Raw genomic sequence first — 110,098 nt, forward strand, 5'->3', positions numbered from 1 at the left:
GCGAACGTCACGCTCATCGCCATGGGCCTGGTGTTCGTCCTGCTGCTGGGCGAGATCGACCTGTCGGCCGGCTTCGCCAGCGGCGTCTGCGCGGCGGTGCTCGCCGTCACGCTGGCCACCTTCGGCCTGCCCTGGTACGTCTGCGTGCTGGCCGCCATCGCCACCGGCGTGCTCATCGGCATCGTCCTGGGCACGCTGGTGGCCAAGGTCGGCATACCGTCGTTCGTGGTCACGCTGGCCGCCTTCCTGGCCTTCCAGGGCCTGGTCCTGGTGCTGGTCAACGAGGGCACCAACATCTCTGTCCGGGACAGCGTGATCGTCGCCGTCGCCAACAAGAACCTGCCGCCGCTGCTCGGCTGGATCCTGTACGCGGTGTGCGTGGCGGGCTTCGCGGCCGTGCAGCTCCTGCGGGCCAGGAACCGGTCCGCGCGCGGCCTGGTCGCCGACCCGCTGTCGCTGATCGCGGCCCGCGTGGGCGCCCTGGCGCTGCTCGGCGGGCTCGCGGTCTACGTGCTCAACCTGGAGCGCAGCCGCAACCCCGCGCTGGTCTCGCTCACCGGCGTGCCGATCGTGGTGCCGGTGATCGTCGTGCTGCTGGTCGTGTGGACGCTGGTGCTGCGGCGCACCGCGTTCGGCCGGCACCTGTACGCGGTCGGCGGCAACACCGAGGCCGCGCGCCGGGCGGGCATCCCGGTCGACCGCATCAAGATCGCCGCGTTCGTGATCTGCTCCGCGATGGCGGCGGTCGGCGGGATCGTGGCCGCCTCCCGGGCCAGCTCGGTCGACCCGAACACGGGCGGCAGCTCGGTGCTGCTGTACGCGGTCGGCGCGGCCGTCATCGGCGGCACCAGCCTGTTCGGCGGCAAGGGGCGGGTGCTCGACGCGGTGCTCGGCGGCGCCGTGGTGGCCGTGATCGAGAACGGCATGGGCCTGATGGGCTACGGTGCCAGCGTGAAGTACCTGGTCACCGGGTGCGTGCTGCTGCTCGCCGCGGGCGTCGACGCCCTGGCGCGCAAGCGGGCGGCTGCTGCTGGTCTAAGGTGATCAGCGACCCGCAGCCCCTGAAGGAACCCCAGACGATGCGTGCCGGACCGTCCCAGGAGGACATCAGGCGCCACAATCTCGGCGCGCTGCTTCGCCATGTCCATCTGGGCGGGCCGATCTCGCGCGCCGAGCTGACCTCGAAGATGGGGCTCAACCGCAGCACCATCATGGCGCTGACGTCCGACCTCACCGCCGCCGGGCTGGTGCGGGAGGAGCTGCCGCGCGAGACCGGCCGGGCCGGCCGGCCCTCGCTGGTGGTGCGCCCGGAGTCGGCGCGCGTCTACGTGTTCGCGTTCGACGTGGGCCCCGACCGGCTCGTGGCGGCGCGGGTGGGGCTGGGCGGCGTCATCCTCGACCGCAGGGAGACCACCCGCGACCGGGGCAGGTTCGCCCTCGACGAGCTGGCCGGGGTGCTGTCGGGGTTCGCCAGGCAGATGCGGCGCAAGACGCGCGACGACACCGTGTGCGTCGGCGCCGCCGCCGCCGTGTCCGGCGGGGTGCGCAAGGGCGACGGCGTGGTGACGTTCGGGCCCAACCTGATGGCCCACGACGTGCCGTTCGGCGAGGAGCTGGGCCGCAGGCTGGGCCTCGGGCTGCCGGTCAGCGTGGGCAACGACGCCAACCTGGCGGCCCTGGCCGAGCACAGCCGGGGCCTCGGCGTGGGCGTGCGCGACCTCATCTGCCTGCACGGCGACGTGGGCATCGGCGGCGGCATCATCACCGGCGGCCACCTGCTCGGCGGCTTCGACGGCTACGGCGGCGAGGTCGGCCACATGGTCGTCAACCCCGGCGGGCGCGAGTGCTCCTGCGGCTCGCACGGCTGTCTGGAGGCCGAGGTGGGGGAGCGGGCGCTGCTGGAGCTGGCCGGCCGTTTCGGGCCCGGCCAGCACGGCCGCGACGCGGTCCGCGCCGTGGTCGACGCGGCCGACCGGGGCGACATCGTCGCGCAGGAGGCGCTGAGCCGGGTCGGCGACTGGCTCGGGCTCGGCGTGGCGAACCTGGTCAACATCTTCAACCCGGAGATGGTGATCTTCGGGGGCATGTTGCGGGAGGTCTACCTCGGCTCGGCGGCGCAGGTCCGCACCCGGCTGGCGCTGCACGCCATGGCCCCCCAGCGCGAGCACGTCCGGCTGCGCACGTCGGCGCTCGGCGACCACGTGACCCTGGTCGGGGCGGCCGAGCTGGCCTTCGCCCACGTGCTGGCCGACCCGCTGGAAGTGCTGGCCAGGGTCAGCTCCTAGCGCACCCGGGCCTTGGGGGCCGTCCAGGTGTCGCAGGCGGCGGCGGAGCCGTCGCGGTAGCCGCGGTTCTGCCAGTAGGCCAGGTTGCGCGGGCGTCCGTGGATCTTGCTGTAGTCCGCCCGGCGGACGGCGTCCAGCCATTCGCGCCAGGTGACGTCGGGTTTGATCGAGGTGAGCGCGGCGCTGTAGAAGACGCCGGCGAAGCACTCGGCCTGCATCTCCAGCCGGTGGCTGAGCAGGGTGCGGGCCCCCGTGGAGGCGGGCTGGTACAGGGCGTTCTGCGCGTCCAGCACGCCGGTGAGCTCCTGGACGTGGTGTCCCCACTCGTGCGCGACGGAGTGCGCGATGTTCATCCGGAACGGGTCGTCCAGGTCGTGCTTCATGACGCGGATGACGATCGTGCGCTGCACCGGGCAGTACTGCGCGCCGTTGGCGGTGATCCGGCCGCAGACCGAGTCGGCGCCGGTGGTGACGGTCACCTCGGGCGGGGTGTAGGTCAGGCCCGCGGCCGCGAACCGGCCGGCCCAGAACCGGTCGGCGCATCTGGCCATGGCCCGGTGGAAGGACTTGAGCGAGGCGGCGCTGCCCGCCCTGATGGCGGGGACGGCGCAGGCCAGGCGTTCCCGTGAGACGACCGGCGCGGCCGACAACCCCCCTCGCGCCGGGCGGCCCGCCGCGGCCGACGGAGCCGGCGACAGAAGAACCGCGATCATGCACATGGCGAGCGCCATGAGGGGAATGCGCACGATCGCGGATCTTAGAGGAGTTTGTACGAGTTTGGCTTAGCTGACCTTGCCCTTGGGGGCGGCCCAGGTGTTGCAGGAGCCCGCCGACTTGCCGGTGAAGCCGCGCTTGAGCCACCACGCGACGTTGGCGTCCGAGCCGTGGCTCAGGTCGGCCGAGGAGCGCGTCTTCACGCCGAGCGCGCTCAGGTCGGCCGGGTCGTGCGTGCCCTTGAGCAGGGAGTCGAACTCCTTCTGGCTACGGCCCAGCGAGTCCCAGACGCTGCCCATGAACACCCCGGCGTAGCACTCGGCCTGCAGCTCGGTACGGCGCACCGGCTCCAGGTTCCGCGGGTTGTCCAGGACGTACTCGCCGCGCTTGTTGTGCCGGAGCATGCCGGTGAGCTTCTGGACGTGGTGGCCGTACTCGTGGGCCACCACCAGCATCAGCACCGGGTCCGACGGCTCCTCCACGACGTTCGGGCTGAGCAGGAGGGTCATCGTCTTGTTGACCGGGCAGTACAGCGCCTGCGCGCCCCCCGGGAAGCCGCCGCAGCCCGTGGGGGCGCCCAGCTTGGTGATCACCTGGAACTTCGGCTTGCTGAAGGCGAAGCCCGCCTGCTTGAGCTTGGGGGCCCAGGCCTTGTCGAGGCATTCGAGCACCGCCTCGAAGTAGACCCGCGCCTCGTCCTCGGTCCCGGACCGGACCGGCGGCTCCTCGCACGTCCTGAGCGCGAGCCGGCCGGTCTTGTAGATCGGGTTCTTCGTCAGGACCGGCTTGCTCGCCGGGGCGGCCACGGCCGCGTGGGCCGTACCGGCGACGAAAACGCTCGCCAGTGCTCCGGCAATGATCGCCAATCGGGGGGTACGCATGGGAAGGCACACTACAAAAGAGAGAGATCAAGGTAAAGCGGAAATGCCAGACGTCACTGGACGTTTCGTGCAGCCGCCGCCCACGTGTTGCACGCGCCCGGCGCGCCCCGGTTGAAGCCCCTGGTCATCCAGGCCGCCTGCGTCGGGCCCTTGCCGTGGTCGTTCTGCGGCCAGCCCTTGGCGCCGTTCTTGTAGAACCACTGGACCGTGTAGTCCCAGTCGGACTGGTTCACCAGGGCGGTGCCCTTCATCGTGCTCATGAAGACGGCGGAGAAGCACTCGGCCTGGAGTTCGGACTTGCGCGAGAGCTGGAGGCGCGCCGCCTTGCCCGCGGTGTTCCTGGCCGTCCAGTAGTAGTTCCAGATGCCGGAGGCCTGCTGGACGTGGTGGCCGTACTCGTGGGCGATCAGGCGGCTGATGCCCAGCGGGAACGGGTTGCGGAGCTGGGCGCGGGTGATCAGCAGGTACATCGTGCGGTCGGTGGAGCAGTAGACGCCGTCGGCGCCGGTGTTCCAGGCGCCGCAGGGCGTCCTGACCTTCTTGGTGATGATCCGCAGCCGCGGCTTGCCGAACGGCATGCGGGCCTTGCGGAACTGCGTCGCCCACGCCTTGTTCAGGCAGTTCGTCACCCGCGTGAGGAAGCGGCGGTAGGCGATCATGCTGCCCGCGGGCAGCGCGCCGGGCGCGCAGTTCACATCGGCGAGCCTGCCGGTCCGGTAGAGGGCGTTGGCCGTGGCCTGCGCCAGGCCGCCGGGCGCGGCGGCGCCGGCGCGGGCCGCGGCGGGCGATGAAGCGAGTTTCTGGGCTTGGCTGACCGGCGCACGCTCGGCCGAGGTCGTGGCGACGTCGGAAAGCACGAGCACGAGGGAGGCGGCGGCCATGGCGAGTGCGAGAGCCGCGGCGACCACGGCCGCGATCTTGCCTTTAGGGAGGGAGTTCATATGTCCGGAAAGACTAGGTCAAGATCGGACATAAGTGGGTGGATTTGACTCGATGGAGTCAGCGAGACGTCGGCGAACTAGACTCTTCTGCGTCGTCGAAAAGGAACAGACGGCGAACGAGGCAGAGGGGAGTCGCATCCGTGAGCGGGTTGCTGGGCTCGATAGAGGGACCGCACGACGTCAAACGGCTCGCTGTTGAGGAGCTGCCGCGGCTCGCGGGGGAGATCCGTGACCTGCTCGTCGACGCCTGCGCCAGGTTCGGCGGCCACCTCGGGCCGAACCTGGGCGTGGTCGAGCTCACCATCGCCGTCCACCGCGTCTTCGACTCCCCGCGCGACCCGGTCATCTGGGACACCGGCCACCAGGCGTACGTGCACAAGCTGCTCACCGGCCGCGCGGCCGGCTTCGAGGCGCTCAAGCAGGAGGGCGGCCTGTCCGGCTACCCGAGCCAGACCGAGTCCGAGCACGACTTCGTCGAGAACTCCCACGCCTCCACCGCGCTGTCCTACGCCGACGGCCTGGCCAAGGCGTTCAAGCTGCGCGGCGAGCGCGAGCGCACGGTCGTCGCGGTGATCGGCGACGGCGCGCTCACCGGCGGCATGGCCTGGGAGGCGCTGAACAACATCGCCGCGATCAAAGACCTGCCCGTCGTGATCGTGGTCAACGACAACGGCCGCTCCTACTCCCCGACCATCGGCGGCCTGGCCTCCCACCTGTCCTCGCTGCGCGTCAACCGCCGCTACGAGGACATGCTCGAATACGTCAAGGACAAGCTCGGGAACGTTCCCGTCCTCTACGACGCCCTCCACGGCTTCAAGAAGGGCGTCAAGGACGTCCTGGCCCCGCAGGTCATGTTCGAGGACCTCGGCCTGAAGTACGTCGGCCCCATCGACGGCCACGACGAGCAGGCCATGGAGGCGGCGCTGCGCAAGGCCCGCGCCTTCCGCGGCCCGGTCATCGTCCACGCCCTCACCCAGAAGGGCCGCGGCTACACCCCCGCCGAGAACCACGACGAGGACCAGTTCCACTCGCCCGGCGCCTTCGACCGCGCCACCGGCGCCGAGAAGCCCAAGCCGCGCATCTGGACCAACGTCTTCAGCGAGGAGCTGGTCAGGCTCGGCAAGGAGCGCGAGGACCTGGTCGCCATCACCGCGGCCATGCTCCACCCCACCGGCCTCAACGCCTTCGCCGACGCCTTCCCCGACCGCATCTACGACGTCGGCATCGCCGAGCAGCACGCGCTGACCAGCGCCGCCGGCCTGGCGCTCGGCGGCCTGCACCCGGTCGTGGCCGTCTACGCCACCTTCCTCAACCGGGCCTTCGACCAGCTCCTGATGGACGTCGCCCTGCACCGGCTGCCGGTCACCGTCGTCCTCGACCGGGCCGGCGTCACCGGCGACGACGGCGCCAGCCACAACGGCATGTGGGACCTGTCGATCCTCCAGGTCGTGCCCGGCCTGCGGATCGCGGTGCCGCGCGACGGCGACCGCGTCACCGAGCTGCTGCGCGAGGCCGTGGAGGTCTCCGACGGGCCGACCGTGCTGCGCTTCCCCAAGGGCCCGGTGGCCGAGCCCCTGGAGTCCGTGGGCCGCCTGGGCGAGATGGACCTGCTGCGGGCCGCCGAGGGCGAGCCGGACGTGCTGCTGGTGGGCGTCGGCCCGATGGCGCACGTGTGCATGGAGGCGGCCGTCCTGCTCGACGCGCAGGGCATCTCGGCCACCGTGGTCGACCCGCGCTGGGTCAAGCCGCTCGACGAGGCGCTGACGCTGGCCGCCGGCGCCCACAAGCTGGTCGCCGTGGTCGAGGACAACGGCCGCGTGGGCGGCGTGGGCGACGCCGTGGCCCGCCTGCTCCGCGACGCCGACGTCGACGTCCCGGTGCGCACCTTCGGCATCCCGCAGGAGTTCCTCGACCACGCCAAGCGGGCCGCGATCCTCGGCCGCATCGGCCTGACCGGCCAGGACCTCGCGCGCCAGATCACCGAGGCCGTCGCGAAGCGGACCTCCCGCGTGGAGCAGCCGGTCCGCCGTTGAGCACCCGGCGGACCACGGCGGTGATCGCCAGCATGACGACCACCGCCGCGGCCGCCGCCGGCAGCAGCAGGCCCGCCTCCCGCCGCGCCATCTGCCCGGCCGCCGCCCCCAGCACGACGTACGTGCTCACCCACGCCGTGCTGCCCAGCAGGGCCCACGGCATGAACCGGCGGTAGGGCATGCCCACCGCGCCCGCCAGGGCCGGCGTCAGCGCGTGCACCACCGGCAGGAAGTAGGCCAGGGCCAGCGCCCAGCCGCTGCGCCGCAGGATCTGCTCCGCCCGGGTCCAGCGCTCCTCGCCGACGCGCCGGCCGAGCCTGCTGTCGCGCAGGCGGGGGCCGTACCGGCGGCCCAGGCGGTGGCCGCCCGTCGCGCCCAGGAGGCAGGCCAGCACGCCGGTGCCGATCAGGGCCAGCGTCTCCGGCACGCTGCCCGACGTGGCGCCCGCGACGATCAGCAGGCCGTCGCCCGGCGTGATCAGGCCGATCCCGACCGAGGCGTCCAGCGTCAGGAAGACCAGGACGAGCGCCAGCACCACCGCCACGTCCTGACCGGCCAGCGTGTCCAGCAGGTCGTCCACCATGATGCGGGTCCGCTACCCCCGACGAGGCGCTTCACCGGCGAGCCCGGCGTGAGCGCATGATCACGGAGGGTCTGGGAAGGATCGCTGATCGTGGACATCTTTCGCACGAAGAGCGTCGAACAGTCGATCCGCGACACCGAGACTCCCGAGCATCAGCTGCGTAAACGCCTGACCGCCATGGACCTGATGGTGTTCGGCATCGGCGTGATCGTCGGCACCGGGATCTTCGTGCTCACCGGCCAGGTGGCCAAGGAGGTGGCCGGGCCGGCGGTCGCGGTCTCGTTCGTCGTGGCGGCCGTCGTGTGCGGACTGGCGGCGCTGTGCTACGCCGAGTTCGCCTCGACGATCCCCGTGGCCGGGTCCGCCTACACCTTCTCCTTCGCCACCCTCGGCGAGTTCCCCGCCTGGGTGATCGGCTGGGACCTGATCCTGGAGCTGGCGCTGGCCGCGGCCGTGGTGTCGGTCGGCTGGTCGGGCTACTTCGCCTCGATGCTCGACTCCGTCGGCATCCACCTGCCGGCCTCCATCGCGGGCGACGATCCCGTGGTCAACGTGCCCGCGGTGGCCATCGTGCTGATCCTCACCGCGATCCTGGTGGCCGGCATCAAGATCTCCTCGCGGGTCAACCTGATCCTGGTGATCACCAAGATCACGGTGGTGCTGCTGGTCATCGTGGCCGGGCTGTTCTTCGTCAAGGCCGCCAACTACACGCCCTTCATCCCCGACCCGGTGGCCTCGCCGCGGGTCGAGGGGCTGAAGGCGCCGCTGATCCAGGTGCTGTTCGGGGTCACGCCCGTCGCGTTCGGCGTGATCGGCATCTTCTCGGCCGCGGCGATCGTGTTCTTCGCCTTCATCGGCTTCGACATCGTGGCCACCGCCGCCGAGGAGACCGTGCGCCCGCAGCGCGACGTGCCGCGCGGCATCATCGGCTCGCTGGCCGTCTGCACGATCCTCTACGTCGCCGTCTCGCTGGTCGTCGTCGGCATGCAGCCGTACAAGCAGCTGAGCACGAGCGCGCCGCTGTCGGACGCGTTCACCGCCGTCGGCCACCCCTGGCTGGCCGCCATCATCAGCGTGGGCGCCATCGCCGGTCTGACGACCGTGGTGCTGGTGCTGCTGCTCGGGCAGACCCGGGTGTTGTTCGCCATGTGCCGCGACGGCCTGCTGCCGCGCCGGCTGGCCGTCGTCCATCCGACCTTCGGCACGCCCGCCAGGCTCACCGTCCTCATCGGCCTGGTGACCATGGCGCTGGCCGGGTTCGTGTCGTTCGGGGAGCTGGCCGAGCTGGTGAACATCGGCACGCTGTTCGCGTTCATGGTGGTGTCCGTCGGCGTGATCGTGCTCCGGCGCACCCGGCCCGACCTGGAGCGGGCCTTCCGGGTGCCGATGGTGCCGCTGCTGCCGATCCTGTCGGTGCTGGCCTGCCTCTACCTGATGCTCAACCTGCCGTTGGAGACCTGGCTCAGGTTCGTCGTCTGGATGATCATCGGGGTGGTCGTCTACTTCGCCTACGGCTACCGGCACAGCAGGCGGGGCGCCGTGCCCGGCCGGTGACGCGCGAGAGGGGCGGGCCGGCCGCCCGCCCCCCTCACCCGCTCAGATCGCCAGGAGCGTTCCGAGGCCCGCCTTCATCGTGCAGGCGTTGGTGTAGACCTTGCCCCACTGGACGGTCTTGCCGTACCACTTGCCGAGGATCATGACGGCGCGCGGCTCCACCTCCTTGCCGCAAGCCGCGGCCGCCTTCGGCGAGACGTTGATCTTGGCCGGGTCGCCCTTCACCTTGCGCAGGAGCTCGCAGGCGGCGTGGGCGGAGGGGTGGGTGCCGCCGTCGGGGCTGCAGTTGAGCCAGGCGCCCTTGGTGGGGCCGTTCTTCACTGCCACGGTGACCTTGAGGACGACCTTGGGGGTGGGGGGCGCCGCCGCCAGGGAGGGCGACGACGCGCCCAGCACGAGGGCTCCGCACAGAGCGATCGTGCCGACTGCTCGCATCATGGTTACTCTCCGTTCGTAGGACGGCACAGTACGCTACGGCGAAGGCGGCCATGACGTACGGAGACCCGCCGGGCGGGCCTCCGTAAAATCACGCGGGCAGCGAGGCCACACCGGGCGGAAGGAACCGGGGCTGGGCGATCCCCGATCTGTCCAGATAAGGCGTGATGCCACCCAGATGGAACGGCCAGCCGGCGCCCAGGATCATGCACAGGTCGATGTCCTGCGGCCCGGCGACGACGCCCTCGTCCAGCATGATCCGGATCTCCCGGGACAGCGCCCCGAGCACGCGCTCGCGGACCTGCTCGGCCGTGGACGGCGACGTGCCGCCGGCGAACAGGGCCACCGCCTCCGGGTCGAGCGAGAAGTCCGGACGGTAGACGCCGGGCTTGCCCGAGGCGACCAGCTTGGCCATGTTCTCCGAGACGCCGAACCGCTCGGGGAAGGCCGCGTGCAGCGTCTCGGCGACGTGCAGGCCGACGGCCGGGCCGACGAGCTGCAGCAGCGCGAACGGCGTCATCGGCAGCCCCAGGCCGTCGAGCGCGTGCTCGGCGACCTCCAGCGGCGTGCCCTCGTCCACGGCGGCCACGACCTCGCCCATGAAGCAGGTCAGCAGCCGGTTGACCACGAACGCCGGCGCGTCCTTGACCAGCACGGACGACTTCCGCAGCGACTTGCCCACCGCGAACGCCGTGGCCAGCGTGGCGTCGTCGGTCGAGGCGCCCCTGATGATCTCCAGCAGCGGCATCACGGCGACCGGGTTGAAGAAGTGGAACCCGACCAGCCGCTCGGGGTGCGCCAGCCCGGCGCCCATCTCGGTGAGCGAGAGCGAGGAGGTGTTGGTGGCGAGCACGCACTCGGCCGACACCACGGCCTCGACCTCGGCGAACACCTGCTTCTTGACCGCCATGTCCTCGAAGACGGCCTCGATGACGAAGTCGGCGTCGGCGAAGGCGTCCTTGGTCAGGGAGCCGGTGACCAGGGACTTGAGCCGGTTGGCCTGGTCGGCCGAGACGCGGCCCCTGCCCAGCAGCTTGTCGACCTCGGCGTGCACGTACCCCACGCCCTTGTCCAGGCGGGACTGGTCGAGGTCGGTCAGCACGACCGGGACCTCCAGGCGGCGCGCGAACAGCAGCGCCATCTGCGAGGCCATCAGCCCGGCGCCCACGACGCCGACCTTGGTGACCTTGCGGGCCAGCGACCTGTCCGGCGCGCCGGCCGGACGCTTGGCCCGGCGCTGGACCAGGTCGAAGGAGTAGAGCCCGGCCCGCAGCTCGTCGCCCATCAGCAGGTCGGCCAGCGCCTGCGTCTCGGCGGCGAAGCCCTCGTCGCGCGAGGCGGTCGCGGCCAGCGCGATCAGGTCGAGCGCCCGGTAGGGGGCGGGGGAGGCGCCGCGCAGCTTCATGTCCACCAGGAAGCGCGCGTCGGCGACGGCCTTGTCCCAGCCGTCGTGCTCCTGCCGCTCGACGGTGACCTCGCCCTTGACCACGCGGGCGGCCCAGCGCAGCGACTCCTCCAGGAAGTCGGCCGGCTCGAACATGGCGTCCGCGACGCCCAGCTTGTACGCGTCCGCGCCCTTGATCATGCGGTTCTGCGACAGCGGGTTCTCGATGATCAGCTTGATCGCGTTCGCCGGGCCGATCAGGCGGGGGAGCAGCTGCGTGCCGCCCCAGCCGGGCACCAGGCCGAGGAAGCACTCGGGCAGCGCCACCGCGGGCACGCCGGAGGAGATCGTCCGGTACGCGCAGTGCAGCGCGATCTCCAGGCCGCCGCCCATGGCCGCGCCGTTCACGAACGCGAACGTCGGGATCGGCAGCTCGCCCAGCCTGCGGAAGACGTGGTGGCCCAGCGCGCCGATGGCCTCGGCCTCCTCGCGGGAGGCCACGGCGGCCGCGCCCTTGAGGTCGGCGCCGACGGCGAAGATGAACGGCTTGCCGGTGACGCCCACGGCGGCCAGGTCGGTGCGCTCCGCGATCCGCGACAGGGCCTCCTCCAGCGCGAACAGGCCGTGCGGGCCGAAGGTGTTGGGCTTGGTGTGGTCGAAGCCGTTGTCCAGGGTGATCAGGGCCATCGTGCCGGCGCCGCCGGGCAGCGGCACGTCGCGCACGAGGGCCTTGGTGACGACCTCGTCGGTGTTGCGCCCGCTCAGCAGCGCGCGCCAGGTCTCGATGTCGCTCATGCCAGGTTCTCCCAGATCACAGTGCCGCCCATGCCCATGCCGACGCACATGGTGGTGATGCCGTACCGCACGTCGGGCCGCTCGCCGAACTGGCGGGCGAGCTGCGTCATGAGCCGCACGCCCGAGGAGGCCAGCGGGTGGCCGAAGGCGATCGCGCCGCCGTAGGGGTTGACGCGCTGGTCGTCGTCGGCGATGCCGAAGTGCTCCAGGAAGGCCAGCACCTGGACGGCGAACGCCTCGTTGATCTCGAACAGGCCGATGTCGCCGATGGACAGCCCGGCCAGCCGCAGCGCCCGCTCGGTGGACGGGATCGGGCCCACGCCCATCACCTCGGGGTCCACGCCCGCGAAGGCGTAGGAGACCAGGCGCATCTTCGGCGTCAGGCCCAGCTCGCCGGCGACCTCGCGGGCGGCCACGATGCAGCCGGTGGCGCCGTCGTTGATGCCGGAGGAGTTGCCCGCGGTGACGTTGCCGTGCGGGCGGAAGGGCGTCTTGAGCGCGCCCAGCGCCTCCATCGTGGTGCCGGGGCGCGGCGCCTCGTCCTCGGCGGCCAGGCCCCAGCCCTTCTCGGCCGTCCGGACCGCGGTGGGCACGAGGTCGGGCTGGATCTTGCCGTCGGCGTACGCCTTGGCCGCCTTCTCCTGCGAGAGCACCGCGTAGGCGTCGGCGCGCTCCTTGGAGATCGACGGGTAGCGGTCGTGCAGGTTCTCGGCGGTCATGCCCATGACCAGCGCGCTCGGGTCGACCAGCTTCTCCGACAGGAACCGCGGGTTGGGGTCCACGCCCTCGCCCATGGGGTGGCGGCCCATGTGCTCGACGCCGCCGGCGATGGCCACGTCGTAGGCGCCGAAGGCGATGCCGCCCGCGACCGTGGTGACCGCGGTCATCGCGCCCGCGCACATGCGGTCGATCGCGTAGCCGGGCACGCTCTTGGGCAGACCGGCCAGCACCGCCGCCGAGCGGCCGATGGTCAGGCCCTGATCGCCGATCTGGGTCGTCGCGGCGATGGCCACCTCGTCCACGCGCTCGGGAGGCAGACCGGGGTTGCGCCGGATGAGCTCGCGGATGACGCGGACGACCATGTCGTCGGCGCGGGTCTCCGCGTACAGTCCCTTCGGCCCTGACCTGCCGAAGGGCGTGCGTACGCCGTCGACGAACACGACGTCACGAGAGGAAGGCACGGATTCGCTCCTCGTTCTTGGATGGGGTTCCGCGCCTATGCTACTCGTCGGTAACTACCCCGCAGACGAGGGCGGCGGTCAGCAGCGCGTAAACGATCGGCATGGGCGGTTCCCAGAGATGGGCGCGGGCTCCGAGCAGGGCGGCGACCGCCACGGCCGCGCCCGTCCAGAGCGCCGCGCCCCCTCGTGGACGCGCGCCCCGGCCGGGATCCCACGGATCGCCAGGTGATCCTCCCGGACGACCGGCGCGCGCCACTATCCCCAGGGCGTCCCGTGCCCACCAGATGAGGAACGACACCCCCGCGGCCAGGCCGATCACCATGGCGGCCTCGACGGCCCAGCTCAGGGCGTCGGCGAAGGCGTACAGGGCGGCCGCCCTGAACTGGCCGGGAGAGGTGGCGCCGAGCAGCAGCAGCACGGCCCAGCCGGACGCGACGCCGAGCCGGCTCAGCGGACGCCGCCGGGCCGAGGGCGGCACGGCGAACAGCTCGCGCTCGCGCCGGCGCACCAGGCGCGCCCGCGCGCCCCACACCAGCTGGGTGACCGCCAGGACGGGCAGCGCGGTCGCGAACACCGCCAGCGAGAGCACGGCGAGCGGTAACGTCTGCTCTCTGGTCGGCGCGCGGTCGGCCAGCACCTGTGACGTGGCCAGCAGCGCGATCGAGCCGGCGAGCGCGACGAAGACGGCCCGGCGGGCGGTCCGGGCGGCGGTGCGCAGCCCGGCCAGCGCCTCGGCGCCTGGAGGGGGCGCCATCTCGGTCAGAAGCATGGACGTCATGATGGCGTCACGGACCGTAGTGACGCCGTGGATTCGCGCGCATTGCATGGAGCCCTCGCCGGACGCGTCCGCCGGAGGCTGCTATGGGGTGAAATTTGCGACACGCCGTATATACGGCGGATTATCAGTATGCTGCGCGTCACACCAGAGGGGGCCGCGCTCTGCGAGGGGCGCGCGGGGGTGCGTCCTGTGCGGGCGCGCGTAGAGGGGGGCGCGTGAGCGAGGGCCGGAGAGCGCCGGAACGGCCGCAGCATCGCCCCGACCGCCGCCCGGACCGCCGCCCCGATCAGCGCCCCGATCAGCGCCCCGACCGTCGCCTGGACCGGCCCCCGGGGCCTGCGCGGCGGATCACGCCGCTGGCGTGGGTGAGCATGGTGCTGACGTTCGTGCTGGTCGTCGTCACGCTGGGCGGGTACGCGTACTACCGCAGCATCTTCGCCGACATCCCGATCCTGCCGCCGGTGGAGGCCGGGTCGCGGCCGCCCGAGACCGGCGCGCTCAACGTGCTGCTCGTCGGCTCGGACTCGCGCGAGGGCGACAACAAGAAGTACGGCGCGAAGTCGCAGGGCCTCGGTGAGCGCACCGACACGATCATGGTGCTGCACATCTCCCCGGACCGGGACAAGGCCACCATGATCAGCTTCCCCCGGGACACCATGGTCATGATCCCGCAGTGCCGGAGCCGCACCGGCACGATGCTGGCCGGCGGGCTGCGCCAGATCAACTCCGCCTTCAACGACGGCGGTATCAACTGCACGGTCCGCACGCTGGAGTCGCTCACCAACATCAAGATCAACCACATCGTGAAGGTGGACTTCACCGGCTTCAAGGGCATCGTCGACGCCCTCGGCGGCATCGAGATCTGCCTGCCCAAGGCGGTCAACGACCCCAAGGCCAAGCTCGTGCTCAGCGCGGGCAAGCACGTCGTCAAGGGCGAGCAGGCCCTCGGGTACGTGCGCACCCGCTACGCCCTCGGCGACGGCAGCGACCTCGGCCGCATCCAGCGCCAGCAGGTCTTCCTCACCAAGGTGCTGGACAAGATCACCGATGGCGGGCTGCTCACCGACCCCGCCAAGCTCAACGCGTTCCTGCGGGCCGGGGTCAAGGCCGTCTCCCTGGACAGCGAGCTCGCGCAGCCGGACCGGATGCTGGAGATCGCCAGAAGCGTCCAAGGGCTGACCGCCAAGGAGCTCAAGGGCATCACCGTGCCGGTGGAGGCGTACCCGGCCGACAAGAACCGGGTGCAGCTCAAGCAGCCGGACGCGCGCAACTTCTTCGAGGCCGTGCGCTCCGACGTCAACGTGACCCCGCCCTCGGCCGCCGCCAAGCCGAAGGTCGAGAACGGGCAGGTGCGCGTCCAGGTGCTCAACGGCACCACCGAGCTCGGCAAGGCCGGTCAGGTGGCCGACGAGCTGGCCGACCAGGGGTTCGCCGTCGTCCAGGTCGGCAACGCCGCGCCGGTGGCCACCACGTCGATCCGGTACGCGAAGAAGGACGCCGAGAACGGCGCCGTCTACGGGGACGCCGTGGCCGCCCGGCTGTCGAAGGACAAGCGCACGCCGGTGGCGGGCAAGGTCGCCCCGGTGAACCCGAAGCCGTACGCGAGCAAGGTCACCCCGCTGCCCGACGGGCCGATCGTGCAGCTCGTCATCGGGGCCGACTGGCCGGGCGTGCGGGTGGCGTCGGCGATCCCGGGCTCGCTCAAGGACAAGGTGGTCGACTCCACCACGAACCCCTGCCTGTGACCCGGCCGGCGGGTTAGAGGTCCTCGGCCAGCAGTAGATCGACCAGGCCGGGGAAGCGGGCGTCGAGGTCGTCGCGGCGCAGCCGGATGAACAGCTTGCGGCCCTCCGGGCGCTGGCAGATGACGCCGGCCTCGCGCAGCACCCGCCAGTGGGCGGTCAGCGTCGACTTCGGCACGTCGGCCACGACCTCGCCGCAGAACAGCTCGTCCCCCGAGGCCAGCGCGCGCACGATCTTGGCGCGTACGGGATGGCCGAGCGCGGCGAGCACCTCCACCAACTGGATCTGGTCACGCGACGGGTGCAGCATGCCGCCATTGTACGGATAACACGAACGGTGATTTGACGGACATTGTTCGTATGTACGAAGATTACGTACTCATCCGGGTTCGAGGAGGCTCCTGTGTTCGATGTCGCCGTGGTGGGTGGCGGGCCCGTGGGCATGTTGCTCGCCGCCGAGCTGGGCCTGCAGGGGGTGCGGCCGCTGGTGCTCGAACGGCTCGCCGTGCCGACCGGCCAGTCCAAGGCCGGGACGCTGCACGCGGGCACGGCTCGGAGTCTGGACCGGCGCGGGCTGCTGGAGGCGGTGGGGCGGTCCACGTACGGGAGCGTGAGCTTCCACTTCTCCGGCATGTTCGGGCTCGACCTCGGCGCGGTCTCGGACGGCGGCCCGAGCATCGTGGGCAGCCCGCAGGCGTGGGCCGAGCAGGTGTTCGCCCGCCGCGCGGCGGCCCTCGGCGCGGAGATCCGGCGTGGCCAGGAGGTCACCGGCCTGGAGCAGCGGGACGACCACGTCGCCCTGACCGTGAACGGCCGCGAGCTGACCGCCCGGTACGTCGTCGGCGCCGACGGCGCGCGCAGCGTCGTGCGCAAGGCCGCCGGCATCCCGTTCACCGGCGCCGGGGCCCGCGTCGCCGCGCTCATGGGCGACGTGCGGCTGCTCGACCCGTACACGGTGCCACCGGGCTACACGCGTACGCCGCGGGGCTGGGCCATCGTCTGGCTCGACCCCGCCGGGCACAGCCGCGTCACCACCTACGACTTCCGCGCCCCGCACGCCGACCGGGAGGCGCCCGTCGCGATCGAGGAGCTCCAGGAGGCGGCCGAGCACATCCTCGGCGTCCCGGTCCCGATGGCCGGCGCGCGCAACCTGTCCCGGTACGGCGACGCCGCCCTGCAGGCCGAGACCTACCGCGCGGGCCGCGTCCTGCTGGCCGGGGACGCCGCGCACGTGCACTTCCCGTGGGGCGGCCAGGGGCTCAACACCGGCCTGGGGGACGCCTTCAACCTGGGCTGGAAGCTGGCCGCCGAGGTGCGCGGCGAGGCCCCCGCGGGGCTGCTGGACAGCTACCACGCGGAGCGGCATCCGGTCGGCGCGCGGGTGTTGTGGAACGTCCGGGCCCAGAGCGCGCTGGCCCACCCCGACCCGGCCGTCGACCCGCTGCGCGAGCTGTTCGCCGAGCTGATGCGGTTCGACCAGGTCAACGAGTACCTGAGCGGGATGATCGCCGGGGTGGACACCGCCTACGACGTGGGCGTGCCCGGAGCCGGGCGGATGGCTCCCGACCTGGCGGTCAAGACGGCCGGCGGCGTGGTGCGCACCGCGGAGCTGCTGCGCGGCGGCCGGGCGCTGCTGCTGGACCTCGGCGGGCGCGACGACCTGGTGGCGGCGGCCGCGCCGTGGGCGGACCGGCTGGAGATCGTGCGGGGCGGCGCGGAGCACGACGCCGAGGCGCTGCTCGTGCGTCCCGACGGTTACACGGCCTGGACGTCGGAGGCGCGGGGGCATCCGCTGGAGGCCGCGCTCGCCCGCTGGCTGGGGCCAATGTGACGCAGAGTAACTTTAGCGAAACATGTGAAATATCCGGACAAGTCTGTTAAGAAAGGTCGCGGTCCGTATTCAGAGCTAGAGAGGTTCCATCGTGGCGCGCGACGAGAACGACAGGCCGTACGAGGATGGGCAGGGTAAACCGTTAAACCCGGAGCTGACCGGAGACGTGCTGTCCCCCCGGTGGAGCACCGAGGACACCGACGAGCAGCCCGCGATCCAGGTCTCCGGCAACGAGACCTACATCCTCCCGGCCGGCCAGGCCGCGCAGCCCGTCGAAGCCCCGGCGACCCCCGCGACCCCGGCCGACGCGCCGCACGACGTGCTCGACGGCCCGAGCGGCCCGCACGACGTCCTGGACGGGCCGAGCGGGTCCCACGAGGCCCTGAGCGGGCCGCACGAGACGCTGGCCGGGCCGTACGAGAGCCTGAGCGGGCCGCACGCCGTCGTCGAGGCGGACGGCCCCGGCGTTCCCGGCGGAGACCCGGCGGCCGACGACGACCTGCCCTACCTGCCGCTGGACCAGGGCTACAAGCCCGACGGCGACGACGCGGGTGAGACCAGGCGCGGCTTCCTCGGCTCCGGCTGGACCGACGACGCCGACGACCGCCGGGTCGGCGCCGGGCGCGATCGCGAGGTGCGCCGGCGTACCAGGGTGCTGGTGCTGGCGGCCGCCGCGGTGGTGCTGGTCGGCGCCGGGGCGGGCTGGCTGCTCACCGGCACCTCCTCCGACGACCCGTGCGGGGTCGGCGCCTGCGCCGGTGCGAGCCAGGTCACCGCCCCGCCGCAGACCGCGCTCCCGGAGGAGACCGAGTCCGCCCCCGAGCCCGAGGAAACGGACACCGCCGAGCCGACCGTGTCCGAGACCGTAACCCCCACCCCCGTGGCCCGCCGCCCCCGTCCCACCCGCGAGCCGTCGGCGCGGCCCACCGCCACCCGCGAGAGCCGTCCGACGGCCACGCCCGACGAGAAGGTCACCCACGGCCCGCAGGACGGGATGAACGACACCTCCGACGGCACCCCCGAGGACTCGGCCGAGGACTCGGCCAAGGCGCCCGCCACCAGGCAGCCGGAGCGGCAGGAGAGCGCGCCCCCCACTCAGGCGCCGCCCGCGCAGCAGGAGCAGCCCGCCCCCACGCCGAGCGAGAAGAAGGGCCTGTTCGACATCCTGTTCCCCTGGGCGTGAGGGTCCCGTCGCCGTCCTGGTGAGCGCGGTGCCGCGAGTTGTGCCGCCGCCGCGGGCGGGCGTGCGAGGATGCGGAGCCAGGTCGTCGTCTGGCAGACTTGGAAACCGCTTTCCGGGAGGTCTCGTGGTCACGCTTGAGGACGTCGCCAAACAGGCGGGCGTCTCCCTCGCCACCGCCTCGCGGGTGCTCAACGGCAGCACCCGCCAGGTGGGCGCGACCCTGCGGGCCCGCGTCGAACGGGCCGCCGACGAGCTCGGCTACCGCGCCAACATCGCCGCCCAGACGCTGGCCCGGGGGGCGAGCAACGTCATCGGCATCGTCGTCCACGACCTGACCGACCCCTACTTCGCCGCGCTGGCCGACGGCGCGATGCGGGCCGCCGCCACCGAGGGCATGCTCGTCATGGTGGGCACCACCCACCGCGACCCCGAGCAGGAGATCGCCTACGTCGCCACCATGAACGCCCAGCGGGTGCGCGCCGTGCTGCTGGTCGGCTCGCGGGTCGCCGACCCCGTCGTGACCGGGCGGCTGCGCGAGGAGCTGGCCCGCTACCAGGAGGGCGGCGGGCGGGCCGCGTGCGTCGGCCAGGACCTGCTCGGCGTGGACACCGTCGCGCCCGCCAACCGGGCCGGCGCCGCGGCCCTGGCCCGCGCGCTGGCCGGGCTCGGGCACACCCGCTTCGCCGTGCTGGCCGGGCCGCCCCACCTGGTGACCGCCGCCGACCGGTGCGAGGGGTTCACGCAGGGGCTGCGGGAGCTGGGCCTGCCCGAGCCCGTCGTGGTCCACGGGCCGTTCGACCGCGACGGCGGCTACCGGGCCGCGACCGAGATCGGCGCGGCGACCTGCGTGTTCGCGGTCAACGACGTGATGGCCGTGGGCGCGCTGGCCGCCTGCCGCGAACGCGGGATCCGGGTGCCCGAGGACGTCTCGGTGGCCGGGTTCGACGACATCGTCACGCTGCGTGATCACGTGCCCGCGCTGACGACCGTGCGGCTGCCGCTGACGGACATGGGGGCGCGGGCCCTGGAGCTCGCGCTCGGCCGCGAGGACGCCGCCGCCGCCCCCGTGGTCGAGCACGTCGCGGGCGAGGTCGTGCTGCGGGAGAGCGTCAGGAGGATGGCATGAGCGTGACGGGCGCGGAAGCCGGGGTGACGGCGTGAAGCTGGCGGTCAGCACGTTGGGGATGCCGGGGGAGGGGCTGGAGCGGGCGGCCGGGATCGCCGTCGCGCACGGCTGCCAGGGGCTTGAGCTGCGGCTGCATCCGGACACCGGCGTCCATACCGGGCTCACCGCGCGGGAGCGGCGCGCGGTGCGGGAACGGGTGGAGCGGGCGGGGCTGGAGATCGCCGCCCTGGCCGGCTATGTCGGCATCTGTGAGCCGGGACCGGACGAGCCTGTCGCCGACACGCTCCTCGCCGACCTGCGGCTGGCCGCCGATCTGGGCGCGCCGGGCGTGCGGGTGTTCCCGCGCGGCGACGATCCGGCGGTCGGCGCCCGCCGGCTGAGGTCTGTGGCCGGTACGGCCGCCGCCCTCGGCGTACGCGTCCTGGTCGAGACGCACGACCGGATGCCCACCGGCGCGGCCGTGGCCGGGCTGCTGGCCGAGGCGGGCCGCCCCGAGGTCACCGGCGCGCTGTGGGACCTGCTGCACCCCTGGCGGCACGGCGAGTCCCCGGCCGCCACGCTGGCCGCGCTCGGCCCCTCGCTCGCCTACGTCCAGGTCAAGGACGCCGTCTCGGCCGAGGACACCACCCCGGTCCCGATGGGGACGGGCTCGGTCCCGCTGGAGGAGGCCGGCGACCTGCTGCGCGCGGCCGGGTACGCCGGATGGGTCTCGCTGGAGTGGGAGCGCACCTGGTACCCGGACGTGGCGCCGGTCGAGGAGATCCTGCCGGGCGCGGTCGCCTGGGTGCGACGGTTCACCGCTTAGATAGGGGAATGCCCCTTAACAAGAACAAAGTCCTCGTGGTCGGCATGGATGGCCTGCGCTTCGACCGGCTCGTCGCCCTGGCCCCGCCGGTCCTGTCGTCGTTGATGGCCTCCGGCGCGTACGGCACCAGCAAGCTCCCGTACGGCGAGGCGGCGGCCCCCAGGACGGAGTCGCCCGGCGAGGTCGTGCCCAAGGCTGCGGAGCCGCCGGCGGCGGGCCGCGTGATCAGGTCGCGCACGGACTCGGGCCCCGGCTGGTCGTCGATCGCCACGGGCGCCTGGTCCGACAAACACGGCGTCGTGGACAACAGCTTCACCAGCCCCCAGTTCACGAAATTTCCGGACTTTTTGAGTCGTGCGAAGAATGCCCGCCCCGACCTGGTGACCGCCGCCTTCCTCTCCTGGGCCGCCCTCGGCGAGCACGGCGCGTTCGGCCCCGCCATCGACCACCGCATGGTCCTGGACGGCTACGCCCTCACCTGGACCGCCGCCGACCGGCAGATCGCCGACGCCGCCGAGCGCCACCTCGCCGAGACCGGCCCCGACCTCGCCTTCGTCTATCTCGGCGACACCGACGAGGTGGCCCACGCCCTCGGCCCCCACTGCCCCGAGTACGCCGCCGCCCTGCACGCCCAGGACGCCTACCTGGGCCGCCTGCTCGACGCCGTCCGCGCCCGTCCGGGGGAGAGCTGGACCGTGCTGGTCACCACCGACCACGGCCACGTGGACGAGGGCGGCCACGGCGGCACCTCGGCCGAGGAGCGCACGGTGTTCGTGATCGCGAACCGGCTGGACGCGGACCTCGGCGGCCGCCCGCTGGCCGAGCCCCGCCTGGTGGACGTCGGCCCCACCGCGCTGGCCCTGCTCGGCGTGCCGCTCGACCCGGCCTGGGAACTGGACGGGACACCGCTGTTCAACAGTTGGTGAATTTATGGCAGACTCGGGAGAGGGGGTGCCTTCCATGAGGACCACACACGACCTCTCCGAGATCGACACCACGATGCTCGCCGAAGTGGGCGGAAAGGCCGCCAACCTCGGCGAGCTGACCCGCGCCGGCCTGCCCGTCCCGCCCGGCTGGGTCCTGACCACCGACGCCTACCGGCAGGTCGCCGCGGGGCTCGACCTCACCCCGGGCGACGGGCTCGCCGCGCGGGCCAGGCGCCACCTGCTGCGGGCCGAGATGCCCGCCCCGGTGCGCGAGGCGATCCTGACGTCCTACGCGCGGCTCGGCGCGGACGTCCCGGTGGCCGTGCGCTCCTCGGCCACGGCGGAGGACCTGCCGTTCGCCAGCTTCGCCGGCCAGCAGGACACCTTCCTCAACGTGGTGGGCGCCGAGGCGGTGCTCGACGCCGTGCGCCGCTGCTGGGCCTCGCTGTGGAGCGACCGGGCCGTGGCCTACCGGGAGGCGAGCGGCGTCGGCCACGCCGGCGTCCGGCTCGCGGTGGTCGTCCAGGTGATGGTGGACGCGCGGGTGGCCGGGGTGATGTTCACCGCGAATCCGGTGACCGGCAGGCGGCGCGAGACCGTCCTCGACGCCGCCCCCGGACTCGGCGAGGCGGTCGTCTCCGGAGCCGTCGATCCCGACCGGTTCGTCGTCTCGGGCGGCGAGGTGCTGGAACGGCGGGCGGGCGGCCCGAAGCTGGCCGTCCGGCCGCTGCCCGGCGGCGGCGTCGAACACGTCGAGACCGCCGCCGGCGGGCTGTGCCTGACCGACGCGCAGGTGCTCGCCCTGGCCGAGCTCGGCGCGCGCGTCGAGGACCACTACGGCACGCCGCAGGACACCGAGTGGGCCATCGGCCAGGACGGCACGCTCTGGCTCACCCAGGCCAGGCCGATCACCACCCTCTATCCGCTGCCCCGGCCGGCCGGGCCCGGCCTGCGCGTCCACCTGTCGCTCAACGTCGCCCAGGGCGTGATGGGGCCGTTCACGCCGATGGGGGTGTCGGTGTTCAACCTGGTGGCCTCGGGGGCGGCGACCCTGTTCGGGCACGCGCCCGCCGACCGGCTCGACGGCCCGGCGTTCCTGTCCGAGGCGGGGCAGCGGTTGTGGATCGACCTGACCACGCCGCTGCGCAGCCGTACCGGCCGGGCGGTCCTGACCCGCATGATGCCCCTGGGGGAGGCGCGGGCCGCGGCCGTCGTGCGGGAGCTGGCGGGCGACCCGCGGCTGTCGGTCGTCCAGACCTCGCCGCGCCCGTTCCTGCGCGGGCTGCGCCGCTTCGCGCGCCGCGTGCACGCGCCGGCACGGGTCCGCGACGCGCTGCTGAGCCCGGCCAGGGCGCTCGCCCACGCCGCCCGCGTCGGCGAGGAGCTGGACCGCAGGCTCGAACCGCCGCCCGGCGCCACCCCCGCCCAGCGCCTCGACCACGCCGAACGCCTGCTCGCCGGGACGTTCCCGGCCATCGTCTCGATCATGCCGATCGTGATCACCGGCTACGCCCTGCTCGGCCTGGCCGCCCGGCTCTCCGGCACGCGGGTGGGCGACCTGCAGGACGTCCTGCGCGGCGTCCCGAACAACCCGACCACCGAGATGGACCTCGAACTGTGGGACCTGGCCGGCCACGTCGAGCCCGAGGTGTTCCGTGAGGAGCCCGCGGCCGAGCTGGCCCGCCGCTACCGGGCCGGCGAGCTGCCACCGCGGGCCCAGAAGGAGATCGCCGCCTTCCTCGGCCGGTACGGCCACCGCGGCGTGGCCGAGATCGACGTCGGCGTGCCCCGCTGGTCCGACGACCCCACGCACATCCTCGGCGTACTGGCCAACTACCTGCGCATGGACGCCGGCGCCGCCCTCGCCCCCGACGCGCTGTTCGCCAGGGGCGCGCGGGCGGCGCGGGAGGAGGTCGAGCGGGTCGCCGCGCTGGCCGCCCGCAGGGGCCGGTGGCGGGCGCCCGTGGTGCGCTTCGCGCTCGGCCGCACCCGGGCGTACGCGGGGCTGCGCGAACTGCCCAAGTACCACGCGGTCAGGGCCATCGCCGCCGTCCGGCACAGCCTGCGCGCGGTCGGGGAGCACCTGGCCGCCGCCGGCGTCCTGGACGACGCCGCCGACGTGTACTTCCTGCGCCTGGAGGAGGCCAGGTCCGCCCTGTCCGGCGGCGACCTGCGCGACCTGGTACGCGAGCGGCGCACGACGTACGAGCGGGAGTCGCGCCGCCGGCACGTGCCCCGGATCATGCTCTCCGACGGCACCGAGCCCGAGGCCCTGGCCGGACCCGTCCCCGACGGCGCGCTGACCGGCACGGCGGCCTCGGCCGGCACGGTCACCGGCCTCGCCAGGGTGGTGCTCGACCCGAACGGCGCCCACCTCGAACCGGGCGAGATCCTGGTCTGCCCCTCGACCGACCCTGGCTGGACCCCGCTGTTCCTCACGGCCGGCGGCCTGGTGATGGAGATGGGCGGCGCCATGTCGCACGGCGCCGTGGTGGCCCGCGAGTACGGCATCCCCGCCGTCGTCGGCGTCCGCGACGCCACCGGCCGCATCGCCACGGGCCAGGAGATCACCGTCGAGGGAGCGGCGGGCACGGTGACCCTTTAGAGCACTATGGTGATCAGGTGCCCGATCCGTACTGGAATCACAACGTGCACTACCAGCGGCTGGTGCTGAGCCTGATCCCGCCCGGCTCGTCCCGCGCCCTCGACGTCGGCTGCGGCGACGGCCTCCTGGCGGGCAAGCTCGCCGCCCGCGTCCCCGACGTGACCGGCGTCGACCGGTCCGCGCAGGCCGTCGCCCTGGCCAGGTCCCGCCACGGCGACCGGCCCGGCCTCACCTTCACCGAGGCCGACTACCTCGACCCGGCCGCGCTGCCGGAGTCCGGGTACGACTTCGTCAGCGCCGTGGCCGTCGTGCACCACGCCGAGTTCGGCGCGGCCGTCGGGGCGTTGCGGCGGCTGCTCGCGCCCGGCGGCCGGCTGGTGGTCGTCGGGCATGCCAGGAACCGTTCGCTGCTCGACTGGGTGATCAGCGGCACGGCGCAGGTCGTCACCCGCGTCCACCAGCTCCGCCACGGGCCCAAGAGCGGGCCGTCCGTCCCCGTCATGGACCCCGACATGGCGTGGGCCGAGGTGGGGCGGGCCGCCAGGCGGTTGTTGCCGGGCTGCCGGTTCCGCCGGTTGTTGCTGCGGCGCTACCTGATCGTCTGGGACGCGTCCCGTTAAGCCCGTGCCGCCCCGGGTAACCGGAGGAGGCATCACGTTTCCGGATGAGGCGGTTCCATGCTGGTCACAGAGCTGGTGCGCAGGGTCGGCGGGACCCTCGCGCAGTCTCAAGGACGCTTCCCCCTCTACGCCGACCCCGTGACGGGCGAATGGACCTGGTCCGAGGACGGAGACTGGTGCGGCGGCTTCTGGGGCGGCCTGCTGTCCCTGGCCGCGGTCGCCACCGGCGAGCCCCGCTACGCCCGCGCCGCCGGCCAGGTCGCCGAGCGGCTGGCCGCCCGCACCGACGCCCCCACCCTGCTGCGCGGCATGTTGTTCTGGTACGGCGCCGCGCTCCCGGCCGTCCTCGCCGGCGACGAGGATCCCGGCGCCACGACCGCCGTGGCCGCCGCCCGGTCGCTGAGCATCGGCTTCGACCCGCTGGCCGGCCTGCTGCCGCCCCAGGAGGAGGACGTCGTCAAATACGGCTGGCCGCGCCCCGGCGCCTGCGTGGACGGCCTGCCCGGCACCGTCCCGCTGCTGGCCTTCGCCTGCGAACGCACCGGAGCCCGCGAGCTGCTGGTGATGGCCGAGTCCCACGCCCGCACCGGCTACGCCATGTGCGTACGGGAGGACGGCTCGGTCGCCCAGACCTCGGCCGGCGCCGTCAACGGCTCCTCGCCTGCCAGCACCTGGGCCCGCGCGCAGGCGTGGGCCATGCTGGGCCTGGCCCAGGCCGCCCACCTGTCGGCCGAGTTCATCGGCCCGGCCACCGAGGTCGCCGACTGGTACCTGGCCCACGTCCCGTCCGACCTGGTCTGCTACTGGGACTTCGACGACCCCGGCATCCCCGCCGCGCCCCGCGACACCTCGGCCACCGCGATCGCCGCCGCCGCCCTGGCCAAGCTCGCGCCGCTGGCCAAGGACGGCTACCGGGAGCAGGCCGCCCGCACGCTGGACGCGCTGGCCCGCGACCACCTCAACGAGCACGGCGGCCTGGTGGACGGCTGCTACGACCGGCGCAAGGGCCTGGCCACCGCCCACGAGCTGGTCTGGGGCGACTACTTCCTGCTCGAAGCCGCCCTCACCCTCGACGGCACGATCGACCCCGGCCGCGTCTAGGCCGTGTCTCGACGGCTGAGCGGGCGCGGTAGTCGGTCGCGTCAGCTTCTTCGCCGACAGGGCGGCGGCACAGGCGTGGAGCCGGGCGCGCCCGCAGGTGGCTGGGCGGCTGCTCGCCCAGCGCCAAGCCTGGAGATGGGCGTGGGCATCTCCGGCCCGCTCATGCGCCCATAGCCGGAAATCGGACAGTGAATGGCCTGGGAACTGGTCAGGTGGAATGCCGACACTCGGCGGGCAGGTCCTGCGACCGTCCCACCGAGGAAGGCTGATCGATAGTGACAGAACGCGTACGCGTGGCGGTGCTGGCCGGCGGGCCGTCCGCCGAGCACGAGGTGTCGCTGCTGTCGGCACACGCCGTGCTCGACGCCCTGCCGAAGGAGCTGTACGAGCCCGTGCCCGTCATCATCGACCGCCGGGGCAGGTGGCCGATGGAGCTGCGACGCGATCAGGTGGACGTGGTCTTCCCGGTGCTGCACGGACCGTTCGGCGAGGACGGCGTCGTCCAGGGGCACCTGGAGACGCTGGGCATCCCGTACGTGGGTTGCGGCGTCCTGGCCTCCGCCGTGGCGATGGACAAGGTCGCGATGCGGCGCGCGTTCCTGGCGGAGGGCATCCCTGTCACCCCGGGTGTGTGGTTCACCGAGCACGAATGGCGCGCCACCATCGACTCCTGGGGGCTGGTGAAGTCGCTCGACTGGCCGATGTACGTGAAACCGTCCGGTCTGGGCTCCTCCATCGGCATCTCGCGTGTCACCACGATGGAGGAGCTGCGCGCGGGTGTGGAGCTGGCGCTGACCCACGACCGGTTGGTCATCGTCGAGCAGGAGGTAGCCGCGCGCGAGCTCATCTGCGGCGTGCTCGGCGGTCATGACTTCCCGGAGGCGTCGCTGCCCGGCGAGCTCCTCGTGCCGGGCGACTGGCTCGACTACGAGGCCAAGTACCTCAGCAAGGCCGAGATCGCCACGATCCCCGCCGTCCTGCCTGAACGCGTGGCCGAGGACGTGCGCGAGATGTCGCTGCGCGCCTTCCGGGCGATCGGCGGTTACGGCCTGGCCAGGGTCGACTTCCTCTACGAGGAGGAGTCGGGACGCCTGTACGTGCTGGAGATCAACACCATGCCCGGCTTCACGGCCCGTTCCGTCTACGCCAGGGCCTGGGCCGAGAGCGGTGTCCCGTACCCGGATCTGCTGCGCCGCCTCATCGACCTCGCGTTCGCCCGGAGCGGCAAGTGATCGCCAGAAGCAGGCACGTGACCGTCAGGAGGGGCAAGTGATCGCCACGACGCTGGAGAGGATCGCGCAGGTCGTCGGCGCGAGCCTGCACGACGTGCGCGATCCGCGGGCGCTGGTGACGGCGCCCGCGGCAGTCGATTCGCGCGAGGTGGTGCCCGGCGGCCTGTTCGCCGCGACGGTCGGCGCCCGCGTCGACGGCCACGACTACGCGGGCCGTGCCGTCGCGGGCGGCGCCGTCGCCGTGCTGGCCTCGCGGCCCGTCGGCGTGCCCGCCCTCGTGGTCGACGACGTACAGCTCGCGCTCGGCGTGCTGGCCAAGCACCTGCTCGGACGCATCAGCCCGACCGTGATCGGCCTGACCGGCTCCGTGGGCAAGACCACCACCAAGGACCTGCTGGCGCAGGTGCTCGAACGGCACGCCGAGACGGTCGCCACGGACAGGTCGTTCAACAACGAGCTCGGCCTGCCGCTCACCGTGCTGCGCGCCGATGCCGCCACCCGGTACCTGGTGCTGGAGATGGGGGCGAGCAGGAAGGGCGACCTGACGTACCTGACCGGACTCGCGCCACCGCAGCTTGGGCTGGTGCTCAATGTCGGCAGCGCGCACGTGGAGCGCATGGGATCCGGGCCGGCCGACATAGCCGAGGCCAAGGGCGAGCTGGTCGAGGCGCTCCCGGCGGACGGGTTCGCGCTGCTCAACGCCGACGACCCGTACGTCGTCGGGATGGCCGGCCGTACCAGGGCCAAGGTCCTGCTGTACGGCGCGGCGGCGGGGACACAGGTGCGGGCGGAAGGCGTGCGGCTGGACGACCGCGCGCGGCCCGCGTTCGAACTGGTGACGCCGGGCGGCAGCGCCCCGGTCACGCTCGACCTCATAGGCGAGCATCAGGTGGGCAACGCGCTGGCCGCCGCCGCCGTGGCCACCGCGCTGGGCCTGGGCGCCGCCGGGATCGCCGAGGGACTGAACGCCGCCCGGCGGCGCTCCGCGGGCCGGTTGGAGATCGTCGAGCGACGTGACGGCATCACCATCGTCGACGACGCCTACAACGCCAGCCCCGAGTCCATGAAGGCCGGGCTGCGGGCGGTGCGGGCGATGGCGGGCGCCCGCCGTACCGTCGCCGTGCTCGGCGCGATGGGGCAGCAGGCGGACACCTCGCGCGCCCGGCACGCCGAGATCGGCCGGCTCGTCGCCGACCTCCGCTTCGACCTGCTGATCGCGGTAGGGGAGGGGGATCCGCTCGCGATGGCGTGGGCGGCGGAGTCCGCGAACCGGGGCGTGGCCGTCCACGCGGTCGAGGACGTCTCCGGCGCCACCGAGCTGGCCGGCTCGCTGCTCGAACCGGGCGACGTGGTGTTCGTCAAGGCCTCAAGCGAGATCGGGCTCGGCGCCTGCGCCCGCGCGCTGGCCGACGCCTGAACAGCTGCTGCTCCGCCGAATGACCAGCCACCCTGTCCAGCCTTCCGGCGACGAGCCGGCGAAACGGAGTTCCATGCGCACCATCGGTCTCATCGGCGGGTTGAGCTGGGAATCGACGGTGATCTACTACCAGATCATCAACCAGCGCACCCGCGAGCACCTCGGCGGCAGCCATTCCGCCAACAGCCTCATCTGGTCGGTCGACTACACGACGGTCGAGGACCTCATCTTCGCCGACCGCTGGGACGAGGTGAGCACATTGCTGACCGGTGCGGGCAGGCGACTGGAGGATTCCGGCGCCGACGTCCTGCTCGTCTGCAGCAACACCTTCAGCCGGGTGAGCGACGACGTGGAGCGGGCCGTGGGCGTGCCGGTGCTGCACATCGCCGACGCCGTGGGCGCCGAGATCCGCGCCAGGGGCATGCGCAAGGTCGGCCTGCTCGGCACCAGGTTCACCATGGAGGAGCCCTTCTACCTGGATCGGCTGGCCGCTCACGGCGTCGAGGTGGTCGTCCCGCGTCGCGAACAGCGGAAGCTGGTCCACGACGTGATCTTTGACGAGCTGGTGCGCGGGGTGATCAGGGAAGCGTCCAGGGACGCCTACGCGCGCATCATCCAGGACCTCGCCGACGACGGCGCGGAGGGCGTCGTCCTCGGCTGCACGGAGATCGAGCTGCTGATCAGTGAGAAGCACAGCCCGATCCCTGTGCTGCCGAGCGCCCGGCTGCACGCCGAGGCGGCGGTCGGTTTCGCCCTCGCCGAGTGATTCACGTACGGCTGGTGCCGTACAGCTCGCGGTGCCACAGGTCGGCGCAGACCCGTTCGATGCCGGCCGCCAGGTGACGGCGGTAGGTGGTGAAGGGGATGCCGAGCCGTTCCGCGGCCAGCTCCTGCGTGGGCGTACCGCAGAGGAACGTGACGGACAGCGCCCGGTGGAACTTGACCGAGCGCGGGTCCTCGCTCAGGTCGCCGATCGCCTGGCGCAGCAGGTCACCCAGTGCCGCGACGGGATTCTGCTCATCGGCGACCAGCCTGGTGCGCGTCAGGGGGGAGGTGGCCAGCTCGTCCGGCCGCGGCAACCTGCGCAACGCTCCGCGGACCGCGTCGGCGAACTCCTCCCTGGACAGCACCGCCAGTCTCGCCGTCGCGGTGCCAGGGCCGCTCGCGGGCCTGTTGACCATCTGCTCCAGCCACGCCTGCGCGGGCACCGCCCGCCAGTCATGGACGAACAGGCCGCCGGAGATGTCACGCATCCCGTGATACCGCTCCGTCCGTGCTTCGATGTACGACCAGGCCAGCCGTTCGGCCCGCAGACAGTTGCCGAGCGCTCGCCACTGGATCAGTTCCAGCAACAGCGCGTTACCACGGTACGGCGGAAGCACCCACTGCCTGCTGACCGCCAGGTGCTCACCGGCGCGCAGCGGGGCGGTGGCGCGCGCGTGCGCCCACGCCGCGGCCACGACGGGATCGGCCGCCAGCTCCTCCTCATCGAGCTCCGTCAACCGCAGCCACGCGGAGAGAGCCACCGGCTCGCCCGTCTCGGCGCTTCGATAGAGGCGGAACGCCTCCGGCTGACGCTCCACCCAGAATGCCGCCTCCTGTACCAGGACGCCGGCCTCCGCCTGCGGCAAGGTCTCTTCCTGGAACTCGCCGTCGCCGGTAGGCGGCCCGTGGTGGAGATGGAGCAGTGCCGCCACCGCGCCGGGCACGTCCGCGTCGCTCGCCGTACGCACCCTGTCCGCCACGTGCGCATGCACGCGCTCGTGCATCACCGTGTACGCCTCGGGGTCCCGCCAGCGCAGGTCCGCCTCCAGCAGCCGCCGGACCACGCCGTGCGGGAACAGCCCGAGACCGCTCGATTCGACGAACGGCAACCGCCGCAGCCAGCGGAACAGCGTCCCCGCGTCCTCGGGGAAGGCCGCCCGCAGCAGGTCTTCCGTCGTCGTGTACGCGTGCGCGCAGATCTCCAGGGCACGCCGGTGCGCGGCCGAGGGCAGCTCGCCCACCAGCTGATCCAGCAACTCGGCCACCAGGTCCTGATCAGGCCTCCATCGCCCGCCGTCCTTCGCCGCCACGGCCGCCCCCAGGAGCAGCGCCAGCGGGTGACCGCCGGCGAAGGCGAGCAGCGGCTCGCGCGCCTCCGCCGGCACGCCGGCGGCGTCCAGCAGGGCGTGCGCGTCCGCGGCCCGCAGATCGCGTAGCGGCAGCACCTCCAGCGACCCCGCCCATGCCGGGTCCGCCTGCCAGCGCACATCCGGCGGGTTCCGTCCCGCGATCACCGCCAGCGCCCCCGCGGGCACCCGTGGCAGGAACCGTTCGCGCAGCCACCCCTCCAGGCTCTGCACGCGATCGAAACCGTCGAACAGCAGCACCGCGTCGTCCTGGCAGGCCGCCGGGTCCATCAGGCGCTCGTCCAGCATGGACACGGGCCGCCCCGCCGTCTCGGCCTCGTCGGCGAAGCGCCGCAGCAGGGCCGACTTCCCGATGCCGCCCGGACCGTGCACGTACAGGACGCTGCGGGCGCCGCTGTACAGCGCCGTGGTGAAGACCGCGAGCTCCTCCTCCCGCCCCACGAACGCCATCTCGCGCGCCGCGCGCAGCCGCCGCCCCAGAGAACCGGACATGGATCGCTAGCCCTTCTCGAAGAGGTGGTGCACGCCGGGGTGGGGGAGTCGTCGCGGCGGTATGCCCCGCCTGTCCGGGCGGTGCTCGAAATGCCACCACTCGTTGTCGTACAGGCGGTAGAGGTCGTAGCGGGCGCCGTGCTCCTCCAGCCAGCGAGCGCCTTCGTGCGGGCGCACGTCCAGGGCGATGCCCTGGACGTGGCTGGACTCGGCCGGTGGCAGCACGAGCATGCGGGCCAGGGACGGAGAGCCGGAGCGGCGCACCTCGTCGTCGAACATCCGCTGCTGGACGACGGGGTCGCGGTATCCGGAGGTGACGCCGATGAGCTGGCCGTGACGCCACAGCGCCTCGGTGCGCGCCGCGGTGAACGCGGCCATCGCGCCGTCGGTGAGCCCGGCGAGGTTCTCGGCGGGGAATCGCATCCGCAACGCCCAGCGGCAGGCCAGTTCGCGGGCGCGGCCTGGATGGCGAACGAAGGCCGGCGGCAGCAGCAGTACGGCGAGCACCAGCGTGGCCGCGGCGTACAGCCTGTCTCGGGGCCGGGGAGGGATGGTGCGTGGTTCGTCCATGACGAACCACCCTTGGCGCCAAATATGAGCGCATCGTCCGCCGAATGTCACCGTTTGTCGACGGCCCCAGGCTGTGCGCCTCGGGCGAACTGCCAGGACGGCCGGACGGCATCCTCCAGTGCCGGGACCGGAGTCCCCGCTTACGCGATCAGGAGGCCGGCCGGCGCCGGACCGAAGGCGCCGCCGAGCTGGTAGTACAGGCTGAACAGGGCGAGCCAAGTAGCCCCGGCCCGAAAGGACGCCGATGCCCCTGAGCCGGCCCGAGCCGTACGGCAGAGCGGACAAGCGGCAGGCGATCACCCAAGCCGCTCGCCGTGTGTTCGGCCGCGACGGCTACACCCGCGCCGGCATGGACTCGATCGCCGCCGCGGCCGGGTATCCAAGCGGACGGTCTACAACCACTACACCGACAAGGAACAAGCTGTTCCTGACCGTCGCGCTGGAAGGCGCCGAGGACGTCACCGCCGCGATCGCACAGATCATGGACCGGCACTTGCCGGGCAGCAAAGCGCCAGTGGCTTCGCGGCGCCGGACCGTGAGGCCCGGCGCCGCCGCGGGCGGCCAGGTCAGTCGCGCGCGGAGCCGCCCGTGGCCGGTGTGTTCAGCTGCGTGCTCGTCAGGCCGGTGAGCTCCTCAAGGGAGACGCTGTGCCGCGACCCGTCCTGGAGGATCGCCGTGACGCTCTTGACGCCGCCACGGAGCGAGGCGTTCTCGCGCTCCTCCGTCGCCGGGGCGTCCGGCCACCAGGCCGCGAAGTAGCCGCCGGTGACGGTCGCGGTCACGTCGCCTTTCGCCTCCGTGGAGAGCTCCAGGCCCACCACGTCGGCACCGACTCTGCCAGTCACGGTGCGCACGCTCTCCTCACTCGTGCTCAGGGCCGAGCCGAGGGCGGCCCGCGCCGACCCCGCAGGAACCGGTGGAAGCGGTTGCGCGCCGGGCCCCGGCGCGCTGCCGTGCGCGCCGACGAGGTCGCCGTCGCGGAGCAGGCAGGTGATCTCGGCCAGGTTGCTGCTGCCGTCGTTGACGTAGACGAGCGTCCATGGCCCCCGGCCCTCGGTCACCACGGGCCGGAAGCCGAGGTCGCGCCCGGTTGTGCGCTTGGCGGTGTCCTGGGCATGGTCGAGGCACTTCTCCTGGGCGTCGATGGCCCGGTCACCGCTCACCGTGTGCGGCGTCGCGGTCCACGCTGCCATCGCCGAGCCGCCGCCGAACACGCCGGGCAGCAGCAGCGCTGCCGCGATGCCGGCGGCCACCCCTCCGCTGGCAACGGTGAGACGCCTGGCGGTGAGTACGCGAGGGCCGCTGGTCGCCGGTGCGGGCGCCCCGATGGGGTCGGTGGCCATCACCCGGGCCAGCAGGGCCCAAGCCTTGGGGTCGGTGCTGGTGTCCAGGCCGGCGGGGGTGACGGCCGGGTCGAGGCCGCGCAGGGCGTGGTCGAGGCTGTCGTTCATCACATGCTCCTGGAGTCCACGGTGGCGGTCGCGGGCTGGGTCGTAGTGGCGGGGACGGCGTCGGCGTGGTGGCGCAGGGCGCGCCGGGCCCGGGTGAGCCTGAGCCGGAACGCGACGGGGGAGATGCCGAGCACCCGCGCGGCCTGTGGGGCTGTGAGGCCGTCCCACACGGCCAGGGCGAGCGTCTCCTGGTGGCGCGGGCTGAGCCGCCGCCACGCCTGGACGAGGTCGAGCCGGCGTGCCACCAGCTCGGGGTCCAGCCCGGCCGCCGCGGCACCGGTCAGCCGGCTGTCGGCGATGCGGACGGTGAGCGCCTGCCGCCGCTGGTCGGCCCGCAGCCCGTTGCGGAGGGTGCGGTGCGCCACGCCGAACAGCCAGGCGCGCGCCTCGTCCGCCGCGCGCGGCACGTCGTCCAGGCGCCGCCAGGCGACGAGGAACGCGTCGGCGACCACGTCCTCGGCGTGGGAGGGGTGGACGCGACGTTCGACGAACCGCAGCAATGCGGCATACGTCTGCTCGTAGAGGTGGGCGAAGCGCTGGCTGCGCGGCGGCCCGGTGTCGGTGACGTTCATGCCTGGGTCATGTCCGGCGGGCCCGTAAGTGTGTCGCGAAACCGGGGTCCTCATAGTTCCAGCCGTGAATCCAGCGAAGTAGGGCCTGACCTGCGCGTAACCCCCCGGGTGAGCCCCGGGTACGCCGTCCGATCGATCGACGCCATCCAACCTCCAGGAACCATCGCTGAGCAGCCGGAACGCAAAGACCTTAACGATCAGCGATCAAGCCCGCGGCCCGCTTCCGCCGTCTTCCGGTGGCACCCCTGTCACGGCCGCCCGTCTCCTCTTCCGGTGGCCATGCCGTTGTTCCCGACGCTGGCTTCGGCCGGATCGGCCGCGCGGCCCAGGCCGCCCATCGTGAGGAAGCACATGCCGGGATCAGAACCCGGGGCCACAGGGACGGAAGCGGCGTGCGGCTGCCAGGTCGACCTCCTTCAGCAAGGGGTCAAACGGATCCGGCCGATGACGGAGTTCGTCTGCAGGTGGGTGAGGATCCGGTGCCAGGCGCGAGCGCGCTGCCGGCGGCGGAACAGGTTGTAGACCGCCTGCCAGGAGCCGTGGCAGTCGGCGGTTCGAGCCGTGCCCACTGCGCATCGGTGAGGTCGAACCGCCGCGTCACCGCCAAGGTGGCCACGAGGTCTCCGGGGCGCTGGTTCTTCCTGGTCGTTGAACCCGTTGCCGGAGACCTCTTCGCGTGTCCGGCTACGACACGCCGTTGATCAACACTTCGAGACAGGCTCTAGACCACCAGCTCGGCGTAGCGGGTCTTCATCGTGGCCAGCACCTCGTCCGGGTCGGCCGCCCAGACGTCGGCGTTGAAGATCTCGACCTCGATGTCGCCCGTGTAGCCGGCGGCCAGCACGGCCCGGGTGATCGGCGCGAAGTCGATCACCCCGTCGCCCATCATGCCCCGCCCGAGCAGCACGTCGGCGGGCAGCGGGTGCAGGTAGTCGCACACCTGGTACGACGCGATGCGCCGCCCGGCCCGCGCGACGTCCTCGGCCAGCCTGGGGTCCCACCACACGTGGAAGGTGTCCACCACCACCCCGACCTGCTCCTCCGGGTAGGGCAGGCTGAGGTCGAGCGCCTGGCCCAGCGTGGACAGCACCGCCCGGTCGGGGCAGTAGATCGGATGCAGCGGCTCCAGCGCCAGCCTGACGCCGCGCTCGCCGGCGTAGGGCGCCAGCACCGACAGCGCCTCGGCGACCCGCTCCCGCGCACCGGCGACGTCCTTGGAGAAACCGGGCGGCAGCGGCTCGCCCGGCCGCACCCCCGGCAACCCGCCGACCACCATCACCAGGCACGCGGCCGCCAGCTCGGCCGCCTCGTCCACGGCCCGCCGGTTGTCGTCGAGCGCCCGCTCGAACGCGCGCCGCCCCTCCTCGCCGGGCAGCCCGCCCGCCGTGAGGAAGCCGCCCCGGCACAGCGAGGACACCCGCAGCCCGGCCTCGCGCACCAGTTTGGCGCTGCGCGCGAGCCCCTCCTCGGCCACCTTCTCGCGCCACAGCCCGATCGCCTCCAGGTCGTGCCGCGCGCAGCCGTCCACGGCCTCGGCGACCGACCAGCGCCTGGTCGTCCACTGGTTCAGCGACAGGCTCACAGGCCGTTCACCGCCAGCAGCGCCGTCATCCTGCGCACGGCCAGCTCCTGGTCGGCCAGCAGCCCGGCTTGGTCGGCCAGCCGGAACACCTCAGCCAGATGGCGCAGCGAGCGCGCCGACTGGGCGCCGTTCACCATGGCGAACGCGTCCTGGTGGCCGTTGAGCCAGGCCAGGAAGACGATGCCGGTCTTGTAGTGGTACGTCGGCGCCTCGAAGATCTTCCGCGACAGGGCGACCGTGGGAGCCAGGATCTCGTCGTAGCGGGCCAGGTGGCGGGCCGCCTCCTCGCCACTGGTTGCTTCGGCGGCGTCCAGCTCGCGCAGGGCGGCGGCGGCGGCCGGGGCGATCGCGTCGAAGATGCCGAGCAGCGCGTGCGAGCCCGACCTGATGAGGGAGGGGTAGTTGAAGTCGTCGCCGGTGTAGAGCCGGACGCCCTCGGGGAGCGCGGCGCGCAGCCGCACCTCGTGCTCCTCGTCCAGCAGCGACACCTTGACGCCGTCCACCACGGCGGCGTGGGCGTGGACCAGCTCCAGGAACGACTCCGTCGCCGCGTCCACGTCCGGCGCGCCCCAGTAGCCGGCGAGCTGCGGGTCGAACATCTCGCCCAGCCAGTGCAGGATCACCGGGCGGTCGGCCAGGCCGAGGACCTTGCCGTACACCTGGTGGTAGTCGGCGGGCCCGGCCGCCACCCTGGCCAGCTGCCGGGAGGCCATGACGATCACGCCCGCCCCGGCCGCCTGGACGGCCTCCACCTGCTCGGCGTACGCGGCGGTGATCGTGTGCAGGTCGGCGGCGCCGGGCGCGTGGTCGGTGCCCGCGCCGCAGGCCACCAGCGCCGCCGGGTCGCCGAAGGCGCGCGCCTCCGCGGCGCTGAGCCGGATCAGCTCCCTGGTCGCCGCCCAGTCCAGGCCCATGTTGCGCTGGGCGGTGTCCATGGCGTCGGCCACCCGCAGGCCGTGCGACCACAGGTGGCGGCGGAAGCGCAGCGTGGCCTCCCAGTCCACGGCGGCGGGGGAGCCCGGCGTGTTGTCGCCGAGCGGGTCGGCGACGACGTGCGCGGCCGCGTAGACCGCCCGGCTCGCGGCCGGGGCGGCCGAGGCCGGCCAGGTCACCGGCTCGCGCAGCTCGTACGCGCCGCCCGGCAGGTCGATCCTCACAGCTGCGGCACCTCGATCCGGCGGCCCTCGGCGTTCGAGCGCAGGCCCAGCTCGGCGAGCTGCACGCCGCGCGCCCCCGAGGCGAAGTCGTTGGGGAACGGCGCGTCCTCCAGCACGTGCCGGACGAACGCCGCCCACTGGACCTTGAACCCGTTGTCGAACTCGGCGTTGTCCGGCACCTCCTGCCAGTCGTCGCGGAAGCGGGCCGTGGCGGGCAGGTCGGGGTTCCAGACCGGCTTGGGGGTGGCGGCCCGGTGCTGGAAGCGGCAGTTGCGCAGGCCCGCGACGGCGCTGCCGTGCGTGCCGTCCACCTGGAACTCGACCAGCTCGTCGCGGTTCACGCGGACCGTCCAGGAGGAGTTGATCTGAGCGATCACGTCCCCTTCGAGCTCGAAGATGCCGTACGCGGCGTCGTCCGCGGTGGCCTCGTACGCGCGGCCCTGCTCGTCCACCCGGGACGGGACGTGCGTCACGGCCTTGGCGTAGACCGACCGGACCCGGCCGAACAGGTTCTCCAGCACGTAGTGCCAGTGCGGGAACATGTCGAGCACGATCCCGCCGCCGTCCTGCGCCCGGTAGTTCCAGGACGGGCGCTGCGCCTCCTGCCAGTCGCCCTCGAACACCCAGTAGCCGAACTCGCCGCGCACCGACAGGATCCGGCCGAAGAACCCGCCGTCGATCAGCCGCTTCAGCTTGAGCAGGCCCGGCAGGAACAGCTTGTCCTGCACGACGCCGTTCTTCACGCCCCTGGCCGTGGCGGCCTCGGCCAGCGCGACGGCCTCCTGCACCGACTCGGCCGTGGGCTTCTCGGCGTAGACGTGCTTGCCCGCCTCGATGGCCTTGAGCACGGCCTTGACGCGGGCGCTGGTGACCTGGGCGTCGAAGTAGATCAGGTTGTCGTCGTCGGCGAGGGCGGCGTCGAGGTCGGTGGTGAAGTCGGGGATCCCGTGGCGGTCGGCGATGTCGGCGAGCTTGTCGGCGTTCCGGCCGACCAGGACCGGGCGCAGCCTGACCCGGTCGCCGTCCGAGAGCGTGACGCCGCCCTGCTCGTTGATGGCCAGGACGGAACGGACGAGGTGCTGGCGATAGCCCATTCGTCCGGTGACGCCGTTCATCACGACGCCGATGGTGCGCACGCTCATGGGGATCCCTTCAGGCAACGGATGGGGAAAGCGCTTTCCCGAAACGTACGGCCGTCCCCCTCCGAGCGTCAAGTGGGACGGTGACGCCGGCGGGCGGAGGCGGGCCCTCCGCCCGTACGCCGGCGAAGGGAGCTAGCCGTCGAGCCGGGCCAGCGCCTTGGCGATGGGATGGGCCGTGAGCGAGAGCTGCCACTCACGCGCCCCGAGCGCCCGCAGTCGCGTGGTCACGCTCTCGTCGCTGATCTCAGCGGGTGGCTCCCAGGTGAGCCTGCGCACCGCGTCGGGCTGGAGCAGGTTCTCCGTGGGCATGCGGTGCTCCTCGGCCAGCGCGGCCACCACGGCCCGCGCCGCCGCCAGACGCTTGGCCGCCGCCGGGTCGCGGTCGGCCCAGCGGTTGGGCGGGGGCGGACCGTCGCCGGGCGTGCTCGGCTGGGGCAGCTCGGCGTCGGGCAACGTCCGCGCCCGGTTGACGGCGGCCAGCCAGTCGTTCATGTACCGGCGGGCGCTGCGGCCGGTGAAGGCCGAGATCTCGGTCAGGGCCTTCTTCGTGCGGGGCCCCTCAAGGGCGGCGGTGACGATCGCGGCGTCGGGCAGCACCCGGCCGGGGGCCAGGTCGTTCTCCCTGGCGATCGTGTCGCGCATGGTCCACAGCTCGCGCACGATGGCCAGCGCGCGCACGTTGCGCACCTTGTGGATGCCCGACGTACGCCGCCACGGGTCGGAGCGCGGCGCCGGCGGCGGGGTGTTGAGCACGGCCGCGAACTCCTCGCGCGCCCACTCCAGCTTCCCCGACCCGGCCAGCTCCTCGTGGAGCATGTCGCGCAGCTCGACCAGCACCTCGACGTCGAGGGCGGCGTAGCGCAGCCAGTCCTCCGGCAGCGGCCTGGTGGACCAGTCGGCGGCCGAGTGGCCCTTCTCCAGCCGCAGCCCGAGCACGGTCTCGACCATCGTGCCGAGCCCGACGCGTTCGTAACCGAGCAGCCGGCCGGCCAGCTCGGTGTCGAAGATCTCGCGCGGCTTGAAGCCGACCTCCATCAGGCACGGCAGGTCCTGGGACGCGGCGTGCAGCACGACCTCGGTGCCGGTGAGCGCGGCGTCGAGCGCCGACAGGTCGGGGCAGCCGACCGGGTCGATCAACGCGGTGCCGGCGCCGGCCCGGCGGAGCTGGACCAGGTAGGCCCGGTTGCCGTAGCGGTAGCCGGAGGCGCGCTCGGCGTCGACCGCCACGGGCCCGGTGCCCGCGGCGAAGGCGTCGACGACCCGTGCCAGCCCGTGCGCGTCGGCGATCACCGGGGGGATGCCCTCGCGGGGTTCGAGCAGGGGCTCGACGATGCGTTCTTCTGTCATGAGCTCACCGACCTCATGACGCTGGTGCTGTCTTGACTGGTGCCCTCACTTCGTACGGTCACTCTCCGGATCATCACGTCGGCGCGGCAGCGCGGCCACGTCGGGCGGGAGCGGCGGGATCCCCGCCGCCAGGCACATGAGGTCGCACCAGGCGGCGACGTGGCCGGACAGATCCTCCTCGGCGGGCGACCAGGACGCACGCAGCTCGAGCTCGGTCGTGACCGGGTCTTCCGCCTTGTTGCCGAAGCCCTCGGACACGGCTCTAGTCACGGTACCGCCCGCGGCGGAGTAGTCGGCTTCGTGCGCCTCCAGGGCCTCGGTCAGCCAGCTCCACACGACCGGGCCGAGCAGCGGGTCGGAGGTGATCTCCGGCTCCATGTCGGCCCGGACGTAGGCCACCAGCCGGAACGGGCCCTCCCAGCCGCGCTGGCCGTCGGGGTCGTAGAGCAGGATCAGCCGGCCGACCGCGAGCTCGTCGTCGTCGCGGTAGACCGAGGCGCCGATGGCGGCCGAGTAGGGGGCCAGCCGCTGCGGCGCGGGGAGGTCCTCCAGCTCGATCTCCGGCCTGACCTCGGACAGCCGCAGGCTCTGCGCCGCGCGGGTGAACGCGGCGGGCGGCGGTGGCTGGTCACCGAGGGTCATAGCCGAAGCGTAGGTCGAGGACGGACGGAAGGGGACCACGGGGGTGCTCATCCTTGGTGATCAAGCCGCTGCCGTAACCAGCTGGCGAACCGGTCGGGTGGTCTCGGCCGAGCCGAGCAGGATCGCGTGGCCGCATTCGGCGCAGGCCCATTCCGGGCACTCGCCAGGACCGTGTCCGTCGAAGCAGGGCGGCTGCTCGAACAGCCGCTCGCCGGCGCAGGCAGCACAGCGCTCGCTGCGAACCTCCGGGGAACTCCACAACGCGGTCATCGCACCAGTCATCGAACCGGGGCCTTTCTTCGGGTCGTGGCTCCGACGTTGGCACGAGCCGCTGACAATTCCCCGCAACGCGCTCGGCGTGTCCCGAAAGTGGTCGCTGAATCGGTGCCGCGCGGTGGGTTGGTGAACATTTGGTCCAGTCGAGACCGGCTCTCTGGGCGGGCATGGGGTGTGTTCGACCCGTGTGCGACGCCGCTGCCGGGCAGACCGGTAAACCTTCATCTGGCTATCTGATCATGATTTTGGGTATCCAATGCATGTTTTTCCGACACCCCGCGCCGATGTCCGGGCCGATCCGGTCACCCCCGCGCCGATGTCCCGGCCGATCGGGTGCCATGGCACCCTTGGAGGGTGAATCTCGCCGACTCAGCCTTCCTGCGCGCCTGCCGCAGGCAGCCCGTCCCGCACACCCCGGTCTGGTACATGAGGCAGGCCGGGCGATCGCTGCCCGAATACCTGAAGGTCCGCGAGGGTGTGCCGATGCTCACCGCCTGCGCGACGCCCGACCTGATCGTCGAGATCACCATGCAGCCCGTGCGCCGCTACGGCGTCGACGCGGCCATCTTCTTCAGCGACATCGTCGTCCCGCTCAAGGCCATCGGCGTCGACCTCGACATCAAGCCGGGCGTCGGCCCGGTCGTCGCCGACCCGATCCGCGACGCGCGGGCCGTGGAGGCACTGCGCCCGCTGGAGCCGGGCGACGTGCCGTACGTGACGGAGGCGATCTCAGCCCTGGTCGGCGAGCTGGGCGGCACCCCGCTGATCGGCTTCGCCGGCGCGCCCTTCACGCTCGGGTCCTACCTCATCGAGGGCGGCCCGTCGAAGAACCACGACCGCACCAAGGCCATGATGTACGGCGAGCCCGCCCTGTGGCACTCCCTCATGGAACGCCTGTCCGACATCGTGCTGGAGCACCTGCGCATCCAGATCGCGGCCGGCGCCTCGGCGATCCAGCTGTTCGACTCGTGGGTGGGCGCGGTGGCCCCGGAGGACTACCGCGAGTTCGTCCTGCCCCACACCCGGCGCATCTTCGAGGGCGTCGCGGGCGTGCCCCGCATCCACTTCGGCGTGGGCACCGGCGAGCTGCTCGGCGTGCTCGGCGAGGCCGGGGCCGACGTCGTGGGCGTCGACTGGCGGGTGCCGCTCGACGAGGCGGCCCGGCGCGTCGGGCCGGGCAAGGCGCTGCAGGGCAACCTCGACCCGGCGATCCTGCTCGCGCCGTGGGAGGTCGTGGAGCGCAGGGCCCGCGAGGTGCTGCGGCGCGGCGCGGCGGCCGAGGGGCACGTGTTCAACCTCGGCCACGGCGTGCTCCCCTCGACCGACCCCGACCAGCTCAAGCGCCTGACCGACCTGGTGCACGAAGCGGGCGCCTGACCCTCACGCCGCCGACGGCCCGGGCTCGGCGGGCTCGGGCTCCGGCGCGGCAGGGGGCGTGGGGCGGCGCGCGCGGTTGCGCCGCACCAGGAACACCGCCACGGCCACCAGCGGCGCCAGGACGAGCAGCCACGGCAGCAGCGCGCCGACCACGGTCAGCGCAGTCTTGGTGAACGACACCAGCGCCTCCCACCCGGTCTTCAGCCCGCCGAGGAAGCCCGCCGGCTCCTCGGCCGGGTCCTCGACCACGGTCACCGGCCCGACCAGCCGGAGCGTCAGCGTGGCCATCGCGACCTGGGTGGCCAGCTCCTTCTGCTGGGCCTGCAACGCCTCCAGGTCCGCCTCGCGGGAGTTGATCTCCCGCTCCACCTCCAGCACCTGCCCGATGGTCTCGGCCTTCTTCAGCAGCGTGCGCAGCGACTCCAGCGACTTCTGCGCCGACCTCAGCCGGCTCTCGACGTCGGCGACCTGGAGGGTGACGTCCTGGGTGCCCTGGGTCATCGAGAGCTGCTTGCCCAGCTCCTTGCCCAGCCTGGCGGTCACGTCGGCGTACCGGGCAGGCGGGATCTTGAACTCCAGCAGGGCCGAGTCCTCGGTGTCGCCGGCCGACTCGGCCTCCTCCTTCGACAGGTAGCCGCCCGCCGCCGTGACGAGCTGCTTGGCCTGCTGCGCGGCCGAGGTGACCTGCTTGGCGCGCACGGTCATGCTGCCGGTGTAGATCACCTGCCGGTCCGGCTGCCGCTGGGCCGGCTTGACGCCGGAGACCGCGCTGTCGCCGTCCTGCGGCGCGGCCTGCCTCTTCGGCGCGGCCAGGTCCCGCGCCTCGGGGGCGGCCATGCCCTGCGAGGCCACCGCGGGCGAGCCGCCCGACGCCATCTCGACGTTGCCGCCGCCGCAGCCCGCGAGCAGCAGAGTGGCGCAGGCCGAGAGCGCGATGCCTAACCGGATTCTCCTCATGCCCTTATGACGGAAACTGGATCACCCCGGTTTGGCGACATACATCACGGTAGGGTCACGTGCCCCGATCAGCTGGGCGGTCTGCCGAGGCGGTAGCGTCAGGAGACGTGGAAGGGAAACGGGCGCACGTCGTCGTCATCGGCGGTGGGATCTCCGGCCTGGCGGCCGCGTGGTTCCTCCGTCAGGGTACGAGCGAGCAGGTCAAGGTGACCGTGTTGGAGGGCAGCCCCCGCCTCGGCGGCAAGCTGCACGCCTCCGAGGTCGCGGGGGTGAGCCTCGACGCCGGGGCCGAGGCCATGCTGGCCCGCCGGCCGGAGGGCGTCGAGCTGGCCAAGGCCGTCGGGCTGGAGGACGAGCTGGTCCTGCCCGGCACCGTGCGGTCGGCCGTCTACTCCAGGGGCGCGCTGCGGCAGATGCCGAAGGGGCACGTCATGGGCGTGCCGGCCGACCTGGCGGAGCTGGCCAGGTCCGGCATCGTCTCGCCCGGCGGCCTGCTGCGGGTGCCCCTCGACCAGGTCCTGCCGCCCACGCTGGTGCGCACCGACGTGTCCGTGGCCTCCTACATCCGGGCCAGGATGGGCGGTGAGATCGTCGAGCGCCTGGTCGAGCCGCTGCTCGGCGGGGTCTACGCCGGCCGTTCCGACATGCTGTCGCTGGAGGCGACGATGCCGCAGGTCGCGGCCGTCGCCAGGGCCGAGCGCTCGTTGCTGAGCGCCGCCCGGCACATCGTCGAGGACGCGCCCAAGAACGGCGGGCCGGTCTTCACGACGCTGCGCCAGGGCCTGGGCGGCCTGCCCGAGGCGGTGGCCAAGGCGTCCGGGGCCGACGTCCGTACCGGCGTGACCGTGCGCGAGCTCCACCGCACCGAGCACGGCTGGCGGCTGGTCGCCGGGCCGGTGCCGCGGCCCGAGGTGATCGAGGCCGACGCGGTCATCCTGGCCACGCCCGCGCCCGCCGCCGCCCGCCTGCTCAAGGCCGAGGTGCCCAAGGCCGCCGCCGAGCTGACCAGGATCGAGTACGCCAGCATGGCCGTCGTCACGCTCGCCTACCCGATCGACGCGCTCCCGCAGCCGCCGACCGGCAGCGGCTACCTGGTGCCGCCGGTGGAGGGCCGGCCGGTCAAGGCGGTGACGTTCAGCTCGGTCAAGTGGCCCCATCTGGCCCAGGACCTGCTGCTCGTACGCTGCTCGGTCGGCAGGATCGGCGAGGAGCACCTGCTCCAGCGCGACGACGCCGAGCTGGTGTCGCTGGCCACGGCCGAGCTGGCCGACGTGATCGGCGTGCGCGGCCTGCCGGTCGACAGCCGGGTCACCCGCTGGGGCGGCGGGCTGCCGCAGTACAACGTGGGCCACCTCGACCGGGTGGCCAGGGTGCGCGCCGCGGTCTCGGGCGCCGCCGGGCTCGCCGTGTGCGGCGCGGCCTACGACGGCATCGGCGTCCCCGCCTGCATCGCGACCGCCCGCACGGCCGCGGCCCGGATTCTGGACCACCTGTCGCGAGAAGGAGAATGAAGGACATGACAGAGGGCGCGCCGCGGCCGAAGGCCCGCGATCTCAACCAGGTGATCCGTTACACCATGTGGTCGGTCTTCCAGGTGACCGAGCAGGTCCCGGGCAACCGGGAGAACATGGCCGACGAGGTCGAGGAGCTGCTCGCACAGGCGGCCGGCAAGGACGTCGTGACCAGGGGGGTCTACGACGTCGCCGGCTTCCGTGCCGACGCCGACTACATGTTCTGGTGGCACGCTCCCACGCCCGAGGACCTCCAGGACGTCTACTCCCGGTTCCGCCGCACCGGCCTCGGCCGGCACAGCAGGCCGGTCTGGTCGGCCATGGCGCTCCACCGGCCGGCCGAGTTCAACAAGTCCCACATCCCGGCCTTCCTGGCCGAGGAGGAGCCGCGGGCGTACGTCAGCGTCTACCCGTTCGTGCGCTCCTACGAGTGGTACCTGCTGGAGGACTCCGAGCGGCGGGCGATGCTGGCCGAGCACGGCCGGATGGCCCGCGACTACCCCGACGTGCGGGCCAACACCGTGGCCTGCTTCTCGCTCAACGACTACGAGTGGATGCTGGCGTTCGAGGCCGACGAGCTCCACCGCATCGTCGACCTGATGCGCACGCTGCGCGGCGCGCAGGCCCGCCGCCACACCCGCGTGGAGATCCCGTTCTACACGGGCGCCCGCAAGCCGGTGCAGGAGCTCGTCGCGGCCCTGCCCTAGCGGTCATGGCGGCCCGGGGCGGCCCGGGGCGGCCCGAGGCAGCGAGGAACGTCGGGGCCAACTTGACGATCTCCCTGAAGTGATCTATCCCCTTTGTCACAATCGAGGGTGAATTCCCTTTCGGTGGCGTGACGTCGGTGGCACGGTCCACGCAGGGGCTAGGAGGGCCGGGTGGAACAGTCCGCGGAAGGTCAGGGCCCCGGGCGCCGGCGCGCGCCAGGCCGTCATGCGGCGTTACGGGACACGACACCGTCCGCCCGGCAGCCCGGCGACCGGGCGGAGCCCCGCACCGGCGGCCGGGCTGAGGCGCGTACGGGTCACGCGCGGGTGACCGGCGGCCCGGCGGAGGTGCGTGCGGGACGCGGGCGGCGTGGGCGGCGGCGGCGCGGGCGTGCGGGAACACGGGGCCTGGCCGCGGGCGCGGTGGCGCTGGCCGGGGGAGTGGCGCTGCTGCTCGGCCTGAACGGCGCGTTCGGCGGCACGGTCGCCGCCTCCGGAGCCCCGGCCGGCGCGGAGGGCGCCACGGCCCGGCAGGACCCGGCGGCCGAGGGCGGCGTCCCGGCGAACCCGGGACGGGCGCCGGCCAGCGGCAAGGGCGCCGCGGAGGCGCGCGAGCTGCCGAAGGGCCAGGCCCGGCCGAGCACGCCGGCCACTGCCGACCCCGCCGGCTCAGGGACGCCCGCCAGGACCGGCGCCGCCGACCCCGCCGCGGAGCCGGACGCCGTCCAGGGCAAGCCGGACACCGTCACGGGGAAGACCGAGACCGGCGACGCGCAGGTCAGCCTGCCCGAGGCCGACGACCCGGGCGCGGCGAAGGGCGGCGACTCGGCCGGTTACAAGGCCGACGGACCGTCGCGGCACACCGACCGGGAGGCCGCCGAGTACTTCCGCGCCCGTTGGGGGCGGGGCGACAAGGCGATGAAACACCTCAAGGACATCCGCACCGTAGGCGGATATCTGCGCATTTACACGAACTTACCGGACAGCGCCGACAACTCCGCCGCGGCCATCACGCTGTGCAAACGCGGCCTGGAGTACCTCAGGGCGAACGGCGTGAAGCGTCCGATCGTGTTCGTGCAGGCGGAGTTCGGCGAGAACGGGAACCCCGTCCTCGCCAACATCCTGGGCCCGTCCGACCACAGCTGCCGTGTCACGTACCCCCGGCCGAACTGACGTGCGCCGGGAAACCGCGGGAGCCGCCGAGGCGGGCTAGCGCACCCGGACCCTCGTCTTCGAGCACACCTCACACCGCTGAGTCACGACACGCCCGATCGTCTCAATCGTCACCCAGCGGTGGCGAAGATGGACACGGCCCACAAGCAGGCCCCTACCCCTTGTGGACGATCGGTACGCTCTGTCGCTGATCGATCACCCCTTGGGTTCGAGCCTCAGTGAGACCGAGTTGATGCAGTAACGGTCGTCGGTCGGCGTCGGATAACCCTCGCCGTGGAAGACGTGACCGAGATGGGAGTCGCAGCGGGCGCAGCGCACCTCCGTGCGCACCATGCCGTGACTGTTGTCCTCGATCAGCCTCACCGCCTCCGACCCCGACGGCTCGAAGAAGCTCGGCCATCCGCAGTGCGACTCGAACTTCGTGTCGGACCGGAACAGCTCGGCGCCGCAGGCGCGGCACGAGTACACGCCCTCGGTCTTGGTGTCGACGTACTCCCCCGTGAACGGGCGCTCGGTCCCGGCCTCCCTGAGCACGTGGAACTCCTCAGGAGAGAGCCTGGCCCGCCATTCGGCCTCGCTCTTGACCACCTTGTCCATGCGTCCAGACTACGAGATCCGGCAAAAAGAGATCTCCGCAGGGTGAAGCATCCTTTCTCGGCCGAATTCGCGTCTTTGTCGGTAAGGGGGTGTCATCGCCTCCTGCCAAGGGGTGAGATCGTCCGCGGCTCGCCGTAGCGGCACAGCCCACGCCCGTGCTGGCGCCGCTGGCGACCCGAGATGGCCGGCCGGGTGGCGCGCCAGCGCCCGGAACGGCGATGGATGATCTTAGGTCCGTCCCGTCGAGCCCCGGTCCCGCCACCGACGCGGCTCCGGGACGGGCCCACCTCTCACGTCGGCCCCGTTGTCGGCCGTGTTGTCGGCTCTGTCGTCGGCTGTTCTGTCGGCGCGGGGGAGTAGGTTCGGTGGCATGGCATCGCCGTTCATAGAGCTCAAGGTGGGGGAGCGGACCGTCAAGGTCACCAATCCCGACAAGGTCTACTTCCCGGAGATCGGGGCGACAAAGCGGGAGCTGGTCGAGTACTACGTGAGCGTCGGCGAAGGGGCCCTGCGCGCGCTCAGAGACCGGCCGACCAACATCAAGCGCCATCCCGACGGCGTCCAGACCGAGGCCATCTACCAGAAGCGCATGCCGCCCAGGCATCCCGAGTGGCTGCAGTCGGTCACGGTCACCTTCCCCAGCGGCCGCACCGCCGACTCGCTCCGGGTCACCGAGGTCGCCGCGATCGCCTACTGCGCCAACCTGGGCACCATCGACTTCCACCCCTGGCAGGTGCGGGCCGCCGACGTCGAGCACCCCGACGAGCTGCGCATCGACCTCGACCCGCAGCCCGGCCTGGAGTTCGACGCCGCGCGCCGGGCCGCCGAGCGCACCCGCGAGGTGCTCGACGAGCTGGGCATGGCGGGGTTCGTCAAGACCTCGGGCAACCGCGGGGTGCACATCGCGGTGCGCATCGAGCCCCGCTGGGACTTCGTCCAGGTGCGTCACGCCGGCATCGCGCTGGCCAGGGCGGTCGAGGCCCGCGATCCCGACCTGGTGACCACCGCGTGGTGGAAGGAGGAGCGCGGCGACCGCGTCTTCATCGACTTCAACCAGAACGCCAGAGACCGCACCGTCGCCAGTGCCTACTCCGTCCGGGCCCAGCCGCACGCCCCCGTCTCGACCCCGCTGACCTGGGACGAGCTGGCCGACGCCGACCCGCGCGACTTCGACATCCGCACCGTCCCGGCCCGCTTCGCCAAGCTGGGCGACGTGCACGCGGCCATCGACGACCGGGCGTACTCGATCGAGCCCCTGCTGGAGATGTACGCCGCCGACGACCGCGGCGACCTGCCCTACCCGCCCAACTACCCGAAGATGCCGGGAGAGCCCAAGCGCGTCCAGCCCAGCAAGGCCAGGAACGCGCCGGAGGAGAAGTGATCACTCACGTGCCGGGCGCGGCGGGAGTCCCGGTCACCGACGGCTGACCTCCGGTGTCGGCAACCCGAAAGGCCGGCCCCGTCGTGGGGCCGGCCTTTTCGCGGGAGCCGGTCAGCAGGTGTCGGCTCCGTCGAAGGTGCGCACGCCGCGCGGCACGCGCGAGTAGATGGTCTCGCCGGGGTCCACGGTCTGGCAGGCGCCGTCCGTCCCGCGCGCCCAGATGATCTTCAGTCGCAGCCGGTAGCCGCAGTCGTTGCGGGCGTAGCCGGTCTTGGTGATGGTCCCGGTGTTCTGCCAGACGGTCACGCACGACGGCGCGTTCCCGGCCGGCGCCGCCCAGGCCGGCAGCGAGCTGAAGGTGCAGCACGCGACGGCGAGGGTGGTGAGGGCTGCTCGGGTGGCTGGGCGCATGTGAGGTGTCCTTCCGTTCCGGCCTCGGCCAGGCGGCTGCCTGGGCAGGGGGCGAGGTGGAGACATAAGCGAACATCTCAGATCGATAACGGCGGTGGCGATCGTGAGCTGGTACAGGATGCGAGCCGCAGGTCTGGGCGTGTCGCGCGTAACGCTGGGACGACGCTTCCGAAAATGTGGTCGAGTCCCCACAAAGCCCTGCACCCCTTCCGCCTGACGAAACGCACCGGACGGCATGACGGACAACATGCTCCGGACGGCATGACGCCGGAAGTCACGCGGTTCGGGCCGAACCAGTCAGGCGTTTCCCGCATCGAAACGGTCATGAACTCAAGCGCCACGCACAAGAGCAGCCCGATGGCCCGCCGACTCCGCGTCTGGGCGTCGACCGTCGCCCTGTCGACCTCACTGGCGCCGATCCTCGCCACGGGCGCCGCCTTCGCCGCGACCGGCCCGGCGGCGACCGACCCGTTCCAGGGCGTCGACTGGGCGCCCGTCGTGGAGCGGGCGCTGCACTGCCCCAAGCCGGGGCCGAAGGACAAGTGGTACGTCGTCCGCGCTCGGGTCGCCGCGGTCGGCGACCTCACGCGGGACGGGCGTCCGGACACCGTCGTCACCTCGTCCTGCCCGAGCCCCACGGCGGGCAACCCGGTGCTGGCCTTCGTCTACGACGGCGCGTCCCGGCGTTCGGCCCCGCGGCTGATCGGCACGCTCGGCAAGAACCGGTACTTCAAGACCCAGACCGTCGCCGTCCAGAACGGCGAGGCGCGCCTGAGTGGCAAGGTGGTCAGCGACAAGGCTCCCCGGTGCTGCCCCGACCTGCTCGTCCGCCAGACCTACAGGTGGACCGGCAAGGCGTTCAAGCGGACGTCGGAGAAGCTGGCCAAGCTCTCCTGAGCAGGGCGGCGGCTGTGGGCCGCACGGCCGGACCCGGCGCCTGGGACGGGACCCGACGGCCCGGCCGTGCGGCGGCACAGGAGGTGCGGCCGAGATCGAAGGTAACTCCCGTACCTCCCACTGGGGGAGAAATCGGATATGTAAACTTCCGCCCCCGGTAGGGGATTCTTCATCCGAGTAGAAGAAACCTCATCCCCGGCGAAACGCCGAAGCACCCGTCCCGAAACGGCCCCGGCCGGGCGCGGGCCCGGACGACTGCGCGCCTCGGGCGGGATGCGCGCCTCGGACGGGTGCCCGCCTCGGACGGGGTGCGGGCCCGGGCGGGTGCGGGTCCGGACGGGTGCGCGCTTCCAACGGGGTGCGTCTCTCGGACGGGTTCAGGTTCGGGCGGGTGCCCGTCCGGGCGGGTGTGGGCCCGGACGGGTGTGGAGCGAGCGCTCAGCGGCGCACGAGGTGGTGCGGCGCCAGTTCGCGGGTCTCGCCGCGTTCCAGGTAGACCACCCGGTCGGCCAGGCCCACCTGCTCGATGTGGTGCCGGAAGTCGTCCAGCGGTGAGCTGAAGACGCCGTAGTCGTCGTAGTGCACCGGCACCACGGTGTGCGGGTTGATCAGGTCGACCCAGGTCGCGCCCTGCTCGCCGTCCATGGTGACCAGCAGGGTGCCGAGCAGGCGGGTGCCGCCCAGGTGCACGAGCGCGAGGTCGACCTCCGGGAAGCGACGCGGGATCGCCTCCAGGCGGCGGTCGAGCAGGGTGTCGCCGCTGATGTGCAGGCGCAGCTCCACCAGGCCCTCGGGGCCGCGGAACTCCAGCATCGTCCCGATCACCGGCGGCAGCAGCGTCTCGGCGGGGCCGGGCGCGTGCCTGGCGGGCAGGGCGGTGACGGTCACGCTGCCCTGCGGGCCGCTCAGCTCGTGCTGCTCCCACACCTCCAGGCCCGTGCTGCGGCCGAAGCCGCGGCGGCGCAGCGTGCGCGCCGCCTGCCGGGTGGTGATGATCTGGGTGCCCTTGTCCAGGCCCTTCTCCGTCACCCGGTCCCAGTGGTCCCCGTGCAGGTGCGAGAGCACCACCGCGTCGATGGGCGGCAGGTCCGACACGTCGATGGCCGGGTCCTTCAGCCGGCGCGAGCTCAGGCCGTAGCCCAGGTACGCCCGCTGGCCGCGGTGCAGGAAGTTGGGATCCGTCAGCAGCGTGAAGCCGTTGTAGCGGATCAGCGTGGTCGCGTTGCCGATGAACTGCAGGCTGCCCTTCATCCCGCTCACCCCGGATACGGCGGGTGCTGGCCCGGAGGCACGCCGCCGCCCTTGCCGCCGCCCTTGTGTCCCTTGTCGCTGCCGTGCGGACGACCGGCCCGCTTGCCGCCGCTCTTGGACTCCGGCACGGCGTCGGTGGATTTCGAGTTCGCGCCGGACTTACCCGACCGGCGAAGTTCGGGCTGTTGCGGATTACTCATGGCTTTTGTCCCCCTTTGCGGCTTATCACCTACCTCGCTGCTCCGCCGCCAAACCCGCCGCCAAACCCGCCGCCCGCGGCGCCTACCGGGTCAGGCCCGCGTCGTGGGCGATGAGGCCCGCCTGGGTGCGGTTGTGGCAGCCCAGCTTGTCCAGCAGGCGCGACACGTACCCCTTGACGGTGGGTTCGGCCAGGTGGAGGCGGGCGGCGATCTGCGCGTTCGACAGCCCCTCGCCGAGGCAGGCCAGCACCTCGCGCTCGCGTCCGGTCAGCGACTCCAGCAGCTCGCGGGCGCGGGCGCGGGCCGGGTCCGCGGCGGCCGAGGCCGCCACCAGCCTGCGGGCGGCGACCGGCGACAGCACGGTGTGCCCCTCGGCGGCCACCCGGACGAGCCCGATCAGGTCCTCCGGCGGCGTGGACTTGACCAGGAAACCGGCGGCCCCCGCGCGCAGGGCGCGCAGGACGTACTCGTCGGCGTCGAACGTCGTCAGCACCACGACGACCGGCGGCCGGGGCAGCTCGGCCAGGCGTTCGATCGCGGTGAGCCCGTCCACGCGGGGCATGCGCAGGTCCATCAGCACGACGTCCGGACGGCTGCGCACGACCGCCTCGACGCCGGCGGCGCCGTCGTGGGCCTCGTCCACGACCTCGATGTCGGGCGCCGAGCCGAGGATGGTGCGCAGGAAACGGCAGACCATCGGCTCGTCGTCCACGACCACGACCCTGATCATGTCGCCACGTACGCCGGGAGAACGGCCTCGACGGTGAACCCGCCGTCGGGGGCCGGCCCGGCGCGCAGCGTGCCGTGCACGACTTCGACCCGCCGCCGCAGGTCGGCGATGCCGAGGCCGGAGCCGGTGCCGGCCAGGGGGCCGCCGGGCAGGCCGGTCGGCGGCGTGTTGCGCACCGTGAGCCGTACCCGCGCCTGGCCGTACTCGATCCGCACCTGCACCCGCGCGCCCGGCGCGTGCTTGCGCACGTTGGTCAGCGCCTCGCGCACGATCCGGTACGCCGTGCGCCCCACCACCGGCGAGGCCAGCGCCCGGTCGCCCTCCTCGACCAGCTCGGCCGGGGTGCCCACGGAGGCGGACTCGGCGACCAGCGCGGCGAAGTCGGCCGCCGACGGCGGCACCTCCGGCTCCGGCGCGGTGCGCAGGACGCCGATCAGGTCCCGCAGCTCGTCGAGCACCTGGCAGCCCGCGGCCCGCAGTTCCTCGGCGGTCTGCCGGGTGTGCTCGTCGGCCGCGGTGACCCGCAGCGCGCCGGCCTGCAGCACCATGAGGCTCACCCGGTGGGTGACGACGTCGTGCATCTCGCCGGCCAGCCGGGCGCGCTCCTCGGCGCGGGCCTGCTCGGCCAGCAGGTGCCGCTCGCGTTCTGCGCGCTCGGCGCGTTCGACCAGCATCCTGAGCACCCGCCGCCGTCCGTCGAGGTAGAGCGCGAGCAGCGGGCCGACGGCCGTGCGCAGCACCCCGTCGACCAGCACGCCTGCCGACGGGTCCCACACCCGCGCGATCACCATCGTGTACGCGGCCAGCGCGGCGACGGCGATCCGCCGGTCCCTGCGGTCGTAGAGCGGTCCGTACGCCGCCGCGATGGTCGCGAACGGCGCCCACACGTTCCCCTGCCCGGCCGGGACCAGCACCCCGCCCGGCGAGATCAGCAACGTCACCACGAGCGTGTACGTCCCCAGCACGCCCAGGACCGTCAGCGGCGCCCGGCGGCGGACCACCAGCGACAGGCACGCGGCCGCCTGGACCGCCAGCAGCGCCCAGGCGAGCGGACCGGGACGCTCGGGCCACCACGACAGGCCGAGCAGCGTCGAGCCGGTGTCCAGCAGCGCGAATCCGCCCGCGATGGCCACGTCCAGCACGCGGGAACGGCGACACGCCCCTGCACCCATGCCGCAAACGCTACGACATCCCCACATGCCGTAAATATCGGGTAAGCGGGAAACCATACGAAAGTCGCATGCGCTCCCGCCGATCGTCGCCCCGGTGACCGACGGCTCGCCCTGCCGCACGGCCACCCCGCCGCCGTGCAATGGACCCATGACGAACCTCCCCCTGCTGGGCCGCTACGAGATCGACACCGAGAACTCCGCGATCCGCTTCACCACCCGGCACCTGTACGGCCTCGCCCGCGCCCACGGCACCTTCGACGTCAGGGGCGGCACCGTGGAGGTCGCCGAACCGCTCGCCGACTCCCGCGTGCACGTGGAGATCGACGCCGCCGGCTTCCACACCGGCAACCACCGGCGCGACGAGACCGTGCGCTCGTCCCGCTTCCTCGACGCCGTCCGCCACCCCCTCATCACCTTCACCGGCGGGCCCACCGGCGACGGGACGCTGACCGGCACGCTCACCGTCACCGGCGTCGAGCGCCCGCTCACCCTCACCGTCGAGCGCTGCGACGTGACCGCCAACGGCTTCACCGTCGTGGTCGCCGCCCGCGTGGACCGGACCGCCTTCGGGGTGACCGCCATGCCCGGGCTCGCCGCCCGTCACCTGTCGATGTCGGCCGAGGTCAGGTGCGTGCGGGCGGGCGTCACGGATCGCGGGGAAGGCCCAGCGCGCGCTCGGCGATGATGTTGAGCTGCACCTCCGTGGTGCCGCCGCCGATGGTGAAGGCCCGGGCGGTCAGGATCATGCGGTTCCAGTGGCGGTCGGACGGCGCCAGCGACCAGCAGAACTCCGAGACCGCCTGCGCGTGCCGCATGCCGAGCAGCTTGCGCACGCTGGAGGCGGGCCCCGGGTCGGCCCCGGCCAGCCTGGACAGCGTCACGCGCAGCCCGAGCGCCGAGATCGCCTGGCCCTCGGCCCACAGGCGGCCCGCCTGCTCGCGTTGCGACTGCCGCAGCGGCGGCAGGGTCCCGATCAGCCGGATCATGTCGGTGTGCCGGGAGCCCGGCCCCCAGGAGTCGCCGAGCGCGACCCGCTCATGGGAGAGCGTGTCGCGGGCCACCCGCCAGCCGCCGTCCACCTCGCCCACCACCAGGTCGTCCGGGACGAAGACGTCGTCGAGGAAGACCTCGTTGAAGATCTCGTCCCCGTTGATCTCCTTGAGCGGCCTGATCGTGACGCCGGGGGCGGACATGTCCACCAGGAAGTACGTGATCCCCTCGTGCTTGGGCCTGCCGGGGGAGGTGCGGGCCAGGCAGATGCCCCAGTGGGCGTACTGGGCGAGGGACGTCCAGATCTTCTGGCCGGTCAGCGACCAGCCGCCCGCCACGCGGGTGGCCCTGGTGGACAGGCCGGCCAGGTCGGACCCGGCGCCCGGCTCGCTGAACAGCTGGCACCACACGAGCTCGCCGGTGAACGTCCTGGGCAGGAAACGGTCCCGCTGCTCGGGGGTGCCGTACGTGACGATGGACGGGACCGCCCAGGCGGCGATCCCCAGGTTGGGACGCTTGAGGTCGCGGAACTCCTGGTGGATGATCACCTGTTCCAGCGGCGTGGCCGCGCGGCCCCACGGCCTGGGCAGGTAGGGCATGATCCAGCCCTCCCGCGCGAACCGGCCCAGCCGGGTGAGCGGCTCCTCGCGTCGCAACGACTCGGCCTCCGCCCTGATCGCCTCCCTGAGCGGGACGGACTCCTCGGGCAGGTCGGGCTCCATCGCGCGGCGGGCGCCCGCCAGGGCCAGCTCGGCGACCTGCTCGGCCCACGGCCCCGGGTCGCCGGCGAGCATGCGGCCGGACAGGGCGCGGCGGTAGTGGCGGTGGGCGTCGTGCTCGAAGGTGTAGCCGATGCCGCCGAGCACCTGGATGGCGTCGGCCGCACAGCGCACCGCCGCGTCCGGCCCCAGCACCGCCGCCACCCCGACGGCCAGCCGCACGTCGTCACCGAGCCCGCCGAGCCCGGCGGGCCCGTCCGTGGGCGGGGCGTCCGTAGGTGGGGTGTCCAAGGCGCGGGCGGCGTCCCAGACGGCGGCGCGGGCCTGCTCCAAGGCGACCAGGGCGGCCGCCACCCGGTGCTTGACGCCCTGGAACTGGCCGATCGGGCGGCCGAACTGCTCGCGTACATTGGCGTGGGCGGCGGCCGTGCCGACTGCCCAGGCGGCGGTGCCGCACGCGTCGGCGCCCAGCAGCACCGCGGCCAGCTCCCGCACCGGCACCGGCCCCAGCAGGCGCTCCGGCGGGACGTCGCGGCCCGCGACGGCCGTGACCGTGCACAGATCCCGGTCCAGGTCGACGCCCTCGGCGGGCTCGGCGCGCACGCCGGCCCGGTCGAGCAGCGCCCACCCGTCACCGTGCGGAACGAGGAACAGGTCGGCCCCGGACGACCCGAGGGCGAGCGGCCCGAGCACGTCGGCCGCCCCGAGGGCGAGCGGCCCGAGCACGACGGCCGCCGTCAGCGACCCGTCGGCCAGCCCGCGCAGCAGGCCGGGCGCGAGCGGCCGCCCGGACCGGGCGAGCGCCGCCGAGGCCAGCACACCCGGCAGGTACGGCCCCGCCACCCGAAGCTCGCCCAGCACCTCCAGCGCCACGCACAACTCGACCAGCCCGTACCCCTGCCCGCCGTGCTCCTCCGGCAGGTGCAGCCCCAGCAGCCCCTGCCCGGCCAGCGCCCGGTGCTCGACGGTACGCCCCGCCAGCCCCCGCACGGAGTCCGCCAGCGCCCGGTGTTCCTCGGTCAGCCCGATCCCCATGGACGAACACTAGAACGATATTCGGTCGATCTCCAGGGCCCGGGAAAACCGTTGGCGCGCGACCGGAGGGGGTGGTTAGCCTGGCAACCGTCCTGTTCGGTGCGACTTGTGGAGGTGGGTTGATGACCGGCACGGCGCCCAGCGCGCCTCTCTCGTGCCGCGGGTGTGCTCGCCTCCCTGTGTTCCAGAGCCTGAGGACGAGTATCTGAAGTCCTGGCCTCAATGGGCCGGACCGCCTGTGGCACCAGCGTGCCTGTGAGGCCCGCTCGGCGCTCCCTTGCTGCCTTTTCACGACAAATCCGGCAAGGAGAACCCAGGTTGTCTGCCAACGGCAAACCTCGTTCCATCATCAGCACCGACACCTTCGCCTGCGTCCGCTGCGGCCTGACCGTCGCCGCGTACGCGCCCGGCGGCGTCCGCCGTAACCACTGCCCGAGCTGCCTGCACTCGTTGCACGTGCTCGACCGGGTGGAGGGCGGCCCGTCGGAGTGCCGGTCGCGGATGAACCCGATCTCCATCGCGGTCCTCCGCACCGGCGACTGGATGATCATCCATCGCTGCTCGCGCTGCGGCGAGCTGACGTCCAACCCGATCTGCGCGGACGACAACCAGCTCATCCTCATGCGCATGGCCGTACGCCCGCTCGCGCAGCCGCCGTTCCCGCTCGAAGCGTTCGGCGACCTGTGACATGCCCAGGAGGAACCCTGGCCGGGCCAGGCCGCAACAGCCCAAGGCCGTGCGACGTGACGAGCGCGGCGACGCGTTCCGCTGCGTCGGCTGCCGGCTGGACGTACCGATGGACGCGCCCGGCACGGCGCACCGCAACCACTGCCCGCACTGCCTGACCAGCCTGCACGTCGACCACCGGATCCCGGGGGACCGGCGGGCGGGCTGCCGGGGCCCGATGGCGGCGCTCAGCGTCACCGTCAGGCCGGACGGGGAGTGGCTGATCATCCACCACTGCCAGGCGTGCGGCGGGCTCAGCGCCAACCGCATCGCCGGCGACGACAACGCGCTGGCCCTGCTGCGCATCGCCGTACGGCCGCTGTCCGACAGCCGCCTGCCGGTGAACGCCCTGCTGGCGCTCTGACGCAAGGCGCTGTCAAAGAGGTGCCTTGACGACGGCGGGCCGCCCTCCGGGGCGGCCCGCCGCTCGCGTCGGCCTGGTCGCGTCGGCCTGGTCGCGATGGCCTAGTCGCGATGGCCTAGTCGTCGCCGAACTCCAGGCGCAGGGCCAGCGTGAAGTCGCTCACCGCCTCCTCGTGCCGCTCCATCTCCTGGAAGATCTCGCCGCGCACCCGGTAGGCCCAGATGTACTCGGGATCCAGCTCGATGGCGCGGTCCAGGTCGCGCAGCGCGGCCTCGTTGTCGCCCATCTCGCTCAGCACCGCGCCCCGGCTGCCGAACGCGCGGTCGTTGTCGGGGTCGAGCTCGACCGCTCGGTTCAGGTCGGCCAGCGCCTCCTGGTAGCGGTCGGTCATGCGCAGCGCCTCGCCGCGCCGGCTGAGCGCCCGCACGTGGTCGGGGTCGGCCTCCAGGGCCCTGGTGTAGTCGGCGATGGCCTCGCTGTAGAGGTGCATGCGCTGGTACAGGTCACCGCGCGCCACCCACGAGTACGCCAGCTCCTCGTTCAACGCGATGATCTTGGCGTGCTCGTCCAGGGCCTCGTCCAGCCGGTCCATGTCCACCAGGGCGTCGGCCTTGGCCTCCAGGATCCACAGGGACTCGGGGGCGAGGGTGAGCGCGTGGTCGAAGTCGTCCATCGCCTCCTCCAGCCGGCCGAGCGCCGCGTACGCCTGCCCGCGCGAGCCCAGCGCGTACGCGCTGTCGGGTTCCAGTCTCAACGACTCGTCGAAGTCGGCCAGGGCGGCCTCGTACCGCTCGATGACCCGATGGCTCTCGCCGCGCAGCCGCCAGGCCCGGGCGTTGTCCGGGACCAGCGTTATCGACTCGGTCAGATCGGCGATAGCGGCCTCGTGCCGCGACAGCGCGATGTACGATTCGGCTCGGCTGCGCAGCACGGACGCCCGCGACTGGGCGGCTGCCTCGGACAGCTCGGTCAGCTCGGACTGGTCGTTGATCCCCTCGCTCATGGAGGGAATCTATCTAACTAAATCTGGATGATGGCCGCCTTTTCCCGGGTGTACTCCAGGACGGAATCGTGGCCGTACCCGCTGTCCTTCACGCCGCCGAACGGCAGGCCCGGAGGCATCTGGCGGTAGGTGTTCACCCACACGGTGCCGCTCTGCAGATCCCGCACGAACCGGTGCGCCCGTCCGAGGTCCCGCGTCCACACCCCGGCCGCCAGCCCGTACGGCGAGTCGTTGGCGATCTCCAGCGCCTGCTCGTCGCTCTCGAACGGGATGGCCACCGCCACCGGCCCGAAGATCTCCTCCTGGCAGATGCGCAGGCCGTTGTCCTCGGTCGTGTAGAGCGTGGGCTCCACCCAGTAGCCGCCCGGCAGGCCGGGCACCACCTCGGCCCCCGACCGCCCGCCGAAGACCAGCTCGGCCCCCTCCTTCTCGGCCGTCTCCAGGTACGAGCGCACCCGCTCGAACTGCCCGGCCGACACGATCGGGCCCATGGTCGTGGCCAGGTCAAGGGGGTCGTCCAGGACCAGCCCGGCGCAGATGTGCCTGATCCGCCCGAGCAGGTCGTCCCAGATCGACCGATGGACGAGGATGCGCGACCCGGCCACGCACACCTGCCCGGCGTTGCCGGTGTAGACGGAGTTCACGGTGACGCCCTGCGCGGCGGCGTCCAGGTCGGCGTCGGGGAAGACGATGTTGGGCGACTTGCCGCCCAGCTCGAACGTCAGCGGCTTCAGCGCGTCCGCCGAGGCCCGGGTGATGGCCTGGCCGGTGGCCGTGGAGCCGGTGAGGCTGATCTTGCCGACGTCCCGGTGCCGGACGAGCGCGTCGCCGACCTCCTCCCCGAGCCCGCTGACGATGTTCAGCACGCCCGGCGGGAACACCTCGGCCAGCAGCTCGCCCAGCCGCAGCACCGACGCGCCGGCCTGCTCGGCGGGCTTGACGATCACCGTGTTCCCGGCGGCCAGGGCGTAGGCCGCCTTGGCGGAGAAGGTGGAAATGGGGGAGTTCCAGGGGATGATGCAGACCGCCACCCCGTACGGCTCGCGCCGCGTCAGCCCGAGCGTGTCGGGCCCGAGCAGGACGGTGTCGCCCTTGACCGCCTCCAGGCACTGCCCGGCGGCCAGCTGCCACAGGTACGCCATACCCGGCAGGTCCTTCTTGAGCGTGTCGCGCAGGATGCGGCCGTTGTCGCGGGTCTCCAGCCGGGCCAGTTCCTCGGCGTGCCGGGTGAACACCTCCGACACCTTGCGCAGGAAGTGCGCCCGGCCCAGGGCGGGCATGGCCGACCAGGCGGGGAAGGCCGCCCGCGCCGCCGCCACGGCGGCCTCGGCCTCGCGCGCGCCACTGGCCGGGATCCGGGCCCACGCCTCGCCCGTGGCGGGGTTGACGGTGTCCATCGTCCGGTCCGCGGGGACCAGCTCGCCGCCGATGAGATTGCGGTAGTCAGGCACGCGCCCAAGCATATGCTTGCTTGCCACGAGCGGGCCAGCCCCGGATGGATCGGGGCATAATGGTCTTCCGTGAAAATCGACCTGACCTGGCCGGAAACCGCCGACGAGCCCCTGTTCGCCGCCGTCCACCGCGTGCTGCACGCCGTCGTCGAGCTGGGCGGCGCGGTCGGCTACCTGGCGCCGCCCTCCAGGGACGAGACCGACCCGTGGGTGGAGGCCACGCTCGCGATGGCCAGGAAGGGCGAGGGGCGGCTCGCCCTCGCCACGGTCGACGGCACGGTGCAGGCCATGGGCCTGTGGCGGCGCGGCCAGGAGGCGGTCTTCCGGCACTCCGGCGAGATCGGCAAGGTCATGGCCCACCCGCAGGCACGCGGGCTCGGGCTCGGCCGGGTGGTCGTGTCCGGCCTCGCGGACGACGCCCGCGCCGCCGGCATCGAGACGCTCACGCTGCGGGCGCGCGGCAACAACCACGGCGCGATCGCGCTGTACGAGAGCCTCGGGTTCCGCGAGTGGGGGCGGCTGCCGAACGTGGTCGAGGTGGGCGAATGGCGCTTCGACGAGGTGAACATGTACCTGGAGCTCGGCCGCCCGCCCGGCACCATCCTGCACGGCTCCTCCCCGGGCGGCCCCGGCTCCTCCCCACAGCCCGGCTCCTCGCCACAGCCCGGCTCCTCGCCTCAGCCCGGCGATTCCCCGGGCGGCCCCGGCTTCTCGCCTCAGCCCGGCTAGGATCGGGGCATGCTGCTGGCCCCCGGAGTGCACGCCGTCGTCACCGACCGCCACGGAGGGGTCAGCGCCCCGCCGTACGGCTCACGCAACCTCGGCGGCATGGTCGGCGACGACCCGGCGGCCGTACGGGCCAACCGCGAGGGCCTGGCGGCCGAGCTGGGCGTGCGCGCCGTCGTCTACATGCGCCAGGTCCACAGCGCCGACGTCGCCTACGTGAGCGAGCCGTTCGGCGACGACCCGCCGCCGCTCGACGGCGTGTTCACCACCGAGCCGCGCCTGGCGCTGGCCTCGCTGGGCGCCGACTGCCCGGCCGTGCTGCTGGCCGACCCCGAGGCGCGCATGGTCGGCGCCGCCCACTCCGGACGTCCCGGCACGGAGGCGGGCGTGGCCACCGCCCTGGTCGAGGCCATGGCGGCCAAGGGCGCCCGGCCGGGCCGGATGGTCGCGCTGATCGGCCCCGGCGCCTGCGGCCGCTGCTACGAGGTGCCCGAGGACCTGCGCGCGCAGGTGGCCTCGAAGGTGCCGCCGACGTGGTCCACGACGTCGTGGGGGACCCCGGCGCTCGACCTGCGGGCCGGGATCGAGTCCCAGCTCAGGGCGGCGGGCGTCGCCGACGTGCGGCACGACGCGCGCTGCACCATCGAGTCCGCCGAGCTCTACTCCCACCGCCGCGAACAGCCCGGCGGCCGCTTCGCCGGCCTCATCTGGCTGACCTGACCCGGAAGCCCGCCCCCGGAGGGGGTTACTTCTCGCGGGAGCCGTTGAAGACGACGTTCACGATGATGATCCCGACCCAGATCGGGATCAGCGCCATCGCCCGCCCGCCCCCCGCGAAGGCGAGCGCGACCGTGGAAAGCGTGCCCAGCGAGAGCGAGACGATCGCCAGCGCCAGCCGCTGGCCGTCGGACCCCCTGGCGGGCGCCTTGGCGCGCGGGGCCGTGCCGGCCAGGCGCTCGTCGACCCGCCGGTCGACCTCCTGGCCCACCTTGTCGAGGAACGACTCCACCAGGGCGTCCTCGAAGTCGGGGCCGAGGTCGCGCCGCGCGGACACGGCCGCCTTGAGCTCATCACCGGTGGTCATAAGGGAGAGACTAGACCGCTTTGCCCCCTAACGGGCGAGGATGTCGTCGAGGTCGTAGCTGACCGGCCGTTCCAGCTGCTCGTACGTGCACGACTCGGGCGTGCGGTCGGGCCGCCACCGCCGGAAGTGCGCCGTGTGCCGGAACCGGTCGCCCTCCATCTGGTCGTAGGCCACCTCGATCACCAGCTCGGGCCGGAGCGGGATGAACGACAGGTCCTTCTTGGCGTTCCACCGCGACACCGCGCCCGGCACCCGCTGCCCGCCGGTCGCGGGCCCCGCCGCCGGCTGCCCGGCGTTGGCCGTGGCCTGCTCGGCCCAGTGGCCCCACGGGTGCTCGCTCAGCTCCGCCAGGTACGGCTTGAGCTCCTCCACCAGCTCGGCCCGGCGCGCCATGGGGAACGAGGCCGCCACGCCCACGTGATGCAGCCGGCCGTCGTCGCCGTAGAGGCCGAGCAGCAGGGAGCCGACGATGGGCCCGGTCTTGTGCTCGCGGTAGCCGCAGATCACCACGTCGGCCGTGCGCTCGTGCTTGACCTTGAACATCGTGCGCTTGTCGGGCACGTACGGCTGGTCGCCCGGCTTGACGATGATGCCGTCGAGGCCCGCCCCCTCGAAGGCGTCGAACCATTCGCGCGCCTGCTCGTCGGCGGTGGTGACCGGCGTCAGCCGGACGGACCCGCCCTGGTGCGGGAACAGCTCCTCCAGCCGCCGCCGCCGCTCGGCGAACGGCTCCTCCATCAGCGACTCGTCGCCCACGGCCAGCAGGTCGAAGGCGATGAACTGGGCCGGCGTCTGCTCCGAGAGCAGCTTGACCCGCGAGGCGGCCGGATGGATGCGCTGCTGGAGGGCGTCGAAGTCGAGCTGCGCCCCCCGGGGCAGCACGATCTCGCCGTCGATCACCACCTTGCCGGGCAGCTCGGCCTTGACCGCCTCGACCAGCTCGGGGAAGTAGCGGGTGAACGGACGCTCGTTGCGGCTGCCGAGGTAGACCTCGTCGCCGTCCCTGAACACGATGCAGCGGAAGCCGTCCCACTTGGGCTCGTAGAACAGGGTGCCGTCCTGCTTGGGCATGGCCTTGACCGGCTTGGCCAGCATCGGCGGCACGGGCGGCCGGACCGGGAGGTTGGGCACCGGCTCCGGCTCTTCGACGGGCTGCTCGGTCATGGGCTCTGCTCCCTCGTGTATCTGCAGAAGAGGACCCCCTCCTCTTCCAGGACCTGGCGGAGGTCAAGCGGGACCTGCGCGGCCACGCCGTTCAGTATGCGGGCCGCGCCGCCCGCGACCAGCATGGGACTCACCGACAGGCACAACTCGTCGATGAGGTCGTCGGCGGACAGCTGCGCGTTGATGCGCGGGCCGCCCTCGCACAGGACGCGGGTCAGGCCGCGCTCGTGCAGCTCGCGCACGGCCAGCCGCATGTCGACGCCGTCGTCGCCGGCGATGATCAGGTCGGACCGCCGGCCGGCCAGCTTGCGGCGCTCGGCGGGCGCGGACTCGCAGGTGATCACGATCGTCGGGTTGGTCGCGTCGGTGAACAGCTCGCCGTCGAGGTCGAGGTCGAGGCTGCGGGTGATCACCGCGATCGGCGGCACGTCGGGACGCCCGGCCCGGATCGACGACCAGGAGGCGCGCGGCTTGACCGGGCCGTAGCCCTCGGTGCGCACGGTCGCCGCCCCCGCGACGATCACGTCGGACAACCCGCGCAGGACGGCGAAGATGCGCTTGTCGCCCCTGCTCGACAGCCCGCCCGAGCGCCCCTGCAGCCACGCCGCGCCGTCGGCGCTGGAGACCATGTTGAGTCGCAGCCAGGGCCGCCCCTCGGGGTAGGCGTACGCCTCGGGGATGTCCGGATTGTCTTGAAAGTCGGGATAGATGCGCCGCACTCCTCTACCTTGGCACACCCCACCGACAAACCGTCCCCGGGGGTTTTGCGGCTGACAGCACTTCTGAGTAACTGAAGGACGAAAGGCCCGGAGACTGCATACGGTGGCGGCAGAGCCTCGCCGGGAGGGGACATGGGCCTGCTCACCGCCGTCACATGGACGATCGCCGCACTGATCGGGATCTACCTGCTCTACCGCTGGCTCTCGGCCGGCGGCCTGCGCCGCCAGGAGGCCAAGGTCACCCGCTTCCCGGTGACGCTGCTGCTGTCCCATCCGGCGCTCGCGGCCGCGTCGCTGGCCTGCTGGGTGGCCTACCTGCTGACCGGCCGCGCCCCGCTGGCCTGGCTCGCCCTCTGCGGGCTCACCGTGGCCGCGCTGCTGGGCTTCACGATGTTCACCCGCTGGCTCGGCGGCGGACGCCACCAGCGCCGGGCCACCGGCTTCCCGGTGCTCGCCGTGGTCCTGCACGGCGTGGCCGGGGTGACCACGTTCGCGCTGCTCCTCGTCACGGCCGGCATCGCCCGCGTCTTCTGACGGCCCGGCGGCGACACCGGCCCGGCGGCTAGGGCGTCTGCGGCTCCCTGGGCAGCCGCAGGACCTGGAAGGACCGGCCGGTCACCGCCACCAGGTCGCCCGCCCGCCACCGCTCGTCGCCGAACGCCTCCTCCACCACGTCGTGACAGGTGTCGAGCACCGGCAGCCACTCGGCCCCGAACTCCGGCCCCGGCAGCGTGAACGACAGGTTCTCGTGGTGGGCGTTGATGAGCAGGAGGAAGGAGTCGTCCACGATCCGCTCGCCGCGCGGGCCGGGCTCGGTGATGGCCTCGCCGTTGAGGTAGACCATCAGCGACTTGGCGTAGCCGGTGTGCCAGTCGCCGGCCGTCATCTCCTTGCCGCCCGGGGTCAGCCAGACCAGGTCGCGCTTGCCGTTGTCGGGGTGGCGGCCGTGGAAGAAGCGGCGGCGCTGGAAGACCGGGTGCTCGCGGCGCAGCTTCGACAACGTCTTGACGAACTCCAGCAGGTCGGACTCGGCGTGCAGCATCGACCAGTCGATCCAGGCCAGCTCGTTGTCCTGGCAGTAGGCGTTGTTGTTGCCCCGCTGGGTGCGGCCGATCTCGTCGCCGTGGGAGAGCATCGGCACACCCTGCGACAGGAACAGCGTGGTCAGGAAGTTGCGGCGCTGGCGGCGGCGGAGGGCGACGATGTGCGGGTCCTCCACCGGGCCCTCGGCGCCGCAGTTCCAGGACCGGTTGTCGTTGGTGCCGTCGCGGTTCTCCTCGGCGTTGGCCTCGTTGTGCTTGTGGTCGTAGGAGACCAGGTCGGTCAGGGTGAAGCCGTCGTGGCAGGTGACGAAGTTGATCGAGGCCACCGGGCGGCGGCCGGAGGACTCGTACAGGTCGGCCGAGCCGGTCAGGCGGGAGGCGAACTCGGGGAGCGCGGAGTTGGTGCCCCTCCAGAAATCGCGCACGATGTCGCGGTACTTGCCGTTCCACTCCGTCCAGAGCGGCGGGAAGTTGCCGACCTGGTAGCCGCCCGGCCCGACGTCCCAGGGCTCGGCGATCAGCTTCACCTGCGAGATCACCGGGTCCTGCTGGATGAGGTCGAAGAACGCGCTCAGCCGGTCGACGTCGTGCAGCTCCCTGGCCAGGGCCGAGGCCAGGTCGAAGCGGAAGCCGTCGACGTGCATCTCCAGCACCCAGTAGCGCAGCGAGTCCATGATGAGCTGCAGCGCGTGCGGCGAGCGCACGTTGAGCGAGTTGCCGCACCCGGTGTAGTCGAGGTAGTAACGCCGGTCGCCGTCGTGCAGGCGGTAGTAGTTGACGTTGTCGATGCCCCGGAAGCCCAGCGTGGGGCCCATGTGGTCGCCCTCGGCGGTGTGGTTGTAGACCACGTCGAGGATGACCTCGATGCCCGCCTCGTGCAGCGCCCGCACCATCGCCTTGAACTCCAGCACCTGCTGGCCGCGGGTGCCGGAGCCGGAGTAGCGGCCGTGGGGGGCCAGGTAGGCCATCGTGTTGTAGCCCCAGTAGTTGGTCAGCCCCCGGGCCACCAGGAAGTGCTCGGGCACGTAGTGGTGCACCGGCATGAGCTCGACCGCCGTCACCCCGATGGACAGCAGGTGCTCGATGATCGCCGGATGCCCGACCCCGGCGTACGTGCCGCGCAGGTCCTGGGGCACGCCCGGGTGGCGCATGGTCAGCCCCCGCACGTGCGCCTCGTAGATCACCGTCTCGTGGTACGGGATGCGTGGCGGCCGGTCGTTGCCCCACTCGAAGAACGGGTTGATCACCACGTTCTTCGGCATGTACGGGGCGCTGTCCTCCCTGTTGCGCACCGACGGATCGGTGAAGTAGTAGGGGAACAGCGCCTCGTTCCAGGTCAGCTCGCCGTCGATGGCCTTGGCGTAGGGGTCGAGCAGCAGCTTGGAGGGATCGCAGCGACGCCCCTGCGACGGCTCGTACGGCCCGTGGACGCGGTAGCCGTACCGCTGGCCCGGCTGGATCCCCGGCAGGTAGCCGTGCCAGACGAAGCCGTCGACCTCCGGGAGCGGCACCCGCTCCTCGCTGTCGTCGTCGTGAAAAAGGCACAGCTCGACCCGCTCGGCGACCTCGGAGAACACGGCAAAGCTGGTGCCGACGCCGTCCCAGGTGCCGCCGAGTGGATAGGGTTCGCCCGGCCAGACCTCGCGCATGTGACCCAATTGTCGCACGCGAATGCGTTCCTGTTAGAGGAGTTCGGCTTTCAGGGTGATCGTGGTGCCCGCCAACGCCTTGCTGACCGGGCAGTTCGCCTTGGCGGTCGCGGCGGCCTCCTGGAACTGCTCGGCCGAGATGCCCGGAACGTGCCCCTGCACGGTGAGCACGATGCCCGTGATGCCCTCGCCCGGCTGGAACGTCACGTCCGCGCTCGTGCGCAGCGACTCCGGCGGCGTGCCGGCGCCGGCCAGGGCGTGCGACAGGGCCATGGAGAAGCAGGAGGAGTGGGCGGCGGCGATGAGCTCCTCGGGGGAGGTGCGGCCGCCGGGAGCCTCGGCCCTGGAGGGCCAGGAGACCTCGAACGTGCCCACGCCCGAGCTGTCGAGCGAGACGGTGCCCGAGCCGTCGAGCAGGGCGCCCTTCCATTGCGTGGTGGCGGTGCGGGTGGTGGCCATGGCGGGTGATCCCTCCGGTCGTCGTCCGTTCGACACTATCGCGGGGCCGCGGAGCGGGTGGCGGGGGGCGTTCGCCTCAACATTTCCGGCGAATGGTGACATGCTCGGGTCGCGGCGCGCCCGCCCGCCTTGGTCCGGACCACGGGAGTGTGGTGCCAGTGGAGGCACCGTACGACGACCGCCTGCTGCACCAGCGGGTGGTCGGCGGCGACGAGTCGGCGCTGGGGGAGGTCTACGATCGGCTGTCCGCACTGATCTTCGGGCTCTCCTTACGGGTCACCAGGGACCGCGTGATCGCCGAGGACATCACGCAGGAGGTGTTCCTGGTGTTCTGGGAGCGCCCGCTGGCCTACGACCCCGGACGCGGCCCGCTGCGCGCCTGGCTGGCCACGATCGCCCACCGCCGCGCGGTCGACCACGTGCGCGCCGAGGAGCGCCGCCGGGTCTCCGCGCTCGGACCGAGGCTGTTCGAGCGCGAGCCCGCCAGGCTGGAGGAGGCCGTGCTGGCCGCCGAGGAGGCCGAGCGCGTGCGGCAGGCGGTGACGTCGTTGCCCGAGGGGCTGCGCCGGCCGGTGGAGCTGGCCTACTTCGGCGGCCGGACGTACCGGCAGGTCAGTGAGGAGCTGGGCGTGCCCGAGGGCACGGCCAAGTCGCGCATCCGGCTGGCGCTGCGGCGCCTGGCCGACGCGCTGGCGGAGGAAGAAGCGTGATGGATCCTGTCGAGCGCCTGTATCTGGACACGTTGATGGAGGACCCGGCGGTGCCGGTCCGTTCCCTGCGCCCGCAGCTCCTGGCCGGGGCCAGGGCCCGCCGCCGACCCGCGGCGCCGACCGCCGGCTGGGCGCTGCCGTACGCCGGTCGCGTCGCCGCCATGGACGCGCTGCTGGCCTCGGCCGCGGACGACGACTGGGCGCGCGTCATCGTCGAGGGCTGGACGCTCCAGGAGCTCGTGGCCCACCTGGCCGCCAAGGACGGCCTGCTGGCCGCCTCCGTCGGCGCGCCCGTGCTCGGCCCGCCGCTGGCCGCCCGGGACGCGGCCGGCCGCACGGCCGACGTGCAGGCGTACGAGCGGGCCCGCAGCCCCGAGCAGACCAGGCGCGACTGGCGGGCCCAGGCGGACGCCCTCTGCCGCCACCTGGGCGGCCTCGACCCGGCCACCCCGGCCACGGTGGACGGCATGGAGACGGTCGTGCGCGACCACGTCCTGGCCAGGAGCCTGGAGACGTGGGTGCACGCCGCCGACGCCGCCACGGCGGCCGGGGTGCGCCTGCCCGACCCGGTGCCCGAGCACATCCGCCCCACGGCCGACCTGTGCGCCCGCCTGCTGCCCTGGACGATGCTCCTGTCCGGCCTGGACGGCTCCGGCCGCACCCTGCGCCTCACCCTCACCGGCGCGGGCGGCGGCGACTGGCGCATCCCGCTCGGCGTCGCCGACACCGCCCCGGGCACGCCGGACGCCCACCTGACCGCGGACGTGGTCGCGTTCTGCTTCCTGCTGGGCGGCAGGGGCGAGCCGGACGCCTTCCCCGCCGAGCTGAGGGGCGACCTCGCGCTGGCCCGCGACGTCCTGACCTCGGCTCCCGCCCTCTCGGGACCGTGAGCTGGTAAGCTGTGATCGATCTGTGACCTAATATAGGGTGATAAATCGGGATCCATAGGGAATCCTTTGATCCGAAGTCCAGCAGAGGGCTTCACTCACGTAGAAACGTGGCGTGCCTCTGCCTGGGCTTTTTCCATGGACGGGGCCGCCTTCGGGCATATGGAGCTACTCAGATGGCCGTCCTGGATATCGCACTCGACGAAATGACCGCCGAACAGCTTCTGGCTGAGATGAACAGGCCGGAAGCCTCGGACGAGCACAAGGCCCGCATCCGTGAGCGCGTCGTCACCATGTACGACTCCCTCGTCACCGAGGTCACCCGTCGCTACCGCCACCAGCGCGAGCCGATGGAGGACCTGCGCCAGGCCGCGTACGTCGGCCTGATGAAGGCCATCAACGGCTTCGACCCCGAGCTCGGCCACGAGTTCCGCGGCTACGCCATGATCACGATGGTCGGCGAGGTCAAGCGGCACTTCCGCGACCGCACCTGGGCCGTCAAGGTGCCGCGCGTCTACCAGGAGCGCCGGCTGGAGCTCAACAAGGCCACGGCCGACCTCACCCAGACGCTCGGCCACTCGCCCACCGTCTCCGAGCTCGCCGCGCACATGAACATCACCGAGGAGGACGTCCTGCTCACCCTGGACGCCTCCACCGCCTACAGCGCCCTGTCGCTGGACGCCCCCGTCGGCGGCGACAACGACGGCGCCGACCTCGGCGACTTCCTGCCCTCGCAGGACGAGTCGCTGGACACGCTGCTCGGCAAGTACTCCGTCAAGCCGCTCATCGACGCCCTGCCGTCGCGGGAGCGCAACATCCTGCTGATGCGCTTCTACGGCAACATGACCCAGTCGGAGATCGCCGCCGAGTTCGGCATCTCGCAGATGCACGTCTCCCGCATCCTGCGCGCCGTGCTGAACCAGCTCCGCACCGCCCTGTCGGACTGACCGGGTGGGCGGGCGGCCCCTGCTCCAGGGCCAGAACCCAGGCCCCCGGCGGCCCCGCCCAGCGGGCGGCCGCCGGGGGCGACAGGGTCACTCCCCGCCGATCCCCGTGACGAGGTCTCGGGCGTAGTCGTCGTCGCTCTCCTCCAGCACCCGCCTGACGCCCCGCTCGGCCCGCTCGTCGCCGCGCGCCGCGAGCCCCCGCGCCGCCTCGGCCACCGTGCGCAGGTCGGCGTCGGCCAGCCGGTCGGCCAGCGCCTCCCGGATGCGGGGCGTGTCCGCCGACAGCCCGGCCAGCCCGGCCGTGGCCCAGTCGCGGATCTCGGCCTCCTCGTCCCGGGACATCTCGATGAGCAGCGACAGGCCCTCCTCGTGGTCGGCGGGCAGGACGTCGGCCAGCGCGATGGCGTCCGTCATCGTGCGCTTGTGACCCGGCCGGCCGATGATGTCGAGCACGGCGGGCAGCGCCCGCGGGTCGCCCTGGTGGCCCAGCGCGGCCAGCACCGAGCGCAGCACCTGCGGGTTGCCCTCGGTGGTCACCATCTTCTGCAGCAGCGCCAGCGTGCGGTCGAGGTAGGGCTTCTCGCCGTCGGCGAACCCGAACTGGGCGATCGCGTCGACCCCGAACTCCCGCTCGCGCGCGTCCTCGCTCACGCACAGCCGGGACAGGGCCTCGTAGGTCTCGTCGTCGGCCCGCCGGCCGAGCGAGTCGGCCACGATCCACCAGGTCTCGGCGTCCTCGTCGACGTCGCGGTGGGCGACGGCCCTAGCGACGAGCTGGTCGACCGGCGTGTGGACGCCCGCCGCGTCCTCCAGGACGGTCGCCACGGCGGCGTGGCCCCGCTGGGCCTGCACCTGCTCGGTCTGCGAGCCGTCGGGGGAGCGGCCGGCCACGGTGACCAGCTCGGTGCCGTCCTTGGCGTACTGGCGGCCGACGACGTACTCCCAGCCCTCCTGGGCGATCTGGTCGAGCAGCGCGGACTCCAGGTGCACGCCCACCCAGTCGGCCGCGATGTCGAGCGGGCTGTCGCCGTCGCCGTCGAACTTCTCGTGGTCGGCGCCCGCCTCCAGCAGCGTCTGGACCACGCCCAGCGCCCCGCGCCTGGCCGCCAGCGTGAGCGGCGTGTCGCCGTCGTCGTTGGCCGCGTCGACCTCGGCCCCGGCCTCGATCAGCACGCCCGCGGTCGCGGCATGGCCGTTGGCGGCGGCCCAGAGCAGCGCCGTCCAGCCGCCGGCCTCGCGGCCGTTGACGTCGGCCCCGGCCGCCAGCAGCGCCTCGGCGACCTCGACGCGGTCCCAGGCGGCGGCCGCGCAGAGCGGCAGCCCGGCCTCCTCGCCCTCGCTGGCCTTGTTGGGGTCGGCGCCGCCGGTGAGCAGCTTGCCCACGGTCTCGGTCTCGCCGTTCAACGCCGCGCGATAGAGCTGTTCCTCATGCATGACAGGACCCTAGCGTCTTCGCAGCCCTCGGTCGCCGGAGCACGCTGAGGGTCGGTCTGGAGGCCCCGGAACCCATCCAAGGGTGTACGGATGTTCCTCCCAGGGGAGGAGCCCCAACCGGCCCAAGACGCGATATGTTGCGTCTATGACAGATCCGGGTGAGGTGCGCGCGTCGGACGCCGAGCGCGAGGCCGTCGTGGAACAGCTCCGTGTCGCCTCGGTCGAGGGCCGGCTCACGCTCGCCGAGCTGACCGACCGTACCGAGGCCGCCTACACCGCGACCACGCACGCCGAGCTCGCCCTGCTCACCCAGGACCTGCCCGTGGGCGGGGGGCCCGCGCCCACGCCCGCCCCGGCCCGCGAGGGCGGCAAGCGGCGCTGGTTCGTCGGCATCATGGGCGACACCAAGCGGCGCGGCACCTGGCGCATCGACCAGGAGCTCGGCGCGGTCGCCGTCATGGGCGACGTGCTGCTCGACCTGCGCGAGGCCGAGGTGCGCACGGACGTGGTCGACGTCACGGCGGTGTCCGTGATGGGCGACGTCAAGATCATCGTGCCCGACGGCGTGAACGTCGACCTCGACGGCGTCGCCGTGATGGGCGACAAGAAGGTCGACGTGCTGGAGGCGGCCCCCGGCATGAACGTGCCGGTGATCCGGGTGCGCGCCTACGCCGTGATGGGCGACGTCAAGGTGCTCGGCGACTCCCGCGCCCAGCCGGTCAAGCGCGGCCTGGCCGCCTGGCGCGAGCACTGGCGGGCGCTGCACGGCGACGACTGGCGCGAGGTCGGCCGCCAGATGCGCGACGACGCCCGCGAGGTCGGCCGGCAGATCCGCGACGAGCACCGCGCCCTGGAGCGCGAGCGCCGCGACCGCCGCCGCGACTACAGGGGTTACTGAGGCCGTGCAACGCGGGCGGGGGTCTTCGGCGTAGTGATCGGTGAACATCACCGGACAGTGAGGACCCCTCGATGCGGGATCGTGCCGACTTCGAGCGATACGTCGAGCAGCGCTCGGCCCGCCTGCTCAGGACGGCGTACCTGCTGTGCCGCGACTGGGCAACGGCCGAAGACCTGACGCAGACCGCGCTGGCCAGGGCCTGGCTGGCCTGGCGGCGGGTCGGCGCGAATCCCGACCCGTACGTCTACCGCATCCTGACCAACACGCACGCCTCCTGGTGGCGGCGGCGCTGGCGGGGCGAGGTGGCCACGGGCGAGCTCCCGGACCGTCCCCAGGAAGCGGACGACACGGCCGGGCTCGGCACCCGGGACGCGCTCAGGGCCGCCCTGGCCGCGCTCCCGGCCAAGCAGCGGGCCGTGGTCGTGCTGCGGTACTTCGAGGACCTGCCCGACGAGGCCATCGCCGAGATCGTGGGCTGTTCGGTGTCCACCGTACGCAGCCAGGCCAGCCGCGCGCTGGCCAAGCTGCGGCTCGACCCCGCGGCCAGGGCCGCGGCGGAGACGGGGAGCTGACGATGACGGAACAGCGCCTGCATGACCTGCGTGACCTGCTCGAACACGACACCGCCGACGCGCCCCCGGGCGGGGTGCGGCTGGCCGACGTGGACGCCCGCGTCCGCCGCATCCGGCGGCGCCGGGGCCGGGCGGCGGCCTCGGTGGCGGCGGCGGCCCTGACGGTCACGGCCGTCACGGTGCTCACCGTGGACGCCCGGCCCGTTCCCGTGTCCGCCCCCGCCGCCGGGGACGTGTGGGCCGGCGCCCTGGCCCAGCCCGCGCCGACGCGCGCCCAGCTCCGGCCGCCGCTCTTCCACGGCTACACCCAGGGCGGCAGGCGGGAGACGTTCACCTTCGAGTCGAAGGCCGGGAAGGTGTCCTTCGCCCTCACCTGCCCGTCGGGCGGCTACGGGCTGGTCTGGCTCAACGGCGACCTGGTCGCCACCGGCGCGTGCGGGCCCACGGTCCGGCAGCCGCCCGGCTGGTTCGGCGACGCCACGGCCCGCGACGGCGTGAACGAGCTGAGCGCCGCCGTGGTGAAGGCCGCGGACGCGGGCACCGGCACGATGACCGCCGAGCGCGCCGACGAACTGCTGGCCTGGACCGCCTCCTACCCCGCCGACTGGCGGCTGACGCTGGTGGACGCCCGCACCCGCGGGTGCCGGCCCAACGTGGTCAGCGTCGATCCGAGGACCGGCGCGATCACGGCCCGGTGCTGAGGGCCCGGTGCTGAGAGTTCGGTGCTGAGGGCTCAGCCGGCCACGGGCAGGCGCTCGCGCAGGGCCGACTCGTACCGCTCCAGCAGCACGTCCACCAGCTCGGGCGCCGGGCCGAGCACGTCGGCGCAGACGGCCGGGGCGGTGGCCCGGCGGATCCGGTCGGCGAAGAAGCCGGGAGCCAGCAGGTAGGGGGCGACGGCCACGCGCGGCGCGCCCGCCGCCCGAAGCCGCGCGACGGCCTCCCCGGGCGTCGGCCCGGCGGCCGAGGCGTAGGCCGCGGTCACCGTCCACCAGCCGGCGCGCCGCCAGGCGCGGGCCATGCCGGCGATCACCTCGTTGGCCCTGGCGTCGCTCGACCCGGCCGAGACCAGCACGACCGCCGTCTCCGGGTCGCCGGCCGGCACGCCCGCCTCCGCCAAACGCCGCTCCAGCGCCGGCAGCAGCAGCGGGTGCGGCCCGAGCGTCGTGCCGTAGCGGACCCGCAGGCGCGGATCGCGCGCGCGGGCCTCGTTGAGCGCGGCGGGCAGGTCGACCCGGCTGTGGTAGGCCTCGGTGAGCAGCAGCGGCAGCACCACGGCCTCGCTCAGCCCGTCGAGCGCCTGACCCAGCGTGGGCGCGCAGTGGTCGAGATAGGCCACCCGCACCGGCAGGTCGGGACGCGCCAGGCGCACCCGGTCCAGCAGCGCGGCCACGGTGGCGGCGGCACGCGGGTCGCGCGACCCGTGCGCGACCGCCACCAGTGGCACGCGCCCGGGGGCCGGCCCGTCTGCCAACGGGACGCGGCCCCTGCCGGGGATCACAGGTGAATGCCGCATTCGACCTTCCCCAGCCCCGCCCAGCGGCCGCTGCGCGGGTCCTCGCCCTCGGCGACCTGGCGCGTGCACGGCGCGCAGCCGATCGAGGGGTAGTTGTCGTAGTGCAGGGGGTTGATCAGCACGCCGTTGTCGGCGATGTAGTTGTCGACGTCCTCCTGCGTCCAGGCGGCGATCGGGTTGACCTTCACCATCTGGCGCTTGGCGTCCCACTCGACGACCCTGGTGTCCGTACGGCTGGACGACTCGTCCCGGCGGATGCCGGAGATCCACGCCAGGTACGGCTCCAGCGCCCGGTTGAGCGGCTCGACCTTGCGCAGGTAGCAGCACAGGTCGGGGTTGCGGCCGAACAGGCGCGGCCCGAGGTCGCGATCCTGCTCCTGGACCGTCCTGGACGGCTTGATGTCGATCACGTTGACGTCATAGACCTGCCGCACGGCGTCACGGGTGCCGATCGTCTCGGCGAAGTGGTAGCCGGTGTCGATGAACAGCACGTCCACGCCCGGTTTGACGCGGCTCACCAGGTCGATGAGCAAGGCGTCGCTCATGGAGGACGTCAGGCACAACCGGTCGCCGAACGTCGCCGCGGCCCACCGGATGATCTCCCGGGCCGGGGCGCCCTCAAGGAACGTGGCGGCGGACTCGACGATGTCCTGCAGGTCGAGGGTGCCACGCTGATCTCGCAGACCCACCTCGATGTCGACGAGCGTCATATCTTCACTCCGATTCCGAGAAACTTCAGCTTGAAGGCGCGGGCGCAGGCGCGGCAGTACCAGCCGCCGTCCCCCTCGTAGGGCTCCAGGTCCTCGTCACCGCAGTAGGGGCAGTGGAAGGGGACCGCTCGCGTGGTCATTTCAGGTCCGCCTCGTCCGCGCGCTGCACCCAGTCGGCGAAGGACTCGCCTTCCTTCTTCTGGGTGTCGTAGTTGCTCACCACGCGCTCGACGTAGTCGGGCAGGGCCTTGGCGGTGGTCTTCAGGCCGCGCACCTTGCGGCCGAAGCCGGAGTTCACGCCGAGCGAGCCGCCCAGGTGGATCTGGTAGCCCTCGACCTGGTCGCCGTTCTCGTCCACGACGAGCTGGCCCTTCAGGCCGATGTCGGCGACCTGGATGCGGGCGCAGGAGTTGGGGCAGCCGTTGACGTTGATGGTGAGCGGCTGCTCGAAGTCGGGCAGCCGCCGCTCCAGCTCGTCGATCAGGTTCGCGGCGGTGGCCTTGGTCTCGACGATGGCGAGCTTGCAGTACTCGATGCCGGTGCAGGCCATCGTCTGGCGGCGGAACGTGGAGGGGTTGACCTGGAGGTCGTTGGCCTCCAGCTCGGCCACGATGGACTCCACCCGGTCCGGCGCGACGTCGAGGACGACCATCTTCTGCTCGACGGTGGTGCGCACCCGGCCGGAGCCGTGCCGCTCGGCGATGTCGGCGATCACGTGGAGCTTGTCGCCGTCGAGACGGCCCACCTTGGGCGCGAAGCCCACGTAGAAGTTGCCGTCCTTCTGCGGGTGGACGCCCACGTGGTCGCGGCGGCTGCCGCGCGGCAGGGCGGGCGCCGGGCCGTCGGGCAGGCTCTCCTTGACGTACTCGGTCTCCAGCACCTCGCGGAACTTCTCCACGCCCCAGTCGTTGACCAGGAACTTCAGCCGGGCCCTGTGCCGCAGCCGCCGGTAGCCGTAGTCGCGGAAGATGCCGATCACGCCCGCGTACACGTCGTCGACGCGGTCGGGGCTGACGAAGACGCCGAGGCGCTTGGCCAGCATCGGGTTGGTGGACAGGCCGCCGCCGACCCACAGGTCGTAGCCCGCCTCGCCGTGCTCGTTGACGACGCCGACGAAGGCGACGTCGTTGATCTCGTGCACCGTGCAGTGGGCCGGGCAGCCGCTCAGCGCGCTCTTGAACTTGCGCGGCAGGTTGGAGTACTCGGGGTTGCCGATGAACTGCCGGTTGATCGAGTGGATGTCGTCGGTGGCGTCCAGCACCTCCTCGGCGTCGATGCCGGCCAGCGGGCAGCCCAGGATCACTCGCGGGGTGTCGCCGCACGCCTCGGTGGTGGACAGGCCGACGGCCTCCAGGCGCTCCCAGATGTCGGGCACCGACTCGATCTCGATCCAGTGGAGCTGGATGTTCTGCCGGTCGGTGAGGTCGGCCGTGCCGCGCGCGTACTCGTTGGCGATGTCGGCGATCGTGCGGAGCTGGCGCAGGTCGAGCTGGCCGCCGTCGATGCGCACGCGGAGCATGAAGTAGCGGTCGTCGAGCTCCTCCGGCTCCAGGATCGCGGTCTTGCCGCCGTCGATGCCGGGCTTGCGCTGGGTGTAGAGGCCGTACCAGCGCATCCGCCCGCGCAGGTCGGCGGGGTCGATCGAGTCGAAGCCGCGCTTGGCGTAGACGTCGATGATGCGCTGGCGGACGTTGAGCCCGTCGTCGTTCTTCTTGTTCTCTTCGTTCTTGTTCAGCGGTTCCCGGTAACCGAGGGCCCATTGGCCCTCGCCGCGCGGGCGCTTGTGATGCCGGCTGGCAGGGGTGCTCATTGCGCGTCCTTCGTTTTGTGGGCGCGCGCAGCGTTCCTCCTGCCTCGTCATCGAGTGCAGGGGTTCAGGTGGGTGCGACGCGCTCTGCGGTAAAGAAGATGAGTTAGCGGGCGTCGCAACAGATGGCACTGCGGACACGCTGAAGGTCGACGTGGCGTCGACCGACGAGCATGGGGTCCGCTGGCATACCTTGAAGATACTCCGGAGATCCCGGATGTCCAAGATGGGGTCCAGAGTCTGGACTCCGCGGGCCCCTAACCCTGGCGCGGCCAGTCGAGCGGCGACTCCTGCGGCCGCTCCTCGCTCTGGTGCTGGCAGTCGCACCAGGAGCCGCCGCGGCAGTCGTCGTGACGCTTGTCCTTGCAGCTCTCGCAGATCACGTCTCGATTATTCTCCCAGAACGTTGTTCGGGTTAGGCTGGCGCGCGTGGACCTCATGGCCGGACTGCTGGCCGACCTCCGGGCCGAGAGCGATTGCCTGGAGGCGCTGCTGGCGCCGCTGCGCCCCGCCGACTGGGAGACGCCCACGCCCGCCGCGGGCTGGGCGGTGCGCGACCAGGTGAGCCACCTGGCCTGGTTCGACGACGCCGCCGTGGTGTCGGTCACCGACCCCGACGGTTTCCGTGCCCTGGCCGCGCGGGCCGGCTCGGTGGACGAGCTCGCCGAGGCCGCGCGCGGCCTGCCGCCGGGGGAGCTGCACGACTGGTTCCGCGCGTCCCGCGCCCGGTCGCTGGAGGCGTTCGCGACGCTCGGCGCGCGCGTACGGGTGCCGTGGTTCGGGCCGGCGATGTCAGGGGCGTCCTTCGTCACCGCGCGACTGATGGAGACCTGGGCCCACGGCCAGGACGTGGCCGACGCGCTCGGCGTCGCCCGGGAGCCCACCGAACGGCTGCGGCACGTGGCCCTGCTCGGCGTCCGCGCCCGGCCCTACAGCTTCGCCGCCCGCGGCCTGCCCGAGCCCGCCGGGCCGGTCCGCGTCGAGCTCACCACCCCAGGCGGCGACCTGTGGACCGCCGGCCCCGCGGACGCGCCCGCCGCCGTGCGCGGCCCGATGCTCGACTTCTGCCTGCTCGTCACCCAGCGCGTGCACCTGTCGGACACCGCCCTGGAGCCGGCCGGCGAGCCCGCCCGCGCCTGGCTGGAGATCGCCCAGGCGTTCGCCGGGCCGCCGGGGAGCGGGCGGCCGCCCAGGTCAGGGTAAGTTCAGGGTCGTACCGGATGACGTCGGCGGCACGGCCGGTGACATGCTGTGAGCATGCGGACCATTCTGAACGTCATCTGGCTCGTGTTCGCCGGCATCTGGCTGGCGATCGGCTACGCCGTGGCCGGGATCATCTGCTGCATCCTCATCGTCACCATCCCGTTCGGCATCGCCTCGTTCAGGATCGCCGCCTACGCTCTGTGGCCGTTCGGCCGTACGGTCGTGCGCGATCCCGACGCCGGCGTCTTCTCCCTCATCGGCAACGTCATCTGGTGCGTGGTCGCGGGCATCTGGCTGGCGATCGGGCACGTGGTCACCTCGATCCCCCTGTTCATCTCCATCATCGGCATCCCCATGGGCATCGCCAACCTCAAGCTGATCCCCGTCTCCCTCCTCCCGCTGGGCGCGCGCATCGTGGACAACGACTAGGGCAGGAGCCGGGACGTAAGCTGTCCCGGAGAGTCACTGCGAAATACCGTTGGGTGCCATGACGTCCACCAATGCGCCTTCCCGGTCCAGGAGGCGGCTCGCCTCGAACGCCCGGGCCAGGCTGAACTGGGTGCTCGACACCAAGTCGTGGGCGATCGTGCGCGCGGCCACGAACGCCGGTGTCAACTACCGGGTCACCGGCCTGGCCGGCGAGGCCGCGTTCTTCGCGCTGCTGTCGCTGCCGCCGTTCGTGCTGGGCCTGATCGGCGTGCTGGGCAAGCTCGGCACCTGGCTCGGCGGCGGCGTCGTCACCGAGGTCAAGAGCTGGGTGATCGAGCAGGCCGGGCTGCTGTTCACCGACGACGCCGTCAAGAAGGTGATCAACCCGCTCATCACCGACGTGCTCAGGGACGACGCCAACAAGGTGTCCATCATCTCGCTGGGCTTCCTGCTGTCGCTGTGGTCGGGCTCGCGGGCGCTCTACGTCTACGTCGACCTCATCTCGGTCGCGTACGGGCTGGGGGAGGAGCGCGGCATCATCCGCACCCGGCTGATGTCGTTCGGCCTCTACGTCGTCGGCCTGATCATCGGCATCATCGTCATGCCGATCCTGGTCATCGGCCCCACCCTGCTCAAGGACGCCCTCCCCGGCGAGTACGGCATCCTCATCGACATCCTCTACTGGCCCGTCGTGATCAGCGGCTCGGTGCTGTTCCTGACCGTGCTCTACCACGTCAGCGTGCCGGTGCGGACGAAGTGGTACCGGGAGCTGCCCGGCGCGATCCTGGCCCTGTTCCTGTGGATCGTGTGCGCCGCCGTGCTGCGGGCGGTGCTGGCGGCCTGGTTCTCGCCGGTGTCGGTCTACGGCTCCCTGGCCGCCCCGATCGCGCTGCTGCTGTGGCTGTACATCACCGCCCTGGCCGTGCTCATCGGAGCCATCCTCAACGCCGAGGTCGACCGGCTCTGGCCGGGTGTGAGCCGGACCAAGTAGCGGGACGAGCGGCCGGTTGCGCATCCGCTATCGTCTAGGGCGACGCGACTGGCGCATTCGGTGGGATCGACCACCAGGGAGCGAATCAACCGGGAGCGGAGGCCGAGCGCCTGGGTCTTCGCCAATTGTCAATGATGACAGGGGAGTCATGAGTTCTCTTGCTAGCGCCGACCCGCAGCTCGCCGAGCTCATCAAGGCGGAGGAGCGCCGCCAGGCCGACACCGTCAAGCTGATCGCGTCCGAGAACTACGTGTCCAAGGCCGTGCTCGAAGCGACCGGCACGGTGCTGACCAACAAGTACTCCGAGGGCTACGCGGGCAAGCGTTACTACGAGGGCCAGCAGGTCATCGACCAGATCGAGACGCTGGCGATCGAGCGGGCCAAGGCCGTGTTCGGCGTCAACCACGCCAACGTCCAGCCGTACTCGGGCTCGCCCGCCAACCTGGCCGTCTACCTGGCCTTCCTGCAGCCCGGCGACACCGTGCTCGGCATGGGCCTGCCCTTCGGCGGCCACCTGACCCACGGCTGGTCGGTCTCGGCCACCGGCAAGTGGTTCAACCCGGTCCGTTACGGCGTCCGCCGCGACACCGGCCGCGTCGACCTCGACGAGGTCCGCGAGCTGGCCCTGGAGCACCGGCCGAAGCTGATCTTCTGCGGCGGCACCGCGATCCCGCGCACGATCGACTTCGAGGGCTTCGCCTCCATCGCCCGCGAGGTCGGCGCCGTGCTCGCGGCCGACATCGCGCACATCGCCGGCCTGGTCGCGGGCGGCGCCCACCCGTCCCCGGTGGGCCACGCCGACGTGATCTCCACGACCACCCACAAGACGCTGCGCGGCCCGCGCGGCGCCATGCTCATGGCCACCAGCGACGAGCACGCCACCGCGCTCAACAAGGCCGTCTTCCCCGGCCTCCAGGGCGGCCCCCACAACCACACCACCGCCGCCATCGCCGTCGCGCTGCACGAGGCCGCCCAGCCGTCCTTCCGCGACTACGCCCACCAGGTCGTCGCCAACGCCAAGGCGCTGGCCGAGGAGCTGTCCAGCCGGGGCTTCGACCTGGTCTCCGGCGGCACCGACAACCACCTGATCCTGCTCGACCTGACGCCCAAGGGCATCGGCGGCAAGCCCGCCGCCCAGGCGCTCGACCGGGCCGGTCTGGAGACCAACTACAACGCGGTGCCGTTCGACACCCGCAAGCCGTTCGACCCGTCGGGCATCCGCATCGGCACCCCGTCGGTCACCTCGCGCGGCATGGGCGAGGCCGAGATGCGGCAGATCGGCGCCTGGATGGACGAGGTCGTCACGGCCCTGGCCAAGGGCGACGCCGAGGACGTCATCACCCGCGTCCACCACGAGGTCAGCGAGCTGACCGCCCAGTTCCCGGCCCCCGGCCTGTCCTGATCCAGCGGCCCGCCCGTCCGGCCCGTCCCGCCCGTCGCGGCGGGCGGCCGGACGGTCAGTGCCGGACCGTCACCACGATCTTGCCGAACTGCGCGTTCGACTCCAGGTGCCGGTGGGCCCGCACGATCTCCTCCAGGTCGAACGTGCGGTCCACCACCGCCCGGAAGGCCCCCGAGCGCAGCCCCGACGCCACGAACGCCGCCGCCCGCCGCAGCCGCTCGGGCACCCGCGTCGTCTCGTGCATCGTGTACGTCCGCATGTTCAGCGCCGGCATGCCGAGGTCGATCCCCGGATAGGGCGTCGGCTCGCCGCTCAGCGCGCCGTACACCAGCAGCAGCCCCTCGGGGGCGACCACCCTGGCCAGGTCCGTCACGCCCGGCCCGGCCACGGCGTCGAAGACGAACTCCGCGCCGCGCCCGCCCGTGGCCGCCAGCACCCGCTCGGTCACGTCCTCCTCCTCGGTGACGATCACCTCGGCCGCGCCCTCCTTCAGCAGGGCCTCCTTCTTGGCCGCGGTGCGGGTGAGCGCGATCGGCGTGGCGCCCATGCGGTCGGCGACCCGGATGGCGGCCAGGCCCACGCTGCTGGAGGCGGCGTTCAGCACCACCGTGTCCCCGGGACGCATCCCGCCCACCTCCACCAGCGCGCCGTAGGCCGTCACGTACGGCATCCACACGGCCGCGCCCTCCACCGGGCCCACCCCCTCCGGACGGGGCAGCACCGCCGCCGCCGGCACGACCGCCCGCCCGGCGTACACGCCGTAGTCGTTCTGCGAGAACGCCGGGACCGTGCTCACCGGCTGCCCGGCCCGCAACCCGGTGACGCCCGCGCCCACCGCCTCGACCACCCCGGCGGCCTCGGTGCCCAGCCGGGCGGGGAAACTCCGTACGGGCTCGATGTAGTGGCCGCTGCGGAACAGCGCCTCGGCCCGGTTGAGGCCGATCGCGTCCACCCGGATGCGCACCTCGCCGGGCCCCGGCTCGCCGGCCGCCACGTCCGCCAGCTCCAGCACCTCGGGCCCGCCGAGCTCGTGGAACAGCACCGTCCTGGTCATCACATCGTCCTTCCGCGTCAGAGGCCGCCATTCAACCGCCGAAGTACGACTGCCGTCAAACTTCGATGGATGTCGTACTATGGACCCATGGACGCCGACCGCACCCCGGACCACCCCGACCTGCGCGAAGTCACCCTGCAACGGGTTCTCGAAGCCCTCGTCGACCCGGTCCGGCGCAGCATCGTCACCCAGCTCGCCACCGCCGCCGGCGACATCAGCTGCGGCGGGTTCGACATCTCGGTGAGCAAGTCCACCGCCACCCACCACTTCCGGGTGCTGCGCGAGGCCGGCCTCATCCGGCAGCACTACGCCGGCACCTCCCGCCTGAACACCCTGCGCAGGGCCGAGTTCGACCAGGCGTTCCCCGGTCTGCTCGACGCCGTCGTCACCGCCGACCGCGCGTCCGCCTGAACGCGGCGAGGCCCTCCCGCCCGCGGCGGAAGGGCCTCGCGCGGGTCCGCGACCTCAGGTCCTGACGGTGAGCAGGGTCGTGCCCGTCCTGGTGACCACCTCGAAGCGGTCGATCTCCGCCAGCGGCGTCGCGCTGCCGCCGTGCATGTAGAGCGGGGCCGGCGAGCCCGGCACGCCGTAACCCGGCGCCGGCACCGACCATCCGGTCATCACCCGCCGCTCGCCCGACTTGCCCACCGACACCAGCTCGCACTCCAGCGGCCCCTTCACCCCCGACAGCTTGAGCGCGGCGTGCGTGCCCCAGCCCTTCGACTCCACCACCAGCCCGCCCGACACCCCGCCGACGCCCTTGCCCGCGATCGGCGTGCCGTCGGCGTAGAACTGCTCGGCCGGGCCCATGTGGTCGGCGCGTCCCGCCATCGCCTGCGGCGGGTCGCCGCCGCCGGTGAGCTGCGTGCCGACGGTCAGCCCGCCGGCCACCAGGGCGACCGCCGCGGCCATCCCGAGCAGGAACGTCCCCCTGCGGGCCCGCCGGTCGGCCGCCTTCTTGCGCAGGAGCAGGTCGACCACGCCGGCCTGCCCCTCACGAGGAGGGCCGGCGTCCTCCAGGGGGCCGATGCCGTGCAGCACGCTCGCGACCCCCGCCAGGTCCGACAGCTCGAAGCGGCAGGAGGGGCAGGTGCGCAGGTGGGACTCGAAGGCCAGCCGGTCGTCCTCCTCCAGCAGGCCGAGGGCGTAGGCGCCCACGTCGGTGTGCTCGACTTGCGAGGTCACGCCGTCACCCCCCGCTCCTCCAGCGCGACCCGCAGCGCGCGGACCGCGTAGTAGACCCGCGACTTCACGGTGCCCACCGGGATGCCGAGCGCGGCGGCGGCGTCGTTGACCGACCGGTCCCGCAGGATCGTCTCGTTCAGGATCTCGCGGTGCGCCGGTGACAACGCCTTCAGCGCCTCCGACACGACCACCTGGCGCAGCAGCCCCTCCAGCTCGTCCGGCACCGGCACGCTGTCCAGCGCCCCGTCGCCCGATTCCGGCGGGCGCGCCTCCCTGCGCCGCCGGTCGTCGATCACGATGCGTCTGGCCACCGTGGCGAGCCAGGGCATGAGCGAGACCGAGTCGGGGTCCAGCCGCTCCGCGCTGCGCCAGGCCCGGATCATCGTCTCCTGCACCACGTCTTCCGCCCACTGCCGGTCGCCCGCCGTCAGCCGTACCACGAAGGCCAGCAGCGGCCGGTGGTACTCCCGGTAGAGCGCGGACACGACCACCTCGTCGTCCGGTCGCACCCGCCGCATCAGATGGCGTAGGCGCGGCTTGCCCACCGGGGCCGTCCCCTCGGCCGAGGGCGGGGGATACGTGCTGATCCGCATCATTCCCCTTTCTCGCGTCCGTCGGGAGGGAGTACGCTCGGCCGCCCTGGCGGGGTTCAACGGATCGCCGAACATAATGCGATTGCATCTGCCGGGACAGGGTGGTTAGAGTCGCCTTCGTAACCGATCGAGGAGGTGAGGGCTATGCGGGTCGTTCTGTTCCGCCTGTCGTCCGTCTACCTCCGGGCCCTCGTCTGAGCTGCCCGTTTCCTTCTCGATCAAAGGTTTCACCGTCTTGTCTTATGACCTTTCCCTGCTCGGCTGGACCGATCTGCGTGCCGCCGAGCTCCCTGCTGACACCGTCCCGGCGCGGGTGGCCCGCGTCGACCGCGGCGCCGCCGAGGTGATCGCCGCCGACGGTCAGCACCACGTCCGCTACGGCGCCCGCGTGCGCCGTTCCTCCGCCGACGACCCGGTGGCCCTGCCGTGCGTCGGCGACTGGGTCGCGCTCAGACGGCTGCCCGAAGGCCGGTACGAGCTCGACCAGGTGCTCTCCAGGACCACCGCGTTCATCCGGGGCGGCGTGAGCCGCCACTCGACCGGCGGCCTGTCCGGCGACGGCCAGGGCCAGGTGCTCGCGGCCAACGTCGACGTCGTCTTCGTGGCCGAGCCGTCCATGCACTCGACCGACTTCGCCGACCTCGGCCGCATCGAGCGCCTGGTGGCGCTGGCCTGGGAGTCCGGCGGCACGCCCGTCGTGCTGGTGACCAAGTCCGACCTGTTCGAGGCGGGCCTCGACGAGCTGATGGCCGACGTGCGCGCCGCCGCGCCGGGCGTCGACGTGCACGCCGTCTCCTCGGTGCTGGGGGAGGGGGTCTCGCTGGCCGCCAGCTACCTGCACGGCTCCCGTACGGCGGTCGTGCTCGGGCCTTCCGGCGCGGGCAAGTCCACCCTGGTCAACGCGCTGGCCGAGACCGGCGTGATGGACACCCAGCAAGTGCGCGCGGCCGACGGGCGCGGGCGGCACACCACCGTCCACCGGGAGCTGATCCCGCTGCCCGGCGGCGGCCTGATCATCGACACCCCGGGCATCCGCCGGATCGGCCTCTACGACATCGGCGAGGGCGTCGACCTCGTCTTCGCCGACATCGAGCAGCTGGCCGAGCGGTGCCGCTTCGCCGACTGCGGGCACGTGAGCGAGCCGGGCTGCGCCGTCCTGGACGCCATGGAGAACGGCGAGCTGCCCGAACGCCGGCTGCAGAGCTGGCGCAAGCTGCAGCGCGAGGCCGCGTGGATGGCGTCCCGCACGGATGCGCGGCTGCGCAAGGAGCAGCAGAACAAGTGGAAGATCATCCACAAGGAGATGCGCCGCTCCAGCCGCTACCGCCCCTGACCGTCCCCGGCCGGTTTTCTCGCCTTCCTCCTGGCCGGTGCGGGAGGGAGGCGAGTAGAGCCGGTCGTGCGGGTATGCACAGGTCATGCAGGTGTTCGCGGATCGGGCCGAGGCCGGGGCGTTGCTGGCCGAGCGGCTGCCGGAGGTGCGCGACCCCGTCGTGCTGGCGTTGCCGCGCGGCGGGGTCGCCGTGGCCGTGCCGGTCGTCCGCCGGCTCGGCGGCGAGCTGCACGTGCTCGTCACCCGGAAGATCGGCTACCCGCCCGCTCCCGAGCTGGGCGTGGGGGCGATCGCCGAGGGCGGCGAGCCGGTGTTCGACCTGACGATGCTCGACCGGCTGGGCCTGACGCCCGAGGACCTGGCCGACGTGGTCGAGCGGGAGCGGCACGAGCTGGCCAGGCGGGTGCGGGTCTACCGGGGCGACCGGCCGCTGCCGCCGCTGGCCGGACGTGAGGTGATCGTCGTGGACGACGGCCTGGCCACGGGCGGGACGGCACGGGCCGCCCTGCGCGCGGTGGCCCAGGCCCGCCCCGCCAGGGTGACGCTGGCCGTGCCGGTCGGCGCCGCGGAGACCGTCGAGATGATGCGTGCGGAGGCCGACGAGGTGGTGGTGCTGCTGACCCCGGTCGACTTCAGGGCGGTCGGCCAGTGGTACGAGCACTTCGACCAGCTCACCGACGACGACGTGCTCGACCTCCTGGAGCGGCGGTGACCTTCACCGGACGGCGCCGCTCGTACGGGTGTCTATGCGGACAGGACCGCCCAGACCAGCTTCCGCGAGCCGCCGGGGGCGAACCAGCCCCACGCGCTGCAGAGCGCGTCGACCAGCCGAAGCCCGCGCCCGAACTCGGCGAACACGTCGGCCGGCGCCGCCACCGGGACGGTCTGGCTGTGGTCGGTCACCACGCAGGCCAGCTCGGGCCGGCGGAAGAGCAGCCGGAGCTGCACGGCTCCGCCGCCGTGCCGCATCGCGTTCGTGACCAGCTCGGAGACCACCAGTTGCACGTCGTAGGCCAGGTCCGCGGCGGCCCACGAGGTGAGCGTCTGGTCCACGAACCGCCGGGCCGTCGCGACGCAGGCCGGCTCGAACGCGGTGCGCTCGTGGAAGGGGAACACCGCGTCGCACTCTCCGGCGCGCCCGTCCACCAGAATGGTGGCGAGCCACCCTGGTGGCCCGGAACCGATGGCGGCTTGCGGCCGAGCGTCGAAAGTCGTCATTCTGGCCCCCGAAGCGCGGTCTGGTGATCCAGTGCCCATCTTTACGGGGTGTGGGTAGTGATGCAAGACTTTTCGTGTTTTACCGATGCGAATACCATCTGCACGTGCAGATGATCTAGGAGCGGTCGAGTGAGCGCACAGAGCGCGGAGGGAAAGCTTCTCAGCTACACGCCGGGAAGCCCGACGGTGCTGCGGATCCTGCTGGGTACGCAACTGCGCAGGCTCCGTACCGAGAAGGGTATCTCCCGGGAGGATGCCGGATACTCCATTCGCGCATCTCATGCGAAGATCAGCCGACTTGAGCTCGGTCAGGTCAGTTTCAAGCAGCGGGACGTCGCCGACCTGCTCACCCTCTACGGCGTCACCGCCCCGGACGACCGTGAGCCGCTGCTCGCCCTGGCCCGGCAGGCCAACGCGCCGGGCTGGTGGCACAAGTACGGCGACCTGCTGCCCGGCTGGTTCGAGGTCTACATCGGGCTGGAGGGGGCCGCCTCGGCCATCCGCACGTTCGAGAACCAGTTCGTCCCCGGCCTGCTGCAGACGCCCGCGTACGCCAAGGCCGTGATCCGGCTCGGCAACGAGAAGGCGCTCGACCCCGAGCTCGACCGCCGCGTCACCCTGCGCACCACCCGGCAGAAGCGCCTGGAGAGCGGGCTCAAGCTGTGGGCCGTGATCGACGAGGCCGTCCTGCGGCGGGGGCTCGGCGGGCCCGGCGTCATGCAGGAGCAGATCCGCCACCTGCTCGACGCCACGGAGGAGCGCAACGTCACCGTCCAGGTGATGCCGTTCGAGAGCGGCGGGCACGCGGCGGCCGGCGGTTCGTTCAGCATCCTGCGCTTCCCTGAGCGCGAACTGCCCGACGTGGTCTACATGGAGCAGCTCACCAGCGCCCTCTATCTGGACAAGCCAGCCGACTCCGACCACTACATGGAGGTCATGGACCGGCTGAGCATCCAGGCCCTGGAGCCGAAGCAGACACGGCGCTTTCTGGAACAGCTCATTTCCGGATGAGCTGCTGAAACTCCTGTGATCCACTCCATAGTCGGATTTTTGGTCATCCGGTATATGGAGTCTGTCGTGCTGTCGTAGGGTCAGCGCAAACGCGGATGCACGTGCATCCGTAAGATCGCTAGGAGCTTCCCCCATGCACGAGTTCCGGAACGGAACGCCCGCCGGTCACCTCCCCGTCGTGTGGCGCAAGAGCAGGCGAAGCAATCCCAACGGCAACTGCGTCGAGGTCGCGGGCCTGCCCACGGGTGAGATCGCCATGCGCAACTCCCGGTTCCCCGACGGCCCCGCGCTGGTCTACACGCAGGCCGAGATCAGCGCGTTCGTCCTGGGGGCCAAGGACGGCGAGTTCGACGACCTGATCGTCTGAGCACCCGGTCTGATCCCCCGTCTGATCCTCCGTCTGATCAGCGGGGTTCGTTGTACCAGCGCCACCGGGTCTGACGCGGCCGTCCGGGCAGCTCGCCGCGGCCGGTCGCCCACAGCAGCGTGGCCCAGGGGGCGGTGTCCACGGGGGCGTCGGGGAACAGGCGGGCCAGCACCCGCGAGCACAGGCCGGCGGGCGGCTCCCAGGCCAGCCCCAGCCCCTCGGACACGTCGTGCATATGCACGAGCGTTTCCACCAGGCCCATCGCGGCGGTCGCCGACGCGTCCGCCATGCCGAAGACGTGATGACCGCGCGCCTGCGGCGGCGCGGCGCGGACCATGGCCGACAGCAGCGCGCCGCAGGCCTGGAGCACCTGCAGCAGCCCGGTGGGCCCGGCCGCGCGGTCGGCGTGGATGGTGTTGTTGGGGCCGCCGGGCCTGCGCCGCTCCAGCGCGAACGGCACGTACGTGTCCAGCGGCGGCACGTTGAGCCCGAGCTGGGCGGCGTAGGCGAACAGGTCGTCGGCGAGGTGCTCGACGGTCTCCCAGCAGGTCCACTCCAGTGAGCCCGCCTTCGCCTCCCACGCCTGCGGCGGCGCGTCCCGCAGCGTGTCGACGGCGAGGGCGACGGCCTGGTCGAGGTCGTCCGCGGTCACGAGCGCTGAATCCGGCATGCAGGGCACCTTATCGCCGTCCGCTTCGTGCGCCCGCGTGTAGGGTCGTCACGATCCGCACGTCCGGACGGGAGCCGTACCGCATGACCGACCCCGAAGACCTCACCGCGCGCGCCCGCATCAGGGAGGCGGCGCTGCTGCACTTCGGCGAGCACGGCTTCGAGGGGGCCACGACCCGCGCCATCGCCGGGACCGCCGGGGTGTCCCCGGGGCTGCTGCGCCACCATTACGGCTCCAAGCAGGCGTTGCGCGAGGCGTGCGACGAACACCTGATCAGGCTCGTCCGGCGGATCGACGACGACGTCCGCGCCGGCGCCGTGCCCGCCGGGCGCAACCCCGTGGCCGCGGCGCTCGACGCGCTGGCGCCCTACCGGCTGTACGTGGCGCGGGCGCTGGCCGAGGGCTGGGCCGCGCCGCTGTTCGACGGCATCGCCGAGCTGAGCGAGCGGTGGCTGGCGGAGCTCGACGAGACCCGCACCGACGAGCCGTTCGCCGGGCGCAGGGCGCGCGCGACCGTGTCCACGGCCATGTCGCTGTCGGTCGGCGTGCTGCACAAGCACGTCTCCCGCGGCCTCGGCGTGGACGTGTTCAGCCCCGAGGGCGCCCACCTGCTCGCGCTCACCCTGCTCGACCTCTACTCCCACCCCCTGCTGACCCCGGAGGCGGCGGCGGAGCTCCGCGACGCCCTCGGCAAGCCCCCCGGAAGCGGATGATCTAGCCCAGAGGGGCTCGTTCCGGTACGTGCCCGCTCAGGACAGGAAGTCGGTCAGCGTCGGCAGCAGCGCCTCCGGCCGGCCGAGCACGCCGTGGTCCTCGCCGGGCAGCACCACGTGCCGGGCGCCCGGCACGGCGTCGGCGACGGCCCGCACGGCGTCCAGCATCCACTTCGGGGACTGGTCGCCGCCGATCGCCAGGGTGGGCACGGTGATGCCGGACAGCCGCTCGACCGGCAGTGACTGCCCCGGACCGCACACGGCGGCGTCGTAGGCGAGCGTGTGCGCCAGGCTGGTGAACCAGCCCCACACGGGCTCCGACCGCATGCCCGCCACCACCTCGGCGGGCACGTCGGCGCCCTCGGTCAGGAACAGCGCCACGGCCTCGTCGCGGCGATCGCCCTCGACGAGGGCGCGCAGCCGCTCGGCGAAGTCGCCGCCGGGCGCGGTGCGCGCGCCGTCCACGACGTACGGCGGCTCGTAGACGGCCAGGCGGGCGATCGGCAGCCCGTACGCGGCGGCCTCCAGCGCCAGGATGGCGCCGGAGGAGTGGCCGAAGACGCTCGCCGAGCCGCCCGCGTGCTCGATCAGCGCGGCGAGGTCCTCGATCTCGCGCTCGACGGCGTAGGCGGGCGCGTCGCCGCTGCCGCCCCGGCCGCGGCGGTCGTGGGCGATCGCGCGGAAGCCGGGGGCGAGCGCGGCGGCGAGGGCGGCGACGGTGGTGCGGTCGTTGAAGGCGCCGCCCACCAGGATCACCGGGTGGCCCTCGCCGCTGCTCTCGAACGCGATGCGGGTGCCGTCGGCCGAGGTGACGGTCTGAACCGTGGACTGCATGTCGAACTCCTTCTGCGGGCTCTTGTCAGCAGGAGGTCGGAGCCGTCCCACGCTTCTCTACATGCTTCTACCGGAAAATTCGCGGATCGGCCTGAAGGCCGCGCGAGAGCCGGACGGTGATGAACTCGTTGTCGTCGGGACGGCCCGGCGTACGGCCGCTGGAGAAGGGGAAGTTGTTGTCGTCCAGCAGGCCCAGGGTGCGGTCGTCGAGGACGACGACGTCCTCGATGGTCTGGAACGGGAACCGGAACGTGCCGGGCGTGCCGCCGAGGCCGCGCGGGTCGGCCAGGTCGAGCAGGTCGGCCACCTGCGTCTTGTCCAGGGCGCCGTCGTGGTCGCGGTCGCGCGTGTCGGCCAGGTAGACGCGCTTGACCTTGGCCGCGTCGCCCTGGAGGTTGTCCCGCTCGATGATCAGGAAGCGGTTCGCGTCCACGGCGACGGCGTCGCCGATGGAGTGCGCGGGGTCCTCCAGCCGGTACGTCCACGTGCGCCCGGTGTACGCGCGCTTGCGCAGGTCGAACTCGTTCATCCGCAAAGTGCCCGCCGGGTCGCCGTTCACCGTGCCTTCGAGCAGCGGGTAGAGCCGGCGGCCGTCCACCGACCTGGCCATGCCCTCGAAGCCCTTGGAGCTGGCCAGATTGGGCTGGGCGCCGTTCAGCCAGGGGTTCTCGGGGGCCTTGACGCCGGGCAGCTCGATCGGGGCGTCGAGCAGCCGGCCCTTGCGGTCGAAGTGCAGCAGGAACGGGCCGAACTCGTCGCCGATCCAGTAGGTGCCGTCCGTCGCGCGCACGATCGACTCGACGTCGAAGTCGGAGCCCGTCAGCGTACGGTCCTGGCGGGTCAGGGCGAACGGGACGAGTCCCCGCAGGTCGGTCAGGTTGAAGCCGCCGAGCACCTCGACCGTTTTGGCGGCGAAGTCCGGCTTGACGCGGTGCACGCGCAGGAGGAAGTCGGCGCTGTTGGCCTTGTTGCCGAAGCCGTTGTCGGACAGCACGTCGAAGGTGCCGTCGTGGCGGCGGGCGATGCCGCTGAAGCCCTGCACGGGCTGGCCGGGGAAGGGCGGGGTGACCGCCGTTGACCGGCGCGGCGCCGAGGAGGGAGCCCGACGGCTCGCTGCCGGGCACGTAGGTCTGCGCGGGCAGCGCGGCGAAGCCGGTCAGCGTGGCGCGGCCGAACGCGGCGGGTCCGCGGTCCCCGGGCCGGGCGGGGTCGGCCATGGCGGCGGTGGCCGGGGCGGCGAGGGCGAGCGCCAGGGCCGCCACGCACGTCAGGGTGGTGATGCGTCTCATGGCGGGCACGCTAGAGGCAGCACATGACGGCATTCCGAACATGAGACGACCTTCATGGACGCTCATGGATTAATCGGACATCATTGCCGGTCCGCCCGAGCCCGGTGACCTGCGCACATTCCCGGACGAAAGGCGCGCACGACGGGAAACGCGACCGGCCACCCCTGCCCTGGGTCGGGCGGGGGTGGCCGGGCGATGCTTGGTGCGGGATGACGATCTCGGGCCTGATCAGGCAGTTGCCCCGACCGGGTTCGCCAGAGCCTGGACATGGAAGGCCAGGCTCCGGTTCATCGGGACAACTGAGTGATCACGCGATGATCGTTGATGCTGCCGAGGTGTGTCAGGCGGCGGAGATGCCGGCGCTGGCGGCGCGGCGCATGCGACGGCGACGCTCGCTGGCGCGCTCGTCCTCGTTGAGACCGCCCCACGTGCCGTACTTCTCCGGCCGGGACAGCGCGTAGTCTAGGCACTCGTTGCGGACAGGGCACCCGGCGCAGATCGCCTTGGCCTTCCGCTCACGTACGTCACGCTCGGGCTGCCGCTCCCCGTCGGGGCCGAAGAAGAGCACGAGATCCTCACCCCGGCACGCGGCATCATCCTGCCAACCCCAGCTGGGGCGCGGGCGGGCGAGCTGCCGACGTACCTGAGACATGAGAAAACCACCTTCGTGAGAGGTATTTCGGTAATTGAGCCGCATTGGACGCTTTTGGCGTCACTGTTCCAACGCAAGGACGGGCCGTGATGTTCCCTAGTCAGGCGAGGGCGGGCGTGGCGTACCGCACAGGCGTGAGCCTGTCCAGCGAAACCAGCCGGTAGGTGGTGATCGTCTCGGCGCAAGCCGTACCACACGGCGCTGTGAACGCCGATGGCTCAACCACAACCTGGAACCGGACGTCTCCGCAGCGCACGACTGCTTCGGTGACGTCACCGTCCGACCTGGAGGATTCCACGGCCACTGCGCCGACGGAGCACTCTCCCGTATGGGCTCGGGCAAAATGCTCGACGGCTTGCAATGGCTCAGGGATGCCTGCGCGCCCCCGGAGACGGTCGAGAATGATCTCGCCCGACCGGTACGCGTTAGCCGCTGCCAGTGCAGCAGCCTGAGACATGCTGCCGTAGAAAATTCCGTGTGGCAAGCACACGAGGTTGGCGGCGTAGCGATCGCCGCCAACGTGTGACGTTTCCCACACTCTGTCCGGCAAAGATTCGGCCAGCGACCGAGCGAGGGGTAGTCCAATGCGGGCGCAGCACGCATTGCGCTTGGCGTGCGTGCAGACCAGAAATACCGGCTCGTCTTCAAGTATGCAGGACTCCGGGAGCACTCCGGCCACGAAGGCGTCCAGGTCAAGATCGTCCGGACCTGCGACGACACCGCCGGCCAACCAGGGGCGGTCGCCCGCCGCGTAGGCCAATAGCACACGGATCCCCTGGTCCCGCTGGCGGGTTCGCTTGCCCGGCCGCCTGATGAGCTGGGGCCTGATACCGCGTTCGAGCGCTCTGCGCACGAGTTCGGAGATTTCTTCAGGAAGTTGCAAGCTTTCCAGGTGGGACGGCCACGGGCCGGCGTACTCGACGAGCAGCCACAGCCTGGCTCCCACGGTGGCGCTGGCCAGGGTGGGCATGGCTCCCGTGTGGCAGCCCGCCGGATGCTCGCATCCCCTCGCCAACGCCTCCCCCTTCCCGAAGAATTAGGTAAGGATAACCTAACGCATCCGGCGGGTTCGGGGCCGGGGTCACCCGGTCCCGAGCACGTCGCGTGTCGCGGGCAGCGCGCGGTCGCGGTCGGCGGCGACCAGGCCGATCCTGGTCCTGCGGTCCAGCAGGTCGGCCTCGTCGAGCGCGCCCTCGTGCCGGACCGACCAGAGCAGGTCGCCCTTGGTCAGGCCGAGCCCGACCTCCTCGGGGTGGTCCTTGACCAGCTCGTACGCCGCCGCGGCCTCGCTGCCGTACCGCTCGGCCAGCCGGGGCGGCACGCCGTCCGGCTGCGGGCCCGCGCCGACCAGGGGGAGGTGCTTCGTCCGGCTCGGTCCGGCGCTGAGGTCTTTGAGGGAGACGGCCCGGCCGATGGCGTCCTCGGCCATTCGTCGGTATGTGGTGAGTTTGCCCCCGACGACCGTGACCACGCCGCCGTCCGACAGCACCGCGTGCCGGCGCGAGAGGTCCGCCGTGCGGCCGTCCGCGGCCAGGAGCGGCCTCAGGCCCGCGTACGCGCCCGCGACCGCCTCAGGGGTCACCGGAGCCTCCAGAATGCCGTTGAGCACCTCCAGGAGCGCCGTGACGTCCTCGGCGGGCACCTCGGGGACGTCGGGCACCGGCCCGTCCAGCGGCTCGTCGGTCAGTCCGACGTAGACGCGGCCGTCGCCCTGGGGGAGTACGAGCGCGAATCGGTTGCTCTCTCCGGGAATGGGCACGTGCATGCCGGCGATCAGCCCCGGCAGCGTCCCGGCGTCGAGCACGAGATGGCTGCCCCGGGACGGCCGCAGCCGCACCGCCGGGTCGAGCTGCCCGGCCCACACACCCGTCGCGTTGACCACCGCTCTGGCCCGGATGGTGAACCGCTCGCCGGTCAGCTCGTCGCGCATCTCGGCGCCCTCGTCCGTGAGCCGCAGGGCGCGGCAGCGGGTCAGGACGCGGGCGCCGTGCCCGGCGGCGGTCCTGGCCAGCGCCACGACCAGGCGGGCGTCGTCGAGCAGCCGGCCGTCCCACGACAGCAGGCCGCCGCGCAGGCCGTCGCGCGCCAGCACCGGCGCGAGCGTGTGGGCGCGCGCCGCGCCGAGCCGCGTGGGGCCGGGCAGCAGGCGGCGCGGCGTGCGCGCGGCGGTCCGCAGCCCGTCGCCGAGCCGGTAGCCGGTCATCACCAGGGCGGCCTGCCGCGGGGAGACCGCCGGCGTCAGCGGCAGCAGGTACGGATGGGCCTTGACCAGGTGCGGAGCCGTCGTCCTGAGCAGGATGCCGCGCTCGACCGCGCTCTCGTAGGCCACGTCCACCTGCCCCTTGGCCAGGTAGCGCAGCCCGCCGTGGACCATCTTGGAGCTCCACCTCGACGTGCCGAAGGCCAGGTCGTGCGCGTCGACCGCCGCTACGCTCAACCCGCGGGAGGCGGCGTCGAGGGCCGCGCCGGCTCCCGTCGCGCCGAGCCCCACCACCAGCACGTCCAGCCGCCCGTCGGCGACCACGCCCAGTTCGTACGTCCTTCTGCGGGCGTTCAGCGAGCTATCCAAGGTAGGCCTCCAGCAGGGCGGCGAGTTCGGCGTCCAGGTCGTCGAGCGTCACGGGGTCGAGCATCGTGGGGGCCGACAGCAGGAACGACTGGGCGACCAGCAGCACGGCCCGCGCCCTGGCCGGCCCGCCGACGGCCGGCTCCAGCAGGGCCAGCACCGCCTCGTGGCTGGCCCCCCGCCGGTCCAGCAGGTACGGCAGCAGCAGCTCGGGGTCCGCCTCCACGATCTTGCGCCAGAGCGGGTGCCCGCGCAGCCCCCGTACGCCCGCCACGATCGCGGGCACCGGATCGGACAGGTCGAGTCGCGACACGACCGCGACCCACTCCCGCGTCATCAGGTCGGCGACCAGCGAGCGCACGTCCGGCCAGCGGCGGTAGATCGTCATCCGCGACACGCCCGCCCGCCTGGCCACGTCCGTGAGCGTGGTCCTGCGCACGCCGTAGGCCAGCACGCACGCGCGGGCCGCGTCCAGCACACCCTCATTGTGACGGTTCGACGTCATGTGTCACAGTGTATGCGTGACCGGTGAACCCATGCTCTGGTGTGGCTGGGGCGACCCCGCCAAGGCCCGCGAGCTGCCCGAACAGATCCGCAAGCTGCTGCACGACCTGCTCGGCGTGCGCGCGCCCGAGACCCCGGCCGCCGCCATCGAGGAGGTCCGGCTGCCGCCGGTCGCGCTGCCCGAGCCGGTGCTGGCCGCGCTCGCGGCCGTCACCGGGCCCGCGCACGTGCTGACCTCCCACGAGGCCAGGCTGCGGCACACGCGCGGCAAGTCCACGCCCGACCTGCTGCGGATGCGCGCGGGAGACGGCTCCGACGCCCCCGACGCGGTCGTGCTGCCCGGCTCGCACGAGGAGGTGGAGGAGCTGCTGCGGCTGTGCGCGGCCGAGCGGGTCGCGGTCGTGCCGTTCGGCGGCGGCACCTCCGTCGTCGGCGGGCTCGTGGCCGCGCGGGCCGGCTTCACCGGCGTGATCGCGCTCGACCTGGGCCGGCTCGACCGGCTGCGCTCGGTCGACGCCGAGTCGATGGTGGCCGACTTCGAGCCGGGCGTGCGCGCCCCCGAGGCCGAGCGGCTGCTCGCCGAGCACGGCCTCACGCTGGGGCACTTCCCCCAGTCCTTCGAGTACGCCACGCTCGGCGGCTTCGCCGCGGCCCGCTCCAGCGGCCAGGCCTCGGCCGGGTACGGGCGCTTCGACGACATGGTCGTCGGCCTCACCCTGGCGACGCCGTCCGGGACGCTGGAGCTGGGCCGCGCGCCCAAGTCCGCGGCCGGGCCCGACCTGCGCCAGCTCGTCCTGGGCTCGGAGGGGGCGTTCGGCGTCATCACGTCGCTGCGCCTGCGGGTGCGCAGGCGGCCGGCCGAGCGCCGTTATGAGGGCTGGCGGTTCGAGTCGTTCCGAGCGGGGACGGCCGCCGTGCGGGCCCTCGCCCAGGAAGGCCCGCTTCCCACCGTGCTGCGGCTCTCCGACGAGACCGAGACCATGATCGGGCTGGCCCGGCCGGACGCGATCGGCGGCGGCGGTTCCGGCTGCCTGGTGATCCTCGGCGTCGAGGGCGACTGGATCGGCCACCGGCACGCCGCGGCCGCCGCGGTCCTGGCCCGGCACGGCGGCGAGCCGCTCGGGCCCGAGCCCGGCCAGGCGTGGGAGCACGGCCGCTTCTCCGCGCCGTACCTGCGCGACTCGCTGCTCGGCGCGGGCGCCACCGTGGAGACCCTGGAGACGGCCGGGTTCTGGTCGAACCTGCCGCGCCTGTACGACGCCGTCCGGCTGGCCCTGCTCGGCGCGCTCGGCTCGCCGCTGGTCATGTGCCACGTCTCGCACGTGTACGAGACCGGCGCCTCGCTGTACTTCACCGTCGTGACCCCGCAGCAGGGCGACCCGGTCGAGCAGTGGGAGCGGGCCAAGGAGGCGGTGAACACGGCGATCGTCGAGGCCGGCGGGACGATCTCGCACCACCACGGGGTGGGCCGCGACCACCGGGACGCCTACGGCGCGGAGCTGGGCCCGCTGGGCGTGGGCGTGCTCCAGGCCGTCAAGGACCGGCTGGACCCGGCGGGGATCCTCAACCCGGGGGTGCTGGTCCCTCAGTCGCCGCCGGGGATCTGATCGGCCTCCGCCAGCGTCTCGGCGGCGTCGCTGTAGCGGTGGAGGGCCTCGTACGCCTCGGCCAGCCGGTAGAGGGAGACCGCGAGGTGGCCGCCGTCCAGCCCGCGGCTGAGCGCCACCGCCTCCTGCGCCATGGGCAGCGCCTCGGTGGCGCGGGAGCGGTCGAGCAGCATCCTGGCCGTGGTGCGCAGGCAGTGGGCCAGCAGGCCGGTGTGCTCGGCGGGGGAGCGGGCGGTCAACGCCCGGCTCTGGGCGACGGCCTCGAGCGCCCGGTCGACGCCCCGGCCGCCCCGGCGGGGGAGGGTGAGGGCGTAGGCGAGTAACGCCTGCACGGCCGCCGCGTCGGGACTGCCCATCCGGGTCGCGTCGTCCGGGCCGTTCCGGTTCATGGGAGCCCACCTCCGCGTCCCAAGGGCTTGCTTGGGGACGTGAGGTTACACCATGCCGCACCATCTGTGTTTCCGGGAGTACGGAGCGTGGAGTGTGCGCGAATGGTGGATGCCGGTAAAGATGTGGTCATGGTGGAAGTCGCGGCCGAGCGCGGGAAGCAGCATTCGTCACGGGTGTCGAAGGCGGGGGCCGGCTGGGCCTGCGCCGAACCGGGGACGTTCGCCCAGCTCAGACCGGACAAGGGTGGATTCACCTGGCTGAATTTAGGCACGCTCTGGTTGTCCAGGAACGAGATCCTGGCGACCTTGTTCGGTGATCCTTCGGGGGAGGTGCGGAAACGGTGGATCGCGGCTCAGGAAGCCCGCGGGATAGATCCGGAATTTCGCATCAAGCCCGGCGTCGGGGGAAATTTCAATTTCCTGATTCTGGGCGACACCGGCGAGGGCGACGCCTCCCAGTACGCCGTCGTCCCCGGGATGCTGAAGCTCGGGCAGGACACCTCGTTCGCGGTCATCGCCAGCGACGTCATCTACCCGACGGGGTCGGGCAACGAGTACGGGAACAAGTTCTTCCGCCCGTACAAGGACTACCAGGCGCCGATCTACGCGATCCCCGGCAACCACGACTGGTACGACGGGCTCGGCGGCTTCATGCGGGTCTTCTGCGACGCCCCGCCGCTCAAGCCGACGCCGGACCGCGGGCTGCGCGGGCTGCTGTGGCGCAAGCCGGAGACGATCGACGAGGGCAGGCTGGCCGAGGCGCGCGAGCTCCGGGGACGGCCGGCCCAGCAGGCCGCGCAGCCGGCGCCGTACTGGGCGATCGAGAGCGACAGCCTGCTGGTCGTGGGCGTGGACACCGGCATCAAGAACGTGATCGACAAGGCCCAGACGGCCTGGCTGCGCCGCGTCTCGCTCGACCCGCGGCCGAAGATCCTGGTGACCGGGAAGCCCATCTACACCGGCAACGTGCACAAGCCGTCACCGCTGGAGGAAGGCGGCACGATCGATGACATCGTGCGCGACCCGGCCCACCGGTACGTCGCGGCCATCGGCGGAGACGTGCACAACTACCAGCGCTATCCGGTCAAGGTGGGCGACCGGGTGATCCAGTACATCGTGACGGGCGGCGGCGGCGCCTTCATGCACGCCACCCACATCATCGGCAGGGTGGACGTCGCCGGCGTGGCCGAGGACGACTTCAAGTGCTACCCGCTGCGCGGCGACTCGCTGTCCTTCTACAGCCAGCTCTACGCCCGCCGCCTGCGGATGAAGTGGCTCTGCCTCACCCCCGACGAGGCGGTGTGCATCATGTCCAGCCAGATCGGCAACCGGCCGGCCCGGCCGGTCGAGGGCGCGGTCACGGTGACCCGGCGGATGCGCTGGGCGGCGCGGCTGCTCGGGGCCTGGCCGTGGCCGTTCAGGCTGCCGGTGGACAAGGTGTTCCACCGCTTCCTGTCGGAGCTGTCCGACTGGGACCAGCCGCCGTTCTTCAAGCAGTTCCTGCACGCGTCGGTCACGCCCGACCGGCTGACCCTGCGCTGTTTCGCCGCCACCGGCTGCCTGGAGCAGGAGCTCCGGCCGCCGCTGGAGGACGAGGTGCACATCGATTTGTCGTAGCCGTTTGGCACCCTTATGTGCGTGTATGTCGTGGTAGCGGGGGAGACAGTGCTCCCCGTCGGAGGAACGCCCCGGCGCGCGGCCGACCCGGCGTCCGCGGTGCGGGAGCTGGAGTCCGGGGGCGGGCCGCGGTGGGTCTGGGCCGACACCCGGGAGACGTACCCTCAGCTGCTGGAGCGGGGCGTGCGGGTCGCGCGCTGCCACGACCTCGCGCTCACCGAGGGGTTGCTGCTCGCCCACGAGGGCCGCTACGGCGAGCCGCGCTCGGCGCGGGCCGCCCACGCCCGGCTGCACGGCCTGCCGGTGCCCGACGACCAGCCGAGCGTGCCCGGCACGTTGTTCGCGCCGGAGCCGCTGGGGGCCGAGGCGGTGGCCGAGGTGCTGGCCGACCAGCTCCGCCGGATCGAGGCGCTGCCCGAGCCCGGCCGCTTCCGGCTGCTGGTCGCCGCCGAGTCCGCGGGCGCGCTGGTCGCGGCCGAGATGTCGCACGAGGGCATGCCCTGGCGCCTGGACGTGCACGACGCGCTGCTCACCGACCTGCTCGGCCCGCGGCCCGTGCACGGCATGCGCCCGGCCAAGCTGCAGGCGCTGGCCGACGAGGTGGCGGCGGCCTTCGGGCGGCCGGTCAACCCCGACTCGGTGCAGCAGCTGGTCAAGGCGTTCAAGGGGGCGGGGGTGGCGCTGAAGACGACCCGGTCGTGGGAGCTGAAGAAGATCGACCATCCCGCCGTCGCGCCGCTGCTGGCCTACAAGGAGCTGGCCCGGCTCTACAGCTTCCACGGCTGGGTGTGGGCCGACCAGTGGGTGCGCGGCGGGCGCTTCCGCCCCGAGTACGTCGTCGGCGGCGTGGTGTCCGGCCGGTGGGCGACCAGCGGCGGCGGCGCGCTGCAGATCCCCAAGGTGATGCGCCGGGTCGTGGTGGCCGACGCGGGATGGACGCTGGTCGTCGCCGACGCGGCCCAGCTGGAGCCGAGGGTGCTGGCCGCGATGGCCGGCGACGGCGGGCTGGCCAGGGCGGCGGGGGAGATCGACCTGTACTCGGCGCTGGCCCAGTCGTTCGGCGGCGAGCGCGGGAATGCCAAGATCGCCATGCTGTCCGCCATGTACGGCGGCACCAGCGGCGACGCCTCCAAGCTGCTGGCCGTCATGCGCCAGCGCTTCCCCAAGGCGTACCAGTTCGTGGAGGACGCGGCCAAGGCCGGGGAGGAGGGGCGGCTGGTGCGGTCGTGGCTCGGGCGGACCAGCCCGCCGCCGTCCGGGCGGTGGAAGGAGCTGGTGTCCGGCCCGGAGGGCGGCCGGGCGGCCCGCGACCGGGGCAGGTTCACCAGGAACTTCGTGGTGCAGGGCACGGCCGCCGAATGGGCCCTGGCGCTGCTGGCGGTGCTGCGCGGGCTGCTGCCCGAGCCCGCCAGGCTGGTGTTCTTCCAGCACGACGAGGTCATGGTGCACTGCCCGCTGGAGCAGGCCGAGGAGGTCACCGCGGCGGTGACGGCGGCGGCCGCGGAGGCGAGCAGGCTGCTGTTCGGCTCGACCCCGGTGCGCTTCCCCATGGAGACGGTGGCCGTCGGGTGCTACGCCGACGCCAAGTGACCGTTCAGGCCGGTCTGTCGCGGTACCGGGCCGAGACCAGCCAGAGCCCGGCCAGCGTGACCATGACGCCGACGACCAGGCCGAGCACGCCGTAGGACAGGATGCCCACGATGGCGCCCGCGATGATCGTCCCGGTGGCGCCGCAGACGTTCATCAGCAGGTCGGACAGGCCCTGCACGGCGGGCCGGCGGTCGATCGGCACCGACTCGGTGACCAGCGCCGACCCGGCGACCAGCCCGCACGACCAGCCGAGCCCGAGCACGACCAGGGCCGTCGTCACCTGCCACACCCGGTGCCCCGCGGTGCCCGCCAGGACGGCCGCGGCCAGCAGCAGCACCGAACCGAGCACCAAAACCGGCACCTTGCCCGCCCGGTCGGCCAGCCAGCCGACGACCGGCGAGAACATGTACATGCCGGCGATGTGCAGGCTGATCACCAGGCCGATGACGTTCAGGTTCGAGCCGTCGTGGTGGAGCTTCACGGGCGTCATCGACATGATCGAGACCATCGCGGTGTGGGCCACCGCGATCATGACGAGCGCGCGGCGGGCCATGGGGGTCTCGCGCAGCGTGCGCAGGCCCGTCCTGATCGTGCGGTGGCGGCCGGGGCCGGGCTCGGGGGCGCCGTCCAGCGCGCGGGCCAGCTTGAGCGGGTCCGGGCGCAGGCCGCCGATGATGATCACGAGCGCCACGGCGAACGCCAGCGCCGCGAACGCGAACGGCCCCGCCTTGGCCGCCAGCCCGGCCTCGATCCCGATCCGGTCGGCGGGCTCGGCCAGGTTGGGCCCGGCGACCGAGCCGACGGTCGAGGCCCACACCACCAGCGACAGATGCCGGGCCGAGTGGCCCTTGGGCGACAGGTCGGTGGCCGAGTAGCGGGCCGCCAGGCTGCCCGCGCTGCCGCCGCCGACCAGCACCAGCCCGGCCAGCAGCAGCGGCCAGTTGCCCAGGCTGATCGCGGCCACCGAGAGCGCGCAGCCCGCCAGCGCCGCCAGGTAGGTCAGCGACAGGCCCACCCGGCGGCCCCCCAGGCTCGACAGCCGCGCGGTCGGCAGCGCGAGCAGCGCCGCCCCGAGCACGGTCGCGGTTCCGGCGAACCCGCTGATCACGGTCGAGCCGGACAGCTCGTCCACGACCACCGAGCTGAGCGCCAGGCCGACGGCCACCCCGACGCCGCCGACGATCTGCGCGGCGGACAGGACGACCAGGGTTCGGCGCTGGACGCTGACGAGGTCAGGCAGGGAGACGGGGGGTTTCGTGGGGGCGCTGGTCACCTGTGAAGTCTCGCATAGCCCCCGACATCCCCCCAAAGAGGACAGGCATCCATTTCTATTGGGAAAGGTGCCCTTTTCAGAGGATGGTGACGGAATCCCCCACGGTGATCGTGCCGGGGGCGTCCGGGATCAGGTTGATGCCGAACCAGACCTTGCCGTCCCACTTGCGGTGGCGGGACAGCGTCCTGATGGGCTCCTTGCCCTTGGTGTACGTCGCGGTGTCGATCGTGGTCAGCACGCAGCGGTCGCAGCCCTTGGTCACCCGGAAGGCGACCGTGCCGATGCGCAGCCGCTTCCACTCGTCCTCGGCGAACGGCCGCTCCACGCCGTCGATCACCACGCTGGGCCGGAAGCGGTGCATGGGCAGCGGCTCGGGGACCTCCTCGCCGCGTTCGGCCGCCGTCTCGGCGATCCAGTCGTTGAGCCGGCCGAGTGAGGCGGTCGTGGTCAGCAGCAGGGGGTAGCCGTCGGCCAGGCTCACCCGGTCGCCGGGCAGGCCGTACTCCGGGTTGACGGGACGCCGGGCCGGGTCGTCGAGCCAGGCCAGCCGCGCCGGGCGGCCGATCAGGTCCGACAGCCAGCGTGCCGCGTCGTCGCCGCAGTCGGTGAGCTCGACGGGCGTGCGCCAGACGTCCACGGTGGTCATGGCGGAAGTCGGGGTGACCCGCAGCGGGGGCGCGTGCGGGCCGGTCAGGGTGAGGGTGTCGCCGTCGAGCTGGGCCACGCAGGCCAGCAGCCTGGGGTGCTCGCGGGCGGTCAGCATGCCGCCCTGGCCGTCGGTCACCAGGTAACGCCGGTCGCCGGCCAGCCCCCACGGCTGCACTTCGGCCTCATGGACGTCGTGCCCGGCGGTGGACTTGACGGGATAGAAGTGGATGCTCGCCAGTTCCATGGGCAGGACCGTACCTCACGCCCTCGGGACGGCTTCGGCCCGGTGGGCCGCGGCGACCGGCTCCCGGCCCGGACGGGCCGACAGGGCCACCACGCCCAGCGCCGCCGCGCCGAGCACGGCGCCGATCCAGCCGACGGACGGGTATCCGGCGCCCGCCCCGATCGCCAGCCCGCCGAGCCACGGGCCGACGGTGATGCCGACGTTGAAGGCGCAGACGTTCATCGCGGCGGCCATCGTGGGGGCGTCCTTGGCCAGGGTGAAGACGCGGGTGTTCAGCGTCGGGTTGGTGGCGAAGCCGAACCCGCCGAGCAGCAGGACCAGCGGCACGGCCAGCACCGCGACCGGCGCGGCCAGAGCCAGCAGGACCGAGGTCACGACCAGCCCGGCGATGCCCGCGTACAGGGTCGCGAAGGGGCGCGTGTCGGCGGTGCGCCCGCCGATCGTGATGCCGATCACCGCGCCGACGCCGTACAGCGCCAGGACGGCGGGCACCCAGGCGGCCCGCAGGCCGGTCGTGTCCACGAGCATCGCGCTCAGGTAGCTGAAGGAGACCAGCAGGCCGCCGGTCGCCAGGGCGGTGGTGGCGAAGGCGAGCCACAGGCGCGGGCTCAGCATCGAGCGCAGCTGCTCGGCGACGCCCGGCGCGGCCTCCCGCTCGGGACGGCCGCCGGGGATCGTGGCCAGCACGCCCAGGGCCGCCAGCGCCGACAGTGCGGCCACGGCCCAGAACGCGGCGCGCCAGCCGAGGTGCTGGCCGATGACCGTGCCGAGGGACAGCCCGACGACGGTGGCCACGGTCAGCCCGCCCGCCACGATGCTCATCGCCTTCCCCCGGGCGTTCGGCGGCACCAGGCCGACCGCCGTGGACGCCGCGACCGCCCAGAACCCGGCGTAGACGAAGGCGCCCGCCACGCGGGTGGCGAACAGCAGGCCGTAGCTGGTGGTCAGGGCCCCGGCGACGTGGGTCAGCGCGAAGACCGCCATGAACGTCAGCAGCGCCGTCCGGCGCGGCCAGCGCATCGTCACGACGGCCAGCACCGGCGCCCCCACCAGCATCCCGATCGCGAACGCCGAGATCAGCAGCCCCGCGTCGGGGACGGACACGCCGAGGTCGGCTGCCATCTCCGGCAGCAGTCCGGCCAGCATGAGCTCCGAGGTGCCCTGGGCGAAGATCGCCAGCCCCAGGATGAACACCGCCAACGGCATGAGAACTCCTTCAATTTTAGAACGCTCAGTACAAAATTCGGGCACGAAAATAGATGGAGGCGCAGGAAAGGTCAGAAAGCGGTCAGCGCCGTCGTCGCGATGGATTCGAGCACCGCCCGGCCCGCCCCGCCCCGGGCCGCGACGCGCAGGCCGCTGACCGTGGCCACGACGAAGTGCGCGAGCGCCAGCGCGTCCTTGTCCGCGCCGATCTCGCCGAGGGCCTGCCCGCGCTCGATCGCGCCGCGCATCGCCTCCACCCGCCGCTCGCCGTCGCGGCGCAGCAGGACGGCGATCTCCGGGTCGTGCGGAGCCAGCTCCACCAGGGCGTTGACCACCAGGCAGCCGGCCGGGTCGCCGGCCTCGGGGTCGACCGCCTGCCACAGCACGGTCCTGATCTTCTCCACGGCGGGCCGGTCGGAGGCCATGAGCTCGATCAGCGCGGACGTGCGCTGCTCCTGGTAGCGGCGCAGGGCCCGCTCGTAGAGGTCGCGCTTGTTCGCGAAGGTGTTGTAGATGCTGCTGCGGCCGAGACCGGTGGCCTCGCACAGGTCCTGGGTCGAGGTGCCTTCGTAGCCCGCGTCCCAGAACGCGCGCATGGCGGCCTCGACGGCGCGGTCCTCCTCGAACGTCCGTGGTCGTGCCATGACGAGCACGCTAGCACGTTTTGGAATGATCAGTGCAATATGGGTCAGGTGGTCTGGCGGAAGGTGTCCAGGAACGTCTTGCGGACCTCGGCCTGGTCGTCCCACTTCAGCTCGGGCATGTCGAACGAGATCGTGAAGGCGGTCTTGTCGTCGAGCGTGACGTACCGGGTCAGGGCGTGCATCGGGACGCCCTCTTTGGAGGTGTAGGTGTACTCCCAGTCGGCGGCCTTCCAGCCGCGGTAGTCGGTGGCCTGGAGCTGCACCTGGATGTAGCCCTCCACGCCGCCGTCGGCCTCGCGCCGGCTCAGCTCGGCGAGCCCGTCCGCCTGCGGGGCGGCCTGCTCGACGACGATCCGGGTGCCGGAGTCCTTGGGGCCGGTGAAGGTGGCCGCGTCCCCCGAGGCGGCCAGCTTCCAGCCGTCCGGGACCGCCGCCGCGAAGCCGGGCGGGGTGTGCTCCTTGTAGCCGTCGGGCACCGGCGACGGCCCGGTCCTGCGCGGCGCCTGGCTGGTGGCGGCGGTCGACTGCGTGCCGGGCGAGACCTGCGGCGGGCCGCCGGACAGGATAACCACGATCGCGCCGATCACCACGGCCACGCCCGCGACCGCACCGGCGATCAGCAACGGCGTGGGCCGGCCGCCGCGCATCCAGGGGCCGTCGCCCTCCTGGACCCTGCGGCGGCTGGTGCCCGCCCGCGAAGAACCGCCGCGCGAGGGGCCGCTGCGCGCCGGCCCGGTCCGGGTGGAGCCGGTGCGCGAGGAACCGGTCCGGGTGGCGCCGGTGCCCGACGGGCCGGAGCGCGACCCGGCGCCGGAGCCGGGCAGGGTCGCCAGGCGGCTGTGGCTGATGTCGTGCGACAGGTCACGCGAGTGCTCGCGCAGTTCGTCGGCCGAGGCCAGCGGCCACGGGGCCGGGACGGCGGCCGCCCTGCTGTCCGTCGTCAGCGGCAGGATCGGCTGCGGCGCGGGCGGGACGGGCGCGCCGAGGTCGTCGAGGTCGTCGAGGTCCGCGGCGGGCGGTTCCATCCGGTGCGGGCCGGACGGGCCGCCGAAGGCGTCGAAGCCGCCGGCCGGGGACGGCAGCCGGTCGGTGCGATGGCTGCCCGACGGGCTCGACAGGCCGTCGTAGGGCGGCATCGCGTACCCGCCCGCCGGGCCGGCCAGCGGGTCGTACGGCACCCGCACCGGCCCCGAAGGGGTCTCCACGATGCGCGAGGGCATCGGCCCGGACGGGTGCTCCAGCGGCGGCAACATCCCCAGCGGCGTCGGGTCCGACTCGGCCGGCAGCGTCTCGGGCGGGCGCGGACGGGCCGAGCCGTGGGCGCGCAGCACCGCTTCCAGCAGGTCGGCGACCTGCTCCGCGGTGAGCCGCTCGGCCGGGTTCTTGCGCAGCAGGCCCTCGATCACCGGCAGCAGCGCCCCGGCCCGCTGCGGCCTGATCGGCTCCTGGGTGAGCACCGCGCCCAGCACCGCGATCGCGTCCGGCCCTTCGTACGGCGGCCGCCCCTCCACGGCCGCGTACAGGGTCGCGCCGAAGGACCACAGGTCGGCGGCCTGCCCGATCGGCTGCCCGGACAGCCGCTCCGGCGGCACGTACGCGGGCGAGCCCATGAGCAGCCCGGTCTGCGTGATCGTCACGTCGCCCTCGATGGCGGCGATGCCGAAGTCGGTCAGCACCACGCGGTCGGAGGTCAGCAGCACGTTGCCCGGCTTGATGTCGCGGTGCAGGATGCCGGCCGCGTGCGCGTGCCGGAGCGCGTCGAGCACGCGGATGCCGATCTCGGCGGCCTGGATCACCGGCAGCGGGCCGCTCTGCCGCACGGCCTGCTCCAGCGACCAGGCGCGGACCAGCTCCATCACGATCCACGGCCGGCCGTCCTCCTCGACGACGTCGTGGACGGTGACGATGCCCGGATGCGTCAGCCGGGCCGCCGACCTGGCCTCGCGCAGCATGCGCCGGTGGGCCATCTGCTTGCCCGCCTGATCCAGCCCGTACGGCAGGATCAGCTCCTTGACCGCGACGTCCCGGTCGAGCAGCACGTCGTGGGCGTGCCACACCATGCCCATGCCGCCCCGGCCGACCGGCGACATCAACCGGTAACGCCTGCCGACCAGACGCCCCTGGCTCTGCGGGTCACCCCCCGGCGCACCCTGGTCCGGGCCGGGCCCGCCGAGCAAGCGGTCGGCTGCCATCTTGCCGCCCCCATTCAGCCTCATCCGTCACATCAGAGCGTGACCGCTTCGTGCGGTGGATCGCCGTACGCGCCACCGTGCGCCATGCGCTACTTGCAGATTATGAGGTTCGCCACGATATCGGCGGAAAATCGGTAATGGAAGGCGAAGACCCTTTACAGCCGCTCTGACCTGCAGATATACGGCTTTTCAAACTGATCACTTACTCAGCGGCGAGTGCGATCAACGCGCTGGTGAACGCCTGTGCGGGCGGCTCCACCAGCCCCGCGCCGACCTGGCCGGTGCCCGCCACGCGCCCCGCGATGCCGGTGTTGACGACCGGCAGAATGCCCGTCCTGGCGACGAGCGTCACGTCGATGCCGACGGGCGTGCCGCGGAATCCGAGCCCGGGAATCTGGTACGCGGGATGCTCGGCGAGCGTGATCTCGTACATCGAGCGGGTGGCCCGGACCGCGTCGGCCACCTCGCCGCCGACGAAGCGCACGATCGCGGGCGCGGCGGCCATCGCGAAGCCGCCCAGCCCCGAGGTCTCGGTGATCGTGGAGTCGCCGATGTCGGGATTGGCGTCCTGGGGGCCGTACGCGCCGAGGTAGAGGCCGTCCGGCACCCCGGCCGGGCCGGTGAACCAGCGTCCGCCCAGCCCGGAGACCTGCACGCCGAAGTCGGTGCCGTTCCTGGCCATGGCCACGACCAGCGAGGAGCCGGGGATGTCGCGGGCGGCGTCCGTGCTCACCTTGCCCGCGGCCATGCCCGCGTTGAGGAAGAAGTGGTCGTTGCCGTTGACGAAGCGCAGCACCTGCGCCGCCTGCGCGGGCGCGGCCTCCACCAGGGCCGGGGCCAGCTCGCGCAGCAGCAGCGAGGTGGCCGCGCGGTTGCGGTTGTGCAGCTCGTCGCCCATCTGCAGGGCCTGCGCGATCAGCGAGCGCAGGTCGATCGGGCCGGTACGGGCCAGCGTCGCGGCGAGGACCGGGCCGAGCACCTCGTCCATCCAGCGCAGCCGGTCGAGCACCTCGGGGCCGTACGCGCCGTACCTGAGCACCTTGCCCAGGCCCTCGTTGAGCGAGCAGTAGGCGGTGCCGCCGTGCTCCTCGTCGCGTACCTCCAGCAGCCACATCGACGGGCTCACCACGCCCGCCATCGGGCCCACCGTGGCGTGCTCGTGGCAGGGCCGCAGCGCGACCGCGCCCGCCGCCAGCCCGGCCTCGGCCTCCCGCTCGTCGCCCGCCAGGCCCTCCAGCAACATCGCGCCGATCAGCGCGCCGCGCATCGGGCCCGAGGCGCGGTCCCACTCGATCGGCGGCCCGGCGTGCAGGAACGTCCCCGCGGGCAGCACCTCGGCGGCCCGCCGCAGCCCCACCAGGTACGGCCGCGCGCTGGTCAGCCTGCGCACGGCCAGCTCGTTGGCGGCCGTCCTGCGCGGGTCGGCCAGCACCTTGGCCAGGGCGTCGGCGGTGCCGGGCAGCGGCGGCCGCCAGGCCACCGGCGTCGTCGGCACGGCCTGGGCCGCCAGCGCCTCGTCGAGCAGCCCCGCGCCGACGGTGATCACCCGCGGCGGCCCCGACAACAGGCTCACGACACCCTCCCGGCAAGGCGACGAACGGCGAACGGGGGCACGGCGGGCGGGGTCACAGGAGGCTCCGGGCGTGGCGGGCGGCCTCGGCGTTGGAGACGAACACGGCCGCCCCGGCCTCGCGCAGCGCCGCCGCCTGCCGGTGCAGGTCCTGGGGGTCGCCCGTGCTGCCGACCAGCGCCACCACGACGGTGGCCGGCGTACGGGCGACGGCCGGCGCGAGCGAGGCCGCCGGGTCGGGGTCGGCGGCGTGGCCGAGGACGACGTCCATGAGCACCACCTCGTCCGCCCGGACCCGCGACAGGGCCTCCAGGCGCAGCGTCGGATCGATCATCGGATGCGCCCGTCCCCTGGTGTAGGCGTCGTCCCCGAAGTCGGTGAACTCGCCGGGCCCGGCCAGGACGGCGGCCTCCGCGCACAGCGTGCCGCCCGCGTACAACCCCCTGACACTGCGCGGCTCCCCGCGCAGCGCCCCCGGCCAGGACGGCCATCCGGGCACGCCGCGGCCCAGCGCCCGCAGCGCCCGCCCGGCGGCCTCGGTGAGGTCGGTCTCCGGCAGCACCGCCTCCACCACCGGCGTGCGCAGCCCGGCCGCCACCTCCCGGACGGCCCCCGCCACGCCGGGGCCGGGCGGCTTGCCGACCAGCACGATCAGCTCGGTGGCCGGATCGTCGTCGAGCAGTCGCAGGGCGCGCATCGTGGCCAGCCCGCCGACCTCGGCCGACAGGTCCCTGCCGCCCACGCCGAGGATGTGGCTGATCCCGGCCTCCGCCCAGTCGAGCAGGCAGGACACCTGCTGGGCGCCCGTGCCGGAGGCGGCGACCAGGCCGACCGGCCCCGGCCGCAGCACGTTGGCGAAGCCGAGCCCGACGCCCGCGATCGAGGCGGTGCCGCAGTCGGGCCCCATGACCAGGACGCCGCGCTCCTCGGCCAGCTCCTTGAGCCACCGCTCCTGGGCCAGTGGCACGCCGTCGCTGAAGATCATCACCGGCAGTCCGGCCTCGACGGCGTCGCGGGCCTCGCAGAAGGCGTGCTCGCCGGGCACGGACACCAGGACCAGGTCGGCCGGCGTCCTGGCGGCCGAGCAGGTGGTGCGCGGCGGCTGCTCCCCGGACTCTGTGGCGGCCCTGGTGGCGGTGGTGGCGGCGGTGGTGGCGGCCCGCGCGGTCAGCCGGGCGTCCAGCTCCTCGACGGCCCGCGCGGGGTCGGCGCCGCGCAGGGCGATGAGCAGGTCGCCGGGGCCCGCGGGCGGGGGCTCGAAGCCGAGGTCGCGGACGATGGCGAGGTTGAGCTCGGTGGCCATGGCCACCATCGCCACCTCCACGCCCGGCATTTCGGTCAGCGCACGACTTATTCGCATCAAGGTGACGGAGTCGTGGTACGTCCCTTTTCTCAGCTGGATCAGGTCGTCGCTCACGGGCGCCCGCTCAACGCCCGGACCGAGGCCAGCCCGATCGAGATGCCCTGGGCGAGGTCGGCGCCCGAGGTGTGGCCGAGCCGGTGCAACCGCCGCAGCGCCGGTTCGAGCGCCTGCCTGCCCGCGATGCCGCGCAGCACGCCGGTCACCTCAGGGCTGGCCTCGCCCCTGGCCGCGCAGTGCAGCAACGTCGCCGAGATCGGCGTCGTACGGGTGCGCGCGTCGTAGGTGACGGTCGCCGCCAGCCAGTCGGCCAGCCAGACCGCCCGCCGCGTGCCGGTCGCCGTGCCGAGGTGCCTCAGCGTCACCAGCAGCCCGGCCAGCACGTCGTCGCCGCTCGGCGTGAGCCCGGGACCGAGCCCCACGAGCCGTTCCGCCGCCGTCACCGCGCCCAGCAGCCGGGCCTGCGCGCAACTGCGCGCCAGCAGCTCGACGGCGTCGTTCCCGGCCAGGCCGGGCCGTCCGGGGCCGTCCAGGACGACGTCGGCCAGGCTCAGCGGGTCGACCGGGCCCAGCGCCGGAGCCGGGTCCCACCAGCGGCGCACGCCGAGGCTCAGCGAGCCCAGCTCGATGCCGCGGTCGCCGACGGAGGCGTCGTCACCCACAGTGACCTTCGGCAGCGGCGTGGCCAGCAACACCGAGTTGGGCAGCCGGGCCGCCTCGCCGGTGATGAGGGCGATCACCGAAGGCTCGCAGTCGGTCCTGACCTCCAGGTATATCCCCGCGGAGAACGCCGCGAGCACCCGGGCCGGGCTGCGCGGGGCCTCCAGCACGGGACGCACGGCGGTGCTGGCCGCGCCCGTCACGCGGACCCGGGCACGCCGCGCATGAGTACTGACGGTCACCGAACCTCCCATCGGACCCTGGTCCTGACCGTAGAACGGCCGGAGAACCCTCCGTACGGAGAAATTTGCCAACAGTCAGCGGGAAGGTTGGCTCTTCCTGACAGACCATCCGGGGAGTCACAATCACCACATGGAGCCCCCCGTGCGTCTGGCCAGCACCGGAACGATCATCCATGGCGTCTCGGTCGGGGAGGTGCTCGGCGTCTCGACGCTGGCCGAGGCCAGGCTGATCGCGGGGGAGAGCGGGCTCGGGCGCATCGTGCAGCGGCTCAACGTCATGGAGGTGCCCGACATCCTGGCCTGGGTCAAGCCGCACGAGCTGCTGCTGACCACCGGCTACCCGCTGCGCAACACGCCGCAGTCGCTCGGCCGCCTGGTCGCCGACCTGGACGAACGCGGCCTGGCCGCCCTGGCGATCAAGCTCGGCCGGTACGTGGACGAGCTGCCCGCCGAGATGACCGAGCAGGCCGACCGGCTCGGCTTCCCGCTGATCCTGCTGCCCAACGACGTCGGCTTCGACGACATCCTCAACCAGGTGCTCACCGACATACTCAACCGCCAGGCCGCCGTGCTGGCCCGCGCCGAGGAGGCGCACCGGGCGCTGGTCCACGTGGTGCTGGCCGGCGGCGGGCTCAACGAGGTCGCCGCCGAGGTGGCCCAGCTCCTCGACGTGGCCGTGGCCGCCGTGGACGGCTCCGGCCGGGTCCTGGCCACCGCCGGGGCGGCCGAGCACGTCGCCGCCCTGCGCGAGTCGATCTCCCGTGAGGGCCCGCCGCCCGCGCGGTCCGCCGACACGCCGGGCCGTGGCAGGGCGTTCGCCTCGGCCCCCGTGCTGGCCGGCGGCCACCACCACGGCCGGATCGTCGCCTACAGCGCCACCGGCGCGATCCGGGACAGCGACATCGGCATCCTGGAACGCGCCGCCACCGTCGCCGCGCTGGTCGTGACCCGGCAGGAGGCGGTCAACGCGGTCGAGAGCAAGTACCGGGCCGACTTCCTGCGCGACGTGCTCACCGGCCGGGCCGGCACGCCCGAGCGGGTCGACGCCAGGGCCAGGGCGTTCGGCTGGGACCTGGCGCGGCCGGTGATCGTGCTGGTGGCCGAGCTCGACCCCGACGGCGACGAGCGCAGCGCCCAGGACCGGCTGGTGTCCTGCTGGACGGCGGCCGTGCGGCGGCACGACCCGCGCGGCGCGGTGGCCGGGTTCTCGCACGAGGTCGTCGCCGTCGTGGACGCCTCGCTCGACGCCGCCAGGGTGGCCAAGGACGCCGCCTCGGCGTTCGCCGACGTGCCGCCCGCGACGTTCTCGACCGGCACCTCGCGGCCGAGCCCGGGGGCCGGGACGCTGCCGGAGGCGTACGCGCAGGCGATGAAGGCGGCCCGGGTGGGCCGGCAGCTGCACGGGCCGGGCGCGGTCGCGCACTTCGACCAGCTCGGCGTCTACCGGCTGCTGTCGCTGGTGAACGACACCGGCGAGCTGCACGCGTTCGTCCGCGAGACGCTGGGCCCGCTGGCCTGGGACGAGGACGCCGAGAACGCCGACCTGCGGCGCACGCTGCAGGTGCTCCTGGAGACCAACCTCAACGTCGCCGAGACCGCCCGCCGGCTGCACTTCCACTACAACACGCTGCGCTACCGGATCGGGAAGCTGGAACGCCTGCTCGGCAACTTCACCGACGACCCCCACCTGCGGCTCAACCTGACCCTGGCCCTGCACGTGCTGCGCATGCGCGGCATCTAGGCTTGGGGCTCGTGGATCTGGATTTCGAACTGCGTTCCGAGTACATCCCGCTGTGCGACCTGCTGAAGTACTGCGGGGTCACCGAGACCGGCGGCATGGCCAAACACCTCATCGCCGAGGGCCTGGTCCAGGTCGACGGCGAGGTCGAGCTGCGGAAGACGGCGAAGATCCGTACCGGCCAGGTGGTGAGCGGCGACGGGTTCACGATCCACGTGCAATAACGGCCCGCCGTATCCGGATGGTCGCGACACCCCTTATTGTGCTCTCCGACATACTTCGGAAGACGTCGCCGCTGGTCAGGCGGAAGATTGAGGTGGGTTCGCGGTGTTCGGGTGGAAGCTGCACGGCGACGGGAAGCATCTGACGCCGGGAGAGGTCGTCAAGCCTGACGAGCGGCTCTCCTGGCCCCGGATGGTCGGCATCGGCGCCCAGCACGTCATCGCCATGTTCGGCGCGACGTTCGTGTTCCCGCTGGTCATGGGGCTCGACGCGAACCTGGCCGTGATGATGTCCGGCGTCGCGACGATCCTGTTCCTGCTCATCGTCAAGGGCAAGATCCCCAGCTACGTCGGGTCGAGCGCGTCCTTCGTGGGGGCCGTGGTGGCGATC

The 110,098-nt window shown here is 72.7% G+C and carries 112 protein-coding genes and 1 riboswitch (2 of these 113 running past the window's edge); of the genes, 51 read left to right on the plus strand and 61 right to left on the minus strand.

Features of this window, described 5'->3' with window-relative positions:
- Both ACWEJ6_RS10260 and ACWEJ6_RS10265 read left to right on the plus strand, forming a co-directional pair.
- Positions 1–1,044: the 3' portion of a sugar ABC transporter permease gene (locus tag ACWEJ6_RS10260; protein ID WP_358284713.1), read on the plus strand. The gene continues 219 nt to the left of window position 1, outside the view; the window shows 1,044 of its 1,263 coding nt (coding positions 220–1,263); its start codon lies beyond the left edge, outside the window; it ends in the stop codon at positions 1,042–1,044.
- A 35-nt stretch (positions 1,045–1,079) separates the two neighbouring features.
- Positions 1,080–2,285, plus strand: coding sequence for an ROK family transcriptional regulator (locus tag ACWEJ6_RS10265; protein ID WP_352325906.1), 1,206 nt, complete (start codon positions 1,080–1,082; stop codon positions 2,283–2,285).
- On the opposite strand, the gene ACWEJ6_RS10270 is transcribed toward ACWEJ6_RS10265, so the two are convergent.
- The 3 genes from ACWEJ6_RS10270 to ACWEJ6_RS10280 are packed head-to-tail and all read right to left on the minus strand — an operon-like array spanning position 2,282 to position 4,821.
- Positions 2,282–3,031: a neutral zinc metallopeptidase gene (locus ACWEJ6_RS10270; protein WP_452422836.1), complete on the minus strand. Its 750-nt coding sequence runs from the start codon at positions 3,029–3,031 to the stop codon at positions 2,282–2,284. The genes ACWEJ6_RS10265 and ACWEJ6_RS10270 overlap by 4 nt on opposite strands.
- A gap of 36 nt (positions 3,032–3,067) precedes the next feature.
- Positions 3,068–3,880: a neutral zinc metallopeptidase gene (locus ACWEJ6_RS10275; RefSeq protein ID WP_364328540.1), complete on the minus strand. Its 813-nt coding sequence runs from the start codon at positions 3,878–3,880 to the stop codon at positions 3,068–3,070.
- A gap of 53 nt (positions 3,881–3,933) precedes the next feature.
- On the minus strand, positions 3,934–4,821 hold the full coding sequence (locus tag ACWEJ6_RS10280; RefSeq protein ID WP_452422838.1) for a neutral zinc metallopeptidase: 888 nt from the start codon (positions 4,819–4,821) through the stop codon (positions 3,934–3,936).
- Positions 4,822–4,961: 140 nt separating this feature from the next.
- On the opposite strand from ACWEJ6_RS10280, the gene dxs reads away from it, so the two are divergent.
- Positions 4,962–6,854 (plus strand): 1-deoxy-D-xylulose-5-phosphate synthase, encoded by a 1,893-nt coding sequence (gene dxs, locus ACWEJ6_RS10285; protein WP_387656681.1) that lies wholly within the window; start codon positions 4,962–4,964, stop codon positions 6,852–6,854.
- On the opposite strand, the gene ACWEJ6_RS10290 is transcribed toward dxs, so the two are convergent.
- Positions 6,799–7,437 carry a DedA family protein gene (locus tag ACWEJ6_RS10290; protein WP_452422840.1) on the minus strand — a complete coding sequence of 213 codons (639 nt, stop codon included), beginning with the start codon at positions 7,435–7,437 and terminating at the stop codon, positions 6,799–6,801. The two genes, dxs and ACWEJ6_RS10290, sit on opposite strands and share 56 nt — an antisense overlap.
- A 90-nt stretch (positions 7,438–7,527) precedes the next feature.
- Between ACWEJ6_RS10290 and ACWEJ6_RS10295 the strand changes: the two genes are divergently transcribed.
- On the plus strand, positions 7,528–8,991 hold the full coding sequence (locus ACWEJ6_RS10295) for an amino acid permease (protein ID WP_387664019.1): 1,464 nt from the start codon (positions 7,528–7,530) through the stop codon (positions 8,989–8,991).
- A 42-nt stretch (positions 8,992–9,033) separates the two neighbouring features.
- On the opposite strand, the gene ACWEJ6_RS10300 is transcribed toward ACWEJ6_RS10295, so the two are convergent.
- The 4 genes from ACWEJ6_RS10300 to ACWEJ6_RS10315 all read right to left on the minus strand — a co-directional run bounded on the left by ACWEJ6_RS10300 (position 9,034) and on the right by ACWEJ6_RS10315 (position 13,555).
- Positions 9,034–9,429: an SSI family serine proteinase inhibitor gene (locus ACWEJ6_RS10300; protein ID WP_358284727.1), complete on the minus strand. Its 396-nt coding sequence runs from the start codon at positions 9,427–9,429 to the stop codon at positions 9,034–9,036.
- An 88-nt stretch (positions 9,430–9,517) separates the two neighbouring features.
- Positions 9,518–11,605, minus strand: coding sequence for a 3-hydroxyacyl-CoA dehydrogenase NAD-binding domain-containing protein (locus ACWEJ6_RS10305; RefSeq protein WP_452422842.1), 2,088 nt, complete (start codon positions 11,603–11,605; stop codon positions 9,518–9,520).
- Positions 11,602–12,765 carry a thiolase family protein gene (locus ACWEJ6_RS10310; protein ID WP_387656872.1) on the minus strand — a complete coding sequence of 388 codons (1,164 nt, stop codon included), beginning with the start codon at positions 12,763–12,765 and terminating at the stop codon, positions 11,602–11,604. Before ACWEJ6_RS10310 ends, ACWEJ6_RS10305 begins: the two co-directional genes overlap by 4 nt.
- A gap of 61 nt (positions 12,766–12,826) precedes the next feature.
- Positions 12,827–13,555, minus strand: coding sequence for a hypothetical protein (locus tag ACWEJ6_RS10315; protein ID WP_364328525.1), 729 nt, complete (start codon positions 13,553–13,555; stop codon positions 12,827–12,829).
- A 380-nt stretch (positions 13,556–13,935) separates the two neighbouring features.
- Between ACWEJ6_RS10315 and ACWEJ6_RS10320 the strand changes: the two genes are divergently transcribed.
- Positions 13,936–15,309, plus strand: coding sequence for an LCP family protein (locus tag ACWEJ6_RS10320; protein WP_452423078.1), 1,374 nt, complete (start codon positions 13,936–13,938; stop codon positions 15,307–15,309).
- A gap of 13 nt (positions 15,310–15,322) precedes the next feature.
- On the opposite strand, the gene ACWEJ6_RS10325 is transcribed toward ACWEJ6_RS10320, so the two are convergent.
- On the minus strand, positions 15,323–15,616 hold the full coding sequence (locus ACWEJ6_RS10325; protein ID WP_352365580.1) for an ArsR/SmtB family transcription factor: 294 nt from the start codon (positions 15,614–15,616) through the stop codon (positions 15,323–15,325).
- Positions 15,617–15,709: 93 nt separating this feature from the next.
- Here ACWEJ6_RS10325 and ACWEJ6_RS10330 point away from each other — a divergent pair, with 93 nt between their 5' ends.
- The 11 genes from ACWEJ6_RS10330 (at position 15,710) to ACWEJ6_RS10380 (ending at position 28,918) form a co-directional block, all read left to right on the plus strand.
- On the plus strand, positions 15,710–17,137 hold the full coding sequence (locus ACWEJ6_RS10330; RefSeq protein WP_452422845.1) for an FAD-dependent monooxygenase: 1,428 nt from the start codon (positions 15,710–15,712) through the stop codon (positions 17,135–17,137).
- A 91-nt stretch (positions 17,138–17,228) separates the two neighbouring features.
- Positions 17,229–18,320 carry a hypothetical protein gene (locus ACWEJ6_RS10335; protein WP_452422847.1) on the plus strand — a complete coding sequence of 364 codons (1,092 nt, stop codon included), beginning with the start codon at positions 17,229–17,231 and terminating at the stop codon, positions 18,318–18,320.
- Positions 18,321–18,444: 124 nt separating this feature from the next.
- On the plus strand, positions 18,445–19,446 hold the full coding sequence (locus ACWEJ6_RS10340; protein ID WP_452422849.1) for a LacI family DNA-binding transcriptional regulator: 1,002 nt from the start codon (positions 18,445–18,447) through the stop codon (positions 19,444–19,446).
- 31 nt (positions 19,447–19,477) lie between these two features.
- Complete coding sequence (locus ACWEJ6_RS10345; protein WP_452422851.1) at positions 19,478–20,251, plus strand: sugar phosphate isomerase/epimerase family protein; 774 nt, start codon at positions 19,478–19,480, stop codon at positions 20,249–20,251.
- Positions 20,252–20,295: 44 nt separating this feature from the next.
- Positions 20,296–21,177: an alkaline phosphatase family protein gene (locus ACWEJ6_RS10350; protein ID WP_452423080.1), complete on the plus strand. Its 882-nt coding sequence runs from the start codon at positions 20,296–20,298 to the stop codon at positions 21,175–21,177.
- Between the two features lie 34 nt (positions 21,178–21,211).
- Complete coding sequence (locus ACWEJ6_RS10355; RefSeq protein WP_452422853.1) at positions 21,212–23,782, plus strand: PEP/pyruvate-binding domain-containing protein; 2,571 nt, start codon at positions 21,212–21,214, stop codon at positions 23,780–23,782.
- 17 nt (positions 23,783–23,799) lie between these two features.
- Positions 23,800–24,402, plus strand: a complete 603-nt coding sequence (locus ACWEJ6_RS10360) for a class I SAM-dependent methyltransferase (RefSeq protein WP_387664039.1) — start codon at positions 23,800–23,802, stop codon at positions 24,400–24,402.
- 57 nt (positions 24,403–24,459) lie between these two features.
- Positions 24,460–25,503 carry a glycoside hydrolase family 88 protein gene (locus tag ACWEJ6_RS10365; protein WP_387664041.1) on the plus strand — a complete coding sequence of 348 codons (1,044 nt, stop codon included), beginning with the start codon at positions 24,460–24,462 and terminating at the stop codon, positions 25,501–25,503.
- A gap of 275 nt (positions 25,504–25,778) precedes the next feature.
- Positions 25,779–26,735, plus strand: a complete 957-nt coding sequence (locus tag ACWEJ6_RS10370; protein ID WP_452422855.1) for a D-alanine--D-alanine ligase family protein — start codon at positions 25,779–25,781, stop codon at positions 26,733–26,735.
- A gap of 37 nt (positions 26,736–26,772) precedes the next feature.
- Positions 26,773–28,152 (plus strand): UDP-N-acetylmuramoyl-tripeptide--D-alanyl-D-alanine ligase, encoded by a 1,380-nt coding sequence (locus ACWEJ6_RS10375; protein ID WP_452422857.1) that lies wholly within the window; start codon positions 26,773–26,775, stop codon positions 28,150–28,152.
- Positions 28,153–28,225: 73 nt separating this feature from the next.
- Positions 28,226–28,918: an aspartate/glutamate racemase family protein gene (locus ACWEJ6_RS10380; RefSeq protein WP_449913458.1), complete on the plus strand. Its 693-nt coding sequence runs from the start codon at positions 28,226–28,228 to the stop codon at positions 28,916–28,918.
- Between the two features lies 1 nt (position 28,919).
- On the opposite strand, the gene ACWEJ6_RS10385 is transcribed toward ACWEJ6_RS10380, so the two are convergent.
- Positions 28,920–30,776 carry an ATP-binding protein gene (locus tag ACWEJ6_RS10385; protein WP_452422860.1) on the minus strand — a complete coding sequence of 619 codons (1,857 nt, stop codon included), beginning with the start codon at positions 30,774–30,776 and terminating at the stop codon, positions 28,920–28,922.
- Positions 30,777–30,782: 6 nt separating this feature from the next.
- Positions 30,783–31,346, minus strand: a complete 564-nt coding sequence (vanY-N, locus tag ACWEJ6_RS10390; protein WP_452422862.1) for a D,D-peptidase/D,D-carboxypeptidase VanY-N — start codon at positions 31,344–31,346, stop codon at positions 30,783–30,785.
- A 244-nt stretch (positions 31,347–31,590) separates the two neighbouring features.
- Between vanY-N and ACWEJ6_RS10395 the strand changes: the two genes are divergently transcribed.
- A complete protein-coding gene (locus ACWEJ6_RS10395; RefSeq protein WP_452422864.1) occupies positions 31,591–31,974 on the plus strand; it encodes a TetR/AcrR family transcriptional regulator in 384 nt (127 codons plus the stop codon).
- Here ACWEJ6_RS10395 and ACWEJ6_RS10400 read toward each other — a convergent pair.
- From ACWEJ6_RS10400 to ACWEJ6_RS10435, 8 genes are all read right to left on the minus strand, one after another.
- A complete protein-coding gene (locus ACWEJ6_RS10400; protein ID WP_452422866.1) occupies positions 31,913–32,797 on the minus strand; it encodes a hypothetical protein in 885 nt (294 codons plus the stop codon). The genes ACWEJ6_RS10395 and ACWEJ6_RS10400 overlap by 62 nt on opposite strands.
- Positions 32,797–33,369, minus strand: a complete 573-nt coding sequence (locus ACWEJ6_RS10405; protein WP_452422868.1) for an RNA polymerase sigma factor — start codon at positions 33,367–33,369, stop codon at positions 32,797–32,799. Before ACWEJ6_RS10405 ends, ACWEJ6_RS10400 begins: the two co-directional genes overlap by 1 nt.
- Before the next feature lie 416 nt (positions 33,370–33,785).
- Positions 33,786–33,938, minus strand: a complete 153-nt coding sequence (locus ACWEJ6_RS10410; protein WP_452422870.1) for a hypothetical protein — start codon at positions 33,936–33,938, stop codon at positions 33,786–33,788.
- Positions 33,939–34,090: 152 nt separating this feature from the next.
- Positions 34,091–34,951: a sugar phosphate isomerase/epimerase family protein gene (locus ACWEJ6_RS10415; protein ID WP_452422872.1), complete on the minus strand. Its 861-nt coding sequence runs from the start codon at positions 34,949–34,951 to the stop codon at positions 34,091–34,093.
- Positions 34,948–36,108 carry a DUF993 family protein gene (locus ACWEJ6_RS10420; RefSeq protein ID WP_452422874.1) on the minus strand — a complete coding sequence of 387 codons (1,161 nt, stop codon included), beginning with the start codon at positions 36,106–36,108 and terminating at the stop codon, positions 34,948–34,950. The genes ACWEJ6_RS10415 and ACWEJ6_RS10420 overlap by 4 nt, the downstream gene beginning before the upstream one ends.
- Entirely contained in the window at positions 36,105–37,250 is a 1,146-nt protein-coding gene (locus tag ACWEJ6_RS10425; RefSeq protein WP_358284758.1) for a Gfo/Idh/MocA family protein, read from the minus strand. The genes ACWEJ6_RS10420 and ACWEJ6_RS10425 overlap by 4 nt, the downstream gene beginning before the upstream one ends.
- Positions 37,251–37,382: 132 nt before the next feature.
- On the minus strand, positions 37,383–38,597 hold the full coding sequence (locus ACWEJ6_RS10430) for an HRDC domain-containing protein (RefSeq protein WP_452422876.1): 1,215 nt from the start codon (positions 38,595–38,597) through the stop codon (positions 37,383–37,385).
- A 45-nt stretch (positions 38,598–38,642) separates the two neighbouring features.
- Positions 38,643–39,239, minus strand: a complete 597-nt coding sequence (locus tag ACWEJ6_RS10435; RefSeq protein ID WP_352365603.1) for a DUF3000 domain-containing protein — start codon at positions 39,237–39,239, stop codon at positions 38,643–38,645.
- A gap of 654 nt (positions 39,240–39,893) precedes the next feature.
- Here ACWEJ6_RS10435 and hemE point away from each other — a divergent pair.
- On the plus strand, positions 39,894–40,892 hold the full coding sequence (gene hemE / locus ACWEJ6_RS10440; protein ID WP_358285965.1) for a uroporphyrinogen decarboxylase: 999 nt from the start codon (positions 39,894–39,896) through the stop codon (positions 40,890–40,892).
- A 3-nt stretch (positions 40,893–40,895) separates the two neighbouring features.
- On the opposite strand, the gene ACWEJ6_RS10445 is transcribed toward hemE, so the two are convergent.
- Complete coding sequence (locus ACWEJ6_RS10445) at positions 40,896–41,849, minus strand: DUF4349 domain-containing protein (protein WP_452422878.1); 954 nt, start codon at positions 41,847–41,849, stop codon at positions 40,896–40,898.
- A 107-nt stretch (positions 41,850–41,956) separates the two neighbouring features.
- Here ACWEJ6_RS10445 and hemG point away from each other — a divergent pair, with 107 nt between their 5' ends.
- The 3 genes from hemG (at position 41,957) to ACWEJ6_RS10460 (ending at position 45,240) form a co-directional block, all read left to right on the plus strand.
- The gene (gene hemG, locus ACWEJ6_RS10450) at positions 41,957–43,360 is read left to right on the plus strand and encodes a protoporphyrinogen oxidase (protein WP_452422880.1); all 1,404 of its coding nucleotides are present in this window, start codon (positions 41,957–41,959) and stop codon (positions 43,358–43,360) included.
- Positions 43,361–43,365: 5 nt separating this feature from the next.
- Entirely contained in the window at positions 43,366–44,067 is a 702-nt protein-coding gene (gene hemQ, locus ACWEJ6_RS10455; protein ID WP_352365611.1) for a hydrogen peroxide-dependent heme synthase, read from the plus strand.
- A gap of 171 nt (positions 44,068–44,238) precedes the next feature.
- Entirely contained in the window at positions 44,239–45,240 is a 1,002-nt protein-coding gene (locus tag ACWEJ6_RS10460) for a hypothetical protein (RefSeq protein ID WP_452422882.1), read from the plus strand.
- A 195-nt stretch (positions 45,241–45,435) separates the two neighbouring features.
- Here the strand turns inward: ACWEJ6_RS10460 and msrB are convergent, their stop codons facing one another.
- The gene (gene msrB, locus ACWEJ6_RS10465) at positions 45,436–45,837 is read right to left on the minus strand and encodes a peptide-methionine (R)-S-oxide reductase MsrB (protein ID WP_352325044.1); all 402 of its coding nucleotides are present in this window, start codon (positions 45,835–45,837) and stop codon (positions 45,436–45,438) included.
- Positions 45,838–46,207: 370 nt separating this feature from the next.
- On the opposite strand from msrB, the gene ligD reads away from it, so the two are divergent.
- Positions 46,208–47,218, plus strand: coding sequence for a non-homologous end-joining DNA ligase (gene ligD / locus ACWEJ6_RS10470; RefSeq protein WP_364328479.1), 1,011 nt, complete (start codon positions 46,208–46,210; stop codon positions 47,216–47,218).
- Positions 47,219–47,329: 111 nt separating this feature from the next.
- Here ligD and ACWEJ6_RS10475 read toward each other — a convergent pair whose 3' ends face one another.
- Positions 47,330–47,629 (minus strand): hypothetical protein, encoded by a 300-nt coding sequence (locus tag ACWEJ6_RS10475; RefSeq protein ID WP_358284770.1) that lies wholly within the window; start codon positions 47,627–47,629, stop codon positions 47,330–47,332.
- 324 nt (positions 47,630–47,953) lie between these two features.
- Here ACWEJ6_RS10475 and ACWEJ6_RS10480 point away from each other — a divergent pair, with 324 nt between their 5' ends.
- The gene (locus ACWEJ6_RS10480; protein WP_452422885.1) at positions 47,954–48,526 is read left to right on the plus strand and encodes a hypothetical protein; all 573 of its coding nucleotides are present in this window, start codon (positions 47,954–47,956) and stop codon (positions 48,524–48,526) included.
- A 438-nt stretch (positions 48,527–48,964) separates the two neighbouring features.
- On the opposite strand, the gene ACWEJ6_RS10485 is transcribed toward ACWEJ6_RS10480, so the two are convergent.
- The 4 genes from ACWEJ6_RS10485 to ACWEJ6_RS10500 form a co-directional block, all read right to left on the minus strand.
- The gene (locus tag ACWEJ6_RS10485) at positions 48,965–49,777 is read right to left on the minus strand and encodes an MBL fold metallo-hydrolase (protein WP_358284774.1); all 813 of its coding nucleotides are present in this window, start codon (positions 49,775–49,777) and stop codon (positions 48,965–48,967) included.
- A gap of 5 nt (positions 49,778–49,782) precedes the next feature.
- Positions 49,783–49,977, minus strand: coding sequence for a hypothetical protein (locus tag ACWEJ6_RS10490; protein WP_352325673.1), 195 nt, complete (start codon positions 49,975–49,977; stop codon positions 49,783–49,785).
- Between the two features lie 82 nt (positions 49,978–50,059).
- Complete coding sequence (locus tag ACWEJ6_RS10495) at positions 50,060–50,707, minus strand: response regulator transcription factor (protein WP_452422887.1); 648 nt, start codon at positions 50,705–50,707, stop codon at positions 50,060–50,062.
- Positions 50,704–51,879: a sensor histidine kinase gene (locus tag ACWEJ6_RS10500; protein ID WP_452422889.1), complete on the minus strand. Its 1,176-nt coding sequence runs from the start codon at positions 51,877–51,879 to the stop codon at positions 50,704–50,706. Before ACWEJ6_RS10500 ends, ACWEJ6_RS10495 begins: the two co-directional genes overlap by 4 nt.
- A 148-nt stretch (positions 51,880–52,027) precedes the next feature.
- On the opposite strand from ACWEJ6_RS10500, the gene ACWEJ6_RS10505 reads away from it, so the two are divergent.
- A complete protein-coding gene (locus ACWEJ6_RS10505) occupies positions 52,028–52,564 on the plus strand; it encodes a YceI family protein (protein ID WP_452422891.1) in 537 nt (178 codons plus the stop codon).
- On the opposite strand, the gene ACWEJ6_RS10510 is transcribed toward ACWEJ6_RS10505, so the two are convergent.
- Complete coding sequence (locus ACWEJ6_RS10510) at positions 52,524–54,623, minus strand: acyl-CoA dehydrogenase (RefSeq protein ID WP_452422893.1); 2,100 nt, start codon at positions 54,621–54,623, stop codon at positions 52,524–52,526. The genes ACWEJ6_RS10505 and ACWEJ6_RS10510 overlap by 41 nt on opposite strands.
- 318 nt (positions 54,624–54,941) lie before the next feature.
- Here ACWEJ6_RS10510 and ACWEJ6_RS10515 point away from each other — a divergent pair, with 318 nt between their 5' ends.
- A complete protein-coding gene (locus tag ACWEJ6_RS10515) occupies positions 54,942–55,310 on the plus strand; it encodes an RNHCP domain-containing protein (RefSeq protein ID WP_452422895.1) in 369 nt (122 codons plus the stop codon).
- A gap of 1 nt (position 55,311) precedes the next feature.
- The gene (locus tag ACWEJ6_RS10520; protein ID WP_352365635.1) at positions 55,312–55,713 is read left to right on the plus strand and encodes an RNHCP domain-containing protein; all 402 of its coding nucleotides are present in this window, start codon (positions 55,312–55,314) and stop codon (positions 55,711–55,713) included.
- Positions 55,714–55,828: 115 nt separating this feature from the next.
- On the opposite strand, the gene ACWEJ6_RS10525 is transcribed toward ACWEJ6_RS10520, so the two are convergent.
- Both ACWEJ6_RS10525 and ACWEJ6_RS10530 read right to left on the minus strand, forming a co-directional pair.
- Positions 55,829–56,716 carry a tetratricopeptide repeat protein gene (locus tag ACWEJ6_RS10525; protein ID WP_452422897.1) on the minus strand — a complete coding sequence of 296 codons (888 nt, stop codon included), beginning with the start codon at positions 56,714–56,716 and terminating at the stop codon, positions 55,829–55,831.
- A gap of 17 nt (positions 56,717–56,733) precedes the next feature.
- A complete protein-coding gene (locus ACWEJ6_RS10530) occupies positions 56,734–58,179 on the minus strand; it encodes an aldehyde dehydrogenase family protein (protein WP_387664089.1) in 1,446 nt (481 codons plus the stop codon).
- A gap of 57 nt (positions 58,180–58,236) precedes the next feature.
- Between ACWEJ6_RS10530 and ACWEJ6_RS10535 the strand changes: the two genes are divergently transcribed.
- Together ACWEJ6_RS10535 and pgeF are read left to right on the plus strand one after the other, a co-directional pair.
- Positions 58,237–58,896, plus strand: a complete 660-nt coding sequence (locus ACWEJ6_RS10535) for an N-acetyltransferase family protein (RefSeq protein WP_452422899.1) — start codon at positions 58,237–58,239, stop codon at positions 58,894–58,896.
- Between the two features lie 9 nt (positions 58,897–58,905).
- Positions 58,906–59,613 (plus strand): peptidoglycan editing factor PgeF, encoded by a 708-nt coding sequence (gene pgeF, locus ACWEJ6_RS10540; RefSeq protein WP_452422901.1) that lies wholly within the window; start codon positions 58,906–58,908, stop codon positions 59,611–59,613.
- Positions 59,614–59,638: 25 nt separating this feature from the next.
- On the opposite strand, the gene ACWEJ6_RS10545 is transcribed toward pgeF, so the two are convergent.
- Genes ACWEJ6_RS10545 through ACWEJ6_RS10555 form a run of 3 tightly spaced genes read right to left on the minus strand, consistent with a single transcriptional unit; the run spans position 59,639 to position 61,860 of the window.
- On the minus strand, positions 59,639–59,977 hold the full coding sequence (locus ACWEJ6_RS10545; RefSeq protein WP_357964915.1) for a hypothetical protein: 339 nt from the start codon (positions 59,975–59,977) through the stop codon (positions 59,639–59,641).
- Positions 59,978–60,004: 27 nt separating this feature from the next.
- The gene (locus ACWEJ6_RS10550) at positions 60,005–61,141 is read right to left on the minus strand and encodes an ATP-dependent DNA ligase (RefSeq protein WP_364328449.1); all 1,137 of its coding nucleotides are present in this window, start codon (positions 61,139–61,141) and stop codon (positions 60,005–60,007) included.
- Positions 61,138–61,860, minus strand: coding sequence for a pyrimidine reductase family protein (locus ACWEJ6_RS10555; RefSeq protein WP_352325690.1), 723 nt, complete (start codon positions 61,858–61,860; stop codon positions 61,138–61,140). Before ACWEJ6_RS10555 ends, ACWEJ6_RS10550 begins: the two co-directional genes overlap by 4 nt.
- 132 nt (positions 61,861–61,992) lie before the next feature.
- On the opposite strand from ACWEJ6_RS10555, the gene ACWEJ6_RS10560 reads away from it, so the two are divergent.
- Positions 61,993–62,394 carry a hypothetical protein gene (locus ACWEJ6_RS10560; RefSeq protein WP_358284798.1) on the plus strand — a complete coding sequence of 134 codons (402 nt, stop codon included), beginning with the start codon at positions 61,993–61,995 and terminating at the stop codon, positions 62,392–62,394.
- 28 nt (positions 62,395–62,422) lie between these two features.
- Here the strand turns inward: ACWEJ6_RS10560 and glgX are convergent, their stop codons facing one another.
- Positions 62,423–64,552 carry a glycogen debranching protein GlgX gene (gene glgX / locus ACWEJ6_RS10565; RefSeq protein WP_352363788.1) on the minus strand — a complete coding sequence of 710 codons (2,130 nt, stop codon included), beginning with the start codon at positions 64,550–64,552 and terminating at the stop codon, positions 62,423–62,425.
- 33 nt (positions 64,553–64,585) lie between these two features.
- On the minus strand, positions 64,586–65,011 hold the full coding sequence (locus tag ACWEJ6_RS10570; protein WP_352363790.1) for an OsmC family protein: 426 nt from the start codon (positions 65,009–65,011) through the stop codon (positions 64,586–64,588).
- Positions 65,012–65,169: 158 nt separating this feature from the next.
- Between ACWEJ6_RS10570 and ACWEJ6_RS10575 the strand changes: the two genes are divergently transcribed.
- The 3 genes from ACWEJ6_RS10575 to ACWEJ6_RS10585 all read left to right on the plus strand — a co-directional run bounded on the left by ACWEJ6_RS10575 (position 65,170) and on the right by ACWEJ6_RS10585 (position 67,555).
- Positions 65,170–65,721 carry a sigma-70 family RNA polymerase sigma factor gene (locus ACWEJ6_RS10575; protein WP_358284805.1) on the plus strand — a complete coding sequence of 184 codons (552 nt, stop codon included), beginning with the start codon at positions 65,170–65,172 and terminating at the stop codon, positions 65,719–65,721.
- Positions 65,721–66,611 (plus strand): maleylpyruvate isomerase family mycothiol-dependent enzyme, encoded by an 891-nt coding sequence (locus ACWEJ6_RS10580; RefSeq protein ID WP_452422905.1) that lies wholly within the window; start codon positions 65,721–65,723, stop codon positions 66,609–66,611. The genes ACWEJ6_RS10575 and ACWEJ6_RS10580 overlap by 1 nt, the downstream gene beginning before the upstream one ends.
- A gap of 173 nt (positions 66,612–66,784) precedes the next feature.
- Positions 66,785–67,555 (plus strand): SigB/SigF/SigG family RNA polymerase sigma factor, encoded by a 771-nt coding sequence (locus tag ACWEJ6_RS10585; protein WP_358284809.1) that lies wholly within the window; start codon positions 66,785–66,787, stop codon positions 67,553–67,555.
- Between the two features lie 87 nt (positions 67,556–67,642).
- Here ACWEJ6_RS10585 and ACWEJ6_RS10590 read toward each other — a convergent pair whose 3' ends face one another.
- The gene (locus tag ACWEJ6_RS10590) at positions 67,643–68,989 is read right to left on the minus strand and encodes an ankyrin repeat domain-containing protein (protein ID WP_452422907.1); all 1,347 of its coding nucleotides are present in this window, start codon (positions 68,987–68,989) and stop codon (positions 67,643–67,645) included.
- A 145-nt stretch (positions 68,990–69,134) separates the two neighbouring features.
- On the opposite strand from ACWEJ6_RS10590, the gene ACWEJ6_RS10595 reads away from it, so the two are divergent.
- From ACWEJ6_RS10595 to ACWEJ6_RS10605, 3 genes are all read left to right on the plus strand, one after another.
- Positions 69,135–69,887, plus strand: a complete 753-nt coding sequence (locus tag ACWEJ6_RS10595; protein WP_387664110.1) for a DUF1707 SHOCT-like domain-containing protein — start codon at positions 69,135–69,137, stop codon at positions 69,885–69,887.
- Between the two features lie 71 nt (positions 69,888–69,958).
- On the plus strand, positions 69,959–70,459 hold the full coding sequence (locus ACWEJ6_RS10600; protein WP_352363802.1) for a SigE family RNA polymerase sigma factor: 501 nt from the start codon (positions 69,959–69,961) through the stop codon (positions 70,457–70,459).
- 2 nt (positions 70,460–70,461) lie between these two features.
- Positions 70,462–71,160: a hypothetical protein gene (locus ACWEJ6_RS10605; protein WP_452422910.1), complete on the plus strand. Its 699-nt coding sequence runs from the start codon at positions 70,462–70,464 to the stop codon at positions 71,158–71,160.
- 32 nt (positions 71,161–71,192) lie between these two features.
- On the opposite strand, the gene ACWEJ6_RS10610 is transcribed toward ACWEJ6_RS10605, so the two are convergent.
- The 6 genes from ACWEJ6_RS10610 to ACWEJ6_RS10635 all read right to left on the minus strand — a co-directional run bounded on the left by ACWEJ6_RS10610 (position 71,193) and on the right by ACWEJ6_RS10635 (position 74,875).
- Positions 71,193–71,897, minus strand: a complete 705-nt coding sequence (locus ACWEJ6_RS10610; RefSeq protein ID WP_387664114.1) for a sirohydrochlorin chelatase — start codon at positions 71,895–71,897, stop codon at positions 71,193–71,195.
- 59 nt (positions 71,898–71,956) lie between these two features.
- Positions 71,957–72,685 (minus strand): phosphoadenylyl-sulfate reductase, encoded by a 729-nt coding sequence (locus ACWEJ6_RS10615; RefSeq protein WP_352328173.1) that lies wholly within the window; start codon positions 72,683–72,685, stop codon positions 71,957–71,959.
- The gene (locus ACWEJ6_RS10620; RefSeq protein ID WP_103955276.1) at positions 72,682–72,825 is read right to left on the minus strand and encodes an Insertion element protein; all 144 of its coding nucleotides are present in this window, start codon (positions 72,823–72,825) and stop codon (positions 72,682–72,684) included. The genes ACWEJ6_RS10615 and ACWEJ6_RS10620 overlap by 4 nt, the downstream gene beginning before the upstream one ends.
- Positions 72,822–74,495 (minus strand): nitrite/sulfite reductase, encoded by a 1,674-nt coding sequence (locus ACWEJ6_RS10625; protein WP_452422913.1) that lies wholly within the window; start codon positions 74,493–74,495, stop codon positions 72,822–72,824. Before ACWEJ6_RS10625 ends, ACWEJ6_RS10620 begins: the two co-directional genes overlap by 4 nt.
- A 103-nt stretch (positions 74,496–74,598) precedes the next feature.
- Complete coding sequence (locus ACWEJ6_RS10630; protein WP_311132608.1) at positions 74,599–74,682, minus strand: putative leader peptide; 84 nt, start codon at positions 74,680–74,682, stop codon at positions 74,599–74,601.
- A gap of 67 nt (positions 74,683–74,749) precedes the next feature.
- Entirely contained in the window at positions 74,750–74,875 is a 126-nt protein-coding gene (locus ACWEJ6_RS10635) for a hypothetical protein (protein ID WP_352328175.1), read from the minus strand.
- A 55-nt stretch (positions 74,876–74,930) separates the two neighbouring features.
- On the opposite strand from ACWEJ6_RS10635, the gene ACWEJ6_RS10640 reads away from it, so the two are divergent.
- The 4 genes from ACWEJ6_RS10640 (at position 74,931) to glyA (ending at position 78,517) form a co-directional block, all read left to right on the plus strand.
- Positions 74,931–75,695 carry a TIGR03084 family metal-binding protein gene (locus ACWEJ6_RS10640; protein ID WP_452423082.1) on the plus strand — a complete coding sequence of 255 codons (765 nt, stop codon included), beginning with the start codon at positions 74,931–74,933 and terminating at the stop codon, positions 75,693–75,695.
- A gap of 54 nt (positions 75,696–75,749) precedes the next feature.
- Positions 75,750–76,124 carry a YccF domain-containing protein gene (locus ACWEJ6_RS10645; RefSeq protein ID WP_352363810.1) on the plus strand — a complete coding sequence of 125 codons (375 nt, stop codon included), beginning with the start codon at positions 75,750–75,752 and terminating at the stop codon, positions 76,122–76,124.
- A 58-nt stretch (positions 76,125–76,182) separates the two neighbouring features.
- Positions 76,183–77,115, plus strand: coding sequence for a YihY/virulence factor BrkB family protein (locus ACWEJ6_RS10650; protein WP_358284824.1), 933 nt, complete (start codon positions 76,183–76,185; stop codon positions 77,113–77,115).
- A gap of 34 nt (positions 77,116–77,149) precedes the next feature.
- A riboswitch (ZMP/ZTP riboswitch) is annotated at positions 77,150–77,238 on the plus strand.
- A 1-nt stretch (position 77,239) separates the two neighbouring features.
- Entirely contained in the window at positions 77,240–78,517 is a 1,278-nt protein-coding gene (gene glyA / locus ACWEJ6_RS10655; RefSeq protein WP_449920179.1) for a serine hydroxymethyltransferase, read from the plus strand.
- A 55-nt stretch (positions 78,518–78,572) separates the two neighbouring features.
- Here glyA and ACWEJ6_RS10660 read toward each other — a convergent pair whose 3' ends face one another.
- Positions 78,573–79,571: a zinc-dependent alcohol dehydrogenase family protein gene (locus ACWEJ6_RS10660; RefSeq protein ID WP_452422915.1), complete on the minus strand. Its 999-nt coding sequence runs from the start codon at positions 79,569–79,571 to the stop codon at positions 78,573–78,575.
- An 87-nt stretch (positions 79,572–79,658) separates the two neighbouring features.
- On the opposite strand from ACWEJ6_RS10660, the gene ACWEJ6_RS10665 reads away from it, so the two are divergent.
- On the plus strand, positions 79,659–79,982 hold the full coding sequence (locus ACWEJ6_RS10665; RefSeq protein ID WP_358284828.1) for an ArsR/SmtB family transcription factor: 324 nt from the start codon (positions 79,659–79,661) through the stop codon (positions 79,980–79,982).
- A 54-nt stretch (positions 79,983–80,036) separates the two neighbouring features.
- Here ACWEJ6_RS10665 and ACWEJ6_RS10670 read toward each other — a convergent pair whose 3' ends face one another.
- Both ACWEJ6_RS10670 and ACWEJ6_RS10675 read right to left on the minus strand, forming a co-directional pair.
- Positions 80,037–80,756, minus strand: a complete 720-nt coding sequence (locus tag ACWEJ6_RS10670) for an anti-sigma factor family protein (protein WP_387664123.1) — start codon at positions 80,754–80,756, stop codon at positions 80,037–80,039.
- Positions 80,753–81,349, minus strand: a complete 597-nt coding sequence (locus ACWEJ6_RS10675) for a sigma-70 family RNA polymerase sigma factor (protein ID WP_452423084.1) — start codon at positions 81,347–81,349, stop codon at positions 80,753–80,755. The genes ACWEJ6_RS10670 and ACWEJ6_RS10675 overlap by 4 nt, the downstream gene beginning before the upstream one ends.
- A gap of 235 nt (positions 81,350–81,584) precedes the next feature.
- Between ACWEJ6_RS10675 and rsgA the strand changes: the two genes are divergently transcribed.
- The gene (gene rsgA / locus ACWEJ6_RS10680; protein ID WP_452422918.1) at positions 81,585–82,682 is read left to right on the plus strand and encodes a ribosome small subunit-dependent GTPase A; all 1,098 of its coding nucleotides are present in this window, start codon (positions 81,585–81,587) and stop codon (positions 82,680–82,682) included.
- A gap of 85 nt (positions 82,683–82,767) precedes the next feature.
- Positions 82,768–83,394 carry a phosphoribosyltransferase gene (locus ACWEJ6_RS10685; RefSeq protein WP_452422920.1) on the plus strand — a complete coding sequence of 209 codons (627 nt, stop codon included), beginning with the start codon at positions 82,768–82,770 and terminating at the stop codon, positions 83,392–83,394.
- Between the two features lie 32 nt (positions 83,395–83,426).
- On the opposite strand, the gene ACWEJ6_RS10690 is transcribed toward ACWEJ6_RS10685, so the two are convergent.
- Entirely contained in the window at positions 83,427–83,900 is a 474-nt protein-coding gene (locus ACWEJ6_RS10690) for an ATP-binding protein (protein ID WP_452422922.1), read from the minus strand.
- Between the two features lie 129 nt (positions 83,901–84,029).
- Here ACWEJ6_RS10690 and ACWEJ6_RS10695 point away from each other — a divergent pair, with 129 nt between their 5' ends.
- Together ACWEJ6_RS10695 and ACWEJ6_RS10700 are read left to right on the plus strand one after the other, a co-directional pair.
- Positions 84,030–84,911 carry a helix-turn-helix domain-containing protein gene (locus tag ACWEJ6_RS10695; RefSeq protein ID WP_452422924.1) on the plus strand — a complete coding sequence of 294 codons (882 nt, stop codon included), beginning with the start codon at positions 84,030–84,032 and terminating at the stop codon, positions 84,909–84,911.
- A gap of 133 nt (positions 84,912–85,044) precedes the next feature.
- Entirely contained in the window at positions 85,045–85,278 is a 234-nt protein-coding gene (locus ACWEJ6_RS10700) for a DUF397 domain-containing protein (RefSeq protein ID WP_352327185.1), read from the plus strand.
- A 37-nt stretch (positions 85,279–85,315) separates the two neighbouring features.
- Here the strand turns inward: ACWEJ6_RS10700 and ACWEJ6_RS10705 are convergent, their stop codons facing one another.
- Positions 85,316–85,948 (minus strand): maleylpyruvate isomerase N-terminal domain-containing protein, encoded by a 633-nt coding sequence (locus tag ACWEJ6_RS10705; RefSeq protein WP_452422926.1) that lies wholly within the window; start codon positions 85,946–85,948, stop codon positions 85,316–85,318.
- A gap of 83 nt (positions 85,949–86,031) precedes the next feature.
- On the opposite strand from ACWEJ6_RS10705, the gene ACWEJ6_RS10710 reads away from it, so the two are divergent.
- Positions 86,032–86,661 carry a TetR/AcrR family transcriptional regulator gene (locus ACWEJ6_RS10710; protein WP_452422928.1) on the plus strand — a complete coding sequence of 210 codons (630 nt, stop codon included), beginning with the start codon at positions 86,032–86,034 and terminating at the stop codon, positions 86,659–86,661.
- 36 nt (positions 86,662–86,697) lie between these two features.
- On the opposite strand, the gene ACWEJ6_RS10715 is transcribed toward ACWEJ6_RS10710, so the two are convergent.
- The 6 genes from ACWEJ6_RS10715 to ACWEJ6_RS10740 form a co-directional block, all read right to left on the minus strand.
- Positions 86,698–87,495: an alpha/beta fold hydrolase gene (locus ACWEJ6_RS10715; RefSeq protein WP_397216512.1), complete on the minus strand. Its 798-nt coding sequence runs from the start codon at positions 87,493–87,495 to the stop codon at positions 86,698–86,700.
- Positions 87,496–87,562: 67 nt separating this feature from the next.
- Entirely contained in the window at positions 87,563–88,537 is a 975-nt protein-coding gene (locus ACWEJ6_RS10720) for an esterase-like activity of phytase family protein (protein ID WP_452422930.1), read from the minus strand.
- 587 nt (positions 88,538–89,124) lie between these two features.
- Complete coding sequence (locus ACWEJ6_RS10725; RefSeq protein ID WP_125634885.1) at positions 89,125–89,436, minus strand: WhiB family transcriptional regulator; 312 nt, start codon at positions 89,434–89,436, stop codon at positions 89,125–89,127.
- Between the two features lie 100 nt (positions 89,437–89,536).
- Positions 89,537–90,406: a sucrase ferredoxin gene (locus ACWEJ6_RS10730; RefSeq protein ID WP_358284847.1), complete on the minus strand. Its 870-nt coding sequence runs from the start codon at positions 90,404–90,406 to the stop codon at positions 89,537–89,539.
- A 111-nt stretch (positions 90,407–90,517) separates the two neighbouring features.
- On the minus strand, positions 90,518–92,005 hold the full coding sequence (locus tag ACWEJ6_RS10735) for a glycerol-3-phosphate dehydrogenase/oxidase (RefSeq protein ID WP_452422933.1): 1,488 nt from the start codon (positions 92,003–92,005) through the stop codon (positions 90,518–90,520).
- Positions 91,998–92,507, minus strand: coding sequence for a TetR/AcrR family transcriptional regulator (locus ACWEJ6_RS10740; RefSeq protein ID WP_452422935.1), 510 nt, complete (start codon positions 92,505–92,507; stop codon positions 91,998–92,000). Before ACWEJ6_RS10740 ends, ACWEJ6_RS10735 begins: the two co-directional genes overlap by 8 nt.
- A 31-nt stretch (positions 92,508–92,538) precedes the next feature.
- Here ACWEJ6_RS10740 and ACWEJ6_RS10745 point away from each other — a divergent pair, with 31 nt between their 5' ends.
- Positions 92,539–94,113: an FAD-binding oxidoreductase gene (locus tag ACWEJ6_RS10745; protein WP_452423085.1), complete on the plus strand. Its 1,575-nt coding sequence runs from the start codon at positions 92,539–92,541 to the stop codon at positions 94,111–94,113.
- On the opposite strand, the gene ACWEJ6_RS10750 is transcribed toward ACWEJ6_RS10745, so the two are convergent.
- Positions 94,092–94,502: a tetratricopeptide repeat protein gene (locus ACWEJ6_RS10750; RefSeq protein WP_452422937.1), complete on the minus strand. Its 411-nt coding sequence runs from the start codon at positions 94,500–94,502 to the stop codon at positions 94,092–94,094. The genes ACWEJ6_RS10745 and ACWEJ6_RS10750 overlap by 22 nt on opposite strands.
- 129 nt (positions 94,503–94,631) lie before the next feature.
- On the opposite strand from ACWEJ6_RS10750, the gene ACWEJ6_RS10755 reads away from it, so the two are divergent.
- Positions 94,632–96,119 (plus strand): metallophosphoesterase family protein, encoded by a 1,488-nt coding sequence (locus tag ACWEJ6_RS10755; RefSeq protein ID WP_452422939.1) that lies wholly within the window; start codon positions 94,632–94,634, stop codon positions 96,117–96,119.
- 15 nt (positions 96,120–96,134) lie between these two features.
- Entirely contained in the window at positions 96,135–97,709 is a 1,575-nt protein-coding gene (locus ACWEJ6_RS10760; protein ID WP_452422941.1) for a bifunctional 3'-5' exonuclease/DNA polymerase, read from the plus strand.
- Between the two features lie 4 nt (positions 97,710–97,713).
- On the opposite strand, the gene ACWEJ6_RS10765 is transcribed toward ACWEJ6_RS10760, so the two are convergent.
- From ACWEJ6_RS10765 to ACWEJ6_RS10800, 8 genes are all read right to left on the minus strand, one after another.
- Complete coding sequence (locus tag ACWEJ6_RS10765) at positions 97,714–98,982, minus strand: MFS transporter (protein WP_452422943.1); 1,269 nt, start codon at positions 98,980–98,982, stop codon at positions 97,714–97,716.
- A 76-nt stretch (positions 98,983–99,058) separates the two neighbouring features.
- Entirely contained in the window at positions 99,059–99,874 is an 816-nt protein-coding gene (locus ACWEJ6_RS10770) for an MOSC domain-containing protein (RefSeq protein ID WP_452422945.1), read from the minus strand.
- Between the two features lie 15 nt (positions 99,875–99,889).
- Positions 99,890–101,080, minus strand: coding sequence for a Cmx/CmrA family chloramphenicol efflux MFS transporter (locus tag ACWEJ6_RS10775; RefSeq protein WP_387664156.1), 1,191 nt, complete (start codon positions 101,078–101,080; stop codon positions 99,890–99,892).
- A gap of 71 nt (positions 101,081–101,151) precedes the next feature.
- Positions 101,152–101,724, minus strand: coding sequence for a TetR/AcrR family transcriptional regulator (locus ACWEJ6_RS10780; protein ID WP_452422948.1), 573 nt, complete (start codon positions 101,722–101,724; stop codon positions 101,152–101,154).
- 44 nt (positions 101,725–101,768) lie between these two features.
- Positions 101,769–103,940, minus strand: coding sequence for a protein kinase domain-containing protein (locus ACWEJ6_RS10785; protein ID WP_452422950.1), 2,172 nt, complete (start codon positions 103,938–103,940; stop codon positions 101,769–101,771).
- A 178-nt stretch (positions 103,941–104,118) separates the two neighbouring features.
- A complete protein-coding gene (locus ACWEJ6_RS10790; protein WP_452422952.1) occupies positions 104,119–105,489 on the minus strand; it encodes a DUF1116 domain-containing protein in 1,371 nt (456 codons plus the stop codon).
- 52 nt (positions 105,490–105,541) lie between these two features.
- Positions 105,542–106,903, minus strand: coding sequence for an FdrA family protein (locus ACWEJ6_RS10795; RefSeq protein ID WP_452422954.1), 1,362 nt, complete (start codon positions 106,901–106,903; stop codon positions 105,542–105,544).
- Entirely contained in the window at positions 106,900–107,748 is an 849-nt protein-coding gene (locus tag ACWEJ6_RS10800; protein WP_352322369.1) for a DUF2877 domain-containing protein, read from the minus strand. The genes ACWEJ6_RS10795 and ACWEJ6_RS10800 overlap by 4 nt, the downstream gene beginning before the upstream one ends.
- Positions 107,749–107,878: 130 nt before the next feature.
- Here ACWEJ6_RS10800 and ACWEJ6_RS10805 point away from each other — a divergent pair, with 130 nt between their 5' ends.
- The 3 genes from ACWEJ6_RS10805 to ACWEJ6_RS10815 form a co-directional block, all read left to right on the plus strand.
- Positions 107,879–109,489, plus strand: a complete 1,611-nt coding sequence (locus tag ACWEJ6_RS10805; protein ID WP_452422956.1) for a PucR family transcriptional regulator — start codon at positions 107,879–107,881, stop codon at positions 109,487–109,489.
- Positions 109,490–109,500: 11 nt separating this feature from the next.
- On the plus strand, positions 109,501–109,710 hold the full coding sequence (locus ACWEJ6_RS10810) for an RNA-binding S4 domain-containing protein (RefSeq protein WP_352363868.1): 210 nt from the start codon (positions 109,501–109,503) through the stop codon (positions 109,708–109,710).
- Positions 109,711–109,813: 103 nt separating this feature from the next.
- On the plus strand, positions 109,814–110,098 hold the 5' end (the start) of the coding sequence (locus ACWEJ6_RS10815) for a uracil-xanthine permease family protein (RefSeq protein ID WP_358284878.1). 1,044 nt of this gene lie beyond the right edge of the window; only the first 285 of its 1,329 coding nucleotides appear in the window; it begins with the start codon at positions 109,814–109,816; the stop codon falls past the right edge of the window.

Source organism: Nonomuraea sp. NPDC004702 (assembly GCF_053601695.1).

Coding starts and splice junctions, on each gene's coding strand:
- ACWEJ6_RS10265 (WP_352325906.1), top strand. CDS start 1,080: ATGCGTGCCGGACCGTCCCAGGAGGACATCAGGCGCCACAATCTCGGC.
- ACWEJ6_RS10275 (WP_364328540.1), bottom strand. CDS start 3,880: ATGCGTACCCCCCGATTGGCGATCATTGCCGGAGCACTGGCGAGCGTT.
- ACWEJ6_RS10280 (WP_452422838.1), bottom strand. CDS start 4,821: ATGAACTCCCTCCCTAAAGGCAAGATCGCGGCCGTGGTCGCCGCGGCT.
- ACWEJ6_RS10290 (WP_452422840.1), bottom strand. CDS start 7,437: ATGGTGGACGACCTGCTGGACACGCTGGCCGGTCAGGACGTGGCGGTG.
- ACWEJ6_RS10300 (WP_358284727.1), bottom strand. CDS start 9,429: ATGATGCGAGCAGTCGGCACGATCGCTCTGTGCGGAGCCCTCGTGCTG.
- ACWEJ6_RS10305 (WP_452422842.1), bottom strand. CDS start 11,605: ATGAGCGACATCGAGACCTGGCGCGCGCTGCTGAGCGGGCGCAACACC.
- ACWEJ6_RS10315 (WP_364328525.1), bottom strand. CDS start 13,555: ATGCTTCTGACCGAGATGGCGCCCCCTCCAGGCGCCGAGGCGCTGGCC.
- ACWEJ6_RS10320 (WP_452423078.1), top strand. CDS start 13,936: ATGGTGCTGACGTTCGTGCTGGTCGTCGTCACGCTGGGCGGGTACGCG.
- ACWEJ6_RS10325 (WP_352365580.1), bottom strand. CDS start 15,616: ATGCTGCACCCGTCGCGTGACCAGATCCAGTTGGTGGAGGTGCTCGCC.
- ACWEJ6_RS10350 (WP_452423080.1), top strand. CDS start 20,296: ATGGATGGCCTGCGCTTCGACCGGCTCGTCGCCCTGGCCCCGCCGGTC.
- ACWEJ6_RS10355 (WP_452422853.1), top strand. CDS start 21,212: ATGAGGACCACACACGACCTCTCCGAGATCGACACCACGATGCTCGCC.
- ACWEJ6_RS10365 (WP_387664041.1), top strand. CDS start 24,460: ATGCTGGTCACAGAGCTGGTGCGCAGGGTCGGCGGGACCCTCGCGCAG.
- ACWEJ6_RS10380 (WP_449913458.1), top strand. CDS start 28,226: ATGCGCACCATCGGTCTCATCGGCGGGTTGAGCTGGGAATCGACGGTG.
- ACWEJ6_RS10385 (WP_452422860.1), bottom strand. CDS start 30,776: ATGTCCGGTTCTCTGGGGCGGCGGCTGCGCGCGGCGCGCGAGATGGCG.
- vanY-N (WP_452422862.1), bottom strand. CDS start 31,346: ATGGACGAACCACGCACCATCCCTCCCCGGCCCCGAGACAGGCTGTAC.
- ACWEJ6_RS10395 (WP_452422864.1), top strand. CDS start 31,591: ATGCCCCTGAGCCGGCCCGAGCCGTACGGCAGAGCGGACAAGCGGCAG.
- ACWEJ6_RS10400 (WP_452422866.1), bottom strand. CDS start 32,797: ATGAACGACAGCCTCGACCACGCCCTGCGCGGCCTCGACCCGGCCGTC.
- ACWEJ6_RS10405 (WP_452422868.1), bottom strand. CDS start 33,369: ATGAACGTCACCGACACCGGGCCGCCGCGCAGCCAGCGCTTCGCCCAC.
- ACWEJ6_RS10425 (WP_358284758.1), bottom strand. CDS start 37,250: ATGAGCGTGCGCACCATCGGCGTCGTGATGAACGGCGTCACCGGACGA.
- ACWEJ6_RS10430 (WP_452422876.1), bottom strand. CDS start 38,597: ATGACAGAAGAACGCATCGTCGAGCCCCTGCTCGAACCCCGCGAGGGC.
- ACWEJ6_RS10435 (WP_352365603.1), bottom strand. CDS start 39,239: ATGACCCTCGGTGACCAGCCACCGCCGCCCGCCGCGTTCACCCGCGCG.
- ACWEJ6_RS10445 (WP_452422878.1), bottom strand. CDS start 41,849: ATGAGGAGAATCCGGTTAGGCATCGCGCTCTCGGCCTGCGCCACTCTG.
- hemQ (WP_352365611.1), top strand. CDS start 43,366: ATGACAGAGGGCGCGCCGCGGCCGAAGGCCCGCGATCTCAACCAGGTG.
- msrB (WP_352325044.1), bottom strand. CDS start 45,837: ATGGACAAGGTGGTCAAGAGCGAGGCCGAATGGCGGGCCAGGCTCTCT.
- ligD (WP_364328479.1), top strand. CDS start 46,208: ATGGCATCGCCGTTCATAGAGCTCAAGGTGGGGGAGCGGACCGTCAAG.
- ACWEJ6_RS10475 (WP_358284770.1), bottom strand. CDS start 47,629: ATGCGCCCAGCCACCCGAGCAGCCCTCACCACCCTCGCCGTCGCGTGC.
- ACWEJ6_RS10480 (WP_452422885.1), top strand. CDS start 47,954: ATGAACTCAAGCGCCACGCACAAGAGCAGCCCGATGGCCCGCCGACTC.
- ACWEJ6_RS10485 (WP_358284774.1), bottom strand. CDS start 49,777: ATGAAGGGCAGCCTGCAGTTCATCGGCAACGCGACCACGCTGATCCGC.
- ACWEJ6_RS10490 (WP_352325673.1), bottom strand. CDS start 49,977: ATGAGTAATCCGCAACAGCCCGAACTTCGCCGGTCGGGTAAGTCCGGC.
- ACWEJ6_RS10495 (WP_452422887.1), bottom strand. CDS start 50,707: ATGATCAGGGTCGTGGTCGTGGACGACGAGCCGATGGTCTGCCGTTTC.
- ACWEJ6_RS10500 (WP_452422889.1), bottom strand. CDS start 51,879: ATGGGTGCAGGGGCGTGTCGCCGTTCCCGCGTGCTGGACGTGGCCATC.
- ACWEJ6_RS10505 (WP_452422891.1), top strand. CDS start 52,028: ATGACGAACCTCCCCCTGCTGGGCCGCTACGAGATCGACACCGAGAAC.
- ACWEJ6_RS10510 (WP_452422893.1), bottom strand. CDS start 54,623: ATGGGGATCGGGCTGACCGAGGAACACCGGGCGCTGGCGGACTCCGTG.
- ACWEJ6_RS10520 (WP_352365635.1), top strand. CDS start 55,312: ATGCCCAGGAGGAACCCTGGCCGGGCCAGGCCGCAACAGCCCAAGGCC.
- ACWEJ6_RS10525 (WP_452422897.1), bottom strand. CDS start 56,716: ATGAGCGAGGGGATCAACGACCAGTCCGAGCTGACCGAGCTGTCCGAG.
- ACWEJ6_RS10530 (WP_387664089.1), bottom strand. CDS start 58,179: ATGCTTGGGCGCGTGCCTGACTACCGCAATCTCATCGGCGGCGAGCTG.
- pgeF (WP_452422901.1), top strand. CDS start 58,906: ATGCTGCTGGCCCCCGGAGTGCACGCCGTCGTCACCGACCGCCACGGA.
- ACWEJ6_RS10545 (WP_357964915.1), bottom strand. CDS start 59,977: ATGACCACCGGTGATGAGCTCAAGGCGGCCGTGTCCGCGCGGCGCGAC.
- ACWEJ6_RS10550 (WP_364328449.1), bottom strand. CDS start 61,141: ATGACCGAGCAGCCCGTCGAAGAGCCGGAGCCGGTGCCCAACCTCCCG.
- ACWEJ6_RS10560 (WP_358284798.1), top strand. CDS start 61,993: ATGGGCCTGCTCACCGCCGTCACATGGACGATCGCCGCACTGATCGGG.
- glgX (WP_352363788.1), bottom strand. CDS start 64,552: ATGCGCGAGGTCTGGCCGGGCGAACCCTATCCACTCGGCGGCACCTGG.
- ACWEJ6_RS10570 (WP_352363790.1), bottom strand. CDS start 65,011: ATGGCCACCACCCGCACCGCCACCACGCAATGGAAGGGCGCCCTGCTC.
- ACWEJ6_RS10580 (WP_452422905.1), top strand. CDS start 65,721: ATGGATCCTGTCGAGCGCCTGTATCTGGACACGTTGATGGAGGACCCG.
- ACWEJ6_RS10585 (WP_358284809.1), top strand. CDS start 66,785: ATGGCCGTCCTGGATATCGCACTCGACGAAATGACCGCCGAACAGCTT.
- ACWEJ6_RS10590 (WP_452422907.1), bottom strand. CDS start 68,989: ATGCATGAGGAACAGCTCTATCGCGCGGCGTTGAACGGCGAGACCGAG.
- ACWEJ6_RS10595 (WP_387664110.1), top strand. CDS start 69,135: ATGACAGATCCGGGTGAGGTGCGCGCGTCGGACGCCGAGCGCGAGGCC.
- ACWEJ6_RS10600 (WP_352363802.1), top strand. CDS start 69,959: ATGCGGGATCGTGCCGACTTCGAGCGATACGTCGAGCAGCGCTCGGCC.
- ACWEJ6_RS10605 (WP_452422910.1), top strand. CDS start 70,462: ATGACGGAACAGCGCCTGCATGACCTGCGTGACCTGCTCGAACACGAC.
- ACWEJ6_RS10615 (WP_352328173.1), bottom strand. CDS start 72,685: ATGACGCTCGTCGACATCGAGGTGGGTCTGCGAGATCAGCGTGGCACC.
- ACWEJ6_RS10620 (WP_103955276.1), bottom strand. CDS start 72,825: ATGACCACGCGAGCGGTCCCCTTCCACTGCCCCTACTGCGGTGACGAG.
- ACWEJ6_RS10625 (WP_452422913.1), bottom strand. CDS start 74,495: ATGAGCACCCCTGCCAGCCGGCATCACAAGCGCCCGCGCGGCGAGGGC.
- ACWEJ6_RS10630 (WP_311132608.1), bottom strand. CDS start 74,682: ATGCCAGCGGACCCCATGCTCGTCGGTCGACGCCACGTCGACCTTCAG.
- ACWEJ6_RS10640 (WP_452423082.1), top strand. CDS start 74,931: ATGGCCGGACTGCTGGCCGACCTCCGGGCCGAGAGCGATTGCCTGGAG.
- ACWEJ6_RS10645 (WP_352363810.1), top strand. CDS start 75,750: ATGCGGACCATTCTGAACGTCATCTGGCTCGTGTTCGCCGGCATCTGG.
- ACWEJ6_RS10650 (WP_358284824.1), top strand. CDS start 76,183: ATGACGTCCACCAATGCGCCTTCCCGGTCCAGGAGGCGGCTCGCCTCG.
- ACWEJ6_RS10660 (WP_452422915.1), bottom strand. CDS start 79,571: ATGACCAGGACGGTGCTGTTCCACGAGCTCGGCGGGCCCGAGGTGCTG.
- ACWEJ6_RS10665 (WP_358284828.1), top strand. CDS start 79,659: ATGGACGCCGACCGCACCCCGGACCACCCCGACCTGCGCGAAGTCACC.
- ACWEJ6_RS10675 (WP_452423084.1), bottom strand. CDS start 81,349: ATGCGGATCAGCACGTATCCCCCGCCCTCGGCCGAGGGGACGGCCCCG.
- ACWEJ6_RS10685 (WP_452422920.1), top strand. CDS start 82,768: ATGCAGGTGTTCGCGGATCGGGCCGAGGCCGGGGCGTTGCTGGCCGAG.
- ACWEJ6_RS10690 (WP_452422922.1), bottom strand. CDS start 83,900: ATGACGACTTTCGACGCTCGGCCGCAAGCCGCCATCGGTTCCGGGCCA.
- ACWEJ6_RS10700 (WP_352327185.1), top strand. CDS start 85,045: ATGCACGAGTTCCGGAACGGAACGCCCGCCGGTCACCTCCCCGTCGTG.
- ACWEJ6_RS10705 (WP_452422926.1), bottom strand. CDS start 85,948: ATGCCGGATTCAGCGCTCGTGACCGCGGACGACCTCGACCAGGCCGTC.
- ACWEJ6_RS10710 (WP_452422928.1), top strand. CDS start 86,032: ATGACCGACCCCGAAGACCTCACCGCGCGCGCCCGCATCAGGGAGGCG.
- ACWEJ6_RS10715 (WP_397216512.1), bottom strand. CDS start 87,495: ATGCAGTCCACGGTTCAGACCGTCACCTCGGCCGACGGCACCCGCATC.
- ACWEJ6_RS10725 (WP_125634885.1), bottom strand. CDS start 89,436: ATGTCTCAGGTACGTCGGCAGCTCGCCCGCCCGCGCCCCAGCTGGGGT.
- ACWEJ6_RS10730 (WP_358284847.1), bottom strand. CDS start 90,406: ATGCCCACCCTGGCCAGCGCCACCGTGGGAGCCAGGCTGTGGCTGCTC.
- ACWEJ6_RS10740 (WP_452422935.1), bottom strand. CDS start 92,507: ATGACGTCGAACCGTCACAATGAGGGTGTGCTGGACGCGGCCCGCGCG.
- ACWEJ6_RS10745 (WP_452423085.1), top strand. CDS start 92,539: ATGCTCTGGTGTGGCTGGGGCGACCCCGCCAAGGCCCGCGAGCTGCCC.
- ACWEJ6_RS10750 (WP_452422937.1), bottom strand. CDS start 94,502: ATGAACCGGAACGGCCCGGACGACGCGACCCGGATGGGCAGTCCCGAC.
- ACWEJ6_RS10755 (WP_452422939.1), top strand. CDS start 94,632: ATGGTGGAAGTCGCGGCCGAGCGCGGGAAGCAGCATTCGTCACGGGTG.
- ACWEJ6_RS10760 (WP_452422941.1), top strand. CDS start 96,135: ATGTGCGTGTATGTCGTGGTAGCGGGGGAGACAGTGCTCCCCGTCGGA.
- ACWEJ6_RS10770 (WP_452422945.1), bottom strand. CDS start 99,874: ATGGAACTGGCGAGCATCCACTTCTATCCCGTCAAGTCCACCGCCGGG.
- ACWEJ6_RS10775 (WP_387664156.1), bottom strand. CDS start 101,080: ATGCCGTTGGCGGTGTTCATCCTGGGGCTGGCGATCTTCGCCCAGGGC.
- ACWEJ6_RS10780 (WP_452422948.1), bottom strand. CDS start 101,724: ATGGCACGACCACGGACGTTCGAGGAGGACCGCGCCGTCGAGGCCGCC.
- ACWEJ6_RS10785 (WP_452422950.1), bottom strand. CDS start 103,940: ATGAGGCTGAATGGGGGCGGCAAGATGGCAGCCGACCGCTTGCTCGGC.
- ACWEJ6_RS10805 (WP_452422956.1), top strand. CDS start 107,879: ATGGAGCCCCCCGTGCGTCTGGCCAGCACCGGAACGATCATCCATGGC.